Origin of the sequence: Marinobacter sp. (assembly GCF_034669625.1) — a bacterium.
GTDB lineage: Bacteria > Pseudomonadota > Gammaproteobacteria > Pseudomonadales > Oleiphilaceae > Marinobacter.
In genome coordinates this window covers 115,343-230,685 of sequence record NZ_JAXMOY010000002.1, presented here as the reverse complement: position 1 = coordinate 230,685, position 115,343 = coordinate 115,343, and the positions used below count along the sequence as shown (strand labels likewise).

The 115,343-nt window shown below is 54.1% G+C and carries 106 protein-coding genes and 1 pseudogene (2 of these 107 running past the window's edge); 47 read left to right on the top strand and 60 right to left on the bottom strand.

Features of this window, described 5'->3' with window-relative positions; all coding sequences use genetic code 11:
• Positions 1-200: the beginning of a methyltransferase gene (locus VOI14_RS03070; RefSeq protein WP_323750559.1), read on the bottom strand. It extends 1,096 nt beyond the left edge of the window; 200 of the gene's 1,296 nt are visible here — the first part of the coding sequence; it begins with the start codon at positions 198-200; the stop codon falls past the left edge of the window.
• A complete protein-coding gene (locus VOI14_RS03065) occupies positions 163-1,440 on the bottom strand; it encodes a D-amino acid dehydrogenase (protein WP_323750558.1) in 1,278 nt (425 codons plus the stop codon). Before VOI14_RS03065 ends, VOI14_RS03070 begins: the two co-directional genes overlap by 38 nt.
• 134 nt (positions 1,441-1,574) lie before the next feature.
• On the opposite strand from VOI14_RS03065, the gene VOI14_RS03060 reads away from it, so the two are divergent.
• Both VOI14_RS03060 and VOI14_RS03055 read left to right on the top strand, forming a co-directional pair.
• Positions 1,575-2,384 carry a TatD family hydrolase gene (locus VOI14_RS03060; protein ID WP_323750557.1) on the top strand — a complete coding sequence of 270 codons (810 nt, stop codon included), beginning with the start codon at positions 1,575-1,577 and terminating at the stop codon, positions 2,382-2,384.
• Complete coding sequence (locus tag VOI14_RS03055) at positions 2,381-3,589, top strand: HD-GYP domain-containing protein (RefSeq protein ID WP_323750556.1); 1,209 nt, start codon at positions 2,381-2,383, stop codon at positions 3,587-3,589. The genes VOI14_RS03060 and VOI14_RS03055 overlap by 4 nt, the downstream gene beginning before the upstream one ends.
• A gap of 28 nt (positions 3,590-3,617) precedes the next feature.
• Here VOI14_RS03055 and VOI14_RS03050 read toward each other — a convergent pair whose 3' ends face one another.
• The 4 genes from VOI14_RS03050 to VOI14_RS03035 form a co-directional block, all read right to left on the bottom strand.
• Complete coding sequence (locus VOI14_RS03050) at positions 3,618-4,526, bottom strand: lysine exporter LysO family protein (protein WP_323750555.1); 909 nt, start codon at positions 4,524-4,526, stop codon at positions 3,618-3,620.
• Between the two features lie 69 nt (positions 4,527-4,595).
• Positions 4,596-4,907, bottom strand: coding sequence for a DUF2288 domain-containing protein (locus VOI14_RS03045; RefSeq protein WP_323750554.1), 312 nt, complete (start codon positions 4,905-4,907; stop codon positions 4,596-4,598).
• A 97-nt stretch (positions 4,908-5,004) separates the two neighbouring features.
• Positions 5,005-5,400, bottom strand: a complete 396-nt coding sequence (locus VOI14_RS03040; RefSeq protein ID WP_416361380.1) for a response regulator — start codon at positions 5,398-5,400, stop codon at positions 5,005-5,007.
• Entirely contained in the window at positions 5,400-7,100 is a 1,701-nt protein-coding gene (locus tag VOI14_RS03035) for a diguanylate cyclase (RefSeq protein ID WP_323750552.1), read from the bottom strand. Before VOI14_RS03035 ends, VOI14_RS03040 begins: the two co-directional genes overlap by 1 nt.
• Before the next feature lie 106 nt (positions 7,101-7,206).
• Here VOI14_RS03035 and VOI14_RS03030 point away from each other — a divergent pair, with 106 nt between their 5' ends.
• Entirely contained in the window at positions 7,207-8,991 is a 1,785-nt protein-coding gene (locus VOI14_RS03030) for an ATP-binding protein (RefSeq protein ID WP_323750551.1), read from the top strand.
• The gene (locus VOI14_RS03025; RefSeq protein ID WP_323750550.1) at positions 8,978-11,041 is read left to right on the top strand and encodes a GAF domain-containing protein; all 2,064 of its coding nucleotides are present in this window, start codon (positions 8,978-8,980) and stop codon (positions 11,039-11,041) included. The genes VOI14_RS03030 and VOI14_RS03025 overlap by 14 nt, the downstream gene beginning before the upstream one ends.
• A gap of 34 nt (positions 11,042-11,075) precedes the next feature.
• Here VOI14_RS03025 and acnA read toward each other — a convergent pair whose 3' ends face one another.
• Entirely contained in the window at positions 11,076-13,844 is a 2,769-nt protein-coding gene (gene acnA, locus VOI14_RS03020; protein ID WP_323750549.1) for an aconitate hydratase AcnA, read from the bottom strand.
• Between the two features lie 285 nt (positions 13,845-14,129).
• Here acnA and VOI14_RS03015 point away from each other — a divergent pair, with 285 nt between their 5' ends.
• Positions 14,130-15,584, top strand: a complete 1,455-nt coding sequence (locus VOI14_RS03015) for a hypothetical protein (protein WP_323750548.1) — start codon at positions 14,130-14,132, stop codon at positions 15,582-15,584.
• Positions 15,585-15,608: 24 nt separating this feature from the next.
• Here the strand turns inward: VOI14_RS03015 and VOI14_RS03010 are convergent, their stop codons facing one another.
• Positions 15,609-17,060 carry a rhomboid family intramembrane serine protease gene (locus tag VOI14_RS03010; protein ID WP_323750547.1) on the bottom strand — a complete coding sequence of 484 codons (1,452 nt, stop codon included), beginning with the start codon at positions 17,058-17,060 and terminating at the stop codon, positions 15,609-15,611.
• Between the two features lie 230 nt (positions 17,061-17,290).
• Between VOI14_RS03010 and VOI14_RS03005 the strand changes: the two genes are divergently transcribed.
• Positions 17,291-17,731: an OmpA family protein gene (locus VOI14_RS03005; RefSeq protein WP_323750546.1), complete on the top strand. Its 441-nt coding sequence runs from the start codon at positions 17,291-17,293 to the stop codon at positions 17,729-17,731.
• A 67-nt stretch (positions 17,732-17,798) separates the two neighbouring features.
• On the opposite strand, the gene VOI14_RS03000 is transcribed toward VOI14_RS03005, so the two are convergent.
• From VOI14_RS03000 to VOI14_RS02980, 5 genes are all read right to left on the bottom strand, one after another.
• Positions 17,799-18,200: an MAPEG family protein gene (locus VOI14_RS03000; protein WP_323750545.1), complete on the bottom strand. Its 402-nt coding sequence runs from the start codon at positions 18,198-18,200 to the stop codon at positions 17,799-17,801.
• Between the two features lies 1 nt (position 18,201).
• Positions 18,202-18,444 carry a GlsB/YeaQ/YmgE family stress response membrane protein gene (locus VOI14_RS02995; protein ID WP_323750544.1) on the bottom strand — a complete coding sequence of 81 codons (243 nt, stop codon included), beginning with the start codon at positions 18,442-18,444 and terminating at the stop codon, positions 18,202-18,204.
• Between the two features lie 64 nt (positions 18,445-18,508).
• Positions 18,509-19,228 carry a 1-acylglycerol-3-phosphate O-acyltransferase gene (locus tag VOI14_RS02990; RefSeq protein ID WP_323750543.1) on the bottom strand — a complete coding sequence of 240 codons (720 nt, stop codon included), beginning with the start codon at positions 19,226-19,228 and terminating at the stop codon, positions 18,509-18,511.
• A gap of 47 nt (positions 19,229-19,275) precedes the next feature.
• Positions 19,276-19,860, bottom strand: coding sequence for a class GN sortase (locus VOI14_RS02985; RefSeq protein ID WP_323750542.1), 585 nt, complete (start codon positions 19,858-19,860; stop codon positions 19,276-19,278).
• On the bottom strand, positions 19,857-21,992 hold the full coding sequence (locus VOI14_RS02980) for a marine proteobacterial sortase target protein (RefSeq protein ID WP_323750541.1): 2,136 nt from the start codon (positions 21,990-21,992) through the stop codon (positions 19,857-19,859). Before VOI14_RS02980 ends, VOI14_RS02985 begins: the two co-directional genes overlap by 4 nt.
• A gap of 179 nt (positions 21,993-22,171) precedes the next feature.
• Between VOI14_RS02980 and pdsR the strand changes: the two genes are divergently transcribed.
• Genes pdsR through VOI14_RS02965 form a run of 3 tightly spaced genes read left to right on the top strand, consistent with a single transcriptional unit; the run spans position 22,172 to position 26,214 of the window.
• Complete coding sequence (gene pdsR / locus VOI14_RS02975) at positions 22,172-22,873, top strand: proteobacterial dedicated sortase system response regulator (protein WP_323750619.1); 702 nt, start codon at positions 22,172-22,174, stop codon at positions 22,871-22,873.
• Between the two features lie 3 nt (positions 22,874-22,876).
• Positions 22,877-24,910 carry an ATP-binding protein gene (locus VOI14_RS02970; RefSeq protein ID WP_323750540.1) on the top strand — a complete coding sequence of 678 codons (2,034 nt, stop codon included), beginning with the start codon at positions 22,877-22,879 and terminating at the stop codon, positions 24,908-24,910.
• The gene (locus tag VOI14_RS02965; RefSeq protein WP_323750539.1) at positions 24,907-26,214 is read left to right on the top strand and encodes a DUF3422 domain-containing protein; all 1,308 of its coding nucleotides are present in this window, start codon (positions 24,907-24,909) and stop codon (positions 26,212-26,214) included. Before VOI14_RS02970 ends, VOI14_RS02965 begins: the two co-directional genes overlap by 4 nt.
• 6 nt (positions 26,215-26,220) lie before the next feature.
• Here VOI14_RS02965 and VOI14_RS02960 read toward each other — a convergent pair whose 3' ends face one another.
• Positions 26,221-27,000, bottom strand: coding sequence for an ATP-binding protein (locus tag VOI14_RS02960; RefSeq protein WP_323750538.1), 780 nt, complete (start codon positions 26,998-27,000; stop codon positions 26,221-26,223).
• A gap of 110 nt (positions 27,001-27,110) precedes the next feature.
• Between VOI14_RS02960 and cysK the strand changes: the two genes are divergently transcribed.
• Positions 27,111-28,082 carry a cysteine synthase A gene (gene cysK, locus VOI14_RS02955; protein WP_323750537.1) on the top strand — a complete coding sequence of 324 codons (972 nt, stop codon included), beginning with the start codon at positions 27,111-27,113 and terminating at the stop codon, positions 28,080-28,082.
• 52 nt (positions 28,083-28,134) lie between these two features.
• On the opposite strand, the gene VOI14_RS02950 is transcribed toward cysK, so the two are convergent.
• The 3 genes from VOI14_RS02950 to VOI14_RS02940 all read right to left on the bottom strand — a co-directional run bounded on the left by VOI14_RS02950 (position 28,135) and on the right by VOI14_RS02940 (position 30,010).
• Positions 28,135-28,713, bottom strand: coding sequence for a porin family protein (locus VOI14_RS02950; protein ID WP_323750536.1), 579 nt, complete (start codon positions 28,711-28,713; stop codon positions 28,135-28,137).
• A gap of 77 nt (positions 28,714-28,790) precedes the next feature.
• On the bottom strand, positions 28,791-29,102 hold the full coding sequence (locus VOI14_RS02945) for a hypothetical protein (protein WP_323750535.1): 312 nt from the start codon (positions 29,100-29,102) through the stop codon (positions 28,791-28,793).
• Positions 29,099-30,010 (bottom strand): hypothetical protein, encoded by a 912-nt coding sequence (locus VOI14_RS02940; RefSeq protein ID WP_323750534.1) that lies wholly within the window; start codon positions 30,008-30,010, stop codon positions 29,099-29,101. The genes VOI14_RS02945 and VOI14_RS02940 overlap by 4 nt, the downstream gene beginning before the upstream one ends.
• A gap of 261 nt (positions 30,011-30,271) precedes the next feature.
• Here VOI14_RS02940 and VOI14_RS02935 point away from each other — a divergent pair, with 261 nt between their 5' ends.
• Positions 30,272-30,835, top strand: a complete 564-nt coding sequence (locus tag VOI14_RS02935) for an ATP-dependent zinc protease (RefSeq protein WP_416361381.1) — start codon at positions 30,272-30,274, stop codon at positions 30,833-30,835.
• Positions 30,836-30,845: 10 nt separating this feature from the next.
• Here the strand turns inward: VOI14_RS02935 and VOI14_RS02930 are convergent, their stop codons facing one another.
• The 9 genes from VOI14_RS02930 to trxA form a co-directional block, all read right to left on the bottom strand.
• A complete protein-coding gene (locus tag VOI14_RS02930; RefSeq protein ID WP_323750532.1) occupies positions 30,846-31,733 on the bottom strand; it encodes a DNA ligase in 888 nt (295 codons plus the stop codon).
• A gap of 50 nt (positions 31,734-31,783) precedes the next feature.
• Positions 31,784-32,221 carry a YtoQ family protein gene (locus tag VOI14_RS02925; RefSeq protein WP_323750531.1) on the bottom strand — a complete coding sequence of 146 codons (438 nt, stop codon included), beginning with the start codon at positions 32,219-32,221 and terminating at the stop codon, positions 31,784-31,786.
• Positions 32,222-32,356: 135 nt separating this feature from the next.
• On the bottom strand, positions 32,357-33,034 hold the full coding sequence (locus VOI14_RS02920; protein WP_323750530.1) for a type 1 glutamine amidotransferase domain-containing protein: 678 nt from the start codon (positions 33,032-33,034) through the stop codon (positions 32,357-32,359).
• Positions 33,035-33,090: 56 nt separating this feature from the next.
• Entirely contained in the window at positions 33,091-34,119 is a 1,029-nt protein-coding gene (locus VOI14_RS02915) for an NADP-dependent oxidoreductase (RefSeq protein ID WP_323750529.1), read from the bottom strand.
• Between the two features lie 16 nt (positions 34,120-34,135).
• Positions 34,136-35,293 carry an iron-containing alcohol dehydrogenase gene (locus VOI14_RS02910; RefSeq protein WP_323750528.1) on the bottom strand — a complete coding sequence of 386 codons (1,158 nt, stop codon included), beginning with the start codon at positions 35,291-35,293 and terminating at the stop codon, positions 34,136-34,138.
• Between the two features lie 166 nt (positions 35,294-35,459).
• Positions 35,460-36,224 (bottom strand): hypothetical protein, encoded by a 765-nt coding sequence (locus VOI14_RS02905; protein ID WP_323750527.1) that lies wholly within the window; start codon positions 36,222-36,224, stop codon positions 35,460-35,462.
• A gap of 177 nt (positions 36,225-36,401) precedes the next feature.
• Positions 36,402-36,995 carry a TetR/AcrR family transcriptional regulator gene (locus tag VOI14_RS02900; RefSeq protein WP_323750526.1) on the bottom strand — a complete coding sequence of 198 codons (594 nt, stop codon included), beginning with the start codon at positions 36,993-36,995 and terminating at the stop codon, positions 36,402-36,404.
• Positions 36,996-37,112: 117 nt separating this feature from the next.
• Positions 37,113-38,042 carry a LysR family transcriptional regulator gene (locus VOI14_RS02895; RefSeq protein ID WP_323750525.1) on the bottom strand — a complete coding sequence of 310 codons (930 nt, stop codon included), beginning with the start codon at positions 38,040-38,042 and terminating at the stop codon, positions 37,113-37,115.
• A gap of 33 nt (positions 38,043-38,075) precedes the next feature.
• On the bottom strand, positions 38,076-38,399 hold the full coding sequence (gene trxA, locus VOI14_RS02890) for a thioredoxin (protein ID WP_323750524.1): 324 nt from the start codon (positions 38,397-38,399) through the stop codon (positions 38,076-38,078).
• A gap of 315 nt (positions 38,400-38,714) precedes the next feature.
• On the opposite strand from trxA, the gene VOI14_RS02885 reads away from it, so the two are divergent.
• The 3 genes from VOI14_RS02885 to VOI14_RS02875 all read left to right on the top strand — a co-directional run bounded on the left by VOI14_RS02885 (position 38,715) and on the right by VOI14_RS02875 (position 40,788).
• On the top strand, positions 38,715-38,882 hold the full coding sequence (locus VOI14_RS02885; protein ID WP_323750523.1) for a hypothetical protein: 168 nt from the start codon (positions 38,715-38,717) through the stop codon (positions 38,880-38,882).
• Between the two features lie 214 nt (positions 38,883-39,096).
• Positions 39,097-39,678, top strand: a complete 582-nt coding sequence (locus VOI14_RS02880) for a biotin transporter BioY (RefSeq protein ID WP_323750522.1) — start codon at positions 39,097-39,099, stop codon at positions 39,676-39,678.
• 15 nt (positions 39,679-39,693) lie between these two features.
• Positions 39,694-40,788 (top strand): rhomboid family intramembrane serine protease, encoded by a 1,095-nt coding sequence (locus VOI14_RS02875; RefSeq protein WP_323750521.1) that lies wholly within the window; start codon positions 39,694-39,696, stop codon positions 40,786-40,788.
• A gap of 174 nt (positions 40,789-40,962) precedes the next feature.
• Here VOI14_RS02875 and VOI14_RS02870 read toward each other — a convergent pair whose 3' ends face one another.
• The gene (locus tag VOI14_RS02870) at positions 40,963-42,897 is read right to left on the bottom strand and encodes a fibronectin type III domain-containing protein (protein ID WP_323750520.1); all 1,935 of its coding nucleotides are present in this window, start codon (positions 42,895-42,897) and stop codon (positions 40,963-40,965) included.
• A 342-nt stretch (positions 42,898-43,239) separates the two neighbouring features.
• On the opposite strand from VOI14_RS02870, the gene VOI14_RS02865 reads away from it, so the two are divergent.
• Together VOI14_RS02865 and VOI14_RS02860 are read left to right on the top strand one after the other, a co-directional pair.
• Complete coding sequence (locus VOI14_RS02865; RefSeq protein WP_323750519.1) at positions 43,240-43,500, top strand: acyl-CoA-binding protein; 261 nt, start codon at positions 43,240-43,242, stop codon at positions 43,498-43,500.
• A 149-nt stretch (positions 43,501-43,649) separates the two neighbouring features.
• On the top strand, positions 43,650-43,961 hold the full coding sequence (locus tag VOI14_RS02860; RefSeq protein WP_323750518.1) for a site-specific integrase: 312 nt from the start codon (positions 43,650-43,652) through the stop codon (positions 43,959-43,961).
• Positions 43,962-43,972: 11 nt separating this feature from the next.
• Here the strand turns inward: VOI14_RS02860 and VOI14_RS02855 are convergent, their stop codons facing one another.
• The gene (locus VOI14_RS02855) at positions 43,973-44,446 is read right to left on the bottom strand and encodes a hypothetical protein (protein WP_416361379.1); all 474 of its coding nucleotides are present in this window, start codon (positions 44,444-44,446) and stop codon (positions 43,973-43,975) included.
• Positions 44,447-44,555: 109 nt separating this feature from the next.
• A complete protein-coding gene (greB, locus tag VOI14_RS02850; protein ID WP_323750617.1) occupies positions 44,556-45,068 on the bottom strand; it encodes a transcription elongation factor GreB in 513 nt (170 codons plus the stop codon).
• A gap of 293 nt (positions 45,069-45,361) precedes the next feature.
• Between greB and VOI14_RS02845 the strand changes: the two genes are divergently transcribed.
• Positions 45,362-45,643 (top strand): hypothetical protein, encoded by a 282-nt coding sequence (locus VOI14_RS02845; protein WP_323750517.1) that lies wholly within the window; start codon positions 45,362-45,364, stop codon positions 45,641-45,643.
• Between the two features lie 2 nt (positions 45,644-45,645).
• Here the strand turns inward: VOI14_RS02845 and VOI14_RS02840 are convergent, their stop codons facing one another.
• The 8 genes from VOI14_RS02840 to ftsY all read right to left on the bottom strand — a co-directional run bounded on the left by VOI14_RS02840 (position 45,646) and on the right by ftsY (position 53,880).
• Entirely contained in the window at positions 45,646-47,124 is a 1,479-nt protein-coding gene (locus tag VOI14_RS02840; RefSeq protein ID WP_323750516.1) for a HAMP domain-containing sensor histidine kinase, read from the bottom strand.
• A complete protein-coding gene (locus VOI14_RS02835) occupies positions 47,111-47,791 on the bottom strand; it encodes a response regulator transcription factor (RefSeq protein ID WP_133007660.1) in 681 nt (226 codons plus the stop codon). Before VOI14_RS02835 ends, VOI14_RS02840 begins: the two co-directional genes overlap by 14 nt.
• A 104-nt stretch (positions 47,792-47,895) precedes the next feature.
• On the bottom strand, positions 47,896-48,675 hold the full coding sequence (gene hyi / locus VOI14_RS02830) for a hydroxypyruvate isomerase (RefSeq protein ID WP_323750515.1): 780 nt from the start codon (positions 48,673-48,675) through the stop codon (positions 47,896-47,898).
• A gap of 22 nt (positions 48,676-48,697) precedes the next feature.
• Entirely contained in the window at positions 48,698-49,609 is a 912-nt protein-coding gene (locus tag VOI14_RS02825; protein WP_323750514.1) for an NAD(P)-dependent oxidoreductase, read from the bottom strand.
• Positions 49,610-49,855: 246 nt separating this feature from the next.
• Positions 49,856-50,716 carry an RNA polymerase sigma factor RpoH gene (gene rpoH / locus VOI14_RS02820; protein ID WP_323750513.1) on the bottom strand — a complete coding sequence of 287 codons (861 nt, stop codon included), beginning with the start codon at positions 50,714-50,716 and terminating at the stop codon, positions 49,856-49,858.
• Positions 50,717-50,921: 205 nt separating this feature from the next.
• Entirely contained in the window at positions 50,922-51,929 is a 1,008-nt protein-coding gene (gene ftsX, locus VOI14_RS02815; RefSeq protein ID WP_323750512.1) for a permease-like cell division protein FtsX, read from the bottom strand.
• On the bottom strand, positions 51,919-52,611 hold the full coding sequence (gene ftsE, locus VOI14_RS02810) for a cell division ATP-binding protein FtsE (RefSeq protein ID WP_323750511.1): 693 nt from the start codon (positions 52,609-52,611) through the stop codon (positions 51,919-51,921). The genes ftsX and ftsE overlap by 11 nt, the downstream gene beginning before the upstream one ends.
• A gap of 27 nt (positions 52,612-52,638) precedes the next feature.
• The gene (gene ftsY / locus VOI14_RS02805; protein WP_323750510.1) at positions 52,639-53,880 is read right to left on the bottom strand and encodes a signal recognition particle-docking protein FtsY; all 1,242 of its coding nucleotides are present in this window, start codon (positions 53,878-53,880) and stop codon (positions 52,639-52,641) included.
• A gap of 159 nt (positions 53,881-54,039) precedes the next feature.
• Here ftsY and rsmD point away from each other — a divergent pair, with 159 nt between their 5' ends.
• Positions 54,040-54,678: a 16S rRNA (guanine(966)-N(2))-methyltransferase RsmD gene (rsmD, locus tag VOI14_RS02800; protein WP_323750509.1), complete on the top strand. Its 639-nt coding sequence runs from the start codon at positions 54,040-54,042 to the stop codon at positions 54,676-54,678.
• An 82-nt stretch (positions 54,679-54,760) separates the two neighbouring features.
• Here rsmD and VOI14_RS02795 read toward each other — a convergent pair whose 3' ends face one another.
• Positions 54,761-55,939, bottom strand: coding sequence for a fatty acid desaturase (locus VOI14_RS02795; protein WP_323750508.1), 1,179 nt, complete (start codon positions 55,937-55,939; stop codon positions 54,761-54,763).
• Between the two features lie 184 nt (positions 55,940-56,123).
• Between VOI14_RS02795 and mutM the strand changes: the two genes are divergently transcribed.
• From mutM to VOI14_RS02765, 6 genes are all read left to right on the top strand, one after another.
• Positions 56,124-56,936 (top strand): bifunctional DNA-formamidopyrimidine glycosylase/DNA-(apurinic or apyrimidinic site) lyase, encoded by an 813-nt coding sequence (gene mutM / locus VOI14_RS02790; RefSeq protein WP_323750507.1) that lies wholly within the window; start codon positions 56,124-56,126, stop codon positions 56,934-56,936.
• A gap of 192 nt (positions 56,937-57,128) precedes the next feature.
• Positions 57,129-57,461: a hypothetical protein gene (locus VOI14_RS02785; protein ID WP_323750506.1), complete on the top strand. Its 333-nt coding sequence runs from the start codon at positions 57,129-57,131 to the stop codon at positions 57,459-57,461.
• Positions 57,462-57,545: 84 nt separating this feature from the next.
• A complete protein-coding gene (yrfG, locus tag VOI14_RS02780) occupies positions 57,546-58,232 on the top strand; it encodes a GMP/IMP nucleotidase (RefSeq protein ID WP_323750505.1) in 687 nt (228 codons plus the stop codon).
• Between the two features lie 56 nt (positions 58,233-58,288).
• Positions 58,289-58,696 carry a ribosome-associated heat shock protein Hsp15 gene (gene hslR / locus VOI14_RS02775; RefSeq protein ID WP_323750504.1) on the top strand — a complete coding sequence of 136 codons (408 nt, stop codon included), beginning with the start codon at positions 58,289-58,291 and terminating at the stop codon, positions 58,694-58,696.
• Positions 58,697-58,793: 97 nt separating this feature from the next.
• The gene (gene hslO, locus VOI14_RS02770; protein WP_323750503.1) at positions 58,794-59,648 is read left to right on the top strand and encodes an Hsp33 family molecular chaperone HslO; all 855 of its coding nucleotides are present in this window, start codon (positions 58,794-58,796) and stop codon (positions 59,646-59,648) included.
• A gap of 173 nt (positions 59,649-59,821) precedes the next feature.
• On the top strand, positions 59,822-61,357 hold the full coding sequence (locus VOI14_RS02765; protein WP_323750502.1) for a phosphoenolpyruvate carboxykinase: 1,536 nt from the start codon (positions 59,822-59,824) through the stop codon (positions 61,355-61,357).
• 130 nt (positions 61,358-61,487) lie between these two features.
• On the opposite strand, the gene VOI14_RS02760 is transcribed toward VOI14_RS02765, so the two are convergent.
• Together VOI14_RS02760 and VOI14_RS02755 are read right to left on the bottom strand one after the other, a co-directional pair.
• A complete protein-coding gene (locus VOI14_RS02760; RefSeq protein WP_323750501.1) occupies positions 61,488-63,554 on the bottom strand; it encodes a TRAP transporter large permease subunit in 2,067 nt (688 codons plus the stop codon).
• A 27-nt stretch (positions 63,555-63,581) separates the two neighbouring features.
• Positions 63,582-64,634, bottom strand: a complete 1,053-nt coding sequence (locus VOI14_RS02755) for a hypothetical protein (RefSeq protein ID WP_323750500.1) — start codon at positions 64,632-64,634, stop codon at positions 63,582-63,584.
• A gap of 149 nt (positions 64,635-64,783) precedes the next feature.
• On the opposite strand from VOI14_RS02755, the gene VOI14_RS02750 reads away from it, so the two are divergent.
• A complete protein-coding gene (locus tag VOI14_RS02750) occupies positions 64,784-65,056 on the top strand; it encodes an HU family DNA-binding protein (RefSeq protein ID WP_323750499.1) in 273 nt (90 codons plus the stop codon).
• A gap of 43 nt (positions 65,057-65,099) precedes the next feature.
• Here VOI14_RS02750 and VOI14_RS02745 read toward each other — a convergent pair whose 3' ends face one another.
• From VOI14_RS02745 to gshB, 8 genes are all read right to left on the bottom strand, one after another.
• Positions 65,100-66,119, bottom strand: coding sequence for a putative solute-binding protein (locus VOI14_RS02745; RefSeq protein WP_323750498.1), 1,020 nt, complete (start codon positions 66,117-66,119; stop codon positions 65,100-65,102).
• 205 nt (positions 66,120-66,324) lie between these two features.
• Positions 66,325-67,617 carry a dihydroorotase gene (locus VOI14_RS02740; RefSeq protein ID WP_323750497.1) on the bottom strand — a complete coding sequence of 431 codons (1,293 nt, stop codon included), beginning with the start codon at positions 67,615-67,617 and terminating at the stop codon, positions 66,325-66,327.
• The gene (locus tag VOI14_RS02735) at positions 67,614-68,633 is read right to left on the bottom strand and encodes an aspartate carbamoyltransferase catalytic subunit (protein WP_323750496.1); all 1,020 of its coding nucleotides are present in this window, start codon (positions 68,631-68,633) and stop codon (positions 67,614-67,616) included. The genes VOI14_RS02740 and VOI14_RS02735 overlap by 4 nt, the downstream gene beginning before the upstream one ends.
• 27 nt (positions 68,634-68,660) lie before the next feature.
• Entirely contained in the window at positions 68,661-69,170 is a 510-nt protein-coding gene (gene pyrR / locus VOI14_RS02730; RefSeq protein ID WP_323750495.1) for a bifunctional pyr operon transcriptional regulator/uracil phosphoribosyltransferase PyrR, read from the bottom strand.
• Between the two features lie 19 nt (positions 69,171-69,189).
• Positions 69,190-69,621 carry a Holliday junction resolvase RuvX gene (gene ruvX, locus VOI14_RS02725; protein WP_323750494.1) on the bottom strand — a complete coding sequence of 144 codons (432 nt, stop codon included), beginning with the start codon at positions 69,619-69,621 and terminating at the stop codon, positions 69,190-69,192.
• Positions 69,614-70,180 (bottom strand): YqgE/AlgH family protein, encoded by a 567-nt coding sequence (locus VOI14_RS02720; protein ID WP_323750493.1) that lies wholly within the window; start codon positions 70,178-70,180, stop codon positions 69,614-69,616. Before VOI14_RS02720 ends, ruvX begins: the two co-directional genes overlap by 8 nt.
• On the bottom strand, positions 70,177-71,034 hold the full coding sequence (locus VOI14_RS02715) for an energy transducer TonB (protein WP_323750492.1): 858 nt from the start codon (positions 71,032-71,034) through the stop codon (positions 70,177-70,179). The genes VOI14_RS02720 and VOI14_RS02715 overlap by 4 nt, the downstream gene beginning before the upstream one ends.
• A gap of 47 nt (positions 71,035-71,081) precedes the next feature.
• Positions 71,082-72,032 (bottom strand): glutathione synthase, encoded by a 951-nt coding sequence (gshB, locus tag VOI14_RS02710; protein ID WP_323750491.1) that lies wholly within the window; start codon positions 72,030-72,032, stop codon positions 71,082-71,084.
• A gap of 310 nt (positions 72,033-72,342) precedes the next feature.
• Here gshB and pilG point away from each other — a divergent pair, with 310 nt between their 5' ends.
• The 12 genes from pilG (at position 72,343) to VOI14_RS02650 (ending at position 89,061) form a co-directional block, all read left to right on the top strand.
• On the top strand, positions 72,343-72,735 hold the full coding sequence (gene pilG, locus VOI14_RS02705; protein ID WP_323750490.1) for a twitching motility response regulator PilG: 393 nt from the start codon (positions 72,343-72,345) through the stop codon (positions 72,733-72,735).
• Between the two features lie 32 nt (positions 72,736-72,767).
• Positions 72,768-73,130, top strand: a complete 363-nt coding sequence (gene pilH / locus VOI14_RS02700) for a twitching motility response regulator PilH (protein WP_114335248.1) — start codon at positions 72,768-72,770, stop codon at positions 73,128-73,130.
• Positions 73,131-73,151: 21 nt separating this feature from the next.
• Positions 73,152-73,697, top strand: a complete 546-nt coding sequence (locus VOI14_RS02695; RefSeq protein WP_323750489.1) for a chemotaxis protein CheW — start codon at positions 73,152-73,154, stop codon at positions 73,695-73,697.
• 93 nt (positions 73,698-73,790) lie between these two features.
• Positions 73,791-75,863, top strand: a complete 2,073-nt coding sequence (locus tag VOI14_RS02690) for a methyl-accepting chemotaxis protein (RefSeq protein WP_323750488.1) — start codon at positions 73,791-73,793, stop codon at positions 75,861-75,863.
• Positions 75,864-75,890: 27 nt separating this feature from the next.
• On the top strand, positions 75,891-76,790 hold the full coding sequence (locus tag VOI14_RS02685) for a CheR family methyltransferase (protein ID WP_323750487.1): 900 nt from the start codon (positions 75,891-75,893) through the stop codon (positions 76,788-76,790).
• Positions 76,791-76,801: 11 nt separating this feature from the next.
• Positions 76,802-84,322: an Hpt domain-containing protein gene (locus tag VOI14_RS02680; protein WP_323750486.1), complete on the top strand. Its 7,521-nt coding sequence runs from the start codon at positions 76,802-76,804 to the stop codon at positions 84,320-84,322.
• Positions 84,322-85,392, top strand: a complete 1,071-nt coding sequence (locus tag VOI14_RS02675; protein ID WP_323750485.1) for a chemotaxis protein CheB — start codon at positions 84,322-84,324, stop codon at positions 85,390-85,392. Before VOI14_RS02680 ends, VOI14_RS02675 begins: the two co-directional genes overlap by 1 nt.
• Positions 85,385-85,846 (top strand): chemotaxis protein CheW, encoded by a 462-nt coding sequence (locus VOI14_RS02670; RefSeq protein ID WP_323750484.1) that lies wholly within the window; start codon positions 85,385-85,387, stop codon positions 85,844-85,846. Before VOI14_RS02675 ends, VOI14_RS02670 begins: the two co-directional genes overlap by 8 nt.
• A gap of 72 nt (positions 85,847-85,918) precedes the next feature.
• Positions 85,919-86,410 (top strand): Fur family transcriptional regulator, encoded by a 492-nt coding sequence (locus VOI14_RS02665; protein WP_323750483.1) that lies wholly within the window; start codon positions 85,919-85,921, stop codon positions 86,408-86,410.
• Positions 86,403-87,176, top strand: coding sequence for a zinc ABC transporter ATP-binding protein ZnuC (znuC, locus tag VOI14_RS02660; protein WP_323750482.1), 774 nt, complete (start codon positions 86,403-86,405; stop codon positions 87,174-87,176). The genes VOI14_RS02665 and znuC overlap by 8 nt, the downstream gene beginning before the upstream one ends.
• Entirely contained in the window at positions 87,163-87,975 is an 813-nt protein-coding gene (gene znuB / locus VOI14_RS02655) for a zinc ABC transporter permease subunit ZnuB (RefSeq protein ID WP_323750481.1), read from the top strand. Before znuC ends, znuB begins: the two co-directional genes overlap by 14 nt.
• Before the next feature lie 81 nt (positions 87,976-88,056).
• Complete coding sequence (locus VOI14_RS02650) at positions 88,057-89,061, top strand: PAS domain-containing protein (protein WP_323750480.1); 1,005 nt, start codon at positions 88,057-88,059, stop codon at positions 89,059-89,061.
• A 4-nt stretch (positions 89,062-89,065) separates the two neighbouring features.
• On the opposite strand, the gene VOI14_RS02645 is transcribed toward VOI14_RS02650, so the two are convergent.
• Entirely contained in the window at positions 89,066-90,148 is a 1,083-nt protein-coding gene (locus VOI14_RS02645) for a patatin-like phospholipase family protein (protein WP_323750479.1), read from the bottom strand.
• 214 nt (positions 90,149-90,362) lie between these two features.
• Between VOI14_RS02645 and VOI14_RS02640 the strand changes: the two genes are divergently transcribed.
• Positions 90,363-91,448 (top strand): GGDEF domain-containing protein, encoded by a 1,086-nt coding sequence (locus VOI14_RS02640; protein WP_323750478.1) that lies wholly within the window; start codon positions 90,363-90,365, stop codon positions 91,446-91,448.
• Between the two features lie 2 nt (positions 91,449-91,450).
• On the opposite strand, the gene VOI14_RS02635 is transcribed toward VOI14_RS02640, so the two are convergent.
• Positions 91,451-92,374, bottom strand: coding sequence for an alpha/beta hydrolase (locus tag VOI14_RS02635; protein ID WP_323750477.1), 924 nt, complete (start codon positions 92,372-92,374; stop codon positions 91,451-91,453).
• Between the two features lie 175 nt (positions 92,375-92,549).
• On the opposite strand from VOI14_RS02635, the gene folE reads away from it, so the two are divergent.
• The 6 genes and pseudogenes from folE (at position 92,550) to VOI14_RS02605 (ending at position 98,706) form a co-directional block, all read left to right on the top strand.
• The gene (folE, locus tag VOI14_RS02630; RefSeq protein WP_323750476.1) at positions 92,550-93,122 is read left to right on the top strand and encodes a GTP cyclohydrolase I FolE; all 573 of its coding nucleotides are present in this window, start codon (positions 92,550-92,552) and stop codon (positions 93,120-93,122) included.
• A gap of 177 nt (positions 93,123-93,299) precedes the next feature.
• A pseudogene (locus VOI14_RS02625) lies at positions 93,300-94,121 on the top strand (SDR family oxidoreductase); the annotation flags it as partial.
• Positions 94,122-94,253: 132 nt separating this feature from the next.
• The gene (locus VOI14_RS02620; RefSeq protein WP_323750475.1) at positions 94,254-94,676 is read left to right on the top strand and encodes a CoA-binding protein; all 423 of its coding nucleotides are present in this window, start codon (positions 94,254-94,256) and stop codon (positions 94,674-94,676) included.
• A gap of 129 nt (positions 94,677-94,805) precedes the next feature.
• A complete protein-coding gene (locus VOI14_RS02615) occupies positions 94,806-95,996 on the top strand; it encodes an HD-GYP domain-containing protein (RefSeq protein WP_323750474.1) in 1,191 nt (396 codons plus the stop codon).
• 88 nt (positions 95,997-96,084) lie between these two features.
• On the top strand, positions 96,085-98,331 hold the full coding sequence (locus VOI14_RS02610; RefSeq protein ID WP_323750616.1) for a putative bifunctional diguanylate cyclase/phosphodiesterase: 2,247 nt from the start codon (positions 96,085-96,087) through the stop codon (positions 98,329-98,331).
• A 54-nt stretch (positions 98,332-98,385) separates the two neighbouring features.
• A complete protein-coding gene (locus VOI14_RS02605; RefSeq protein ID WP_323750473.1) occupies positions 98,386-98,706 on the top strand; it encodes a hypothetical protein in 321 nt (106 codons plus the stop codon).
• 248 nt (positions 98,707-98,954) lie between these two features.
• On the opposite strand, the gene VOI14_RS02600 is transcribed toward VOI14_RS02605, so the two are convergent.
• Positions 98,955-99,686 (bottom strand): hypothetical protein, encoded by a 732-nt coding sequence (locus VOI14_RS02600; RefSeq protein ID WP_323750472.1) that lies wholly within the window; start codon positions 99,684-99,686, stop codon positions 98,955-98,957.
• 559 nt (positions 99,687-100,245) lie between these two features.
• Here VOI14_RS02600 and VOI14_RS02595 point away from each other — a divergent pair.
• Entirely contained in the window at positions 100,246-101,547 is a 1,302-nt protein-coding gene (locus VOI14_RS02595; protein ID WP_323750471.1) for a hypothetical protein, read from the top strand.
• Between the two features lie 254 nt (positions 101,548-101,801).
• On the opposite strand, the gene VOI14_RS02590 is transcribed toward VOI14_RS02595, so the two are convergent.
• The 5 genes from VOI14_RS02590 to VOI14_RS02570 are packed head-to-tail and all read right to left on the bottom strand — an operon-like array spanning position 101,802 to position 108,918.
• Positions 101,802-102,533, bottom strand: a complete 732-nt coding sequence (locus VOI14_RS02590) for a DUF6339 family protein (protein ID WP_323750470.1) — start codon at positions 102,531-102,533, stop codon at positions 101,802-101,804.
• Entirely contained in the window at positions 102,533-103,429 is an 897-nt protein-coding gene (locus tag VOI14_RS02585; protein WP_323750469.1) for a hypothetical protein, read from the bottom strand. The genes VOI14_RS02590 and VOI14_RS02585 overlap by 1 nt, the downstream gene beginning before the upstream one ends.
• Positions 103,429-105,294 carry a hypothetical protein gene (locus VOI14_RS02580; protein WP_323750468.1) on the bottom strand — a complete coding sequence of 622 codons (1,866 nt, stop codon included), beginning with the start codon at positions 105,292-105,294 and terminating at the stop codon, positions 103,429-103,431. The genes VOI14_RS02585 and VOI14_RS02580 overlap by 1 nt, the downstream gene beginning before the upstream one ends.
• On the bottom strand, positions 105,291-106,298 hold the full coding sequence (locus VOI14_RS02575) for a PD-(D/E)XK motif protein (RefSeq protein ID WP_323750467.1): 1,008 nt from the start codon (positions 106,296-106,298) through the stop codon (positions 105,291-105,293). Before VOI14_RS02575 ends, VOI14_RS02580 begins: the two co-directional genes overlap by 4 nt.
• Positions 106,288-108,918 (bottom strand): Z1 domain-containing protein, encoded by a 2,631-nt coding sequence (locus VOI14_RS02570; protein ID WP_323750466.1) that lies wholly within the window; start codon positions 108,916-108,918, stop codon positions 106,288-106,290. The genes VOI14_RS02575 and VOI14_RS02570 overlap by 11 nt, the downstream gene beginning before the upstream one ends.
• A 466-nt stretch (positions 108,919-109,384) precedes the next feature.
• On the opposite strand from VOI14_RS02570, the gene VOI14_RS02565 reads away from it, so the two are divergent.
• Positions 109,385-110,041 carry a hypothetical protein gene (locus VOI14_RS02565; RefSeq protein ID WP_323750465.1) on the top strand — a complete coding sequence of 219 codons (657 nt, stop codon included), beginning with the start codon at positions 109,385-109,387 and terminating at the stop codon, positions 110,039-110,041.
• Positions 110,042-110,107: 66 nt separating this feature from the next.
• A complete protein-coding gene (gene dcm, locus VOI14_RS02560) occupies positions 110,108-112,075 on the top strand; it encodes a DNA (cytosine-5-)-methyltransferase (protein WP_323750464.1) in 1,968 nt (655 codons plus the stop codon).
• A 193-nt stretch (positions 112,076-112,268) separates the two neighbouring features.
• On the opposite strand, the gene VOI14_RS02555 is transcribed toward dcm, so the two are convergent.
• The 4 genes from VOI14_RS02555 to VOI14_RS02540 all read right to left on the bottom strand — a co-directional run.
• A complete protein-coding gene (locus VOI14_RS02555; protein ID WP_323750463.1) occupies positions 112,269-112,550 on the bottom strand; it encodes an HNH endonuclease in 282 nt (93 codons plus the stop codon).
• Positions 112,551-112,694: 144 nt separating this feature from the next.
• Entirely contained in the window at positions 112,695-113,084 is a 390-nt protein-coding gene (locus VOI14_RS02550; RefSeq protein ID WP_323750462.1) for a hypothetical protein, read from the bottom strand.
• A gap of 78 nt (positions 113,085-113,162) precedes the next feature.
• On the bottom strand, positions 113,163-114,899 hold the full coding sequence (locus tag VOI14_RS02545) for a hypothetical protein (RefSeq protein ID WP_323750461.1): 1,737 nt from the start codon (positions 114,897-114,899) through the stop codon (positions 113,163-113,165).
• A 137-nt stretch (positions 114,900-115,036) separates the two neighbouring features.
• Positions 115,037-115,343 carry the 3' portion of a hypothetical protein gene (locus VOI14_RS02540; protein WP_323750460.1) on the bottom strand. The gene runs 35 nt beyond the window's last position, so only the last 307 of its 342 coding nucleotides appear in the window; its start codon lies beyond the right edge, outside the window; the stop codon is at positions 115,037-115,039.

The window sequence follows — 115,343 nt, the reverse complement described above, 5'->3', positions numbered from 1 at the left end:
TCGGGATACTGCTGGCGCCAGCCCGGCTGCGGCTCCATGAATGGTACCGGCCGCCAAAATGCTTCGTGGCCGGTTAGCCAATCATTCACTACCCGCCATTGCGGGAAGAGCGAGAGCGCCTGTCTTTGCTCATTCGTTGAGGGATAACCTTCGGCGGAAATCTTAAAGCCCTCCGGCAAAGCGACCCGGCCGGAACGCATCCAGCGATACCGCCGGTTCCTCACCATCAATGACCTGTGCGATCACCGCCGCACAGCCGGCAGACAGCGTCCAACCAAAGGTGCCATGCCCGGTATTCAAGTAAAGGTTGTCGCGAGGTCCCTTGCCAATAATGGCCGGGCCGTCGGGCGTCATCGGGCGAAAGCCGGTCCAGGTCTCAGCCGCATCCAGATCGGCGCAGCCGGGATAACGGGACTGCACCGATTTTTTAATAGTGGCGATTCGAGCCTCGGGAACATCACGATTGAAATCCGTCAATTCGACAAACCCCGTCGCCCTCAGGCGGTTGCCCAAACGGGTTGAGACCACTTTAAAATTATCATCGTGCACCGTACTCGCCGGCGCTTTTTCGGGGTCACTCAACGGAACGGTAATGCTGTAACCCTTGATCGGATAGATGGGCAACGTCAGCCCCAAAGGCTTAACCAGCTCCGGCGACCAACAACCCGCTGCCACCACCACAGCATCCGCCTCCAGCCGCTCAGACTTACCGCTCGCACTGCGGAACTGCACCGCATTGACGCGTTGATGATCCGCCAACAACGCGTCCACCTCCACCTCGTAGCGAACGTTTACGCCCAGGTCTTCACACACTCTGGCCAGAGCTTGGGAGAACAAATGGCAATCGCCGGTGCCATCGGTGTCATAGCGCAGAGCACCGTATAACGGGCCGCCACCGGTCATACCGGGCTCCACTTCCCGAACCTGTTCTGGTGAAAGCAACTGTGAGGGGACACCCACCTCGTTTAGAAATTCGTGTGTCTTCTGCAAGTCATCCAAAGCCTCTGGCGTACTGGCGAGATGCAGAAGCCCGTCATGCGCACCATCAAATACCAAGTCATGCTCTTTCTCCAGCGCCAAAAACCGCTCACGACTGTAGGCCCCCAATTTCAGCATGGCCCGCTTGTTAAGACCAAACAGTCCCGGTGACCAGGCATAACGCAAGGTCGCCAACAAAAACCGGGTGGCCGCCAATGAAGGCGGCATCCGCATCTTTAGGGGGCCATCGGTTTTGAACAACCAAGGCAGCGCCTTCAGCACCATCGACGGGTCTGCCCAAGGATAAACGACACCGTATGAGCGCTGAGCAGCATTGCCCTTGCTGGTTTCATTACCCGCCAGCGCGTGGCGCTCCAGAACCGTAACCTGATGACCGCGTCGCACCAGTTCTCTGGCGGTAGTTATGCCAACAACGCCGCCACCGACAACCACAATATGCATCGTGTTCTTCCCCTAATCACCGCTTCTGAAATCTCGCCCTACTCTCTTCATTCAGCGCAAACTGGTAAACTCGACCATAGTCGCTCTCAGCATAGCACCCACTCAACTTCCGAGATGGAGTCAGGACACCGGACATGAGCAAAAAACGCCGCGAAATTCCCGTATTCGACCACCCAATCATCGAGACCCACTGCCACCTGGATTATCTGAAAGATCGGCCTCTGGAAGACACTCTCGAACAAAGCCGGCAAGTGAACATCGAAAAGGTCATCACCATTGCCGTATCGCCCGATAATCTTGCGGTCGTCAGAGAACTCAGCCGAGCTAAAGATTGGTTATATGGCACTCAGGGCATTCACCCTCATGAAGCCGAAACATATAACGATCAGGTAGAGGAAGAAATACGTACCCATGCTCAGGACGAGAAGATCGTCGCCGTGGGCGAAATCGGGCTGGATTACTTCTACGACAAGGCCGACCGGGCAACCCAGCGCGAGGTGTTTCGTCGCCAGCTGCAAATTGCCTGTGACAGTGACCGCCCGGTGGTTATCCACAGTCGTGAGGCCGATGACGAAACCATCGAAATTCTGAAAGAGTTCGAAACCTCGCTCAAACGCCGCGGCGTGATCCACAGCTTCACATCCGGCCCGGGCTTAGCTCAATACGCATTGGATCAAGGCTGGAACTTAGGCTTTAATGGTATTACCACGTTCAATAAAGCGGAGAACGTAAGGGACATCGTGCGCATGACGCCAATCAGCCAGATTCTTCTTGAAACCGACGCCCCGTTCCTGACCCCGGTACCTTATCGTGGCAAGGAGAATGCACCGTTTTATTTGCCCTTTGTCGCCGAAAAAATTGCCGAGGTGAAAGACTTGCCGCTCGACGAGGTGATTGTGCAAACCTACCAGAACAGCCTGCGGACGTTTTTTCCCGAGCGATGATCAAACGCATTCCTATCGCCGCGCTGAAGGTCGGGATGTACATCACCGACCTCAACAACGATTGGATACCCCACAACGCGCAGCGTAGGCGTGGTGTGATACGGAATGAAGAAACCGTCGAAAAAATTCGCGCCATGGGCGTGCAGTTCGTCTATATCGATGCCGAAAAGGGTTTGGATACTCAGGATTACGAAACCGCAGCAGAAGTAGACAAGCGCAATGAAGAAGCCCTGCAAAACGTTGGTGAGCAGAAACCCGGGGTGGCCCCCAAAGTCGCTCTAGAGCTGGAAATGGAGGCTGCGCAGGGCATACACACCCAAGCGCAAGGGCTGGTCGATAGCTTCATGGGTAACGTCAAAATCGGCGCCGCCGTTGACATCAACCCCATCCACAAGCTGGCCGGCGAGCTTCAAAATTCCGTAATAAGAAACCCTAACGCTCTGGGCTGCCTGGGCCGCATTCGTGAAAAAGACAACTACCTGCTTGAACACTCCGTCAACCTGAGTGTTTTGATGACGCTCTTCGGGCAATACCGCAAACTGTCAGCCGACGTTCTGCATCAAACGGTGGTGGGTGCCCTGCTTCACGACCTCGGAAAAATACTGACACCCGATGACATACTGCACAAACCCGGCCGCCTGACGGCAGAAGAGTTTGAGATAATGAAGCTTCACGCCCGTCAATCCCGCGACATTTTGTTAGCGACTGAAGGCATTGGCGAGCTCACCGTGATTACCGCGGCTCAGCATCACGAACGCATGGACGGCACAGGGTACCCAGAGGGTTTGTCAGGTGATGAGATCTCAGTCTACGGGCGTATGGTCGCCATCGCCGACGTGTATGATGCCATCACCGCCGACCGCGTTTACCACAAGGGGATGGCGCCCACCCAAGGCCTTAAGAAGCTGCTGGAATGGAGCGGCCCTCATCTGGATGCGACCCTGGTCCAGGAATTCATCCACTGTGTTGGCCTGTACCCGGTGGGTTCACTTGTGTTGCTCGAAAGCGGCCGACTGGGCGTTGTTACCGAGATCAACGAAGAAGACCTACGCCTGCCCGTGGTAAAGGTGATGTACCACGCCACACTCCGAACGCCGATCACAGTCACCCGAGTGGATCTCGCCAAACCGGGTAATCAAGACCGAATCAAACGCGCCGTCGACCCCAATCAATACAAAATTAATGTCGGGCATTTTTTGATCTGAGCCTTTGCCGCCCTCACCGCTTCCGGTGCTATCCCAGCGACAGAAATACCCCCATCAAAACCGGTGATAAGAACGACAGCAAAAAGCCTGAAGCAATGGCAACCGGCACACATGTCAGACCACCGCTGCTGCGAATGACAGGCAGCGTAAAGTCCATGGACGTTGCGCCGCCATAGCCAATCGCCACCGCCGGGCGCGCGCTGATCACCACGGGGATCAAGGCCAGTGCAATGATCTCTCGCAGCACATCGTTCAAAAAGGCAACACCACCCCAGGCGGGTCCCATGGCATCACCGATCACAATGCCGGACAACGAGTACCAGCCAAAGCCGGAAGCAATCGCCAGCGCCTGATTCCAGGAAACGCCGAGCCATGGTGTCAGGGCTAACCCGGCAATCAGCGAACTCGCGCCCATGGTCAGAGCAATGCCCAGGCCCTGCCGGTTCATCAACAGCTTGCGTAACGACAAGCCCGCATTACGCAGTTGCAGACCAATCAAAAAAAGCAACAACATGAGCGCCCAGGTGGCAACGTCTTCGACCATGGGCAACTCAGAAAACCAGTAATAGCCCAGAAAAGCACCAGCGATCACGGCTAACAGCGGTTTCAAACCCGCCATAAACAACCGCCGATACCCCGGCTTCGCACTTTCGTCGCTCGGCCCAATATCTAACGGAAGAAAGTGGTGGAACAACCAAAGCGCAGCCAGATTTGCCACCAACATGGCAACCACCAGTCCGGTCACCTGATAAGCCATGGTGCCCAGATGCGAGAGCAGATCCTCCATCTGCCCCAACCCCAGCCCCAGCAAAATCAGAATAAAATACACCAGCCCTTCTACGAGATAATGAATCACCGTCATCAGGCGTCGATTGGAAAGAGCAAACGCAAAGCCCAAAAACAAAGGGGCCAGAATCAGCAAAGCGCCGGTGAGCATAACAGCCTCTGAAACACAGATAGGAACGAAGGAGAAGGCAGACGACCGTCTGCCATCGGAACAACCGGGTTAGTGGAGCGTATTCGCGGAGCGGTCTTGCACCAGCACCCAGGGAGCCACCACAACAGCCCAAAGTTCGGTGTTTTTTTCATACCAAGCGCGGGCAAGATCGGGCGACACATCCCCGACAGAACCACTGGCAAGCCACTGTTCAAACTGGGTTTTATTGTCTGCTGTCAACTGAGCTGCGACATCCAGCAAATCGAGATTGGGCTCGACACGGACAACGTGGCCACGAGCGTAATAAGTCTGCAATTCATGCCAGTGAATGCGCGAAGTTTCCAGGTTGAGCTTGGCTTTCAGTTCGTCCGGAGATGACATGCAATCCTCGATAATTCGTGCGCTTGATTCAAAGCCGACAGCCTATCTCAAAATTCGGGTTTGCGCACCTGAGAAGGCCCGCATCCACGAGTCCGGCTCAGGCGTGTTCTGTAAACAAACGCCGAATATCATCGGCCAGCGTCATCGGGTCAAAGGGCTTAGGAATCACCCCCAATGCACCAAGCGACAAGTACTCATCAATTTCCGTGCGTTGAATCCGGGCAGTCATGAAAATCGCCGGCGTATCACGGGTCGCCTCGAGCTTACGCAACTCCTGCAAGGTTCGGGGGCCGTCCATCTCCGGCATCATCACATCCAGAATAATCAAATCCGGCTGAAAACCCGGAGCCACTTCAATCGCTTCTGCTCCTGAACTGCACAGCGCAGCAGTAAAGCCTCCCACATCCTGCAACGCCAACTCCGCGATAGCCCGAATGTCGGCATCGTCCTCAACGTACAAAATCTTCTGCAAACCTGGTTCTCCCTTTGACATCACCCTTTGCCTCCTTGGCCACTGTATATCGTCACACCATTACGCCCGGCCTGTTTCCGTTCATAAAGCGCCTGATCCGCCGCCTCAATGGCCTCGCCGGATACAGGAAAATCGTTAATCGCTGCAATACCCGCACTCATGGTCACCTGAAAGCTGTCGTCGCCCGCCGTGAACACCAGCTCTGCAAACCTGGTCCGGATATCGTCGACCAATTCCGCCGCTTCCGTGGGATCACAATGGGGAAGCACCACCAGAAACTCTTCACCGCCATAACGCCCGATGGTATCGGACTCCCTTAGACGGTTACGTAACAGATGGGCCAAGGTTCGGATCACAATATCCCCCTGACCATGCCCCCAGGTATCGTTCACGCGCTTGAAGTGATCCAGATCCAGCATAACCACACAGGACATATGCCCGGTGCGGCGGCAACGAGCAAGCTCTCGCTCGACTTCCTGCTTGATCAACGAATGTTTAAGCAAACCGGTGAGGCTGTCGCGGTTCATCAAATCGGACAACTGCCGAGCGCGGTAACAGCGAATACGAACCGAGCGAACCAGATACTCATCAGTTACCGGCTTTACCAGAAACTCATCGGCCCCTTTGGCCAAAGCATCTAGCTGGGTTTCTGGGTTGTCTTCTGACGATAAGTAAACAATGGGCAACCCTAACCAACGCGGTTCGTAACGGATCATACGAGCCAAAGTAACTCCGGAGTAAGCTCCGAGTTGAACATCCATCAAGACGATGTCGGGTTCAAAGGCTGACAAGGCTGACATCATATTCGACGGGTTCGACACCAACTTGGTTTTCATGCCCGCGTTGGCCAATACCAGACAGTAGCGTTCACCCAGTTCCTTATCGTCATCAACGATCAGAACACGGCCCTGAGGCCGCGCGCCTCGCTCCAGCGCCAGTGACTCAATTCGCTCCGCCAGTGCGGGCATATCCAGGGGTTCACTGAAATAAGCCGTCGCCCCCTGTTCCGCCACTTCATACAAACGTTGGAAGGTATTTTCACGACCGATACCGATCACCGGGAATCGTCGATGATCTGCTTTTGCCAAGTACGCATCGCAAAACTCAAACACATCACACAATTCAGAGTCTTGGCACAACAGGATGGTGGCGCCCGAACGCTGCTTCAGATCTGCAGCGACAGCTTGTGACTCACTCAATCGCGCAACATCGCATGCAAACCCATATCCCTTCAGCTCCGTCATCACGCCGGACAGGTAGTCTGTATCATGGGCCAGCGCCATCACCTGAACCTGCATCCCGTGAGAACCCTCATGAGGGTCTTCCGGCTCATTAGACTGCGTTTCTACAAGGTCTGCGTCAGCACCACTGGCACCTTTCCGGAACAGTGTCGTAAGCTTTTCAATGAGCTTGGAGACCTCAGATGGCACAGCAGCATAGTCCTGTTCATCGCCTTCCCGCTCCGAGGTTGCCTCGACAACAGGCTTAACCAGACTTTCAATTGCCCGGGCCGCTCCACCAAGCTCAGGGAACCCAAAGGTTCCTGCCGAACCCGCCATGCGATGCAAGACCTGATAGCACTCCAGCAAATCCCCTCGGCCCAATTGTCGTTGCTCAATTAGATCAGCAAAGTGGCACAGCCTTTCTATATCGTCTTGGGCCCGAACAACAAAGCGCTCTTGCAGCAGTTTCAGGCGTTTCTGAAGTTGATCATCGGTCACGGTGGCCAAAACACCCCCTTACCATTTTATTCAGCGGACGAATTCCACTATCCTCACTTATGTAAGCACGTTTTCGTTACTACGACCACAATGACAAGAGTCTTCCTTGAAAACACTGAATCTCGGCACCCGTGTTGTCCTGATTACCGGTTTGAGCATCATTATCAGTGTGAGCCTGATACTGTCTATCGCTTATAACCGGCTACTTCATGATTTCGAAGAAGTGCTCTCTGAGCGGCAAACCCTGCAAGCCAAAGCCATGGCCAGCAAAGTCAACGAAGCCCTATCCATCAGGCTCAATGCTCTGGGCGCTTTTGCCAACACGTTAACCGATGGCCATGATCTGCTGCCTCTTGAACAACTCAACCTCTTACTCGGACGGCAGCCTGCGCTAGGACGTTTGTTTGCAGGCGACCTGCTCATTTTTGACAACAACAGCGTGGCGATTGCCCAGAACCATTTTGTCGCCAACCGTATTGGTACATCATACGCAGACCGCGCCCATTTCAAACGCGCCATCACCTCGCACGAGCCGGTTGTCAGCCGCCCCGTCATGGGGCGAAGAACTGGATTGCCTTTACTTTCTTTTTTAGCGCCGATACGAAGCGATGAAGGTGATTTGCTTGGTTTTGCAGGGGGGACTATCGATCTCTCGAAACAGGGCATTCTTCCAGACGATTTGAATCCAGAGCCGGGCACCTTGCTGAAGGTTATTGATACAGGGCATTTTCTCCAGGTCGATGCACTGCAACCGGGCGAGCCCTCGCCTGAGCTGCCCGCTCCGGGCGAGGACCGGTTAATCGATGCAGCCTTATCGGGTGTGAATGCAGGAGTCCTTACTGACAGTGCCGGTAAGCGCTGGGTGTACGCCACCCAGCACCTGTCCCGGCTTGGCTGGCTGTTTGTCAGCGCAGCGCCCTACGAGCGCGCGACCCAGCCGGCTCAAGCCTGGTTCCAGAGCTTTCTCTGGGCCAGTGCCGCAGCCATGTTGCCGCTACTAATAATGGCCTACCTTTTGACCCGGGCGGCCACACGCCACCTAACCAACATGTCCGACAAGATTCTGAATATGGCCGCCGATACGACCTTCAGCCAACGCTTACGCGTGGGCGGCACGACAGAAACCCGAAACCTTGCACAAGCGTTCAACTTGCTAATGGATGAACGTGAGGCGCTGGATGAACTGAAAACCCAGTTCGTTTCCAACGTCAGTCATGAACTGCGCACCCCTCTTACCTCTATCAATGGCTCTCTTAAACTGCTGAATTCCGGCGCAATTGGGGCGCTGCCCGACAAAGCAAAGTCGTTAACCAAAGTCGCCCTCAGAAATGGCGAGCACCTTCAGACGCTGATCACAGAGCTTCTGGACTTTGACAAAGCCGTAGCCGGAAAACTCAGTATTCAAGCCTCCACAGTCCAAGCATCTAAAGCGATTCAGGAAGCCTGCGAAGCCAACCAGGCGATGGCCGATCAATACCAGATAACGCTGACTCCCGAAAGCACAGAAAATCTGTCCGTGCATGCTGATCCGGCACGCCTTCAGCAAATCCTTAACAATCTCATTAGCAATGCCATCAAATATTCACCGAACGCCGGCTTAGTCAGCGTGAAAGCCGAATCCAACGCTCCCGGCTATGTTCGCATCACTGTGGTTGACCAGGGAGATGGCGTTCCCAAACATTTTTCCCCGAACTTGTTCCAACGGTTCGCACAAGCCGAGCTTGGCTCGTCCCGAGCAAAATCCGGCACCGGGTTAGGGCTGGCTATCTGCAAAGAACTGGCCACACTCATGGGCGGTAAAGTGGGCTATTTTTACCAGAACGGCGCCCATTTCTGGCTTGACTTACCGACCGCTAATCATCCGAGCGAGAGCCATCATGAAAGCACCTGACTACCCTGCGAACGAGGCCTCACGGCTAGCAGCACTACAGGCTACGCAGCTGCTGGATTCGCCCCCGGAGGAGCGCTTTGATCGGGTTACGCGCTTGGCCGCTCGTCTGTTTGATGTGCCAATCTGCCTGGTGTCTCTGGTCGATAAAGACCGACAATGGTTCAAATCCTGTTACGGCCTTGATGCCACGGAAACCGGCCGGGACATTTCATTTTGTGGGCACGCGATTCTCGGCAACGATATTTTTCTGGTGGAAGATACGCTCGCCGACGAACGCTTCGCTGACAACCCTCTCGTCACCGGCCCTCCAAACATACGCTTTTATGCAGGCACACCACTGGCTGATCTCGAAGGCAACCGATTGGGCACCTTGTGCCTGATTGACACCTCACCGCGACACTTTCCCAGTGACGACAAGCAAGCACTGCGAGACCTGGCCGACATCATCGAGCGGGAATTCAGGTATCAAGAGTTAAGCAGCTATTACACTGAGCGAACCCGTGCACTCAATATACTCAATGACATTGCACTGGAAACTCAGGGTAGCAACGGCGAGCGAATTGAACGAGCCCTTTCCATCGCTTGCCTGTATTTAAAGATCGACACCGCAATCGTCAGTAAAATCACCGGCGACGCCTACACCATACTTTGGCATCATGAGCGACGAGGTCCTTCGCTCCAAAACGGCTTGACGTTGCCGCTGGCACAAACCTATTGCGCGATCCTGATGTCTCAGCCGGATGTGCTCGCCATCGACCACATGGCCCACTCTCCCTACCGAGATCTACCCTGCTATCAGCTCTTCGGGCTGGAAAGCTATCTCGCTGCGCCCATCTGGGTTAACGGTGAGGCCGTCGGCACACTGAACTTCTCATCAGCCTCACCGAGATTGCCCGGCTTCACCGAAACGGAAAAAACCTTCGTCAGCCTGCTCGCCCGATGGGTCGCTGATCTGATTCAGCAACAAGATCAGGCCGCGACTCTCGACAAGCTGGTTTCGAACGCTCCCGGCATGCTCTACCAATACCGCCTTTGGCCCGACGGCCACAGCAGTTTTCCCTACACCAGCGAAGGTATCCGGAGAATCTTCGGCCTGACCGCCCACGACGTTTTTGAAGATGCCACTCCCGCGTTTAAGCGCATACACCGGGAGGATATGCCAAGGGTATTCGAGTCTATTCAGCAGTCCGCCAAGACTCTCGAACCGTGGGAAACGCGATATCGTATTATGACCCCTGAAGGCCACTGGCGCTGGATCGAGGGTAAAGCCAACCCTGAAAAACTGCCCGAAGGCAGTATCTTGTGGCACGGTTATATCGTCGATATTGACGAGCGGCAGAAGAGCGAAGAAATGAAGAACCAGTTTGTGTCGACCGTCAGTCACGAGCTCCGCACGCCGCTCACATCCATTGCGGGTTCGTTGGGATTGATTCTTGGAGGAGCCACAGGGGATTTATCCGAAAAAACGCGACAAATGTTGAACATTACTCGACGTAATGCAGATCAACTCCGAGCGCTCATCGACGATCTTCTCGACATTGAAAAACTGATCAGCGGGAACATGTTAATGGCTATGGAACAGCTCCCCATCGCCGAGGTCGTCACAACCGCTGTCGAGCACATACAGTCTTACGCCAACCAAAAACAGGTTCAATTGTGCCTGAAGGAAACCTCTTCGGGCCTACAAGCGCACATTGACCCACAACGCCTTCAGCAAGCAGTCGCCAATTTGCTCTCCAATGCGGTGAAGTTCTCGCCCGCTAACGAAGAGATCACGGTAGAAATCTGCAAAGTTGGCGACCACGCGGTGATTGAAGTTTCAGACAAAGGCTCCGGGGTTCCCGATAACTTTCGAGACCGTATCTTCGAAAAATTTGCTCAAGCGGATGGTTCCTCAGCACGAGCAAAGGAGGGCACGGGGCTTGGCTTGGCGATCACCAAACAGCTCATGCAAGCCATGGGCGGGGATGTCGGCTACGAGTCGGAAGAAGGGGCCGGGGCCACGTTCTGGCTTTCTGTACCCATACAGCTCCCGGCCGAAGAAAAGTAACCGAAGCAGGCGGATGGCCTGCTTCGGTTAAGGGTCATGCAGACTTCAGCATTTCCCGCACCACATAGTGCAGGATGCCGCCGTGCATGAAGTAAATTGCCTCATTGGCGGTATCAATCCGCGACTTCAGGTCACAGGTCTTGGTAGAACCATCGGCATACTTCACCGTCATTTTCAGAGTCTGACCCGGCTTAATGTCGCCAGACAGCCCTTCGATGCTGATGGTCTCTTCCCCGGTCAATTTCAACGATTGGCGGTTTTCGCCTTCCGGGAACTGCAAGGGCATTACGCCCATACCAATCAGGTTGGAACGGTGAATCCGCTCATAGGATTCGGCCACCACGGCACGAACACCCAGCAGCCGTGTCCCCTTGGCCGCCCAGTCCCGACTTGAACCGGTGCCGTATTCCTTACCAGCAATAACCACCAGCGGCGTGCCCTTCTCCTGATACTTCATGGCGGCATCGTATATCGGCATTTGCTCGCCAGTGGGGACGAATTTCGTGACACCCCCTTCCACTCCGTCAAGCATCTCGTTGCGGATGCGCACGTTGGCGAAGGTGCCTCGCATCATCACCTCGTGATTACCGCGACGAGACCCGTAGGAGTTGAAGTTCTTCGGTTCCACTCCATGCTCCTGCAGGTATTTTCCGGCAGGGCTATCGGGACTGAATGAACCCGCGGGCGAGATGTGGTCGGTGGTCACCGAATCACCCAGCAAAGCCAGAATATGCGCGTCCTGGATGTCTTCCACCGCATCAGGCTCAGGCCCCATGCCTTCAAAGAAAGGCGGATGCTGAATGTAAGTAGAGTCGTCGGACCACGTATATACCTTGGTTTGCGGCACATCGATCGACTGCCAGGTCGCATCGCCATCGAACACAGCCGCATATTCGCTGCTGAACATACCGGTTTTCACTTTCTCCACCGCTTCGGCGACCTCCTGCTGGCTGGGCCAGAGATCTTTCAGATACACCGGATTGCCGTCTTTGTCTTTACCCAGCGGATCGGTATTCAGGTTCACACGGACGTTACCTGCCAGCGCGTAAGCCACCACCAACGGGGGTGACGCTAACCAGTTGGTTTTCACCAACGGATGAATTCGGCCCTCAAAGTTACGGTTACCCGACAACACCGACGCGACGGTGATATCGCCATCCTCGATCGCTTTTTCCACCTCATCCGGCAGCGGCCCGGAGTTACCGATACAGGTTGTGCAACCGTAACCCACCAGATCAAAGCCCAACTTGTTCAGGTCATCTTGGAAGCCACCGGCGTTCAGATATTCCGTCACCACCTTGGAGCCAGGCGCCAACGAGGTTTTCACCCACGGCTTGGTTTGCAAGCCTTTTTCAACCGCTTTCCGAGCGACCAACCCGGCCGCCATCATGACGCTGGGATTGGACGTGTTGGTACAGGAAGTAATTGCCGCAATCACCACCGCACCCGGGTCCAGCCGGGTCTCCTGACCGTTCAAGGTCAACGGGCGGCTGCAAGGATGGTGATAACTGCTATCAACACCCACGGCCGTTTGCCCACCTTCGGACTCCAGCTTGGAATCACGCTTTTCAGTCGTATCCGGGGCACCTTCGTTGGTTTCCATCAGCAGCTCAAACGCCGCTTTCATGTTCTTCAGAGCAACCCGGTCCTGCGGCCGTTTCGGCCCCGCCAAGCTGGCTTCGACATCGCCCATATCGAGCTCAAGTGTGGCGCTGTAAACCGGCTCATGACCAGGCTCACGCCACAAGCCCTGAGCTTTGGCATAGCCCTCGACCAGATCGATTAGTTCATCGTCACGGCCCGTCAGGCGCAAATACTTCAAGGTTTGCTCGTCCACCGGGAAGAAGCCACAGGTAGCGCCGTATTCTGGTGCCATGTTGGCAATCGTAGCGCGGTCCGCCACCGGCATGTCTTTCAGGCCGTCGCCGTAGAATTCCACAAACTTGCCGACCACACCTTTCTTACGCAGCATTTCAACCACCGTCAGCACCAAGTCGGTGGCGGTGATGCCTTCCCGCAGCTTACCGGTCATTTTGAAGCCAACCACTTCTGGAATCAGCATCGACACCGGCTGCCCCAACATCGCGGCTTCCGCCTCAATGCCACCGACACCCCAGCCCAAAATACCCAGGCCGTTGATCATAGTGGTGTGGGAGTCGGTGCCCACCAGCGTGTCCGGGTAGGCGATGGTCTTGTCACCGTCCTGCTTTTGCCAAACGGTTTTACCGAGATATTCCAGGTTCACCTGATGGCAGATACCGGTTCCTGGCGGAACCACACGGAAGTTATTGAAGGCCTGCTGGCCCCAACGCAAAAATTCGTAGCGCTCCTGGTTGCGCTTCATCTCGATCTCGACGTTTTTATCAAACGACGACGCAGAGCCAAAGTTATCAACCATCACCGAGTGGTCAATCACCAGATCCACCGGCGACAACGGGTTGATCAGGGCCGGGTCACCACCGGCCTGCTTGACCGCTTCCCGCATTGCCGCCAGATCCACAACGCCCGGCACGCCGGTAAAGTCTTGCATCAGCACCCGGGCCGGGCGGAACTGGATTTCAGTATCGGATCGGCGATCTTTCAGCCACTGCACCATGGCGTCAATGTGGGAACGGTCGACGGTGACGCCATCTTCGTTGCGCAACAAATTCTCCATCAATACTTTCAAAGAGAAGGGCAAACGCTGCAGACTGCCCAAAGATTCTTCGGCCTTTTTCAGACTGTAATAGTGAAACGTCTTACCACCGGCATCGAGGGTGGAGAGAGTGTTCAGGCTGTTGGAACTCGACGATTTATTCGACATGCGTTGCCTCCTCTAATTACGCTCTCAATTTTGTCCTTATACTTAAATATCGCACCGAAAACTCAGACTTCAACCGACTGGCATCGACGTAATGTGGAAGAGTTCCTTGCCTCTAAAAGAATCTCCGGAATACGCTTCCAAAAACGGGCAATTGGTATCGAACGTCGTCAAAAACCTGGAAACCAGACTACAACCATCGATTCACGTTTTCAGCACCAAATAATGCGAGGGCGCGGTTCTTCTGTCATTATTGAAGCTGCTTTCTGACGGGCTAGGACATTAATTTTGAAACACGATTGTCACTACCACCCAGGCGACCCTGCCAAATGGCACTGTGGTGAGTGCCAGATGCACTACTGCAACCGGTGCATGCCGGATGCGGATGCCCGCCAACGACAAGCGCTTTGCCCGAAATGCAGCAAGGCCATGCGCTACTTGGGTGCCGCCACCGAAGTGGTGCCGTTCTGGCAAAGAATTGGCGCGTTCTTCCGCTACCCGTTCCACACCGACCCGCTGATTGTCATTGCCATCTGCACGCTCGTGCCCATTGTCGCTCCCGCCAACCTTATCGGGCTGATCATTTGGGTGATCTTGGCTCTGGCCTTGTTCAAATACACTTACGCGGTGATCAATCGCACCGCGGAGGGATACCTGAAACCACCTCCGGTGTCAGAAGCCTTTTCCGGTAGCGGCTTCAACATCGTGATCTTGCAGCTGTTGGTTTTTGTTTTGATGGGTGCCCTGGTGGCCACTGCCGCCATGCTTGGCGGTCCTATTTTGATGATGTTGGCCATCGCTTTTGTGGTGCTTGGGTTGCCTGCCAGCATTATGGTGCTGGCGATGGAGCGCTCTGTTGGCGCTGCGGTGAATCCCCTGAATCTGGCCGTGCTGATCTCCCGGATCGGCACGCCTTATTTCTTGCTGTACGGTTATTTAATCCTGCTGACGCTGGCTTCGGGTGCCGCCCAAGACTTTGCCGTTACCCATTTCCCGCTGTGGGTAGCACAGCCTTTAGCGGGCTTTTTGAACAGTACCTTCACGCTGATCCTGTTCCACATGCTGGGCTATCTGTTGTTCCAGTATCAGGAAGAACTGGGCTTTGCTTCGGACATTCAGGATGAAGAGGATCTGGCCGGTCAGCAACATCGGGACCGCTCCAGCCGACTGGATGCGGATCTGGACATGAGCCTCAAAGACGGTAACTACGACCGCGCTCAGGCGATCCTCAAGGAAGCTCTCAAAAAAGACCGGGACGACCCTCACAGGCTGGGCCAGTTTTACCAGCTGCTCACTGCACGCAACGACGCGTCAGAGCTGTACCGGTATCATCCGCGATTAATGGCTTGGCTAGCCGACCGCAGCGATGGCGACGGACTGAACGAGCTGATCAAAACGCTGCAAACCCTGGAGCCCAACTTCCAGGTGGACGACGCGGATCTTACCCTGAACTGCGCCACGGCCCTGTATCACAGACAACATTTCAAGCCGGCGCTCCGGCTACTGCAGGATTTCCACAAACGGTTCCCGGACAGCGAGCACTTGGCGCCCGCCTACCTGCTGGCGGCGCAAGTGTTGGCGAATGGCCTCCAGCAATGGGAAAAGGCGAGCGCGTTTCTCACCTATGTGCAAAAACGTTGCAGCGACCACCCTGCTCACAAGCAGATCGACGTCTGGCTGGAACAAGCCCGCAACCGGGAACCGCTAAAAGGCCCTAAAGCGAGTTTCCACATCGCTGAATAGAAACGCAGAAACAGGGCCTGACGCTTAGCTCAGGCCCTGAAGCAACTGGCGGTAATGTCGGGCTTTAGGCTCCATCTGCAACTTATCAAACTCGGCGACCAACAGCTGACAGGCCTCGTAAACCATTTCAGGATCGGCCCGCATCCGCATTCTTTCAAACGCCTTCTCTGCAGCCTTTAGATCGTTATTCTTCAAGCTGGCAAACAACACCCGGTTGTGATCTTCTCCGGCCAGCGGGTAGTGTGCTTCGCCCTTGCTGAGATATTCCTGCCAAACCGTCACCAGCTGTTCCGGTTGACGGCGGACAAGAGCATCCGACATCAGTTCGGTGGCGAGGTCCCGGTAAGCAGGCAGGTCAGGTCGAAGTTTGGCAATCTGATACAGGTGTTCTAACAGAATAGAGCGTTCAGGGTAATGCTCTCGAAGCGCTTCAAACTGGCGTCTGGCCAGATCAAAATCCAGTCGCCCAAGGCTGGCCATCGCCTGCGCATAGCCGTTCGTAAAACGGGTATCCTGTTCATCAGGCTCTGGCTCGTAGAACTCTTCTTTCACTTGTAGCCAGCTTTTCCCCAGCAGCCACACCAAGCCTGCGCCGGCAACCAATCCGCCAGCGTGGGCCATGTAAGCAACGCCGGTGGCGCCGGCAAACCAGTAATCGTAAATTTCCTTGCCAAGCCACACCGGCAGCATGGCAATGGCCGGCGCCCGAAAGTAGTTGAAGTACACTCCCAGAAAATAGAAAAACCGGATTTTCTGAAGCCCGTAAATGGCCACATACATACCCATCAAGCCAGAAATGGAGCCCGATGCGCCGACCAGCGGTATCTGACTGCCAGAGGAAAATGCGGTAAACACCAAGCCCGACAGAGCACCACACACCAAGTAAGCCACCAGATACCTGCCCGGCCCCAAGGCTCTCTCTACGGTGAACCCCAGCAAAAACAGGAACAGCAAGTTACCTATTATGTGACCCCAGCCACCGTGCAGAAACTGATAACTGATGAGGGTATAGAGCGAAAGGTCGGCGGGCACCAAACCAAGCTGAAACGCACTCATCTGACTGATCCAGCGGTCTTCTATGCTTGCCCGCTGCTCAAGCCAGAGGCGGCGCTCTGCCGGTGCCCAGATGATGTCGGTATTGTCTTGCAGGTATCGGTAATATTCACGATCCATCAACAACGTCAGCGCTTGCCAGAGCTCATTATTCTGCTCCCGAAGCTGTTGAAACTCCTGCAGCTCCAACACGCTTTTCTGATCGTCCTCAAAGCGAATTTCCCGTTGCAGGTAATCTTCATAAGCCGGTGCTTCGAGCTTGAGCAATCCGCTATCAATGTATTGCTCAAGCGCAGATTCCAGCTTCTGGTCATCGCCGCCCTGGTAAAACAGGAACACCAACAGGCATGTCATGATAAGGCTCAGAGTCACCCAGGGTGGGCGCTTCCAGTTAACGGTGTTCTCGGCGGGGATAATCAACATAGGCGGTCACTATTCATCACAATCGGTCCTTGATAGGCTGTTTTTTACCACAGTGACGCCTTATTTTCGCGGTGTAATGTCATCAGGCAGTCATACAATCACTCTTCAATGGGTAACCGTATTCGCGGATCTTGTATCGACTATTCGCCAATTGCTGTTATTGCTCTATAACTAAATAGTACCGGAGCGATAACAAAAAGAACCTGACTTTGATTGCAAGGATACTGCAGATGACGACTCTCGTTTTAGACAACCCTGAAATGCTGGCCCAAGCCGCGCTGGCGTCCGGTTTTATTGCAGCCCAACAGCGTCAGGAGGCAGGTCGCCCTCATCGCTCTCGCTTTCACTTCGGTTATAACAAACACACACTGGATGCGACAGATACCGAGATTCTCAAGCAGCATGCTGCCTATCTGAAGCGCCATCCGGGCATGCGGGTGAAAATCCACGGTCACTCGGACAACTTTGGTTCAGGCGACTACAACCAGTTTTTAGCCCGCCTGAGAGCCCATTCGGTGGCGAGACTGTTAACACGGGAAGGGGTTTCTCCGTCTGCCATGGTCATGGCTACCTGGGGCGCAGATCGACCTCTGGCTCGGCCTGAGGACCGCGCTGCCAATCGCAGGGTTGAGCTGGAATATCTATCCATGGACATTGCTAAGGCTCTTTAAAGCCCAAACCCAATGCCACACATACAAAAACGGGGCCTGTCAGGCCCCGTTTTTTCATCACCGGCGTTTAACCGTAAACCTTGCCAACATTCCACAACAACAAAAGCGCCGCCATCAGAATCGACAACCAGGTCAGCACCATGCCCACCAGCCGAGCCTTGTGAGTTCTGCCCTTACCCTTGATCATGCCAAAGGCGTGCAAGATTCGTCCTAGCACCAACGCCATCCCGGTCCAGTAAACCCAGGTTGACGACACGCCGTTCAATTCGGCAATGGCCAGCATGATCAAGCCAATCGGGGCGTATTCCACCAGATTCGCGTGGGCCCGGACCGTCGCTTGAAATACAGGGTCATCATTAACCCCCATGCCAATTTGATACTTAAGCCGGAATCTAACTGCCATGACAGAGAGAACCAGCAACAAAATGCCTATCGCCGCGGCAAAGACAGCCGTAATGGGTATGATCATGTCAGCCCTGCTTTATCTTGTTAACAACAGCCAGAAGGAGGACCGCGCCAGCCGTGGCTGTCACCAGCTCTCCGACCATGCTTTTTACGGCAAGTCCGAGCAGGCCAAAAACAACCCCACCGATGACCGAACCCACAATACCAATACCAATATTGGCCAGCACACCGAAGCCTTTACCTTTCATAATCAAGCCGGCTAACCAGCCCGCAAGACCACCAATAATCAGAAACCAGACCAGACTCATCTATCGGTTCTCCTATCGCTCATTCAACTATATGCGCAAAGACTGCCCTGTTTTTATAGGCTGTTCAAGCAGTTCCTGAGGTTACTGACAACCCGTCAACAGCCTCCGCCATTTGCTTGTGGCAACGTTCCATCAAGTCCGTAACATCGGCGTTGGTCAAGCCTGCGGTTTCTATCGGGGAGAGGATTCGCACCGGCACCGAGCCACGGCGACCCAACACGCCTTCGGTTTTGCCATGGTAGTTGCCTACGCACACCATCGTAATGGGGGCTCCGGCAGCAATCGCCATGTGAAACGCCCCTTTTTTGAAGCGTCCAAGACCGCGACCGCGGCTGCGAGTACCTTCGGCAAACACCCAGATGCTTTTACGGTCCTTATTGATGGCTTCGCTGGTGGCTTTCATAATTGCCACGGCTTTATGGGACTGGCTCCGGTTGAGGATAATATTGGCACCCAACCAAAACACCTGACCAAAGAAAGGAATCCAGAGCAGGGCCGATTTACCGACTGCTACCGTCCTGGGGGGCAGTAAGTCTCCGACAATCATCAGGTCATCATTCTCTTGATGGTTCGCGACGATCACCGTTGGCCGGTCTTGAGGCATGTTCTCAGCGCCGTACAGAGGACGTTCCATCCCCAGTACCCGCCGACAAAAACGAGCAATGAATCCCGCTAACAAGCGATTGTTGTCCGGGTTAAAAGGCCGTGCCAGATACAAAACCAAAGACAACAAACAGATAATGGCAACACATAACCAGGCCACTACTTTTCTTACAACACCCATACTGCGCTTCCGGATTATAAATTTTGAGCGCACAAGTGTATGCCAATTTACAAAATCGCAACAGTACTGCTTGGCACTGCCGGAGATACAGAGCGCGCCTCTACAACATAGCGTAAGGGCCCTCTCGCATCCATGGCATCAAAAGGGTAACAGGTAATCAACAACACAGAGTCTTGCGCGAGCTGGTGGGTGTCTATCGCCTCAGTGCGACTATCGACAATGCTCACGTCGGTGACCTCATAATACTGCCATTGTTGGTTCTGGTTCTGCACCCGCACTTGATAACCGGCCTGCACATCTTTTAAATGACGGAAATGGGTATCCCGGTGACCAGCCAGAATCAGGGGCCCGCGCTCGCCCCCAAACACCCGTCCCGGACCGAAGGCCAGGCTTTCACCGTGCCCCCCCTCCAGCACAATCATGGAAACACCCAACTCCGGCAGTTCCAGCTTTGCCACCGGCCAGGTATCGGCCCACGGCCAGGGCCGTTCCTCCGTTTGTTGGGCCTGACTGTCTAACCAGGCCTTTTTCAACAATTCCTGAGCCACCAAGGCCTTGAACGGTATCCACAACCCAAACATCAGCAGGATCAGAGAAGAGCTTGTCAGCAGGACAAAAAAGCGACTCATCATGCAGCCCTCCGATTCAGTAACAGCATCGCCAGGGCAAACATTAACCCAACCAGACCCAATGCGCTGAGCAGCGGCCAGAAGGTGGCCGTTTGCGGATATCGCAGCATTCCTGAGCGACTGCCCGCTGGCAGCAGGGTGGGTAACTGTTCACTTTCGAGCGTCTCGGACGTCGGCCGAACCGGTTGTTCCTCTACCGCAACAAAGCTGGTGAATGGCGACATCACATGGTGTGTCATCGACAATTTGATAATACTGGACTCGTCTGGCGTCTCTCCATTCAGGCTGGCCGCATCCATCAGCTCATCGATCCGGCCTCTGGCCCAGTGTCGATTCAGGCCGATGGCCGGCGCGGCGTGACCAAGATTCAAACGAGTCGTCCAGCGGCGACCGCCAGGGAGCTTGCCAGACACCTCCAGTTCGCCAGCGGCTGGCAGGCCTTGAATCGTTTGCACCAACGGTCGGCCCCGAAACAGGTCACCCGGCTTGGATGGCACCGTTTCCAGCACAGGGCTTTGAAACGGCCAACGCACTTCAATATCGGTGAGCACAGGAGCGTCCATGGCAGAAAACAGCTGCTTCAACGCTGCATTCACTTCGCCACTGTTGTGGATGGCGGTGTACTCCCCCCGGCCCCAACGGGCAGCTTCGCGAAGAAAGTGCATGTTCGGCGCCGAACCTATGCCGACGGTAAACAAACGACGATCGTTCAGGCCTCGACGAATCATGTCAAACAACGCCGTTTCATTACCCACAGCCCCATCGGTGATGAACACCATTTGCTGCACCAAAGCATCAACGGGCGCCTGATCCATCCCCATGGCCAGCGATAAAGCACCGGCTATCTCCGTACCACCGTCCGCCTGCAAGTTGTGAACATAATGACGGGCACGAGCCAGATAGTGCTGTTCCGCTGGCACAGGTTGAGCAAACAGCGCATGCGCCTGGCTGTTGAACTGAATAACATTGAAGTAATCGCCCGGGCGCAGGGTATCGAGACCGCGCAACAAGGCGGCGCGCGCCTGGACCATGGACTCACCGGCCATGGAGCCCGAGGTATCGATCACAAATTGCAATTCTCGGCGTAAGATCGGGGCGGTGGTTTCCGGAGGCAACACCATCGCCATCAGAAAGTCCTGCCCTTGCCATTGCTGTTGAAACACCGCGGCGGTCGGCTCCCGGCCCGTCACTGGGCGCCACCGCACAATCACATCTTTATCCATCAAAACTCGATCGCTTTCGGGCTTCACCGTGACCCGGCTGCCGTCGATGTCCGTGTGCAAGCTGTGGCTGGGGCTGGTGACTTCCGCCAGCGGAAAACCGCTTTCAATATCCAGCGCGATGGTCGCCCGGTGGCTTTGGCGGTCTACGTCTTGCGAACGCACGGTGAAGGGGCTGATCTCATCCGCATCGGACACCTGGTCTGTGGGCATGGCCCAGCCGGACTGCCAATCTTTCGGGGTGTCGGTGACCGTTTCGCCCGGGATATAGCGCGGCGTTAACGTGGTGGGCAGGCGCAACTCGAACTCGCCCTGACGGTAACTGACCGGCTGCTGGTATTGAATCTCTACCTGAATGGTTTCACCCGGCGGAATGTTGGCAATCCTGCTCGTGAACAAATTCGGGCGCTGCTGCTCGACCATAGTGGCATGTTGGCCGGAAGACTTGGCCTTTTCATAGGTTTCGCGGGCTTGCGCCTTGGGCTCGAGGCGGCCCACCAATCGGCGCTCACCGACCGTCATCACCAAACCGTAGACCGTCGCTTTTTCCGGCAAAGGAAAGACAAATACGCCTTCTTGCCAGCGATCGCTGGTGTTTTTGAATTCCCGGGTCAGCTGGGTCTGAGCCAGCAGGCCCGACACCTGCACTTTGAAGTCACTGTTCAGAATCAGCGCCGGTTGTTGCCAAGCACTGTCCCTGTTTGTCAGGTAAAGTTGGCCGGCGTCTTCCCGGTCGGCCTCGCGGGCTTCGGCATACAGCGGGTGCACGAACAGCATCATCAAGACGGCCAGCCAAAGGCTGATGCCTTCGACGATACGCAGCCTTTTTCGGGCATCCAGTTTCCGCTTTAGCGGGCGGGAGGCGTAAACATCGGCTCTTATGGCCGGATTGGCAAGCAGCGGTAGCAACATCATCACGTCATCCTTTGTGTGGCTGTGAGTGATGCCATTGCAACAGTCCGAGACGACCTCTCGGTGGCAAAAGCGGGCAAACTACCGGAAAACTATGATGAATTATGGCAATCCCGCCGCTCGCGCTTGAACCGGCTCTTGAGCATGGTTTAATGGAACCACATATCGCTGAACGACTGGTTATGAAAAAACACATTGCACTGATAGAAGACGAACCGGGCATCCGGGATAACTACCGTGCGGCGTTCGAGCGCCGAGGTTATCGCGTATCGACGTACGGTGACCGGCCCTCGGCTTGGCAGGTGCTACGCCAGAGCCTGCCCGATCTTGCGATCATTGACGTTGGGTTGGGCGACGAACCGGAAGGTGGCTTTACTCTATGCCAGGCGCTGCGTGCCCAATCAGCAACCCTGCCCATCATTTTCCTGACCGCCCGCGACAGCGACATCGACACCGTTCATGGACTGCGCCTCGGAGCCGATGATTACGTCACCAAAGACATGAGTCTGGAACACCTGCTGGCCCGTATCACCGCACTGCTCAGACGTGCCGAAGCGTGGGCGGAAGCCCTGCAAAAACCCGATGAAGTGGTGCAGCGAGGGCGCATGGCGATGAACGTGGATCGCATGACGGTGAGCTGGGATCAACAGCCGGTCGATCTCACGGTGACGGAGTTCTGGATGTTGCATTCGCTGGTACAGCACCCTGGCCACGTCCGCAGCCGTGAACAGCTGATGGAAGCCGCCAGCACGGTACTCGATGACAACACCGTGACCTCTCACATCAAACGCATTCGCCGAAAATTCGTGCAACTTGATGCCAGCTTTGACGGTATTCAAACGGCCTACGGCATGGGGTATCGTTGGAACGCCCGTGAGGTCTAAGCCGTGAGCCTCAAGCGCCAGTTATTTCTGGCCAGCGTGTTGATGCTGCTGATCCCTTGGGCCGGCCTGAAGTTTGTGCTGGAACTCGACAACGCACTGCGGGCTCAAGCGCTGCTGCAATTGGACGAAAAAGGAGCTCGCCTGGCCGAAGTGGCCGGCGATTTCATGCTGGGTGCCCCTGTGGTTGAAGGCAGTGAAGCTCTTTATGCTGCCCCCACAACACAATTTCCGAAAGTGGACGGTTTTACCACCACCTGGCCCGGCTTTCAGGAACACGAAGAACAGCTTCCGTGGCAGTCCCGACCCGGTCAGGACAGTCTGAGGTGGCTGGCCACCAGCAATAAACGCTACCTTTACTTGCTGGTACAGAAACGGAATCAGGGCCTGCGTCCCTTCAACCCCAGCCTACCAGAACAACCCCACGACCGTTTCGAATTGGTGCTGGAACCTCCCGCCAGCCAACTCGAATCTGGCCAGTCAAAGACATGGCTGATCAGAACGACGGCGCCGGGCACCAACGTTCCGGCCCTGATTGATGGCGACCCCACTAAACCAGACCGCCTGCTCGACGTGGCCTGGGAAGATTTGGGCTCCCGCTGGCAGTTAGAACTGCGTATGCCTAAGCCTGCTCCGGGCAGCCGACTGGGCTTTCAAACATGGCAATCGGACGAAAGCCCCAGCACCAATGGCACGCCCATCACACCACCACCTCTTCTGGTACAGCGCAATACCGCCCTTGAGCGAGTGCTGGCACGACAGCTAAGCGATGGCCAACAGGTGACGGTGCTGGAACCCACGGGCTGGATAGTGGCCCATAGCCACGTGGACAGCCCAACCCCAACAACCGATTTCGATGATCTGTCCACCGGCCAAATCCTGGAGCAGATTACCCTCAACGCTCTGCGTAGCTTGGTCAGGCTGTATCAACCACAACCCAAAGTTTTAGCTAAAACGCATCATCAACTTCACACCGGCGGTTTGCCTGAGCATCATTTAGTCCAACAGGACGGTGCAATCTGGCTGGCCACAGAACACGCGTTCTTCGGTCGACGGTCGCTATTGCTCAAGCAGTCTATGGACCAACTGCTCAGCGTATCCGGCTCTGCCCTTGGCAGTGTATTAGCGCGTAGCTTGTTGATCATTCTGGCACTGACTCTGGCCTTACTCGGCTATGCCAGCTGGCTATCCTGGCGTATCGCCCGCCTGCAGCGGATGGTCAGTGCCAGCGTTGATGACGATGGCCGCATAATCAAGACCATTCCCGCAGGTCGTTCCCGGGACGAGCTGGGGCAACTGCAACAGCATTTCGGGCAAATGGTGTCGCGCTTGCAAAGCTACAATCACTATCTGGAAAGTTTTTCTCGCCGGCTGTCCCACGAATTGAAAACGCCGGTAGCCGTGGTTCGTTCATCCCTGGAAAACCTGGCGCACAACCATTCCGAAGAGGAGCGACAAGCCTATCTGGAGCGAGCCTCATCCGCGGCCGAACGATTGCGGCGAATTTTGCACAGCATGAGCGAGGCCGCCCGGCTGGAACAGAGCTTTGATCAGGCTGACAAGGAAGACTTCGATCTGGCTGAAGTCATCGATCAGGCCTGCGCGGCCTACCAACAACTGGACCCGCACCATCAGTACCATTGGCAGGTGGCCGACACCGCCTGTCCCCTGCTCGGCTCCCCGGAAATGCTGGTGCAAATGCTCGACAAGCTGGTTGATAACGCGAGGGACTTCACCCCCAAAGACGGCAGAATTGAAGTGCGATTGGAGCAAAGCCCGGAGCACTACACCATCGAAGTGTTTAACGAAGGTTCAAGCCTGCCGGTCAACCCAGGCGTGGATATTTTCGGGGCGTTTGTTTCCCAACGGGAAGGTAAGGCTGAGGGGCATCTAGGCCAGGGTCTGCTCATCGTTCGCTTGATTGCAGATTTCCATGGTGGCCGAACTGATGCCCAAAACCAGTACCTTAAGGGCATTGACGGCGTAGCCTTCCGCGCTATCATCCCGAAACTTCCCAACGAACCAAGGACTGCCCCGTGACAGCCAAGCCCGTCGCTTTGGATTTCCACCCCCTGCGCGCCGATCTTTATCAGGAGCTGCACTCGCGGCCCTTTCAGGTCTTACCGCCCCGAGCGCGGGTGAGCCACATCGCGGTCGTAACCACACCGGAGCAGCGCAAGAGCCAGTTCAAACACCTGCAAAGCCTGCACCGTATGCTGGGTGAGCCCTGGCCAGAGCAGGAAGTCACCTGCTATGAGCAGACCTTTGATCAGCTGCGCATTCGCCGTGAAGTGCATCTGGAATTTACCGCTTACACCTTTATCAATCTGGCGCCGTCCAACGCCGCGCCTTTTGAGGAAACCGGCATAAGCGCTCTACCTCACGGCTGGCTGGAACAACTGAAAGGCACCGTGGTGGCGGCCTTTCATATTGACGTAAGCCCCTCCTCGGACCACGCCCGCAAAGAGCCTGCGTTCATGCGCAAGCATTTTGAAGGCATGCGGCTGGTAGGGAGCAGCCCACAGGAAGGTGCCGCCCGGGTACTGGGCACCTTCCAGTTGCACAGCGACAATTTCGGCCGTTTCATGGTGCTCAATGACAGCATGTCAGACAGCCAGCTAGGCCGGCTTGTTCAGCGCCTGATGGAAATCGAAACCTATCGGTTGATGTCTTTGCTGGCACTGCCAATGGCCCGGGAAATCACACCCGCTCTGAACGACATGGACCGGCAACTGGCCACCATTACTCAGGCACTGGCTGACAACGAAACGCTGGATGAGCAAACCATTCTGGCCAAGCTCACCAACATTGCCGCCAAAATCGAAGCCTTCCGGGCCCACTCCACCTTTCGGTTTTCCGCCACCAAAGCCTACCATCGACTTGTGCTGACCCGGCTGGACGAGCTGCGCGAAGACGAAATGTCCGGCCATCTCACCATCACCGAGTTCATGACGCGGCGTTTAACCCCTGCCGTCAAAACCTGTGAATCGGTGAGCGTTCGGCTGGAAGACTTATCCCGCCGGGTAGACCGGGCTTCCGACATGATGCGCACCCGGGTAGAGCTGGCTATTCAAAGTCAGAATCAGGAACTGCTCAGTTCCATGGACCGGCGCTCACGTATTCAACTGATGATGCAGCACACGGTTGAAGGCTTCTCGGTGGTCGCCATTTCCTACTACCTGATCGGCTTACTCAGCCTGGGGCTGAATGCACTGGTAGGGGCCGGTTACCCAATCAACAAACCCGTAGCACTGGGGATCGCCATCCCCGTGGTTCTGGCGAGTGTGTTTGTGGCCATCCGGCTGATCCACCATCGGTTTATTCGCATGGCAGATCACCACTAGCCGGCCTTAGCTGAACCGAGGGTCGCCCGCGAACTGACGATAGAACTGCTGGGCCGAGCGACCGTTGCGCACCCCTTTGCGAGTCGCGAAACGTACCGCCTCGAGATGCAGTTGCTCACGATCAGCCACCGCGGGGAACAAGGCATCCACCGCCTGCAAGTAGACATCCTGGGAGAACGGATAGAACGACAGCTGTAGCCCGAAACGATCCGCCAACGACACTTGTTCCTCGATGGCTTCAGCGGGGTGCAGCTCTCCGTCGCGCACTTCGCTTTTCAGGTTGTCGCTCATGAACTCGGGCATCAGGTGGCGGCGGTTCGAGGTGGCGTACACCCGCACGTTCTCCGGTGGCAGCTCTAAGGAGCCTTCCAGCACACTCTTGAGTGCCTTGTAGCCAGACTCCCCCACCTCAAAAGACAGGTCATCGCAGAAAATTACGAACCGGAATGGCAGATCGCAGATGTCATCGACGATTTCCGGCAGGTTCACCAGATCGTCCTTATCCACTTCGATCATCCGTAAGCCTTGATCCTGATAGCGGTTTAACAAAGCTTTGATCAGCGACGATTTACCGGTACCCCGAGAACCCCAGAGCAAGACATTGTTGGACGGCTGTTTGTTCAGGAATCGTTCGGTATTGCGTGACAGAGCCGTTTTCTGCGTGTCGATGCCAGTGAGATCATCCCAGCTGATCGGGTCTAACCGGCGAATATCCCTCAAGCCTGACCGATGACGGCGCCATACTGCAGCTGGCGTATGCTGCCAATCGAAAAGACTCTCACTCATAACCTTACTCCTTTTGGTTCTTAATTTGCCTGTGTACGGCCTAGCTTTGCTCAGTCGTCCGAGGGTAGGATCTATAACTATTGGATATTACCAGACACTAGGAGCAAAGCATGGCACGTATCTACGACGATAATTCCCTTTCCATCGGCAATACCCCGCTGGTCAAACTGAACCGGGTAAACGACGGGGCCACCATTTGGGCAAAGATTGAAGGCCGCAACCCGGCGTATTCAGTCAAATGCCGAATTGGTGCGGCGATGATCTGGGATGCCGAGAAACGTGGTGTGCTCAAGCCTGGCATGACCATTGTCGAGCCTACCAGCGGTAACACCGGTATCGCCCTTGCTTACGTGGCGGCTGCCCGAGGCTACAAGCTGGTACTGACCATGCCTGCGTCGATGAGTCTGGAGCGCCGTAAGGTGCTGAAAGCGCTTGGTGCAGATCTGGTGTTGACCGAACCGGCCAAAGGCATGCCCGGCGCGATTGCCCGTGCGAAGGAAATTGTAGAGGCGGCCCCGGACAACCACTTCCTGCCCCAGCAGTTTGAGAACCCGGCCAACCCGAAGATCCACGAAGACACCACCGGTCCGGAAATCTGGCACGATACCGATGGCGCTGTCGATATTTTCGTAGCGGGCGTAGGCACCGGTGGCACACTGACCGGCGTATCCCGTTACATCAAAAGCACCCAGGGCAAGGCGATTACCACGGTGGCCGTTGAGCCTACCGATTCTCCGATCATCACCCAGGTTAAAAACGGCGAGGATCCAAAACCTGCACCGCACAAAATCCAAGGCATTGGCGCTGGCTTTATTCCGGGTAACCTGGACATGAGCCTGGTCGATCAGGTGGAAGCGATCTCCAATGAAGACGCCATGGCCATGGCTCATCGATTGATGCAGGAAGAAGGCATCCTGTGCGGCATTTCCTGCGGAGCCGCTGTGGCGGCGGCCGTTCGGGTGAGCCAGCAGCCCGAACACAAAGGCAAGAACATTGTGGTGATTTTGCCAGATTCTGCCGAGCGCTATCTCTCCAGCGCGCTGTTCGCCGACAGTTTCGGCGAGTTGGAAAATCAGCAGTAATAAAAAAAGCGCAGCCTGACCGGCTGCGCTTTTTACTTTCCCCGTTAACGGATCAGAACTGGAACTTCAGACCAACCCGACCGGTATCAAAATCCGGACCGCTGTTGTTCACCTGACCGTTAAAATCGTCTTCATCGATATCTACGTTATAGCGGTTGTATTCCGCAAAGGCCGTGAGCTGTTCCGTCACTCGGAAGTCCACACCGGCACCCACAAACGGGTTCACTTCGTCGTAGGTTTCGCTGTCATCGAAAGCATCCACATCGAACGCAGAAGCAAAAGCACCCGCTTTAGCATAAACACCAAAGCTCTGAGTTAAGGGCAGGCGACCAATGGCACTCAGCCCGGCACCTTTGAGTTTGCCTTCCACCTCGTCGTCACCAAAGTTACCGAAATCGATGTACTCGGCCTCAAGAGCAAAGAACTCATTGAACTGGTAACCCAAAGCGGCACCCAGCATATCGTTTTCATCTTCAAACTCGCCACCATGGGACTTATAGCCACCATAGCTACCACTGATGTACGGACCTGACTGGTCGCGGCTGGCGTTGTCCTGCGCCCAGACTGCCGGTGCCGTCAGCACAGCCGCACTCATAACCGTGGCATACACAACATGAGATTTATGACTCATAACGCGTTTTCCTCCGTGGTTGGGTTGAGCGTGAGTCACCCTACCAAGAACAATCGCGTTTTTGGGTTAACCCCGAACTAAGTTTTATTCATACTCTCTTCATCTGCTGGCCCGGTGACACCCTCGCTTGGACGCACCCCCGCCAGCTGAACAACCATCCGGCCAGCAAAGGATACGCTGCTGTAACTCAACGCTGAAATGCCGTGATGACAGACCCTGACCATACGGCTTGTTGGCCGCACCACCGGGATGACATCCAGTGCCCGAAAGGTCTCATCCGCGACCGATAAATGCACCCGTTGAAGCTGCGTTGCCCCATGCTGCAAACCATGACCCAGGACATCGGCCAAACCCCGCCACCACTGCAGATTGTTGTTCATATCGCTCATACCAACCACGCTTGTAGTTGCTTGTTCACCAAAGGATGGTGTGCCAGGCGGACATGATCCACCCCTGGAAAATTCGCGCTGGCGGTCAATTCCCAACCCTTCCTGCGAGCCCCATGAGCACTGGAGCGATGCACCAGTGCATCGCCAAACCAGGTATTCACCGGATGACGTTCACCTTTCACTAACAACCCACTCACAGCAAAGTGGCGCGCGCCAGACAACAAGAGCTGTTCATCGGTGCCGGGCTCAAAAACCTCGCCACGCGAGAGGTTTCGAATACCTTCGCTGCGCAGGTCAATCACCTCACCCACCACCTTCACGTAATCTCTGGGGATTTTGTTCAACTGAGCCGCCGCTTTATGGGCACCAATCGCGAGCCAGGAACCATCATGGGGCGAACCTATGTAGACACAGTCCAATGATGCTCCGACCCATCGGTGGCCTTTCGTGGAACCGTAATGACAGGCACTACGGATCAACAAGCCCCCCATACTGTGCCCCAAAAGAATGAGGCGTTTTACGGCCACAGGCCAGTTCACCACCAACCGTTCTATCAGGTTAGCCAGATCCTGACCGTTGCGGTAAATAGGTCGCCCTGAATTGAAACGCAACTTCACGGGTGTGGCGTCTCCTATGGCTTGCGCCAGCTGAGTGCCGTAATGCTCATCGGCCCGGTCGGGGAAATCCCAAACCGATTCCAGCTCCATCAAACCATGAATGGACAGGCAAACCGTAGAGCCCGGATCAGCCACCTCTGGCTTGGATACATCCAACGCCTGGCCACCAGCAAACACCGTCATAGGTACTGCCAGCCCATTACCACGAGCCTCCAGCCAATCGCCTAAAAACCCACTGGCGATGGCAGAAATGTGTTGTTGAATTTTTCCAGCTGAAACCGAAAACACCATGAACGTCTCCTCGTTATACTGGCAGTGTACGCGCTTCCCCAACTTCCGATATGGCTCATATGCGGCCTTTCTGCGCGCGCAAAGCAAACACTCGGACCGTAACGATCCAGCGACTTCAACTATTATTAATAACGTCGCAACCTTCCTATCAGAACAATGCTGCTAGCCTTACGACGAGTCACTCACGAATACAATCTAATACCGTTCAAGCTCAGGAGTTGATGAATGCGTTCTGCCTTAATGATCACCACCCTGATGGGTATGTTCTCCATCACGGGCACCCACGCAGCCACGTCATCGGATAGCTCAACGAAGGACCCCGAAGTGCTTGGTTTTGTGGAATGGGTGGTGATGGACGACACCGAAGTCAAGCTGAAGGCGAGGCTCGACACCGGAGCTAAAACCTCTTCCCTGCATGCCGTCGATGTAGAACCTTTTGAAAAAAACGATGAGGAATGGGTCAGATTCAGGCTGCCTCTAGGTGACCATGAAGACCAGCCAAGCGAGGGCAAACTAAACCACGAAGATGTGATTCTGGAATTCGAGCGCCCGGTGCACCGGACCGTGCTGATCAAGCGCAAAGGCGCGCCTTCGCAACGTCGATACGTGGTGAACATGGAGTTCTGCATTTCCGGCAACTTGCACGAAACCCAGTTTTCCCTGACCGATCGAGGACGATTTTCTTACCCGGTATTGCTTGGGCGCCGGTTCATGCGCGACGACAACATCCTGACGGACTCAGCTCAGAGCTTTATGGCGACTAAGGAGTGTGAATACCGCACCTTAGAAGAACTCGCCGAGCGCCCTGAAGCTTTGAAACACTGACGCCAGCAGATTATTGGGCCGCTTCAGGCTCGTCTTTCCGAACCCTGAGGAAACTGGCAAAACGGGGCAAGCCGGTTGCAGTATGCCCGCGATAGCGAAAGGTCACCGTTGCCCCGAGCGGCGGCGGGCTGCGCCGGTCGGCATCGCTGAACCCTGTTCCGATACGAAATCGGCGACCGTTCTCGAGCTCGACCTCCAATGCCCCCATCATGCCCCGATACTTGCCTTGACCGGGCAAATGGTCAGTCACCACGGCTTCCGCATCCTCAAACGTTTTCACCTTGAGCAAATCATCCGAACGCCCGGCGTGATACAGGCTGGCTTTGCGCTTGAGCATCAAGCCTTCCGCACCGGCAGCGACCGCCGCGTCCAACTTCGCCATCAGGGCTTCATGGTGTGTGATCGAGTGTTGCGGAACGAATACCAGATAGCGCGAACCAGACTCTTCTACCAGCTTTTTCAACCGCTGATAACGAGCCGTAAACGGCGTGTTCTTGATGGGAAGATCAAAGGCATGGAAGCGCACGGCCTGCCATTCTTCGGCAACCGGTTGCTGCTTGCGAACCACCCCGGATAATTGCGCAAACCGCCCTCGGCCGCTCCACAACTCGCCATCCAGCGGCTGATCCGGGAATTGCTCGGTGAACCACGGCGGAGCCGCATAAACGTGTCCACCCCGGGACCAGAATTGTTCGCCATCCCAGTATGCTCGCACACCATCCAGCTTTTCGCTGACCCAATAAGCCTGAAGATCGACGCTTTGATGGTACACATTCGCCAACGGAATAGCGGGCGGCTGTGCCCTGGTTAACGAGGGGTACAAGCAAGAACTAAGAAAAACGATAAGACCGACTGCCAGCGCCAAAGCCCTGGCAGGTCGGATAGTGAAGATTGGCATAATCCTTTGCCTTATAACGTCCTGTTAGCGCGGCTCCGGCCGTGGAGCGATTACGCCGTGATGTACTTCAACAGCTCAACCACCTGCTCAGGGGTTTGCGCCCAAGCCATGGCCGCAGCGTCCACTTCTTTCAGCGGGTGCACAATGGCTTCATCGTGAAGGGTGACGTAGGGCGTGCCCATCGCAGCACAGTAGCCGGCATCGAACGCGGCGTTCCACTGCTTGTACTTGTCACCGAAGCGAATCACCGCCAGATCACACTGTTCCAACAAAGTCTTGGTGCGAATAGCGTTGACCTTGGAAGACTGGTGATCACGCCAGAAATTGTGTTCCGGCTTGCCCAGAAAATCGCCGGCTGCGTCGCTCGAGTCGTGGTCGGTATTGGCAGATACAAACTCTACCGGCAGGCCAGCGGCTTCAGCACCGGCAGCAATCTGCTCGCGCCAGTCCGTGTGAATTTCACCTGATAGGTAAACAGTCCAGATCATTGTGCTCTCCTGTAGGCATTGAAAGGCTTTAAACCGGGGATGATACGCCAATAGCAAGAGATGTTCACTGCGGGTTAACGGCCCTCAGCCGCTAACTCGCAGGCTCGGTGCAGGATCAATGCTCAGCAACCTTTGCTACGTCATCAGCTCCAGCAACGCTTTCGCCGCCGCTGCGGAAGACGCCGGGTTCTGTCCGGTCACCAGAAGGCCGTCGGTTACGACGAAGGACTGCCAGTCATCACCTTTGCTGTAATCCCCGCCATTTTCCTTCAACATATCTTCAACCAAAAAGGGTACTACGTCAGTCAGGCCGACCGCGTCTTCCTCGGTATTGGTAAAACCGGTTACCTGTTTACCAGATACCAGTGGCTTTCCGTCTTCGCCTTTAACGTGCCGCAACACTCCGGGGGCGTGGCAAACAGCCCCTACCGGTGTACCTGCTTGAATCGCGTTTTCAATCAAAGCAATGGATTTCGGATTCTCCGCCAAGTCCCACAAAGGACCGTGGCCGCCCGGATAGAACACGGCGTCGAAATCCTCCAGCGATACGTCCTCCAGTTTGGCGGTTGAAGCCAGCGCAGCATTCGCTTCCGGATCGGCCTCGAATCGATGCGTAGCCTCGGTCAGGGCGTCTTGTTGGTTGCTGTTGGGATCGAGCGGAGGCTTCCCACCCAGCGGGGACGCCAGTACCACCTCGACTCCCGCGTCTTTAAACACGTAATAAGGCGCAGCCAGTTCCTCAAGCCAGAAGCCGGTCTTTTCACCGGTGTTTCCTAGCTGATCATGGGATGTCAGTACCATTAACACGTTCATAGTCTTACCTCACCTGATCTGAATTGGGTCGTTCGTTGGTCTGGATGGCGCGAAGGCTATGCTCCGAAATCCACCACCACCTTGCCGAAGTTCTTCCCTTCCAGAAGGCCAATGAAAGCCTCCGGCGCGACTTCAATACCGTGCGCCCGGTCTTCCTTGATACGAATCTGGTCGGCCTGCAGCCATTGGGTCATCTCTTTGACAAATGGCGCATACCCGGTTTCGTAATGGTCCATGATGATGAACCCCTGCATCCGAATCCGTTTGCGCAAAATCATACCGGCAAGCATGGGCACGCGATCCGGTCCCTGCGGTAACTCTGTCGCATTGTAGTGGGCAATCATGCCGCACACCGGAATACGGGCGAAATCGTTCAACAACGGCAAAACCGCATCGAAGACCGCACCACCCACGTTTTCGTAATACACATCAATGCCATCCGGTGCGGCTTGGGCAAGCTCCGCCTCGAAATCCGGCGAGTGCCGGTCCAGGCTCACATCAAAGCCCAGAGTGTCCTTTACGTAACGCTGTTTTTCACCACCGCTGGTGATGCCGACAACCCGACAGCCTTTCAGTTTTGCGATCTGGCCCACCACTGAGCCAACCGCTCCGCTGGCTGAAGCGACAACAACGGTTTCACCGGGTTTCGGCTCGCCGATGTTCAACAATCCGTGATAAGCCGTGAAGCCGGGCATGCCCATCAGGCTCAAGGCGTATGAGGGTTCGGGCAAGCCTTCAACCGACATCAGTCCGGAGCAGTCAGATACCGCGTATTCCTGCCATCCGCTCCCGGCCAGAACCCGGTCGCCTTTCGCGAACTTCGGGTTTCTGGATTCCACCACTTCCGACACCGTACCGCCGACAATCACTTCGCCGATGTTCAAAGACGGCGCGTAGGACGGAGCCTCGCTCATTCGACCGCGCATGTACGGGTCCAGGGACAAGTAACGGGTTTTGAGGAGCACTTCACCTTCATTCAGGCTCGGGACCTCAGTCTCTACCAGTTTGAAATCCTCGGAGGTCGGTGCGCCGTTCGGACGCTGGTTCAAAACCCACTGGCGATTTTTCAATGTTGAATTCTCCATGGTCTTGTCTCCTCCGTTACAGGCTGGCTTCAAGGGCACGACGGCTGATGTCCGGCGTCACGTCTCCGTGTTCACCGAGCTTCGTCATACCGTGGCGTTCAAGCTGGCTGATGATGTCGTCGATGGAGTTCTCATCGAGCCCGTAATCTGGCAGTCGGGTCGGAATAGACAAGCTTTCAAAAAACTGACGAGTCGCCTGAATCGTCTTTTCAATACGCTCTTCGGCAGAGCCTTCGCGAATGTTCCAGACCCGCTCACCATACTGTAGCAACTTTTCCGCTTTGGACTCGCGGCGCACATCCAGCATGCCTGGCAGCACGATGGCCAAGGTCCGGGCATGATCAATGCCGTACAACGCCGTCAATTCATGGCCAACCATGTGCGTTGCCCAATCCTGAGGTACGCCAGCGCCAATCAAACCATTCAGTGCCTGCGTGGCCACCCACATCAGGTTCGCTCTCAGCTCGTAGTTTTCCGGGTCTTCCAATACTTTCGGGCCGATCTCAACGAGCGTTTGCAGCAGACCTTCTGCAAAGCGGTCCTGAACCATGCCATTGGCCGGATAAGTCAGGTATTGCTCAACAATATGGGTAAATGCATCGGCAACCCCGTTGCTGATCTGCTTCGCTGGCAGCGTGAAGGTTTTGACTGGGTCCAGAATCGAGAACGCGGGATAAACCAACGGGCTGGAAAACGGCAGTTTGGCTCGCAGCGCCTTGTTGGTCACGACCGCGCCACTGTTCATCTCGGAACCGGTGGCCGGCAACGTCAATACAGAACCGTACGGAATGGCGTGGGTGATATTCCGCCCCCGCTTTTCCAGAATGCTCCAAGGATCACCGTCAAAACCAACCGCAGCGGCCACAAATTTGGTGCCGTCGATCACCGAGCCGCCACCAACTGCCAGCAAGAAATCGAACTGGTTCTGCTCAATCACGGCGACCGCTTTCATCAGGGTTTCGTAGGTCGGGTTTGGCTCGATACCACCAAACTCGCCAATGTGCCGGTCGCCCAGAGCTTGCTTGACCTCGTCTATGGTGCCGGTTTTCTTGGCACTTTCACCGCCGAACAGCAGCAACACCCGTGCATTTTCGGGTACCAGCTTATCAAGACGTTGGATCGTGCCTTCGCCGAACACGATGCGCGTGGGATTGTAGAACTCGAAATTATTCATAACACCTCACTCTTAGACCAGTCGTCTAGTGACCAGGTAAATAAAAAGCTGATCAGATCAGCCTATTCTTTAATGTTGATTCTCAGTCTAAACATGACTAGACCAGTCGTCTACATTCATGAAGAAAATATCATCACTCTGAAGCGCCCTGCGGCCTTCTCTCGGCTTAGAACATTGACACTAAGGCCATCAGCCCAAAAAACAACCCGAAAATAGCCGCCATCGGCAACGCATCTTCATACGCCAGGGCAGGCTTCAAAAAGCTCCGTTTCAACGCTTTCACAAAGCGCTTGGGTGTATAAATGTTTTTCCGGTAATGTGCTCGGTAGTAGGCCTGCGCTGTGCTGGGCATGCTGTCCCGATCAAATCGATACCAGAGCTTCAGTACACCCATCCGATCCTTCTTGCGAGCCCAGTCCCCGGCGATTCCCGGCAATAAACGGAAAAACACCGCAGACCCGAAATCGATGATCTTGGGGTCGCCCGATGCCCCACACAACACATTGCCCGAGTTACCCAGATCGAAATGAACCACACCGCTTCTGTGCAGTTGCTGCACCGAGGCGTAAAGCTTCACAAAGAAGTCTTCCGGAACACCACCTCGCTTCCCCAACTCTTTTAGCGGCACTCCGTCAACGTGCCGGTACTGTATGGCTCCGCGGCGGTCCGTGCACCGGTACACATCGTTGGGGGTAAACGACAGTCCTTCAACGGCCTTGAGCATTCTGTATTCGTGCCTGGCCAGCGCTCGAAAGTATTGCGTCAGTGGAAAAACGAAGGAGGGGTAGGTTTTCACCACCTGTTTTTCGCCTGTCAGATTCTCGACGACAACTGTTGCCGGTTTATGCCAACGCCGGGCACGCTCACTTTCTCTACCCTGTTGCGCACTGACATCGAGACAATCGAGAAAGTTGCCACTACGAGAACTCATTACGCATTCCTTTAAATTGATCTTACCGAGCAATATCGGAGGAATGGCTATTATTGGTGGGCAGGGGGATTTTGAATAATTCGGAGGTCGTATCCTTCACATCACTTCTGGTGATAGGAAGGGCAGAAACCAGCCGTCGGCTGTATCTTAGACAGCCGGGTTAGATTGAACGCGACGTTAAAGGCCGAGCATTTCTCTGGTTGCCGCCAGCGCGCACTCCATGGGCTCGCGGTCGCGTGTGATCTTGCTGCGCAGACTCGCACCCAGCCACAACTGGTAAAGAGTTGAAGCCGTTACCGTGGCATTCAGAGACGTTGGCAAGGAACCATCAGCCATGCCCTCTGAAACCGCCTGCGCTAACCTTGCAACTACCCGGGACGTTTCCCGAGCCAAAACAGCTCGCATGGCTTCGGACAAATCACTGACCTCGGCGGCCAGCTTAACGGTGAGGCATTTGCCTTTCGGATCGCAGGCGGATTGGGTTTCCAGCCAGGTCTCCCAGTATCTGATCAAGCGCTCGGCGCCCGTCAGGCCCGGGCGTGACAGCATGGTATCCAGCGTCTCTTGGTAATTGGCAAAATAGCTCTTGAGCAACTCTTCACCAAACGCTTCTTTGGAACCGAAATAGTGATAGAAAGAGCCTTTAGGCACGCCGGCGGCCTGCAAGATTTGGTTTAATCCTACAGCGCTGAAGCCTTTACCACTGATGATGACCTGGGCGGTTGCGAGGATGTGGCTGCGCACATCTTGAGTTGCTACTTTTGGTTCCATGGCGAAATTCTAAGCGGGATTAGACCAATTGTCTAGAAAGCGCACACCGGCCGCCGAGCAAGCATTTCCTGAGCTTATACAGCGGACGGTGAGCAGCGCGTAAACGACTTTCTACGCCTAAGAGCAGGGCGAGGAGGTCATGATTTCCTGCCAGCGCTCTTGCAGTAGCCGTTCAAGGTGACCCCGCATCCAGATAACTCCGGGGTCACGATCGTGACGGGCATGCCAGATCAGATAGAGACTAGTCGGATCGACCTTGAACGGTAACTCACTCATCCATAAACCGTTGATGAAACCGCAATCCTGACTGATCATTTCGGGCACCGCCGCAATGAGGTCGGTTTCTCTCAGGAGCTCCGGGGCAATAGAAAACTGATTGACCGTCGCAGCAATCCGGCGGCTCTGGCCTTTCTGGTCAAGATAACTGTCAACGAACCCATGGGCGTCACCGGACATGGTCACCAGCAGGTGACGTGCTTCCAGAAATTCTTCCAGCGTGATCGGCCTTCCAGCAAGGGGGTGATCTTCCCGCATCGCCAGCACATAGCCCCCTTCAAACAGCCAGGTACTGCGCAGACTGTGATCGTGGTGATGCAACATACCCACCGCCAAATCGACGTTCGCTTCCCGTAGATCGTCGTGAGTACCTTCGGGGGTATAGGGCACAGCATGGACATCGACACCCGGTGCCTCTTCTTCAAGCAACTTGATCAAAGGACGCCACACCATTTCTACGATGATGTCCGTGACCGCTAACCGAAATCTCCGCTTTGACGTTTGGGGATCAAACTGCGTGGCACTCACGGCATTCGTCAAAGAAAACATCGGCCCGCCCACCTGGTCCCAGAGGCTCAAAGCGTAGGATGTGGGCTCAATATTTCTGCCTTTGCGAACGAACACCGGGTCGTTCCAGATCTGGCGCATTCTGGAAATCGCATTCGACACGGCGGGTTGGGTCATGGAGAGGCGGTCAGCCGCTCGGGTCACCGACCGCTCTGTCATGATGGCGTCGAAAATATAGAGCAACTGGAGCTCTTGGGTTTTCATTAACGGTAACCCCGGTTGGGTTTATGTAGACGCTTATAAGTTACCTTTCACAAAGGTACGAAGCTCGCTCAGGCTGCCAGCACCAGTTTGGCGGGCAATGGCTGCACCGTCTCGAAAGAGTGCCAGAGTCGGGATCGCCCGAATGCTCAATTTGGCCGCGACTTTCGGGCTATCATCAACGTTTACTTTAGCAATGGTCAACTGCCCATCAAACTCCTCTGCAAGTTCTTCAAGCAGCGGAGCTATCGCTTTGCATGGACCACACCACGGCGCCCAAAAATCCACCAACACGGGCTGGCCGCTCTGCAAAACAGCTTGATCAAAATCGGCATCGGTTACATAAATAATGTCAGTCATCGTCATTTCTCCTGGAGGGTACAAAGCTTGTCGTCACTTTGAGGCTGAATGACCGACAACACCAATTCCCCATACATATGACTCACATTCGCCGAAATGATACCAGCCCAGCTTATCATGGTCAGATAGCGGGAATTCCTTACAACACTCCCAAAAAAATCCAGCCTCAAACCTCCTGCTATAAGTTTCAGTGATGTATCCCATACTGATTCCGAATTATTCACGACCACCTCCGGGACTCATACTGCCTGCCATCTGATACCGAGTCGCTTTCGACTTGGCTATCAACAAACGTTCCGAACCGGAGAAAGACCTATGCGTAACATTACACTCGCCGCCATCGCTTCCCTCGTTGCCGTTGCTGCCCTGCCTGCACAAGCAAGCCTTGCAGACCGCGATTCAGACAACGCACGGGTAGAGACCACAGAGCCTGCCCCGTACAGCGGCCAAACAGTCATTCGCGGTGAAATCGTGTCTGACTAACACGATTAACCCTTCGATTTTTCATGTGCATCTTGGCACCAGGGACGGTGCGTTTTTAGATCATCAACTCGAGCCATTTTAGAGTGGCTAACACTCCCTCCCGCCATCGATCGCTCGGTTTATCTCCATTTTTCCTTCCGTTGTAGTGGCCCCCACTACCCGACTCCGTTAGAGTTCTAGCGCAAAATCCCGCGTTTATGAGAAGGTAAGAAAGATGATGTCTGAACCCAGCCGTAGTTTCAGCCCCGCCGGCCCAAATGCTCTGCCTGCGAGCTGGAAACTGGTGATCGTCGCAATCGCCGTTATGTGCTTATCCATAGCATCGTACATCGAGATCCCCATGGTACCGGTACCGATTACCGCGCAAACCTATGTGCTGCTTACCGTTGCCGGGCTTCTTGGCTGGAAGCTGGGCACCGTCTCAACGGTTTTATGGCTGGCCCTCGGCGCTGCCGGACTGCCGGTTCTTGCGGGTGGCGGAAGCGGACTGGATTACTTCTCCGGACCAACCGCGGGCTACCTCTTTGCCTTTCCCTTGGCCGTTGCCCTTGTTGGTTTGCTCTTTGCCCGCGGATGGAACACAAAGCACATTAAGCTTGCCTTCCTCGCAATGCTGTTGGGTCATGTCGTCTGTCTTGGTTTCGGCGGATTATGGCTCGCCTTTACCATCGGGCCGGCAGATGCATTTCTGAAAGGCATTTTGCCGTTCTTGCTCGGGGGCGTTATAAAATCAGCTCTTGCGGTTGCGACAGTCGTTGTTGTTGTTCGTTTTATCAAAACGAGTGCTGGTCGCTAGAGGAATAGAGATCTCATGCCTAGATCGCGCGTTTATGACTGCCCTTCATGCAACAACCCTGCGTTGGTGGCTACCAGCAATCCGTCGATACTTAACTGCCGACACTGCCATGGCATGTGGTTTGAAGACGGGGCGCTGAACCAGGCCATTGCAAACCAGCATGATTACCTCATCGATTATGATCATGAGCGCCATCTAGGCTCTGCCCTGCGGTCCAGCGACCGGCAATGCCGGCGCTGCCAGATTCCCATGGTTCATTATCAACTGCTGGAGCACTACACGACTGAAATCGACTGCTGCCCGACCTGTGATGGTGTCTGGTTGGATAAGCACGAAGTCGACCAAGTGATGCATTCACCGCAGCTAAAAGAGGCGTTAAGCGACCTCAATGAAAAGGTGAGCTGGCATTCCTGGTTATTTCAGTTTTTCACGGCCATGCCCGTGGAATACAACGTTCAGCCCCACCGCACACCGTGGGTCACCTGGGCCTTAATCTTGCTGTGTAGCCTGGTGTTTATGGCAGGCCAGCTTTCCCCGGAAACCAACGAATGGGTTTTCGTAAATTGGGGGTTCAACTCTGAAAACCAGAGCCCCGAACATATTGTCCTCCAACTCCTCACTTACCAGTTTGTCCACGGCAGTTTCATGCATTTGGCTGGTAACATGTATTTTCTGTGGATCATTGGCGACAATTTGGAAGACGCCCTCGGCCACAGCGCCTTTCTGGCTCTGTATCTGTTTGCCGGTGTTATGGCCGCTTTAGCAGAACTGCTGTTTTTCAACAGTAGCCAAGGCCCACTGCTGTTGGTGGGTGCCAGCGGGTCAATCGCTGCCCTATTCGGTCTCTACTTAATGTGGTTCCGCCACGCCAGCCTGACCTTCATGTTCTTTGTTTACCAGAAGAAACTCGCACCCCATTGGTACTTCCTGATCTGGAGCCTGATCAATCTGTTTGGCATGTTCTCCGGCCAAGGCGGAGTGGCCTGGGTGGCACATTTGGGCGGTTTTGCGCTTGGTTTGTTGCTGGGCTATCTGCTGCGGGATTACGTGTTCAGAAAGAACCCGTTGATTGCGATGCTGAACCAGCCGGAGGCTCAGTTGCGGCGGTAGTGTGCGCGCCGATAAAGGAGATACGACCCTGAAAACTCCGAGAACGGCCTTCACGAGCATACCTGCCATCAAGCTGGGCCCAGAGGCTCTGCACAGGACCCAGCTTGATGATCAGATCAAGGTGTTTAGTTTAGGCTAGGAACGTCCACTAAAGTGAAGACGCCCCCCAGCCAATCAGTTATCGATGGAAAATTCATCAAACAACCGCACCTCACCTTCCCGGTCCGCCGGATCGAATACGTAGCTTTTCACCGTGCCGGTGCCGGTATCCAGAATGGAAAAGCTACTCAGGTTATTCGTCGCCAGGAAAGGCAACTCCGGATAAGCCTCGCTTTCAAGGCTCATGGGGCTGAACACCGATGGGAAAGCCATATCCCGATCCTGAGGATCACCATTGGGGGGGTAATTCTCAATATTCCAACGCGGCTCATCAGAATTCACATCTGCCCAGAAGTCAGCGTAGCTAGCACGGACATCCTTCTGGTATGCACCCGTATGGTCGACATAATAGGCCCCATACGAGTTGCCCACGTTGGAGCTTTCCAGATAGTGCATGTCTCCTACCTTGCTTCGGTTCCAGACATGGGAATGTCCGATGGCAACCAGATCTACGCCATTTTCGACCAGAAAAGGCTCAATGTCGTTGAACCATATGTCGTTGGTCAGCGGATATTGATAACGAATTTCGCTAATGGACGGCAGTCTCGGTATCACCTCATTCTGCCAGTCTTCCGGACTGATGGGGAACGGAAGTTCAACGATGTTCTCACCACCTTCGCCGTCAGGCTCAACCAACTGCATGATGGGGTCCGCCAGTACTGGCACCGTATTATCACCCAATCCAAAAACGCCCTGGTGGGCCATAACTACCTTGTAGCGGGCCTGTTGGAAGGCATCAGACTGTACCACCTCCGACAGCCACTGAAATTGTTCGGAATTCTTGTCGAAACGTTCGAACATGAACTCGCCAAACCCCCAAGCCTGGGGATTCTCAAGATCGCCAAGCGGTTCCACAAACTTGCTCCGATTCTCGCCGTTGACGCTCCAGGATCTCCAGATGCGGGAAACATTCATCGAAATCAGAAATACATCGCCGAAAGACGCTGTGTAATATTCCTCATTCCCAGGGCCATCGTCCGGGAAGGAAAAGATATCGAGAAAGCTCTGCTGGTTGTGCGACTGATCAGCAATCCAGCTAGCCTTTACCTCAGGATCGTCTCCGGGGTTAACGCCCTCCCTGACCTCCTCGTAGGCAATTTCCGCGTACCAGCGGGGCTGGGGGTCGTTATAGGCACCATTTAACGTATAGCCTTCAGCCTCCGGGAGATACCGCCCCATAACCTCATGGTTGCCTATTGCCCCAAACAAGGGGGCATGCTGCAGTATCTCACCACCGGCATAGGGGGCGTCGGGCATCAACTGCTGGGCTCGGCCCTGCAATGATGGAAAGAACGCTGGCGCGCCCTCTTTGGCCTGATCGAACCACTCAGACGCCCGATCAGGAACGTTGACGAAGTCACCCGCAAAAAATACCGCATCCGGAACTCCCACCGTATCAACCACACGCTGATAATTTGCAGGGGCGTTAACCTTGGACTGCATGTCAGAGGTCAGAAGGATTTTCAGAGGTTGGTTGGGCGAGGGCGCAGCCGCCAGCGTATAAATGTCGCTGGTAACTTCCCTGCCATCTGGATCAACGCTGGTCACCCGATAGTCGAGACGCTCTCCAGCAGCCAGACCAGTGGCCGTCGCCTCGTGCCGGAACACAGCGCGCTCTGTTACACCTTCATAGGTCACGCCGTCACGCTGGGATGCCGCATCTTCCATCATTCGATCCAGCCTGACGGTTTGCGCCGGTACCGTAATATCGTTGCCGTAGTCCAGACGATGTTCTTGACCTTCAAAGCTGGTGAACCAGACGACATTGACGGAATTGTGGGTCGGCAATTGCAGGAAGGGATCGGTCAATAACGAATAGCTGCTCTGCTCAGCTGGCGGGTTACCGGAAATCTCGTCACCGTTGTCCTCACTGTTATCACCGTTGCATCCGGAAAGCAGCAGTATGCCGCACAGCAACATAACCGAACGGGTTGTAGGGAAGTCCCGCATTTCAATCTCCTTTGGTTACAGGGATAAGCCCTACCAGTTAACGAAAAGTCCGTTACGGTTTAATGTAAGACGCTAAAAACGTTAATAAACGGCTCCCTCCGCTTACTGAGGCCGTGATGACTTCGCAAAGAAGGCCCTGCCGTTTGCTACGTTCTGAACAATCCACGTCAAAGGCGGTGCTGAGGTGTTCGGACCAGCTCAAAATGCGCACTCGGGCAAACTTTTGCTAGATTGCCGTAATGCCAATTGGAACGCTCTTTTAGTCAATGACGGAGCTGGTGCCCAAAGCTATACTTCGGTAACCCTGATAAGAAACAACCATTCAGACCAAGGAACACAACAATGAGTGACCTGAAAGCCAAGTTTGAAGAGTCGGTAAACTACATCAAGAGTGCCGACGGCGACTTCCAGCCATCCAACGAACTCAAGCTGGAATTCTATGCGCTGTACAAGCAAGCCACCGAAGGTGATGCCACCGGCAAACGCCCAGGCATGATGGATTTCGTGGGCCGCGCCAAGTACGACGCGTGGGAAAAGCTGAAAGGCACCTCCAGCGAAGAAGCTATGCAGCAGTACATCGACAAGCTGGAATCGCTGAAGTAAGAGCGTTTCAATCGCGGTCGCAGGTCTCTACCGGCGACCGCTGCTCAATTCTCGACCTAACCTCTCCCGCCTCACCTTTGCGCCTTTCAAACGTTTGTCATATGATGCGCGCACCATAAGAACAACAAGTCATTCGGAAGACCATACAAATGAACATTACTGAAGCGCTGGAGCAATCACGCCCCGGCTTGGTATGCCTTGTTCAGGCTGCTATCCACAAACGCGAACTTAACCAGCGGGCAGAACAAACCTACCTGCACTGGATCAGTCGTTTCGTGCTGTTTCACGACTTGAAAGACCCCAGCACCTTGTCGGAAGAAGATCAGGCGCACTTTTTCGAGTATCTGAACGAACACCTGCGAGTGTCACGAGCGAGGCTCAATCAAGCCAAGCACGCTCTCGAATTTTTCTATGACGATGTACTGAGCAAGCCTACCCAACCGGATAGCGCCGCCGCATAACCCAGCAGCAGTTAGGGGCGCTCGATCATATTCACATTAAGTGCGTCGTAGGTGCGGTTCTCAGGTGGGCGGATCAAGTAGTTATTGCTGTGGGTCTGCCCCGGCACCACTTTCGGGTTCGCGAATCGAATATCCACTGGAATCTCAGAACGCCCCAGATCGGTACGTTCGTCTCGCGGTTGCAGCGCTAACGGGTCGAGATAGAAATTAGCATCTTTACCCGACTGCACAGGCACACCAGCGGCTGGCGCAGCTAGCCCGCCTTTTATAACGGTGTTCGCCAAGACGTCTTCATCCATCGAGCTGAACGGGATGGTGTCGAGGGTGGAACGCTCTTCGTATTCAAACACCGGAGCATCGTTATCGCTGAGGTCTGACTGCCCGAGAGCCGACATCGAAACTCCCCACCCCAACATCAGGCCGATACCCGTCTTCCAAAGGCCCAAGCTTGCACGTTTTCCGATGATGTAATTTGCGGCATTCATGACAATCATCCTGATCAGATCGCTCACCCTCTCTGGGGTGACAAATTTTGATCAGTGTATCGCCCAAATCGACTAATCGCTCACCAATTAGACGATTTTGTGACTTTTCTCACTTACCTGGCGTGTCAGAGTTATATCGAATTCCGGTAATGACTACGGTTTTCCAGTCTTCCGGTGTTTTCACCGACACTTCGTCGTCCAGGTACTTACCAATCAGTGCTCGTGCCAGTGGTGCATTGATACTCAAATAGCCCTTACTCAAATCAAACTCATCAGCCCCCACCAACCGGTACGTTTGTTCCTCACCCTCTTCATCCTCAACCGTTACCCAGGCACCAAAATACACGCGGCTCTGGTCTTCCGGCAGACGATCTACCACGGTCAACTCGTCCAGCCTCTTACTGAGAAAACGGACGCGGCGATCAATCTCCCGCAATTGTTTTTTGCCGTAGATGTATTCCGCATTTTCAGAGCGATCGCCCTGTGCGGCGGCTTCACGAACGGCTTGAGTCACCTCAGGGCGTTTGACCTTCCACAAGTACTGAAGCTCTTCGCGCAGCGCTTGTTCGCCGTCCGGTGTGATGTAGCGGGGCGGGTGCCCGGAAGATGTTGGTTTCACCATGATGCTCTTGCGCTCAAAGCTGGTTGAAAAATGTGGGGGCATAAAAAAACCCCGTGGATCACGGGGTATAAGGCTAGCGCTGTGCTGGAGGAAGAAGCAACCTTAACGGGCCGACTTCTTCATCTACACTAACTATTATGCATTGTGACCATTACCCCGCCGTGGCCACCGCATTACCTTTTAGAAAGAGGTGAGGCGTTCTTTGACCAAGGGGAATTAGGTTGCACACTCTAGACACTATCGCTAATTTCCCTTCCCAATGACCCTGACTCATCATTTTTGGAGACACCAATATGAACACTCAAAAGATTTTGAACCTGGCCCTAGAAGGCGTTGATAGCCTAGGTTTCAAATTGGAAGAATTCGGCATCACTAACAAGGTGAACCGCCACAACATCGCGGCCTTTATGATGGCTGAGCAGAAGCATCTGGAAGGTGAGTGGGATAGCCTGCAGGTGAAAGTAGATCACCGCCGTGCTCAGTTTGAAGCTCTGACCAAGCAAGTTGAAGAGCGCGCTGAAGCGATTTTCAGCCCACTACTGGCGCAGGTTAACCGTTTCCGCGCCAGCCACTGAGTTTACGCCTGACTGTCTGCGGGTGAGCGGGCCTCATCCGCGCCGTCAGTGGCCTGTTCTGCCTGAGCCGCTTTTATACGTTTTCTTATACCCGTGAACCCGGGCATTTTTACCGCGACCGTCAGCCCCGGCATCTCTTCTCCCGGATGGCTATCGCTCAGCAAAATCTCCCCATGGTGGATTTCCGCCACCGCACTGACCAAACTCAGGCCCAAACCGTTACCGGGCAACGAACGACTCTTACCAACCCGGTAGAAACGCTGAAACACCTGGTCTTTCTCTTCATCCGGAATACCAATCCCGGAGTCCTGAACTTCAAAAATCGCACTGGATCCCTCTTTACGAACCACGACCACAATACCCCCTTGTTCCGGCGTGTATTTGATCGCGTTGTCGATCAGGTTGCTCACCATCTGGAACAGCAGGTCCCGATCGCCCTCGATCATCACCTTGGGCTCCATCACCTGCTTGAACTGCTGATCTTTATCTTCTGCCAGCGCCTCATAGAGTTCACAGGCATCACCCACCAACTCATCCAACGAGATCACTTTCATGTCCGCTGTATTACCGCGCGTTTCCAACCGAGCAATTCTCAACAACGCATTAAACGTGGACAACAGCTGATCCGCCTCGCCCACTGCCCGACCGACCTGTTCCCGGGCCTCGTCATTGTCTACAGAAATCAGAGTTCTTTCTAACTGGTTGCGTAGCCGTGTGAGCGGGGTTCTCAAATCATGGGCAATACTGTCGGAAACATGCCGGATACCTTCCATCAGATACACGATACGGTCGAGCATCTGGTTCAGGTTTTCAGCCAACTGGTCGAAATCGTCTTCGGTACCGCGGGTGGGGATTCTTAACGAAAGATGGCCGTTCATGATACGGCGGGAGGTGTTGTTGATCACTTCAATTCGGCGCGTGGTGCTTCGGCTCATCAAGAAACCGCCCAACAGGGCCAGCGCAAGGGTGATACCCATACCCCAGTTGATTGCCCCTTCGATCACGCGTTTAACGTTGGTTAATTCATCAACGTCGCGCCCCACTAACAAACGGAGGCCGCCCTGCACGTCAAAGATGCGGGCACGCGCTAAACGTTCCGGGCCTTGCCAGCCCAAACTGGAGTCCAGAGTAAAGTTAATCCAGCCACTCTCTGCCGTGCGACTTCCGTCCGGCCAAGCCTCGATGTTACCCGCCAGCTTTAGCTGATCATCAGTAGACAGCAGGTAAACCGTTTTAGCGTTGGGGTCTCGTGCGACTCGTTCCCGGATGATGGTGATCAATCCGTTAACGCCTCGCCCCCGGTATTGCTCCGCGAGGCCTGCAATCTCGGCCTCAATCGTTTCATCAGTCTGAGCGGTCATGAATCCAGCTGTGCGCCAGTATATAAATGCCAGAAGCAAAAATACCGAGGTGGCAAACACCACCATATACAGCAGCGCCAGCTGGAAAGACGACGTTCTGAGCTGACTAAGCAGTTTCACGCAACATGTATCCCGCACCCCGAACCGTCTGCAGCAAGGGGGTGTCGAATTCCTTGTCGATCTTCGCGCGCAGACGACTGATGTGCACGTCAATCACGTTGGTTTGGGGATCGAAATGATAGTCCCAGACCTTCTCCAGCAGCATGGTCCGGGTGACCACCTGGCCAGCATTACGCATCAGGTATTCCAGCAACCGGAACTCACGTGGCTGGACATCAATGTTCTGGCCGGAGCGCTTGACGGTACGCGCTAACAGGTCCATCTCCAGATCCGCCACTTTCAGCACGGTTTCAGTTTCTGCTGCCTGTCGATTGCGACGAACCAACGATTCAATCCGCGCCAGCAATTCGGTGAACGAAAACGGTTTGGTCAAGTAATCATCACCGCCGCCACGCAGCCCTTCCACCCGGTCGTCCACGTCACCTAAAGCACTCAAAATCAGCACCGGAACCTGATTACCGGTTGCCCGTACGGTCTTGATGATGGAAAGGCCGTCCATGCCAGGCAGCATACGATCCACAATCATGATGTCGTATTCTTCACTCGCAGCCATCATCATGCCGTCTTTACCGTCGGCAGCATGATCCACTACGAAATCGGATTCCTTCAGCCCCTTTACCAGGTAACTTGCTACATCCTGATCGTCTTCGATTACCAGTGCTTTCACCGGTGAGTCCTCCTGATAGCGGATTACATTAACTCTAAGGTTACGAAGAACCAGCAGCTCGGGCCAGTTACGATCTTGTAAGAGGGTGTCGCGTCTGGCGACGGTCAAGCATTGTCACCGAACCAACCCAGTGTCTGCTCGGTCATCGCCGAAGGCTTGTACTCAGCGCTGGCCCAGCCCTCAAACCCCATGTTATCCAATGCCGTAAAAACATTCGAAAAGTTAATCTCACCGGTACCCGGCTCATGCCGGCCCGGGTTATCGGCAAATTGCACATGGGCAATCCATGGCAGCAAACACTCCATGGAACGGACAAGATCCCCTTCCATGATCTGCATGTGGTAGATGTCATACTGCAAACGTACATTATCAGCATCCACTTCTTCGATCAGCGCCATCACCTTACCGGTGGTATCCAGCATAAAACCGGGCATATCCACTCGCGAGTTGATCGCCTCAAGGCACAACGTCAGTCCGACCTCGGCAAAGCGCTCCGCAGCATACTGCACATTCGCCACCAACGTGCGCCAGGCTTCGTCTTCACTTAGTGCATCGGGCTTCAGCCCCGCGAGACAATTCAACTGCTTGCATCCGAGGACCTTCGCGTACGCAATGCCTTGGTCAACCCCTGCGCGAAACTCCTCAATCCGGTCCGGCAAACAGGCAATCCCCCGCTCCCCTGCGCCCCAGTCCCCCGGCGGCAGATTAAACAATACCTGAGTCAGCTCGTTAGTCTTTAGCTCCGCGGCCAACGCCTCGGCAGGCCACTCATACGGGAACAAATACTCAACGCCATTAAACCCGGCGCTCCGAGCCTTGGCAAAACGCTCAAGAAACGGCACCTCAGTAAACAACATCGACAAATTGGCGGCAAAACGGGGCATAGCAATCTCCTGATTTCGAATCTTATTCCTTGGGCCCGCGACCCAGAGAGCCCAGCAACGTCCCGTTCAGATGTTCCAATTCCAGCAAAAGCCCACTGTGGTCCACCTCACTGTGCCCGTTCGCCACCAGCGATAAATATTCATTATGTACCTGCTGCGACAACGGCAGCGTCAGCCCTTCTGCACGCGCCTCATCCAGAATCATGCGCAAATCTTTCAACTGAATCCGCGCCGGCGCACCCGGCGCAAAATCCCGATCAATCATGCGCTGGCCGTGCAGCTCCAGAATCCGACTCCCGGCAAACCCGCCCATCAAAGCCTCTCGCACCGCAGCCGGATCCGCACCACCCTTGGCCGCTAACAACAAGGCTTCAGACACCGCACCAATGGTAATCCCGACAATCGCCTGATTCGCCAACTTAGCAAGCTGCCCAGCACCCACCGGTCCAATGCGGATACACTTCCCCAGCACCTCAAACACCGGCAGCGCCCGAGCCACATCCGCCTCGGAACCACCCGCCATAATGCTCAACCGAGCCTCAGCCGCACCCACCGTGCCACCAGAAACCGGCGCATCCAGATACCCCGCACCCTGCTCCGCCGCCAAGGCCGCATGACCACGTGCCACCGACGGCTGCACCGAACTCATATCAATCAGCAGCGCGCCGTCCTTCAACGCGGCGATAGCCCCCAGCCCTACCAAGACATCGTCCACCACCTGCCCGTTCTCCAGCATGGTGATGACCACATCCGCATCGGCTACCGCTTCGGCGGGTGACTTGGCGATGGTGGCTTCACTGGTAAACGGCTCGCATTTACTCTCCGTTCGGTTCCACAACGTCATTGGATAACCCGCGTTCAGCAGGTTTCTGGTCATGGGCGCACCCATCAGGCCAATACCGAGGAAAGCGATACGAGGAAGGTCTATAGTCATCTTCTGGAATCCCACTCAAATGTCTGGCAAAGGGGTTGGGACACTCTTTCCAAAAATGTGCGCAGCCATGGATGGCGGAGCAGAAGCGCCACACGGACGTGCCGAAGGAGCGGTTTTTGGAAAGAGTGTCCCAACCCCTTCTGCGCCGAGGCATGTTTTGTAACAGATACGTCGATTATACAAACAAAAACGCCACCAACCGCGAAACGGTGGTGGCGTTTTCAAACACTCAAAACAAAAGGGCGATCAGGCCGCTTCCGTCATCTGAGCCTTAATCTTCTTCATGGCGTTCTTTTCCAACTGCCGAATCCGCTCAGCAGAAACACCATACTTGTCCGCCAGCTCATGCAGCGTCGACTTACTGTCCGTCAACCAACGCTCCCGCAGGATATCCTGACTACGCTCATCCAACGCACTCAAAGCATGCATCAAACGGCCATTGGAATCCTCAGACCAGTTGGAATTCTCAAGCTGCACAGCCGGATCCGCACGACGATCCTCAAGATAATGAGCAGGCGCCTGATAAACTGCATCGTCATCATCGTCCATCGGACCATCAAACGACGCATCGCGGGAAGCCAACCGGCCTTCCATCTCGCGAACCACCTTCGGCTCAACACCCAAATCTTCCGCAACCGCATTCAGCTCATCGTGGTTCAACCACGCCAGCTTCTTCTTCTGGCTGCGCAGATTAAAGAACAACTTACGCTGTGCCTTGGTTGTCGCTACTTTCACGATGCGCCAATTACGCAAAATGAACTCGTGAATCTCAGCCTTGATCCAATGGACGGCAAACGATACCAAGCGCACACCGTATTCCGGATTGAAGCGCTTCACGGCTTTCATCAAGCCTACGTTACCTTCCTGAATCAAATCCGCCTGAGCCAGACCGTAGCCCGAATAACTGCGGGCGATATGGACCACGAACCGAAGATGAGAAAGCACCAACTGACGGGCAGCTTCCACATCACCGTCATAATGCAGCCTTTCCGCCAAATCCCGCTCTTCTTCCACAGTAAGAACCGGAATGCGGCTTGCCGCCTGAATATAGGATTCTAGATTCGCGCCCGGAACCAGTCTGTCAGCCAGCTGTAAACTCGTACCCATGCTTTATCCTCCGAACCTGACGGTCTTAAAATATATCAACAAACTGCAAGACCGCCAAGATCTTAATAAGTTCCAGAGAATCCCAGTAAAACGTTAATTATCAGACATCTGGAAAACTCAACGTGCTTGCTTCAAGCGTTATATCGTTCATCCAAACTACGCCAGATCAAGCTTTAAATTCAATAAGGTATTCCCGCGACCTGCGTTACCCTCCGGCAATCTCACCCGGCTCGATATCATCCAGATGACGCTTCACCGCCACCCAAGCGCCCAACCAGCCTAACAGCATTGCGATGATAATCAATGCTGCCGCCCCGTCAAAGCCCAGCCCCTGCAGAGCAAACTCACTCCGGTATAAAGCTGCTAACCGTTCGATCGGGCCGTTAAGCCACCACAACGACGCCTGAATCAAAACCCAAGCCACTATGCCGCCGCCCAGACCAAACCAAGCGCCAACGTACAAGAACGGCCTGCGCACAAACGCATCCGTACCGCCCACGAGTTTCGCCACCAAGATCTCGTCGCGGCGATTCTCGATCGCTAAACGAACGGTATTACCAATCACCAAAATAACCGCGGCGCCCAGCAACAGTGACAAAGCCCACACGGCTCGAGCCAGAATGTCAGTCATGGCATTCAAACGTTGCAACCAACCCAGATCGACCTGAACTTGATCCACCCGCCCCATACCTTCAATAAAGACCACCAACGCTTGCACGCTCGCGGCGGTGCGCGCATTCTCCTGAGGAGTAATCAATAAGGTGTGAGGCAAAGGGTTATCACCCAGGAAATCCAGCGCATCCCCCAAGCCAGAGGCCGCCCTGAACTCGGCCAAGGCCTGGTCCCGCTCCACCAGCTCAACCGACACAATCCGGCCGTCACTGTCTATCTCACGCGCGATCTCACGAGCCTGCTGTACTGACGTATCCATACTCAAATACGTCGTGATCCGGGCACTGCTCTCCCAACCGGCACTCACACCCTGCAAACTGGTAAGCAGTAACAACAGGGCGACCGGTAAGGCCAGCGCTACGCCCATCACCGTCCATGTCATCAGACTGGCGATCGGAGTCTTCAGCAAACGTTGAGCAGACGCTCGGGCCACCTTGCGATGGTGATCCAGATAACTTCTGGCCTGATTATTAATCGGGGATTTCGTACGTGCGGCAGCCCCACGGGGGTTGTCCGGTTTCTGTCGCGGATCAGCGGCCATTCAAACCTCCCCCGACCAATGCGCTGCCGCCTGCGATCAACTCACCGTGATCCAGCGTTAGCCGACGACGACCCATTTGGTTGATCAGAGCAATGTCGTGGGTTGCGATCAATACCGTCACACCGACCTGACTGAACTCGGTAAACAGCTGCATAATATCCGCCGACAATTGCGGGTCGAGGTTACCGGTAGGCTCATCCGCCAGCAGCACCGGTGGTTTGTTAACCACTGCCCGGGCAATACCGACGCGCTGCTGCTCACCACCGGAGAGCTGCATGGGATTCATTTTTTCTTTGCTCAGCAACCCGACCTTGTCCAGAGCCGCCCGCACCCGTCGACCGATGTCTCGCGGTGCGACACCCATCACTTCAAGCGGCATGGCCACGTTGTCAAACACGGTGCGGTCAAACAGCAATTGGTGATTCTGGAAAACCACGCCAATGTGGCGCCGAATGTAAGGAATCTGTCGTTTGGGCAGACTATTAAGGCGCTGACCGCCGACGACCACTTCACCCGCAGACGGCCGTTCCATCACCATGATCAGCTTCAACAGGGTGCTTTTACCGGCGCCGGAGTGGCCGGTCAGAAACGCCAGCTCACCCCGCCCCAGATGGAAATTCACCTGACGCAGGGCGGTGTGATCAGAGTCGTAGCGCTTACTTACCTGACGAAACTCTATCATCGGGGCTGAGGCTCCTGAGCCTGTGTATCAGTCGTCGAACAACGCGCTGACGAACGTTTCCGAATCGAACGTGCGCAAATCTTCCGCCTGCTCACCCACGCCAATGTAACGAATAGGCAGCTGCAGCTGACGCGCAATCGCAAACACAATACCGCCTTTCGCGGTGCCGTCCAGTTTCGTCAAGGTAATACCGGACACACCAACCGCCTGCTGGAACACCTGAGCCTGGCTCAAAGCATTTTGGCCAGTACCGGCATCCAGCACCAACATTACTTCGTGAGGTGCGGATTCATCCAGTTTCTTCATAACCCGGACAACCTTGGTCAACTCGTTCATCAGATTGTCTTTGTTCTGCAAACGGCCGGCGGTATCGGCAATCAGAACGTCCGTCCCACGAGCTTTAGCCGACTCAATGGCGTCGAAGATCACCGACGCACTGTCCGCACCGGTATGCTGAGCAATAACCGGTACATCGTTGCGCTCGCCCCACACCTGCAACTGTTCTACTGCAGCGGCCCGGAAGGTATCACCGGCGGCCAGCATCACAGACTTGCCTTCGCTCTGGAATTTACGAGTCAGCTTGCCAATGGTCGTGGTTTTGCCCACGCCGTTTACGCCGACCACCAGGATCACATAGGGCACTTTACCGGAGTCAATTTCCAGAGGCTTGGTAACGTCTTTCAACAGCCCTTGCAGCTCTTCCCGAAGCGCCTTGCGCAAGGCTTCACCGTCTTTGAGCTGATTGCGCTCGAGTTTGGCTGTCAGGGAATCGATGATTTCAGACGTGGCCGTAACCCCGACATCCGCCATCAGCAATGACGTTTCAATCTCTTCCAGCAAGTCTTCATCGATCTTCTTGCCAACGGAGAACAAATCCGCAAGACCACCGGTCAAGCCGGCGCGAGTTTTCCCCAAACCTTTCTTGATGCGTTCGAAGACACTGATTTCTGGCTCTGGCTCTGGCTCTGGCTCTGGCTCTGGCTCTGGCTCTGGCTCTGGCTCTGGCTGAGATTTTGCCTCCGGCTCCGGAGCAACCTCGGGTTCAACGACCGCGGGCTCTTCAACCGGCGCTTCCGGCTTAACGTCTGCGGCCGGCTCGACTGCTTTATCCTCAGCGTCTGTTACTGGCGCAGGGCCCTTGGCAATTTCCGGCTTGCGCTGCGGGACCGCTTTCGGGCGCGGAATCCGCCTACGATTGCTGGCAACATCCAGCACGAAGAAAAGAACAAGAAGGGCCAACAGGCCAATTGAAATCCACTCTGCCGTCATAGTCTTACCATCTATCTGAAAATGGGCGCGCGAAAGAAAGCGCACATTCTAGCAGACTGCCGGCGCTAAGTGATGAGGTGCGCGATTATCGCTCGGTTCTGGCTTTCCGGTACTATGACCCCCCAAATTCACACTCCTTCCAGCACCGCGGAGCAGATCATGGCGAAACGTAAACCAGCCCCCAGAAAACCTGACTCTGGCGCTTCAAGAAGCGCTGGCCAAGGCGGCAGCGGCGAGTTACGGATCATCGGCGGTGACTGGCGCAGCCGTAAAGTACGGTTTCCGGATGTCGGCGGCGTACGCCCGAGCCCCGCACGAATCCGGGAAACCCTGTTCAACTGGCTGAATTATCAAGTGGCCGGCAGCGATTGCCTGGACCTGTTTGCCGGCTCTGGCGCGCTGGGCCTCGAAGCCCTGTCTCGCGGGGCTGCACAAACTACGCTGGTGGACCACACCCCTGCACTGGCCAAAGCGCTACGGGACAACCTAAGGGTTCTGAAATCCGAGCAGGGAACCGTGATCTGCCAAGATGTTGAGCGGTTCCTGAGCCACCGCCAACAGCCCCCGTTCGACATCGTGTTTATGGACCCACCCTTTCGCCAAGGCTGGCTGGAAAAACTGTTCCCGCTGCTGGACGCACAACAATGGCTAAAGCCCGGAGGCTGGGTTTACGTGGAACATGAAAGTGAACTGCGCACCCCACCGACCCCGAAAAACTGGGAACTGCACCGCCAAAAAACCGCGGGGCAGGTGAACTACAGCCTGTATCGCGTGACCGCCGAGGCGGACTCGGAATAAGGTCAACAAAAGAACCCCATACTTCAAACGAAAAAAGCCCGGATGACAGTGTCACCCGGGCTTTTTTCAATGCAGCGGTCAATCAACTCACAGGGCGCAGCGAATAGGCCCGCAGGTGCGCTGAAAACTCTTCCAGATACCGAATACCACTCGCCTCGGCATCCTTACACCAATCCATCAAAGCCTGCAGTTTTTCCTGAGGTTTCAGGCCGCGCTGACGCCACAGAAGCTGCAGTTCCTGATGCTTGTCATAGATCTGACGGAGAATTTCGTTATGCTCCAGAACGGTTTCCAGGTGCGCCTTCTCACGCGGCTTGATGAGTGCTTCTTCCCGATGCAACAAACGTTTCAGCTTGCGATACATTGGACGGATGTCCTCATCCATCACCAAGCGCTGCTGGCGCAACACCGGTTTCATCACACGCTTGCGGTATTGGCGCATGATGTCAAAACGGTTGTTGGCGATGGCTTGCACGGTTTCCACATCCACCTCCAGCTTACCGGGAACATGGTGCGCAATCGGGCGATACCCTTTGGGCTTGGCCAAACCAAACACCTGGAACAGGCGGATATACCCCCAACCGATATCCACTTCGAACCAGCGACGGGACAGCTTCGCCGAGTTCGGATAGGTGTGGTGATTGTTATGCAGTTCCTCACCCCCGATCAGAATGCCCAACGGTGAAATGTTGTGTGCGTTATCCGCGCATTCATAGTTGCGGTAACCCAGATAGTGGCCAATACCGTTAACAACGCCGGCCGCCCAAACCGGGATCCACATCATCTGCAGCGCCCAAATCCAGATACCGTTAACACCGAACAACGCCAAGTTAATCACCGCCATCAACGTGATACCCATAAACTTGTGCGGGGTATACACCTTACGCTCGATCCAGTCTTCCGGCGTGCGCTGGCCATAACGCTGAAGGATCTCGGGGGTGGCCGATGCAGCATAAAGCTCGGCGCCTTCAAAAAGCACCTTACGGACACCCAGAACAACCGGGCTATGGGGATCTTCTTCGGTTTCACACTTGGCGTGATGCTTGCGATGAATGGCTGTCCATTCTTTGGTGTTCTGGGCTGTGGTCAACCACAACCAGAAGCGGAAAAAATGTTTTAGAACCGGATGCAAATCCAGAGCGTTGTGAGCCGAATGTCGATGCAGATACAGCGTTACACTGACGATTGTGATGTGTGTCATCACAAGAACAGTTGCAATCAACTGCCACACGGAAAGGTCTAAAAGACCATTAAACCACATATACTTTCCTCAAAAATCAATCTACTTCGACCATCGGCACAAACAAGGCTTTTGCTGGCATTCGAAGGGGGTTTTACCGAAGACACTTTAGCTTACGGCTGTACGCTAGAACAACCATGTTTGGTGGACTTTTTGTTACCGTTTACACTTATTTTTTTCGCAACCGGCGAATCGCGGAGGTTCAGTGCCCGAATTACCTGAAGTAGAAACCACCCGGCAGGGCATTGCTCCCCACTGCGAAGGTCAAACGATAACCCAAGTGCGTATACGCAACGGCAAGCTACGCTGGCCGGTCCCTGTCGACCTGCCCGCTCTACTGCAAAATCAAACCATTCGCGCCGTAGAACGCCGTGCCAAATACCTGTTCCTGCACCTCGACACGGGCTCCGTGATCATTCATCTGGGTATGTCGGGAAGCTTACGCGTCATTACTGACGACACCCCCGCCATGAAACACGACCACGTCGAACTATGTCTGGGCAATGGTCGAATCCTTCGATTTAACGACCCCCGCCGATTTGGCTGCTGGCTTTGGAGTGAAGACTGCAGCACCCACACCCTGATCCGGGATCTCGGACCTGAGCCGTTATCTCAAGCATTCAACGGCGCATTGCTATTTAAGCTCTCCCGAGACAAACAAACCCCGATAAAGTCTTTCATTATGGACAATCATGTCGTGGTCGGTGTCGGCAACATATACGCAAACGAAGCCCTCTTTAAAGCCGGCATTCACCCTAAACGAAAAGCCGGGCGAATCAGTCTGGACCGTTACCACAAATTGTCCGAAGCCATAAAAGAGACTTTAAGTGCTGCCATTTTGATGGGCGGCACCACGCTTCGGGATTTCGTCAACAGTGACGGCAAACCGGGCTACTTTGCGCAGTCCCTGCTGGTTTATGGGCGAGCGGGCAAAGCGTGCCCAGAATGTCAGGCTCCATTAAAAGAAATACGCATGAACAACCGCTCAACAGTCTACTGCCCGCGGTGTCAGCGTTAACCTTGTGAATAATTCGTGAGACAGCACTACTTTTAACCGGAAACCGTTTGAAATTGCGGCAATATGATTCATAGTTAACAGAGAGTTTATGATCGTGCGCTATAATTACCCCTTACATCTTCATAATGCGCACAATGATTTCGGGTTAGAAGTTCCGGCTACGCCGGGCGATTCGTTCAGGAGAGAATACCCATGATTCGCAAGTTTTCACGCACACTGGTAGCCACCGTCGCCGCCTGCCTTCTCGCGTTTTCTTCCATGGGCCACGCCCGTGCGATCGACGAAAGCCCTTCAGCCCTCGCGATGACAACCGACGCAGTTTTTTTGCGCCCAGCTCTGCTCGCAACCACCATCGTGGGTACCGCCGTTTATCTGGTGTCTTTGCCGTTTTCTGCCTTGGGTGGAAATGCCGGCGAAGCAGGCGAAGTTCTGGTGGTTGGCCCAGCCAAAGCAACGTTTGTTCGCTGCTTGGGCTGCACGCGCAGCGGCCGTAAGCAAGAGCCGGTGTCGCAATCTAACGACTGAGCACCCCGCTCTCTCCGTATAATTCCGGCTTGCCAGAGACCGGAATCTAAGGCAGCCTGAAGAAAATTCTTCAGGCTGTTTTTTATGGTTGATTGGTCAACACTCGATACAGTGTTTCTCGACATGGATGGAACGCTGCTGGATCTGCATTTCGACTCCCACTTTTGGCTGGAACACCTGCCCAAACGCTATGCAGAACAGTTCGACCTAAACCCCCAGCAAACCAAAGATCGGCTGACCAGCATGATCATGGCTGAACGAGGCACGCTGAATTGGTACTGCACTGACTACTGGAGCGAGCGACTGTCAGTGGACATCACCCAGCTGAAAGCCGAAGTCGGCGACCGAATCGGCTATCGCCCGCACGCTCACAACTTCCTGAGCAGCCTGCGTCAGGCCGGGCTTCACTCCGTAATCGTCACCAACTGCCACCCGGACCCCCTCGCCCTGAAACTGCAACGCACTGGCCTGGATCAGCATGTCGACATGATTGTCTCCAGCCATGAACTGGGCAAGCCAAAAGAACACCGGGATTTCTGGCGAGACCTATCGGACCGCGTCACGTATCAGCGCGAACGGACGCTGATGGTTGATGACAGCTTCCCAGTGCTGGAGAGCGCGCAGGCAGCTGGTATCGGCCAATGCTTGGCCATTCTCTCACCCGACAGTACTCAGGCAGCAAACCCTCATCACCCTGATATTCCGGGCATTTGCCACTTCGATGAAATTTTGCCGTCTCTGCAGTCCCGCCAGACACTGCCATCGGTCTGACGACGCAGTTATAATTTGATGGAGGATTGCCCGGAGCGCTCGTCAGGTAAAGATATATGAAGGCTACAAGCACTGAAGATCAAAAAGTACGGCTCGACAAATGGCTTTGGGCGGCCCGTTTCTATAAAACCCGCTCTCTGGCCAAAGAAGCCATAGAAGGCGGCAAGGTTCACTACAACAGCCAGCGAACCAAACCGGGGAAAATTGTAGAGTCGGGGGCCAAAGTCACACTCCGTCAGGGCTGGCAGGAAAAAATCGTCGTCGTCGACGACATCAGCGACCGCCGTCGGGGTGCGCCAGAAGCGCAAAAGCTGTACCACGAGACAGAAGACAGCACCAAAAAGCGGGAAGAACTGGCCTGGCAACGGAAAACCATGCAAGCAGCACAGTTGCCGCCCGCGCGCCGGCCCAGCAAAAAAGACCGCCGCAAGATCCAACGGTTTCGGGAAGACAACGATTTGTAGTAAGCCACAACAAACATTCACATCCCGATACCAACACAGAATTCTCTGCCCGGAACGGGCAATGACACCCAATTGACCAATATCTTCAGGAGACACCATGGCATCCCGAGACCAGTTTCAGCGTTTTATCTTTGAGCACAGCCAGGTTCGGGGTGCCTGGGTGCAGCTAGGTGACAGCTATAGCGAGATCACTCAGCAAGCACCCTATCCCGACGCTATTCGCCAGCTTCTGGGCGAAACACTGGTAGCCAGCGTACTGTTGAGCAGCACACTCAAATTCGAAGGCACGGTCGCTCTGCAAGCAGCGGGCGAAGGCGCTTTGCGCACGCTGATGGCCGAGTGCAGCCATGACCGCCACATCCGCGGCCTGGCAAGGTTCGACGAACAGGCCATGAGCGGCGGCACTCTGAACGAACTACTGGGCGAAGGCCGCATGGCGATCACCATCACGCCGGACAAAGGTCAGCGTTACCAGGGCGTCGTTCCACGCGAAGCCGAAACGCTGTCCGGCTGCCTGGAAGAGTATTTCGAACGTTCCGAGCAGCTTTCAACCAGTCTGTTCCTCTTTGCTAACGAAGGCTCAGCTGCTGGTCTCTTGCTTCAGAGACTGCCGGGGCACACCGAGGAAGACGACGAATTGTGGAACCGGGTCAACCACTTGGCCAGCACCGTTGAGGCTGAAGAGCTGTTGAATCTCGACAGCGAAACTCTGCTGCACCGTCTGTTCAACGAGGAAACCGTGCGCCTGTTTGATGCAGAACCCGTGGCCTTCCGCTGCAGCTGCTCCCGGGAACGCACCCTCAGCGCGCTGGAGTCGATAGGCAAGGAAGAGTGTTACAGCATCTTGGAAGAGCAAGGCAGTATCGAAATGGACTGTCAGTTCTGCCACGCTAACTATCGCTTCGATAGAAACGATATTGACCACCTTTTCACCGGTCACACGTTACACTGACAACCGACTAAATTATCCGGAAGCCGCGCCAGGAGCGGCCTCAGGAGCAGTCGTTTTTTACTGGCGTCTCTGGCATAATAGCGCGCCTGAATTGATCCGATTGTTCAGATTTCCGTCAATTTTTGGAAATGCGGACTGAGCAGTCACTAAGACATCCCGAGGGCGAGGTCGAAGTGAGCAACACTTATACTGATCTGAATACAGCACGGCTGGTCGAGCTAGCACTGGCAAGGAACGAAGGCCAACTAGCAGCGAACGGTTCTCTAGTGGTCACCACCGGTGAGCGCACCGGTCGATCTCCGATGGACCGCTTTATCGTTCAGGAGCCCAGCACAGCTGATGATATTCATTGGGGCCCGATCAACCGTCCCTTTGACGCTGATAAGTTCGACGCCCTCTGGGATCGCGTTGAAGCCTACATTGCCGAGAAAGACCAATTCGTTTCTAACGTTCATGTAGGCTCAGACCCTGAGCATTACCTGGCCGTGAAGATGACCACCGAAACGGCTTGGCAGAACCTGTTCGGCCGTAACCTGTTTATCCGCCCGGAATCCTATAACCCGGCTGACAAGCAGGAATGGCAGATCCTCAACGCAGCGAACTTCCAGTGCGTGCCCGAGCGTGACGGCACCAACTCTGATGGGTGTGTCATCATCAACTTTGCCAAGCGCAAAGTTCTGCTGGCTGGCATGCGCTACGCCGGGGAAATGAAAAAAGCCATGTTCTCGGTGCAGAACTTCCTGCTCCCAGAGAAAGACGTGTTGCCGATGCACTGCTCGGCTAACGTCAGCGAGAACGGCGACACCTGCCTGTTCTTCGGCCTGTCTGGTACCGGCAAAACCACCCTGTCTGCAGATCCTCACCGCTTCTTGATCGGTGACGACGAGCACGGCTGGGGCCCCGGCACTGTCTTCAACATCGAAGGCGGCTGCTACGCCAAGTGCATCGACCTGAGCCAGAAGAACGAGCCGATCATCTGGGACGCTATCCGTTTCGGCGCGATCGTCGAGAACGTCATGATCGATCAGGAAAGCCGCGAGCCGGATTACACCGACGTTTCCCTGACCGAAAACTCTCGTTGCGCCTACCCACTTGAGCACGTTGAGAAGCGCGTTCTGGAAAACCGTGCTGGCGAACCGTCACACATCATTTTCTTGACCTGTGATATGACCGGCGTTCTGCCTCCGGTCTCTATCCTGAGCCGTGAAGCTGCTGCTTACCACTTCCTGAGTGGCTACACTGCACTGGTCGGCTCCACCGAGATGGGCTCTTCCTCCAAGCTGAAGTCCACCTTCTCGACCTGCTTCGGCGCACCGTTCTTCCCGCGCCCGGCTGGCGTATACGCCGAACTGCTGATGAAGCGTATCGATGAGTTCGGCAGCAAGGTCTTCCTGGTTAACACCGGCTGGACCGGCGGACCGTTCGGTGAAGGTAAGCGTTTCAGCATCCCGACCACCCGCGCCATTATTGCCGCGATTCAGAACGGCGATCTGGACGACGTGGAAACCGAACACCTGGACGCACTGAACCTGGAAGTGCCCAAGCACATCCCGGGTGTAGACAGCGAGCTACTGAACCCACGCAACACCTGGACCAGCCCGGAGTACTACGACGGCAAGGCTCAGGAGCTGATCGGTCAGTTTGTTGAGAACTTCACGAAGTTCGACGTGGCAGATGCCATCGTTGAGGCTGGCCCGAAACTCGACTGAGTTTTGCCAAGCCAAAAAAAGCGCCCTGCTTTCGCACGGCGCTTTTTTTATGCTCGGCTGAACCTTCAATTGCAGCTTTAGCGAGGCTCCGGAAAATCGGAAACCTCGCCACTCACAGGCCATTCAAAGGTTAGCTGGCATAGAACAACAGAGGTACGAACGCCACCAACACCAAAGAGATGCCCATGGCGATCAACGGCATAATGATCCGTTCGTGACGCTGATAGAACGTGCCCTCTTCAGTCTGTGCCGCCAGCACTTCGGCTTCCCCGACGACTTGCCGCGCGAGCAGATGGTTTAGAGCAACCGGCGGGCTTAAGTAGCCCAATTCAAACGCGACCAATGTCACCATCCAGAAGTGAACGGGATGGATACCACTGGAATAGGCGATAGTCGCTACCGTTGCGGTGACCAGAATAACCGCCCCGAAGGCATCCATGATCATGCCCAGAATGACCAGAATGACGACCATGAGCACCATCGCAGACCAGGCACTGTCGAACGCCTGCGGGAAGATCTCCATAATATGGGACCGCTCAATAACACCGCCGATACTGACCGATAATCCCAACAGCAACAGCAACGCGCCGATTTCAGCCGTGGTGTCGTTAGTGGCATTGCGAATGCTTCGCTCCAACCCCTGATGGCCGTTCTCGCCGGATGCCGCAGCCCTCTGCCGCTTGCGACTCACGTGCTCGTACAGCAGGATCGACAACATGATCACCGGCAGCAACCGCGGCGCAGAGAATTCATCCATTTTTACGTCCAGCGCAAAGCGGTAAAGCAGCACCACCGACACAATAACCAACACATAGGGAGCCAAAGGCCGCAGCGCCCGAAGGCTTGCCGGGAAGGCCTCCGCACTTGGAGCAAGATTGAACTGGCTTTGTCGATTAACGGTTGTGGCGACTATGCCGAACAGCGTCGCGGTGAGCACGAACACCCAAATACCCCAACCAAACAGTTCGTCGGTAGTGACCTCCCGGTTCAGATAGGCAATCACGACCACCAACAAGCAAGGCCGCAACACTACCCCCAGCGAGCCTGACATGGCGGTTGCTGCCAACGCCAGATGACGCCTCGCGCCCGCGGCCCGCAACTCACTGTAGATCACGGCACCGGCCGCAATCACGAAAATACCGGAGGCGCCGGTATAGGCGGTGGGGATCGCCGCAACCAAGACCGCAACCACCGCCAGCATTTCCGGAGGCATACGCCAGGGCCGAAACACATCGAACACCAGAGTGGCCAGCCTGGTCTGCTTAAGCATCATCCCCACCCAAACATACAGGCCGACATTCAGGAACATATCGGCCAACTCAACCATCTTGCCTAAATAGATACCAATGCCGGACGAGTGGCCAATCAGCGCAAAATAGCTACCGGAGATCAAACACATCACCGTATACAGAGGCACAGCCATGAACGCTTTACTTGGACTCCCACCGGGCTCCAGGCCATCAGGCACACGGACAAGGCGATACACACTCGCCAGTGTTAAACAGGCAAAACCGGCAATCCAGAAGTTATGGAGCAACATCTCCTCACTGGACAGCGCCGTACTGCTGGCGAGCGTAGACTGCCGGAAGATTACGCTGGACCCGAGCAACATGGCGTTGGCGATCGTTTGAAGGGTCATGGAAACCGTATAATCCAACCGGGTTTCCATCGCACGCATGGCAATATGGTGACGGGTCAGAGTGGCGGTCACCGCACACAACATGACCAACATAACCAAAATATAGCGCTGAGCGGCAAGCCCGAAGGCGATCAGGTCCGCCACAAAAAGCTCAACGGTCCGGTACGCCTTCACGCCCGGGGTTAATGTGTCTTTCAGTTCGGCGTAACTCGCATGAGCGGCACGGCAATCGGCGATTGAGCGCGCTATCGCCAGCCGCACTTCTGCTGGATCCTTCTCAAAATCGCCAAGCAACGCTGCCATGGGGTCATCAGCCGGCGGTGCCTTAGCCATCTCTTTCGCCACCGCCGCATCCACATCCTGGACGGCCTCGCATTGCGGCTTTACCGGATCCATCCGCAGCTTGTAGTAGCCACTCCACATCTGCTCCCCGCCTCGGAGCATCTGGTTATGGATATCACTGCTGGTGGAGAAAAGAACAACAGCCAGCAAAAGCAGACAGGCTGGCAGCGAAGAAAACCACTCCAGACCACTACGGCTCATTCGACCCTGAATCATGACCACCCACTCTCGAAGATGACGAATTTACAACAGATCGTCGAGATCCAAGGCTTCAACAGACGCCCGCTGATCATCCCAGAACGAGCCGAAACGCCCCATCGGAGTGCGGTGCCCGGTGTTTTCCATCCACAGCTTATCGGAGATCGTCACCAACATATTGGCGGCCATGGCATCGATAAAGCGCCAGTCTTCGCTGACCTCAACCGTTTTTTCTGACTCGGTGAAATCACGAATGATGTCTTTCACGAGATCGATATCATTTTTGTTGGTGGCGGCGATAGCGTGGAAAACATGACCAAGACGTACCCCGGCTTCCTTACCCTGCTCTTGCGCCGTGGCCAAGCGCTCAAACGCATCTTCACCCTGCGGCTGCGTGCCGGGAATCATGGCCCAAACGGTCGCTCTCAGTCCCATAGGGGCGCCCCACCACTGATTGTTGTCCAGGCACTGGCTCGCGCGACCCACGACTGACCCTGTATTGAATGGCACGCCGATGGACGAAGCAGCCTGAATCTGCCCGCTCAACGCCTGCATGCCCGACAACAGCCCTGCCATGTAGATGAACTCATCCATTTCGTCATCAAACTCCGGACACTCGCCGTCATCCGGATCGCCGTAATGGGCGTTATGGTGCTGCCAGCCTTTAAAATAGCGCTTTGCCGCTACGCTGTAGGCGCGCTTCTTCTGGATAAACGCGTCTTCAGCGCCGGTGCCGTCATTCGCATAGATCTTGGCCATGCCTGCCAACTCATACCCGATGGCCTGCTCTTCAGCGCAGCTTCCAGCTGCGAGATAAAGCATAACGGCGAGTTGATCTGGCTCACTAGTCACTCGGCCAAACGACATCAACAACGGCGAAGTGGCTTCACTCATGGAACAGCCCATTGCAAGGTCGTCTGATTGCATCAGATAGGGCACGGTATGGTTACGGGCAAACCCTTGCATCACGTCACCCGTGGTCTTGTAAACCATATGATTGACCACACCGCAGCCGCTTAACACTACGCTGGCGGCAACGGCGGCCATCAATCCCCTCATCCGCGCACCTGAAGCAATCTTTTTCCGAAAAACAGTCATATCACCCACACCCTTTTATTCTTATGCGTATTCGTAGATCACTGAGGTTTGTGTTTGCACATTGGCGCCAAACCCACTATAGATTGCATACGCTGCTAGCCTGCAGCTCATACAAAGATAACAATCACAACAAAAGACAGGAGTACCTTATGCGCAAACCTGAACTTTCCGCAGCTATCGCCGATCAAACCGGTCTGACCCGCGACAAGGCCAGCGAAGTCATCAACGCGGTAACCGATCAAATTACCGCTGCCGCCGCCCGAGGTGACGACATCAGCCTGATCGGCTTCGGAACCTTTTCAGTTCGCAAACGGGAAGCTCGTAGCGGTAGAAACCCGCAAACCGGGGCCTCCATCCAGATCGCCGCCAGCAAGACCGTTGGCTTCAAGCCCGGCAAAGCGCTGAAAGACGCCGTAAACTGATTCGGCGATAGCCCGCTCATAGCGGGCTATCTCTCTCCCTTTCTCAGGAAGCACATTCCGATCTGGCACCATCAACCCGACAACGTATCGCCTTCATTAACTTGATCGCGCGCTCGTCGTATACACCGTCCTCGAGCAACGACATACGCACTTGGCGAAGCATCTTGTCGTACTCAGCCGTATCTTCCCGGGGTAGATCCACCCATACATCATCGGGAATACTGGCTTCCGCCTCGGCGATAATTTCGTAGGCCTCGTCGATACGCTTGATGGACTCATCGCGCACCATTTGACCCGCATCCTCCGGGAATCGCTCGGTGTTGATAATCACCTGAAAGTTCATATAACCCAGAGCGTATTTGAACACGCCGCCCTCGTTGCCAACGCCCTTGTAGAGCTCAAGGGGCTGGTAAGCAACCGCCGGGGCATAGGCAAAGTCGACACTGCCGTTATTGAACTTACCGGCAAAATTGGCCGAGTTTGAGCCAACAACCGAAGCGCCCACGTGCCGAACCATCCGCACCGAAGCGGTATCGTAGTCCAATGTGGCAATACGCTTGCCCTGCAGTTTTTCCACGGTATCCAGAGTCCGGTCACGGGCATGCAGGTACACTGCGCCACCGGGAAATACCCCTGCCACTTCATACGGACCGTCAATCAGGAACGGACGCGCCTTGGGCTGGCTCAATGTATTGAACAGCAAACGCATTTCCCGCTCTCCCGGAATTGCGCCCATGGCCTCAAGCGTCCCGGTGAATTTGTTGAATTCTCTGGCTCGGGTGCCCGTTAACAGCACCGCGTCACATTGACCGGCCTTGAAATCTTCGGCCGCTACTTTCTCGTCGGTATACGCACGAAGATTCAGCTTGATCCCACGCTGGAGGGCCACGGGCTGAAATTCTTTGGTAATCGAAAATAACGGACCGTTGGCACCCACCGGATCAAATACACAAAAAGATCGTTCGATAATATCTGCGTGTGTCTGCGCTTGTAGAGGGAGGGTAAAACCGGCGCACAAAACGGCAGCCATGGCCATGCGACGAGAAAATCGGACGGATTTCACGGGGAGACTCCTGATTATTATTGTTCGAAGCAGGCGCCGGTTTTCGGCCGGCAGCTCATTCGCTTAGTTCGGTTATAGTAGAACGAAGGTATCTAGGATACGTTGGCTTAGGTGACTGTCAGCAAGGTCTTTTAAGATTATTAGTCACGTTTTGTGATGGATTCGACAGAGGCAGTGCCACCCCTGTCGAATCGGAAGCCGTGACTCAGTGTGCGCCCGCCCAAACCGGACGACCGGCCACCAGGGTCAGCTCGACCTTACCGTCAAGCTCGCATCCGGTTAGCGGAGCATGCTTACCGGTGGACACCAGTGTCTGCGCAGAAGGCATCCACTGAGCGGTTGGATTAAAAATACAAAGATCCGCGTTAGCGCCTGCCGCCAACTTTGCCGACAGGCCGACAATTCGCGCCGGCCCGACCGTCAGCGCAGACAGCAAGCGTTCGCGGCTCAGCTCACCATTTCTGACCAGCCCCAGACCCAGCGAAAGCACACTCTCGATACTGGACAAACCCGGCTCAGTTGCTGGCAGCGGCGCTTGTTTGGCGGCGGTATCATGAGGCTGGTGCTGACTGACGATGGCGTCAATCACACCCGCTTGCACACCCGCCACCAGCGCTTTGCGATCAATTTCAGAACGCAGTGGGGGGCGAACATGGAAGCGGCTGTCAAAGCCCGCCAGCGCCTCTTCGGTGAAACACAGCTGATGCATAGCCACATCAGCTGTGACCTGAATACCCCGCTTCCGGGCATCCGCCAGCATCTCGACACTGCGGCCACTGGACAGCTGACTCAAATGCAGCTTTACACCCGTTTCTTCCGCCAACAACAGCATTTCCATAACCGCCGCTGTTTCCGCCACCTCCGGTATCCCCAGCAAACCGAGGCGAGTGGTCACCTGGCCATCGTGGGCGTATCCATCGGCAGCTAACGCCTGATTTTCCGGACTGAACATAACCGTCATACCAACGGTGTGGGCATAAGCCATACACCGGCGCAAAATTCGTGCGTTTTTGATGCCACGGGAGCCGTTGCTGACGGCAACACAACCCGCGTTTTTCAAACCCGCCAAATCACTCAGTAGCTCGCCTGCCAAGCCTCGAGTAATCGCTCCAACCGGCAACACCTGAACAGAACCCCGGGATGTTGCACCATCACGAATCAGGTGAGTCACTGCGCTGGAGTCGTTCACCGGCGAGGTTTCCGGAGACGCACAGACCGTGGTGAATCCGCCATGGGCTGCGGCCAGCGTTTCTGATGCAATGTTGCCTTTCTGACCGTTGCCTGGCTCCCGGAGATTGCAGCAAAGGTCGACGAAGCCCGGGGCAATGACACAACCGCTGGCATCGAATTGCTGATCGGCATCGGCACTCAGGGCTTCTGCGCCGATGGCGACGATTTTGCCATCCTGAATCAACAGCCCCGGATTATCCGTTTCTGTACCGTCGAACAGAGAGCCGCCGGTGATCTTCAGAATTTGGTACTGCTGACCCACCTTCATGCCCGGCCCCCTTCTCTTTCCATCTGTTTTTGCTGGCGCTCAGCCATCTGTCCGCCCATCGCCATGGACATCACAGCCATTCGAATAGCGATACCATTGGTAACCTGATTCAGAATCACCGATTGAGGGCCATCCGCCACCGCCGATTCAATCTCTACGCCCCGGTTGATCGGGCCCGGGTGCATGACAATGCAATCTGGCTTGGCCAGAGCCAGTTTGTCCTGATTGAGCCCGTACAATCGATAGAATTCACGTTCACTGGGCAGCAAAGCACCTTCCATACGCTCTTTCTGCAGTCGCAACATGATCACCACATCCAGATCTTTCATGCCTCGGACCATGTCATATTCCACCGTGCACCCCAGGTCTTCCACATCTCTCGGCAACAAGGTTCCAGGCGCGATCACACGCACTTCTTCCGCGCCAAGTTCATTCAACGCACGAATCTGCGAGCGGGCCACCCGGGAATGCAGAATGTCGCCGACAATGGCCACCTTCAGGCCTGCAAACGCGCCCTTGTGCTGGCGAATGGTCAGCATATCAAGCATGGCTTGAGTCGGGTGCGCATGACGGCCATCGCCTGCATTGATGATCGCCACCCCGGGGGTCACACTTTCAGCGATGAAATGAGGGGCGCCACTCTGGGAATGCCGGACCACGAACATGTCACTGGCCATCGCCTCCAGATTCAACAGGGTGTCGGAAAGCGATTCACCTTTGGACGTAGCGGACGTGGAAATGTCCAGGTTAAGCACGTCTGCCGACAGCCGTTTGGCCGCCAGTTCGAAAGTGCTGCGGGTGCGGGTACTGGATTCAAAGAACAGATTCACGACAGTGCGTCCCCTCAGCAGGGGCACTTTCTTGATACTGCGTTCGCCCACCTCGATGAAAGAATCAGCCGTATCGAGAATGTCGGTGAGCAGTTCGCGGTTCAAGCCATCAAGGGTAAGAAAATGTCGCAACTGACCACCCCGGGTCAGCTGCAAGTGGTTCGGGGAAGGGTCAATCGCGGTCATGGCTCGCCTGTTATCAATGGGAAGGTTTTACTGCCCGGTTTCCTGGAATTCAATGTGCAACGGCTCGGGGCCGCGCAGCTTTACTCTCTGATAGGTTTCCAGTTCAAGTACTTTACCGACTACATCCGGCTGGATCGGCAACTCTCTGGCACCCAAATCAATCAAGGTGGCCAGTATGATACTGGCAGGACGTCCATAATCGAAGATCTCGTTCATGGCAGCACGAATAGTTCGGCCACTCATGATGACATCGTCCACCAGAATGATGTCCCGACCTTCGGTGTCGAAATCCAGACTGGAGGGCGTCACTGTTGGGTTTAGCCCAATGCGGCTGAAATCGTCACGATAGAACGAGATATCCAGCTCGCCAAAGTCTTGTTGCAGACCCAGACGCTTGTTCAGAATGTCAGCAACCCAAACACCGCCGGTACGAATACCAATCAGCGCCGGATTATCGATGCCCCGACGCTCCAGAACATTACGCAAACCCGTTTCCAGCTCATCAAGCAGCTGGTTGATATCAAGCAATGCGGTCATTAAAGCCTCGTTAATCAGCTCAGCCGGTTTGTTCCCGGCACCAGGTTTCCAAAATTAACACCGCCGCCAGATCATCAACGCCATGACGGCCGAAATCTCGACTACCACCGTCGGCCATCACCTGACCCTTGGCTTCAAAACTGGTCAAACGCTCATCGACCATTTCCACCGGCACATGGTAGCGACCATGAATGCGCTTGCCGAATTTCCGGGCTCGGGCACACATGTCGTTTTCTGTATCGTCCATATTCAATGGCAACCCAACCAAGACCAGATTCGGCTGCCACTCCGCCAACAACTTTTCGATCTGGGTCCACTCGGGAACACCGTCCCGGGCCGGGATCATAGCCAGCGGCTGTCCGGTGCCCAGCATTTCCTGACCAGTGGCTACGCCAATGCGCCGCGTGCCAAAGTCAAACGCCAATACTCTTCTATTACCGACTTCAGGCATGTCCCACCGAATCACTAAGCTGGCTCAAATCCACGCCGATCAACTGAAGAACGGCCTTATAACGCTGTTCAATGGGGGTTCGGAATAACACATCGGCGGTGGCCGGACAGGTTAACCAAGAGTTGCTGCCCAACTCTTCCTCCAACTGCCCCTCACCCCAACCCGAATAACCGAGCGCCACCAGAAACTCGTGAGGGCCGTCAACCTGACCGATGCTTTCCAGCACATCACGAGACGTAGTCAACGACACCTCGTCCGCCACATGCGCTGTATGCTGCCATTCCCGCCCCGGTGAGTGCAGTACAAAACCGCGCTCAGGCTGGACCGGACCACCGGTATACACCGGTATGTCCAGCTCCCCGCCCTGCATGTCCAATTGTTCCAGAATTTCGCCCAAATGGATTCCCAACGGTTGGTTGATCATCAAACCCAAGGCGCCCTCTTCAGAATGCTCGCAGATGTATATCACCCCACCGTGAAAACGGGGATCGGATAGCCAAGGCGATGCCACCAGAAAATGGTGCTTCAAGCTACCTGCAGCAGTGGTATCTTCAATCATCCTGAACTGAGCCCCCGTTTCTGGAACGACCAGGTCCGTATAATTTCCAACTCATCCGCCTTTTTCCGCATGCTTTCCGGGAAAGGCGCAAACGGCGCGGCCATCCGAACAATGCGAATCGCTGCATCATCCAACACAGAACTACCCGATGACTGTAAAATGGCCACTTCCTTTATGGTGCCATCTTTATGAATAGAAACCAGCATTCTGAGATCACCGTAAATACCCGCCCTTCGCGCCTCGGTCGGATAATTGATGTTACCCACCCGTGTCACCTTGCCGACCCAGTCCTGCACATACCAAGCGTTATTGGATTTCAGCGTGGAGGCCGCGGTCACTCGCATCACGCGGGGTTTACGGGCATATGCTTGCTGCTGGGCATCAAGCCGAGCTTCCAGGCTGGCAATTTCCAGACTCCGCTCCATCAGGCTTTTACGCTTGGCACGCGGTAAAGGTTCCGGTTCTACCTGATCGTTTTGCTGCGCCACTTGTCGGCGCGCGCTTTCGGTCTCAACCACCGCCCGGTTCTGGCTGGGCTGCGGATCCGTTGTGGCTTTCGGCTCTGGCTGCACTTGGGCAACCTCTGGCTGGCTGGTGTCTGCCGGTTGGGGCGACGTCATTTCCAGTGGCTCGTTTTCGGTGCCACTACCCTGCTGATTGGTCTGGGCCAGGAAATCCGCTTGCTCCGGGGCCTGTTCGTCATCAAATTGCGACAGAGTGATTTCCATCGTTTGCGCCACAGTGCTGGGCAGCTCAGGCGCAAACGTAATACCCAACACCACGATGGCATGCAGCGCCACCGCCATGAATAGGGTAAATGAAAATCGATCGAAATCGCTTACCTGAACTGCCATCACATATCCTGATTCTGCATCTCGGAGCCAACAGGGGTTACTTCAGTTTACTGCTTCAGTCGCCGTTCAACCGCATCCATCAGCATCGCAGAAATATCAATTCCGAACTGTGCATCCAGCTCCCGAATGCAGGTTGGGCTGGTCACATTAATTTCGGTGAGATAATCACCGATGACATCCAGACCAACAAACATCAAACCTTTCTGCTTGATCACGGGCGCCACTCGGGCACAGATTTCATGGTCACGGTCCGTCAGCTCGCGCCCTTCTCCACGACCACCGGCCGCCAGATTGCCTCGATTTTCACCCTGCGATGGAATCCGGGCCAGCGCATAGGGCACGGGCTCACCATCAATCAACAGAATGCGTTTATCGCCATCCGAGATCTCAGGAACGAATTTCTGTGCCATCGCCTGATGCTCGCCGTAATTGGTCAGGGTTTCGATAATCACCCCCAAGTTGGCGTCGTGTTCCTTAACTCGGAAAATCGATCGCCCACCCATGCCGTCTACCGGTTTCATAATAATATCGCCGTGCTCGGCGTAGAACTCCCGAAACCGCTGTGAACTGCGGGTCACGATCAGCGGCGGCGTCAAATCCTCAAACTGGGCGGCAAACAACTTCTCGTTGCAATCACGCAGCGTAGACGCCGGGTTAACCACCAGAGCCCCCTGTTGCTCGGCAGCCTCGAGAATGTAGGTCGCCATCAAGAACTCACGATCAACGGGCGGGTCCTTGCGCATCAAAATAACATCCAGGTCGCCTAAGGCTCGGTCCTGACTCTCGCCATAACTAAACCAGTCTTCCGGATCGTTGCGGACCGTCAGGCTGCGCGTGCTGGCCCGGGCCTGACCGCCCGCCAGATACATGTCCTGAAGCTCCATGTATTCGAGCTCCCAACCGCGATTTTGCGCAGCAAGCAGCATAGCCAGCGAGCTGTCTTTCTTGAATTGGATGTCCTCGATCGGATCCATTACGATCCCGAGCCGAATTGCCATAGAGTCTCCTGGAATATCAAGTTGAAAATCTGCAAAACAAACCACTGAAAACACGAACCAGGCAGCAGAGTGGATCGCTAATAAAGTGCTATGCTGATGATGGTATTGTACCCCAGCTACAAATGCATCCGCAGAAATCCTGTGGCAATTACGTGACGGGGGATGCAGAAGTACATTTGGTCACAAACAAAAACTTTTTATCCAGCCATGGATACTCTATAAATGAGAAGGGTTTATAGAACAACCTTAAGGTTTGTGCTAAAACCCTCTCAAAATTATGACACCCGCTCGAGCGCAAGGCAGTCGGACAATGGATGATAACTTCGAGAACTTGAAGATCATGGTGATCGACGATAGCAAGACCATTCGTCGCACCGCAGAAACCCTCTTGAAAAAGGTTGGCTGTGAGGTCATCACCGCCACTGACGGCTTTGACGCTCTGGCCAAAATCGCTGATTCCCAACCAGACATCATCTTCGTAGATATTATGATGCCTCGTTTGGACGGCTATCAGACCTGCGCCTTAATCAAGAACAACTCCACATTCAAGAAAACGCCGGTCGTTATGCTTTCAAGCAAGGATGGCCTATTTGATAAAGCAAAAGGGCGCATCGTAGGCTCAGATCAATATCTGACCAAACCGTTCAGCAAGGACGAGCTGCTCAACACCATCCGCCAATACACGCCCCAGGCGGAACAGTAAACCGGCTGCTACCCAGAACCATCGAGGAAACCATGGCCCGCATTTTAATTGTTGACGATTCACCAACAGAAGTTAAAAAGATCTCCACCATTCTGGAAAAGCACCAACATGAAGTGCTGACCGCGGACAACGGTGCTGACGGTGTCGCCAAAGCCCGTGCCGAAACCCCAGACCTGGTACTTATGGACGTCGTCATGCCCGGCCTGAACGGCTTTCAGGCAACTCGTCAATTAACCCGCGCACCGGAAACCGCATCTATTCCGGTCGTGATCGTTACCACCAAGGATCAAGAAACTGACCGAGTGTGGGGAACCCGCCAAGGTGCCAAGGGTTACCTGGTAAAGCCAGTTAACGAAGACGACCTGATCAAAACAATCAATAACTTGATTGCCTGATCCTTCGCCGTGGAGTTAAGCATGTCCGCCGAGGCCGCCCCTTTTGCCGTTCTGACGGATATCGCCCAGCGCAGCCGTGCTATGGCTTCGGGCCTTCCGGAGCAGGAACAAGCGGTCGAGTTATGGAATGGCATCGGGTTCATTCTGGCCGGCCAGCGCTATGTTGCTCCGATGGGCGATGTCACAGAAATCTTGCACGTACCCCGATTCACTCACATCCCCGGGGTACGCCCATTCATGATGGGTGCGGCCAACGTTCGAGGCCGACTCCTTCCGCTAATAGACCTAGCCAGCTTTTTCGACATCCCCCGCTCCTCGCGCAGCCCGCGTGAGCGCCGGGTATTGGTGGTAGAGCAAGGCGACATCTTCAGTGGATTGGTCGTCGACAGCGTTTTGGGCATGCAATATTTCGCCAAAGACAATTTCCGGGCCAGCCCGAAAGGGGTGCCCGACAACGTTCGGCCGTTTGTAGATGGCGGTTACGAGCGTAACGAAGAGATCTGGAACGTGTTTTCCGCCGCCGAGCTGGTGGACGACGAGCGCTTTCTTGATGTCGCACAGTGGTAGGGATGATGGTACTGGCAGGAACGTCACCCTGACCGTCTGCAACCCGTTACAACAACTTGCCATTTCCAGAAGAAAAAGGCCGGGAGCCAGAAGATGAAAAACAGAGCCGGAAAACTCAGTATGAGACAGGGAGGCAACAAGCTGATTGCCGGCCTGATCGCAGCACTGATTGCACTCACTATCCTGCTCGTTGTGGTGCTGTTCATCATCAACAAAGACAGCCAGAACGACCAGGAGTACATCGCCAATACCGCAGAAATGCGCGTGCTTTCTCAGGAGATTGCGAAAAACGCGACCGAAGCGGCCGGCGGCACGGCCGAAGCCTTCAACCAGCTGAGGCGCTCCCGGGATGAGTTCCAACTACTCTGGACCAGCGTCACCAAGGGTAATCCTGAAACCGGCCTCCCACCGAGCGAGCTCGCACAGCAAAGTAACACACCGGACCTGTGGAACCGGGTGCGCGAAAACGCAGACAGCATTCTTTCAACTCAGGAAGCCGTACTTGGCCTTCACGAAGTTGCCCGTACCCTGAACGAAACCATCCCGCAGCTGCAGGTCGAGTACGACGACATCGTGCAGATCCTGCTGGAAAATGAAGCGCCGGCAGAGCAGATCGCTCTTGCACAGCGCCAGTCACTGTTGGCAGAACGTATCGTTCGCTCGGTTAACAACGTTCTTTCCGGAGACGAAGACGCCGTTATCGCCGCCGATCGCTTCGGTCGTGACGCCAGCCTGTTCGGGCGCGTCCTCGACGGACAGCTGAACGGCAACCCCGGCATGGGCATTTCACAAGTTGATGACGAAGACGCGATCTACGGCCTTGAAGCCGTTGATGAGCTGTTCGAGTTCGTTTCCCAAAACGTTGACGCGATCCTTGAAGCCTCTCCCGACCTGTTCAAGGTACGTCTGGCAGCCAGCGATATTTTCCAGAACTCGGAAGTTCTTTTGGCAGAGCTGTCTGCCCTGGCAAACGACTTCAGTTCCCAGGCCGGATCACGGCTGATTAACGCAACACTGGCCTTCTTCATCCTGGCCGGTATGGTCGCAATTGTTGTATTCATCGGTTTCGCCCTGTACCGCGAGACTCAGTCCCGCCTGACCAGCACTCAGGAACAGAACGAACAGAACCAGAACGCGATCCTGCGATTGCTGGATGAACTGGCCGATCTGGCCGATGGTGACTTGACCACCGAGGCTACGGTCACCGAAGACTTCACCGGTGCAATCGCCGACTCCATCAACTTCGCGATCGACCAGATGCGCGGCTTGGTACAGTCCATCCGGGGCACCGCGGTTCGGGTAGCCTCTGCGGCTCAGGAATCTCAGGCTACCGCGATGCATCTGGCCGACGCCTCCGAGCACCAGGCTCAGGAAATCGCCGGTGCTTCTGCAGCGGTTAACGAAATGGCGGTGTCCATCGACCAGGTATCCTCCAACGCAGCGGAATCCTCTGCGGTTGCTGAGCGCTCCGTTGCGATCGCGAAGAAAGGCGCGGAAGTGGTACAAAACACCATTCGCGGCATGGATAACATCCGTGAACAGATCCAGGAAACCTCGAAACGGATCAAGCGACTGGGTGAATCTTCCCAGGAAATCGGTGACATCGTATCCCTGATCAACGACATTGCCGACCAAACTAACATCCTGTCTTTGAACGCGGCTATTCAGGCTTCTATGGCCGGTGACGCCGGCCGAGGCTTCGCGGTTGTTGCGGACGAAGTCCAGCGTCTTGCGGAACGCTCATCGGCTGCCACCAAACAGATTGAAGCGCTGGTTAAGACGATCCAGTCTGACACCAACGAAGCCGTTATCTCCATGGAACACACCACCGCCGAGGTAGTACGTGGAGCTCGTCTGGCCCAGGACGCCGGTATCGCGCTCGAGGAAATCGAGAACGTATCCATGAGCCTTGCGGAACTGATCCAAAACATTTCCAACGCGGCACGCCAGCAGTCCTCCTCCGCTGCGCACATTTCCAACACGATGAACGTTATCCAGGAAATTACATCGCAAACGTCTTCCGGTACCAACGCAACCGCGAAGTCGATCGGAAATCTGGCGGAAATGGCGTCCGAGCTACGTTCTTCTGTTGCCGGCTTCACCCTGCCGGATGAAGAAGTGCTCCGTGAAGAAAACGAAAGTCACGACGAATCGGTGGTCAGCTGATCACCGGCTCGGGGCAGCTAGCGGTTTATGGCTCAGACGCATAACCAAATGGCACCCGCAGACGGAATCTGGTCGCTGCGCAAACTCCCCGAGATGGATGATGCGCAGTTCCATCAGTGGCAAACCCTGGTGGAGCATCGAACAGGGATGACTCTGACACCCGACCGGCGGTCGTTTCTGGAGACCAACTTAGGTATCCGGATGCGGGAAATTGGCTGCAACAGCTATCAGGCCTACTACGAACAGATCGTATCCGGCCCGGATGCCATTCAGGAGTGGGCAACGCTGGTAGACCGCCTGACGGTTCAGGAAACCCGTTTTTTCCGTGATCCTGATGCCTGCAGACTGGTTTCTGACTATGTGATGACCCGGCCCCGGGAAGGTTTGAAAAATCGGGCATTAGAAGCCTGGAGTGTAGGATGCTCAACCGGCGAAGAGCCCTACACACTGGCCATGGTGCTTAACGAGTGCATGGAACAGCTCGGCTTGCAGCCCTTGTATGGGGTGACCGGCTCCGACATCAGTCAGCCCGCACTCGTTAAAGCCAAATCCGGTTTGTTCAACGCCCGTAAGCTGCTGGGCATGGATGAAACCTTGAAATCCCGGTACTTCCGGCCTGCAGAGCGGAATACCGTAGAAATCGTGAACAGCATCCGTGACAGGGTGTGTTTTGCCAGGCTCAATGTATTGGACCTGAACAAAGCCCCGATGCACGGCATGAACATTATCTTCTGCCAGAACCTGCTGATTTACTTCCGCCGCTGGCGCCGGCGAGAAATTGTTAGACGACTTTCAGAGCGTCTGGCACCGGGGGGGTTACTGGTATTAGGCCAAGGAGAGCTGACCGACTGGCAGCCACCAGGCCTGCAGAGGGTTCCCTCGGAACATGTACTGGCGTGGATCAAACGCCAGTCCGACGAAGAATAACCGGAGTGGTTATGGGCAATCACCATGACAGTATCGCCCTCGACTGGGTTCGGGGCGAAATACAGGACACGCTGACCCAAGGTCAGCATGCACTCGAAGCGTACGTTGATAATCGTGACGATACCGCGCGCCTGCGCTTCTGCCTGAACTATCTTCATCAGGTGCACGGCACCCTGCAAATGGTGGAGCTTTACGGTGCCGCATTGCTCACCGAAGAGATGGAGAAACTCACCCAGGCCATTCTGAACGAAACCGTCGTTAACATTGATGACGCCGTTGAAGTCTTGATGCAGGCCATTCTCCAGTTGCCACAATATCTGGAACATCTGGGCAGCAGCCGTGACGACTTTCCAATGGTGTTGTTGCCACTGCTCAATGACCTTCGGGCAGCTCACGGTGAGCCCCTGCTGTCAGACACGTCCTTGTTCAAACCGGATCTGACCGCGGCTCGTTTCAAGGTGACCGGTAAAGTTTCTGAACGACTTCAAGACCCGAAAGTGCTCGGTCATCTCAGAAAACTGCGGCAGATGTACCAGTTTGCCTTGGCCGGCGTTGTTCGCGAAGAAGACCTGGACGCTCATTTCGGCTACATGCAGAAAGTCATCGAGCGGCTCTCGCGCTTGTGCCAGAAAACCGCTCGCGGCGAACTCTGGAAGGCCGCCGGCGCCTTTGTTGAAACTCTCGAAGCACACGTAAACCCGGTCAACACCGCGGTCACATCGTTGTTGCGCGAGCTCGATGTCGAGATCCGCAAGCTGACAGACGAACACGCAGACATTTTGCTGCAGCCTGTTCCCGAGGCCTTGCTCAAGAACCTGCTGTATTATGTCGCTCGCGCCCGGGATCTGGACCGCCCGCAGGTCAATTACATTCGCAACGCATACCAACTCTCCGATGCGCTACCCTCCGACGACCACGTCAGTGAGGCACGCACTCGCGTCTCCGGCCCCGGCCGTGATGCCATCCAATCCGTCGTCAGCGCCCTGAACGAAGAACTTGCGCGATTGAAAGATCAACTCGATCTGTTCGTGCGCGCAGAGCATCGTCAGAATACAGAGCTGGACGAAATGCTTCCGGGCCTGCGCCAGGTCGGTAACACGCTGGCAGTTCTTGGGCTCGGTATTCCACGCAAAGTGGTGGCGGAGCAGATCGAGCTGGTCGACAAGCTTTGCGGCCAAGTAGAAACGATCGATGACGGCACTCTGATGGATATCGCCGGTGCGCTACTGTACGTCGAAGCCAGCCTTGCCGGCCTCGACGTGGATCGCCACACCGAAGTGTCGGACAACACCGGTGACAGCGAACCCGTAAACATCGGCTCCCGAGAACTGACTGAAGCCAACGAAGCCCTGATTCGTGAATCGCGTAATACGCTTGAACAAGCTAAATCCGCCATCATTAATTTCATCGCGTCTCAATGGGACACTCAAGAAATTGAGCACGTCCCGGCACTGCTACACAGCATTCGTGGCGGTCTGGGACTGGCAGCTCTGGAACACATTCCAGACATGCTCGACTCTGCCGAGCGCTATATCTCCGATGTATTGCTGTCCAGCCAACAAGTACCAGACTGGCGCCAATTGGATACCCTCGCAGATGCCATAACCAGTATCGAGTACTATCTTGAACGGGTCGCTGAAGGCATCACCGATAACGACACGATTCTGCGCATTGCCAAGGAAAGCCTGGCAAGTCTGGGCTTCCCTGTTGGTGAAGATCCAACATGGAACGAGGATAACCAGACGGCTGCGGTCGAATCAGAGGATGCCTCGATTCTTGAGCCGTCAATGCCGGAAGAGCCGGATTCGTCACAAAAAAGTTCTGACGGTGAACTGCTGGATGATGAAATACTCAGTATCTTCATCGAAGAAGCCGAAGAAGTTCTGGAAACCATTCAGGAATACTACCCTCGCCTGCGCAGGGATCACAGTGACCGAGACGCACTGACGGAGGTCCGCCGAGCCTACCACACGCTCAAAGGCAGTGGCCGACTTGTTGGCGCGGCTAGCCTCGGTGAGGCTGCATGGTCGGTTGAAAACCTTCTGAACCGGGTTATTGACCAGACGCTGAAACCCACAGACGATCTGTTTTCAATTCTCGACGACGTGAATGCCCGTCTGCCAGAGCTGATTCAGGAATTCCGTCAGGGAGAAACCGCCGGTGACGTCGACGCACTGATCGCCCGTGCCGACGCACTGGCCACAACCCGACGCACCGAAACGACACCTCAGGAGCCTGCCAGCCAGGCCGAAGCCGCAGACCTGTCTGCCGAGGCGCAGGACGACGCGTCTGCGCCTGCGATTCCCGCTGAGCCAATCGTAACCGAGACGGCAGAATCGTCTGCTCCCGCGACAGACGACGAAAACGATCTCATCGACGATGAAATTCTAGAGATTTTTATTGAGGAAGCTGGCGAAGTACTCGAAACCATCAATGAGTACCTGCCCATGCTGCTGCGACAGTACGATGATCGCAGCGCCCTGGCGGAAGTGCGACGAGCATTCCACACCCTTAAGGGCAGTGGGCGCATGGTCGGCGCAAGTGTCATTGCCGAACTGTCCTGGTGCGTAGAAAACGTGTTGAACCGCATCATTGATGGCAGCATCTTCATGAACGACGACCTCGCTCAGCTGCTTCAGGATGTCACCGAAGTCATCCCGACTCTCGTGAGCGATTTCGAGAAACGTATCGACACCCCCGTCGAGACAGCAGTGCTCGAAGCCCGAGCTAACGCTTTGGCCAGTGGCGAGTTCCCGGACACCTCAGCCATGCCAGCGGCTGAATCCTCAGAGATCGCGTCAGACCATAACGACGTGCCGGCCGACAGCCAACACGCTGAATCGCAAGATCCTGATCAGGTCCTGCTCGAAATTTTTGAGCAGGAAGCACAAACTCATCTGCAAACCCTTCAGAGCTATCTGGTTGCTAGCCAGAACAGGACTGCGTCAGTCTATACCGATGACCTGTCCCGAGCCCTGCACACGCTGAGAGGCAGTGCCAATACCGCTGGCATTGCGCCGATTGCCACAATTATTACGCCTCTGGAGCGCTTCATCAAAGAGGCCAGAGCGCAAAACAAACGGGCCGATCACGAGGTACTCGAATTAATTTCCCGAGCCAGTGATTTCCTGACCAATGGTCTGGCGCAACTCCACGACCATCCTCAAGCTGAGCTTGACGGCACCCCGGATTATCTCGACAAACTCGAGCAAGTCAGCACCTTTACGTTCCAGGGGCAGGCCCTTGACGATGATGTGACACCTGCAAATCAGGTGTCATCACAACTGATTCAACTGTTTTTGGGCGAAGGCCTCGACATCGTTCTGGATGCCGAGACCATTCTCGATGAATGGGCCGCCGACCCTCAACAAAGCAGCGCGTTGTCCACCCTGCGCAGTGAACTTGAATCTCTGACCGACAACGCAGCGGATGTCGGTCTGGCCGATGTGGCCAATCTTGCAGATGCGCTAACTCGCCTCTACAACGCAGTTACCCTGTATGGGTTGCCCACCTCCGATAATTTCTTCGACACCGCTCGAAGGGCTCACGAACAGCTTATTAACCAGATGGATCAGGTCGCGGCCGGTCTGGCCACTGACCCGTGTGACGACATCATCCTTGAGCTTCATGCCTTGACGGATACGGTGAACCGGAACGACGAGCCGAACGAATTCGAGCAACAGTTCACTGGGGATCTCGAGGAAATCGACCTCAGTCTCGAGGACAGCGAATTTACCAATGCCGAGTTGGCCGCTGAACAACAGAATACGTTACCGGAAACCTCCGACGGCAGCGATATGGATGAGGAGCTCGCGGCCATCTTCCTGGAAGAAGCTCGTGATCTCATCCACAGCACGGCTGAAGCATTGCAAAACTGGAGTGAAGACACCGGTAACATCGATACCCTGCGCCTGCTGCAAAGAGATTTGCACACCCTGAAAGGTGGTGCACGTCTGGCCGATATCGAGACCGTAGGCGATCTGGCCCACGAACTGGAGAACCTGTTCGAAGGGCTCACAGAGAAGCGGCTTTCGATCAACGATGCGCTTTCCGATTTGTTGTTCCGCTGTCACGATCGCTTGGCCGGCATGGTCGATGCGCTTGAGGCTCAGGAACCGCCAAAGCCAGCACCGGACTTAGTGCAGGAAATCCAGCAATACATCGCCAGTGCCCGAGGCATCCGACCGGTCACCGATGTGGCTCCAGAGAAGGGATCTTTAACCGAATCTGGCGAAACAGAGCCGCAGGACTCGAGCGGTAACGACGCCAATGAAGACACCGGCAACGAAGTTGCTGATCTGTCCCATTTGGACCCGGAGCTGCTCGGCATCTTCCTGGAAGAAGCCTACGACCTGATCAACTCTACTGGCAGCGCCCTCCATAACTGGAGCGAAAACTCGACCGACCGCAGCATTGCCACAGAACTGCAACGCGATGTGCACACCCTGAAAGGCGGTGCTCGAATGGCCGGCGTGGGCGCTATCGGCGATCTGACTCACGTTCTTGAAGACCTGTTCGAAAAGGTCGCTGAAGGCAAACTCGAAGCCAGCAGCAGCATGACTGAGCTACTGTTTGCATGTCACGACCGGCTGGCGCAAATGGTCGAACAAGTGGCTACTCAGCAACCTTGCCCACCGGCCAAACAGCTGGAAGAACAAGTCAAAGCCATTATTCAAGGTGATGGCGCCTCCGATACCTCCGGAGTGAGTGCGGAGCCTGAAAGCGAGGTAGTGCCTGAAGAAGCGGGCATCGAACACGATGTCTTTGACGCAGAGCCCGAGTCCGATTTACCCGATGATTCCCGGGCCGAAGATATTCTCAGCATCTTCTTGGATGAAGGACTGGAAATTCATGACTCCATCGCTGAGGACCTCGAATATTGGCGCGAACAGCCGAATGAGCTGGCCGCTGTTCTTTCGCTTCGACAAGAACTTCACACCCTCAAGGGTGGCGCTCGCCTGTCCGACCTCGATGCCATCGCTGATCTGGCCGAAGCTTGGTCCGAACTGCTTGATGATGCTCTTGCCGGAAGCACACCGGCAGACACCGCACTGGCAATGAGCGATCGTGCACAAGCCAGCTTCCGTACCATGCTGGATGCAATTGAAGCCGGCGAGCGGCCAGTGGTCGACTTCAGCCTCATCGATACAATGTCCCAAACCGGAGCTGAGACACCCAGTCCGGTTTCGGAAACTGAATCACACTCTGAGGAAACTCCGGATCCGGAAGTTCTGGAAATATTCCTCGAAGAAGCCAGCGAAATCATGGACCAGCTGGAGCAACTGCTGGCCGACTGGCACAAAGAGCCAGACAACCATCATTTCAATCAAGAAGCTCAACGTGCCATGCACACCCTCAAAGGGGGCGCTCGCCTGTCTCAGCTCTCTGGATTGGGAGACAAAGCCCATACCTTTGAAACACTGCTTATTGATCTTGGTGGCAATGCACCCACCGAAGCCCAATGGCAAGAGATTAGCCGTCAACATGACGACATTATCGCTGCCGTCGCCGCCGTTCGTGCTCATTATGAGCAAGACGCAGCCTCGCACGAACCCGAACAAACCGAGCCACAAGCGCAACGTCCCGATGAAGAGCCGGCACCGCAGTCAGCTGAAGCTGTACAACCCGAACCCAAGCCGGTCGCCCGAAAACCTTCACGGGCCCGAAACAACAAGGCCGTAGAAGCCCAGCGTGCCGCTCAAGAAACCATTCGAGTGTCCGCTCCGTTGCTGGACGATCTGGTTAACCTCGCCGGCGAAACCAGTATTACCCGTGGTCGACTGGAGCAACAGTCCAGTGACTTCAGCCATACCCTTGACGAGATGGCCGCCACCATCGAGCGTCTGCGCGAGCAGTTGCGTCGAATGGACATCGAAACGGAAACCCAGATTCTATTCCGTGCTGAACAGGAACACGGCGCAGACTACGGTGAAGATTTCGACCCACTGGAGATGGACCGCTATTCGTCGATCCAGCAGTTGTCCCGAGCACTCACCGAGTCCTCGTCTGACCTTACCGATCTGAGGGAAACACTGGCTGACCGGGTACGCGATACGGAAACCTTGCTGGTTCAGCAGTCCCGGATCAATACCGAGCTTCAGGAAGGTCTGATGAAGACCCGAATGATCCCGTTTGCTTCCACAGTGCCACGACTGCGCCGGATTGTTCGGCAGATCAGTGGTGAATTAGGCAAGAAGGTCGAGTTTGACGTTCGCAACGCCGAAGGCGAGATGGACCGAAGCATTCTTGAGCGCATGATTGCGCCGCTGGAGCACATGCTTCGCAACGCCTTGGATCACGGTATTGAAACACCGCAAGAGCGCCGTCAGGCCGGTAAACCGGAAACCGGTGAAGTGGTCCTGTCGCTGACCCGAGAAGGCGGTGACGTGGTGCTTCGCATGATCGACGACGGCAAGGGCATCCCGGCTGAAGTGATTCGGGAAAAAGCCATTCGTCAGGGCTTGATGCACGCCAACGAAGCGCTCTCCGAGCGTGAGATCCTGCAGTTTATTCTGCAACCCGGCTTCTCCACCGCCCATACGGTCACCCAGATTTCCGGCCGCGGCGTTGGCATGGACGTAGTCGCCAGCCAAATCAAACAGCTCGGCGGTAGCCTCGACATCGATTCTTCAGTGGGGCGCGGTTCCACCTTCACTGTTCGCCTGCCGTTCACCGTGTCGGTGAACCGTGCTCTGATGGTCGCCACCGGCGAGGATTTCTACGCGATCCCGCTGAACACGATTGAAGGTATCGTTCGGGTCAGCACCTATGAGCTGGAAGAGTATTACAAACCCGATGCGCCCTTGTACGAGTATGCTGGCCAGCAATACCGGTTGCAGTACCTCGGCAACTTGCTGAATAGTGATCACCATCCCAAGCTGCAAGGTCAGGCATTGCCACTGCCCGTCATACTGGTGCGCGGTGCCGAGCAACCACTGGCGCTTCAGGTCGATCACCTGATGGGTAGTCGTGAGATTGTTGTTAAATCACTTGGCCCTCAATTCAGCACCGTTCGCGGTGTATCCGGTGCCACCATTCTGGGTGATGGCAACGTGGTGGTGATTCTCGATCTGCCCGCCATGATCCGTTCAGACGTGCTGTCTGACCGTCAGCGAATTGCCAACTTGGCCAAAGAACGCACGGCCAGCCGCTTCGAAGAACAAGTGACAACGGTCATGGTGGTGGACGATTCGGTAACCGTTCGCAAAGTGACGTCACGTTTGCTGGAACGAAACGGCATGGAAGTGATCACCGCAAAAGACGGTTTGGATGCAGTGGCTCAGCTACAGGACCACCGCCCGGATGTCATCCTGCTGGATATCGAAATGCCCCGAATGGACGGTTTCGAAGTAGCCAGTTTTGTCCGCCATGATGACACGCTCAAAGATACACCGATTTGCATGATCACCTCTCGAACCGGTGAAAAACACCGCGAGCGGGCTCTGGCCATCGGCGTCAACGAGTACCTGGGCAAGCCTTTCCAGGAGACGGTGCTGCTTGAAACCATTAAACGGCTGACTGAGAGCGAGTGATGTCTGGCCAGACCGGCCGACCGAAGGCCGGAGTTGTTTCCGATGACGCGCTACAGCGCCGGCGGCTTCAAGAGGCCGCCGGAAAATTCGGGCTGGACAGCTGTTTCTCGGGCGATCCCGATCGGTTAATCGGCTACCCGGAGTTTCCAGACGCCGTGTTGTGGCTGGTCACCCTGCAAGACGAAGCGGATCATCCAACCTTTTTCGATTATTTACTCGACCACACCGACGCGCCCGTCTTGTTTGGTGTGGATCTGGCACCCAAGCCCGGTAGTACAGATTATGTGCGCTGGGAGCGGCGGCTTCAGAACAAACTGGAGCAACAACTCGGCCCTCTGGAAGCACGGAAAAGCACCTACGGCCTGGAGGAACTCGTTGATTCCGGGCCTGCACAGAAAGCACCGCCGAGCTTACCAACCTGGGAAACGCCAGCCCCGCCCGGGTCGCCGGCAGACGATATCTGGGTTCTAGGAGCCTCGCTGGGCGGCCCCGCCGCCGTGAAAGCGTTCCTTGATCAGCTGCCGCCGGGTTTACCTGTGGGATTCGTCTACGCTCAACACATCGACGGTAACTTCACCGAAGTCCTGACCCGGGTACTTGGCCGCCATGCTCATTACCAACTCAAGACAGCTGAGCCAGGTTACCGAATACAGAGCGGCGATGTGGTGCTGATGCCGGTAGAAAACCAATGGTCTTTCGACTCCGGAGGCCGGCTCGTTGAACTGGACGAGCCTTGGCCCGGCCCTTACGGACCCTCCATTGATCAAGTGCTGCTCAATGTGGCGGATCACTACGGCAAGTGCTGCCACGCTATTCTCTTTTCTGGCATGGGCAACGACGGAGCCCTTGCGGCCCCCATGCTGAAAGCCTACGGTAGTCGAATCTGGGTCCAGGAAAGTCAGAGCTGTGGTAACAGTTCTATGCCTGATTCCGTCGCAGCGACCGGCTGTACCAGTTTCTGCGGCACACCGGAACAACTGGCCGAAGAACTGGTTAACACCATCAAGAACAACAGCCTGCTCACGGGCCGGCACAATCGGGTTCTGCCTGAGGACACTCGCTATGAATGAAAACAGCCAATCCCTATCCTGCGTCATGGTACCCGTCAGCGACCGGCAATTGCTGCTCCCGAACGTATCCATCGCAGAAGTAGTCGATTTGACCAACACAAAAACTGACCGCGGCACACCCGATTGGCTGGTTGGTTTTATCGACTGGAGGGGCCTCAACTTACCCGTCATTTCCTATGATGCCGCCAACGGCAGTGAGTTGGTCGTGCCCGGTGGCAACCGGGGCCGTATCATTGTGATTAACACCATCGGCCCCAACCATAGCCAATTGCCGTTCATGGCCATAGTGACTCAAGGAATTCCCAGCCAAACCCGCCTGACCGAGCCCGAAATCAAAAAACTGGATAGCCAGCCCGGGCCGGCCGATCTTATGCTAGTTGAGGTAGAAGGAGAAGCTGTATGGATTCCCAACCTCGAATATCTGGAATCACTGGCGGTAGACGCCAAACCGTGAGGTAGCGGGGAGCCCCCATAGCGACATGGTCTGCAAATGTTATAATGTTTCAAACTTTGCAGGAGCCATATCATGCCTGAGCGCGCGCTTCCGTACCGCCCTCACAATCATCAAGCCTGCGTCAGCCAAGCACTGACTGACGCACAAGCGATCTGCCGCGACCAAAATGCCCGCCTGACCCCCATTCGGGAGCGTGTTCTGGAGCTGATCTGGCAATCCCACAAACCACTCGGCGCCTACGACATTCTGGCTCAGCTCGGTTCAGAAGGGCACAGTGCGGCGCCGCCCACCGTTTACCGAGCTCTGGACTTCCTGCTCCAGTACGGTCTGGTGCATCGCATCTCGTCTTTGAATGCATTCGTCGGTTGTGCTCACGCCGGTGAGCATCATCGCAGCACCTTCCTGATCTGCCGGGACTGCGGCATTGTGCTGGAACTGGCCGTCGACGCGGTCACCAAAGCCATCGAGTCAGCCGCCAAAGCGGAAGCCTTCTTGCCAGAAGACATCACGGTGGAAATTTCCGGTTTGTGCCCCACTTGTCAGGGAAGCACTACGCATGCCTGATTACTTGGTACGACTCGATCAGCTCACGGTACGTTTTGAAGAACGCATCGTGGTGGATCATGTCAATCTGGCGGTTGCCCGAGGCGACATCATCACCATTATCGGTCCGAACGGTGCCGGTAAAACCACCCTCATCAAAACCATTCTGGGCATTCAGAAAGCCTCCAGCGGTACAGTATCACTGGCCCCGGATCTGGTGATTGGTTACGTGCCCCAACATCTTTCACTCGAGGCCACCCTGCCCTTGAGCGTGAAACGCTTCATGCTGCTAAGTGGGCGCCCACTGCCCGCCTGCGAGGCCGCGTTGCAACGTACCGGCGTAGGGCATCTTCTCAATGCCTCTGTGCACCATCTTTCCGGCGGTGAAAAACAGCGTTTGTTGCTGGCCCGCGCCCTTGCCCGCCAGCCCGATCTGCTGGTGCTCGATGAGCCTGCGCAGGGGGTTGATATCAATGGCCAAGCGGCTTTGTACGAACTGATTAGAGAGCTCCGAGATGAACTGCATTGTGGCGTGATCATGATCTCCCACGATCTGCATCTGGTGATGGCAGCCACCGATCAAGTCATCTGTCTTAACCAGCATATTTGCTGCAGCGGCCATCCGGCGGATATTTCCCTGGACCCCGCCTTCATCGAAACCTTCGGCCCCCAAGTGGCAGAATCACTGGCGGTTTACCACCACCGGCATAATCACAGCCACGATCTGCACGGCGACGTCGTAAGTGGAAATGAACCTCACGGAGTCTGCAACCATGAACATCATTGATCTGATTCTTGGTGACTTTTTCTGGCGGGCGTTGCTTGGAGGGCTTGGGGTCGCCTTGGTTGCCGGCCCTTTAGGTTGTTTTGTGGTCTGGAGGCGTTTGGCGTATTTCGGGGACACCTTGGCCCATTCGGCCCTGCTGGGGATCGCCCTGAGTTTCCTGATCAGCATCCCGCTCAATGTGGGCGTAATCATCACCTGCCTGCTTATCGCATTGGTTCTGGTGTTGTTATCCCGGACTCGCGCCCTAGCCACAGATACCTTACTGGGTATTCTGGCTCACAGCACGCTGGCTATCGGCTTGGTAACACTCAGTTTTATGCCCGATATCCGGGTTGATCTCACCGGGCTGCTGTTTGGCGACCTGCTCGCGATGAGCCGCCAGGATCTGCTCTGGATTTATGGCGGAGCCGCAATCGTGTTGGCGCTGCTGGCCATGCTCTGGCGTCCGCTGTTGATGAGCACCATCCACGAAGAACTCGCGCGCGTGGAAGGCATACCCGTAGAACGGCTTCGTCTGGCGTTGATGGTGATGTTCGCATTAGTCATCGCCGTGGCGATGAAGATCGTTGGTGTCTTGCTGATTACCGCATTGCTGATCATTCCTGCCGCCACGGCCAGGCGGTTGGCAAAAACACCTGAGCACATGCTGGGACTGGCGATCATGTTCGGATTTATTGGGGTATCGGGCGGCCTGACACTGTCTTGGCACCTGGACACGCCGGCTGGCCCGTCCGTCGTCGTCACCGCTTTCCTGACCTTCTTGTTGGTCTACAGCAGCGCCCGCAACACCAGTCATTAAATCCCCCGGGCTTTCCCGTTGGCTCAGACTGGTCTAGAGTGGATTGGCTGACCAACGGAAAGCCTGAGGGAGGGGCCTGGCATGGACAGCGGCCTGGACAGAGCTTCACCAAGTTCAAGAATCCGCAGGGCCCTCTGGCCGGGCTTGTGGATTCCTGTCGTTATCCTGTTAGTCGGAAGCGCGCTCAGCTTGTCCGTCGCCCAACGGATTGCCTCCCAAACAGAAGCTTTAGCGCAACAACACTATCACCTGCAGCATCGCACTCTGGTTCACTTGGTGCTCGATCACCTGTACCGTCACGGGAATGATGTTTCCCTACTGAAAGTGCCGCTGGCCAAAGCCATGCCCAAACATCTCAGTCTTCGCATCGACACGCTGGAACGGCATACCAAAAAGCCGCTCCTGAAACTCGGCTCGATCCAGGCGCCTCTGACTCGCCAAGCCCTTCGCAGTGAGCTGGACATTGACGGCAACCGGTCGATGGTAACGACCATGCCGGATGCCCAGTTACTCAAGGCGCCTGCACAAAACTTACGTTGGCTTGTTCTGATCAGCGGTATGGCTCTCACCTTACTCGCGTTTGTGCTGTCGCTTTACCTGTGCTGGCGTTATCAGCGGCAGCGAACACTAGCCAGCTCGCACCACAAAGACCTGAAAACCCAGAACCAGAAAATCGCCAACCTGAACGTTGAAAAGCTCGCTCTCAGACAGGCTCTCAACGATAGCGAGAATCGATCACGGGATCTGATCAACCTCACTGGCAACCTGATTGCCGAGCTGGATGATCAGGGACAAATCGAATACATCTCAGCCCTGGCCGCCGATATGTTCAGGCAGGCACCGTCAGATCTGGACCAGAAGCCCTTCCAACAGCTTGTCGTGCTATCCGACCAACAGCGTTTCACCGAATGCCTTGAAGCAGCCCGAGCAGACCAAGACATAACACAGGCAGACCTCACACTGGCGGGAGAAAATTCCGAACAACCGGTGCCCGTCACCTTGCGCTTAAAAGCGTTAACAGACCCCGTGAGGGGCCTCATAGGGTTTCGACTGAGCGCACAAATCAAAACCCGCCGTGCTGACTAGCGCCTTACATTGGCTGAACCCGGTCCAAGAGCCGACCGGTCGCCATTAGCTCCAAAAACTCATCTCCCAACCGGTCACTTTCCGCAATCGCCCGGCGCCAAGACCTTTCACGCCCGGCATCATCCCCCAAATACTTCTCGAAATCCTTACGGTCCGGCAGTTTGCGATCTGGCAAGGCTTCAAGGTATTCACGGGACGGTGACAGCAATAAAACATCTTGCAGGCGAGTCGCATCCCCTCTGCGCCACGGCATCGTCTTATCAAACCAGCCGGGCACCACTTTGTCGGTAAAGTGGGGATAAAGCACGATCCCGGGCTGCTCGTAGGGAAGATCAAGATGGTAGTCCAGCAACCCACCGTCACGGTACACCCCCGCCGGAGCACCCGGAATGTTATGCACAGCCGACATCACCATCGGGATCGACGCTGAGGCCAACAAGGCAGACAACAAATTGTCCGAGGTGAGCGCTACTTCATGGCGCGGGAACTCTGCGTGGGTGGATACCGGGGTTTTTTGTCGGGCATCGTGAACAAAGCCACGCTCCATAAAGCGGCTTAGGTGGCGGCGACTGAGCATATTGGCACTAATTGCGCTCATGAGCCCCATACTCAGACGACCTTTCGAATCATGCTGCAACAGACCAAGGCTTCGAACCACCACCACACTGAGCCGATAAACAGGATGCGCTAACAGGTATTCCTCTCGACCACCGAGCAGCTCCTGCAAAAAAGCGATGCTTTTACGGCTGACTTCTTCCGCGCTTACACCTTTGCTAAAACGTTGCTGAGTGTAGAGTTCCGCCAATTTGGCCAGCTGGGCCCGAGGGTCGTCGGAAGATGCAACAGCAGCAAATCGCCAACTTCCGATCGATGAACCAATCAGAGCAATCTCGTGTTCGGCTTCGGCTAACCAATCTCCGAATACGGCCTTATCGAGGCCACTGATCCCCAGCGCTTTCGGTCCTCCGGCCGCTCCCGGAACCACATGTACATCCGATGCTTCCAGTGGTTTCTGTCGCAGCCGTTCCAAAGCGCGGCGACCAGCCCGGATAGTAAGTGCCGGGGCACGGGTGTGAACTGCAGTCATTCGATATCCTCTCATTAGCTGACCGGAGTTTAACGAAGGCCCATGGCCCCAGCCAACTGAACAAATTTCATGGTACCCATTGGCATCGTGCATAAACCGTCGACTTACGCTCCAAAATGAGCAAACTTCGACTTTTACGTAAAAAGTGCCATGCTAGACTTTAACCAACAATGGCACAGGATGTGTGCCGTGGATTGTCAGCGGGAGCTGAGCTGTGCATCTTCTTACCTCGCCAGAAACCATGGAATCTAACCCCAACCTTGCCGTGCTGGGATTCCGGCGCCAATTGGTTTACCACTTGCACTTCTGGTCCTTTATCGCTGTCGCCCCGCTGATTCTGATCCAGTGGCAGCATGGCCACCACTTGCTTGCCGCTTTTTTAATCCTTTTCTGCGCCAATGCGGTGCTTGTCATTGTTTGTTTGCGGCTGACCGGGCGCTATTTTCTAAAAGGCCGTCTGTTTCCGATTCTGGCTGTGGTATCAGCCGCTTACTCCACTGCAATCAACGGACACGCGGGCCTTTACTGGGCCTATCCGGCCGCCATCGCCCTGTTTTTCTTGCTCCCGTTGAAAGAGGCCAGCATTTGCAACATCCTGTTTATAACGGTGATGGCGGTTACCTCATTCCTAAAGTTTCCAGAAGCTGATTTCTGGCGCATCACCTTTTCACTAGGCCTCAGCTGTATCTTCGCCATGGTGTTCGCCTGGCTTGTCGGGCGCATGCAGCAAGAACTGACAAAATTGGCCACCACCGACCCACTAACCGGCTGCCTGAACCGCTCCCAGCTCGCCGACCTTCTGAACAGCCAGATCCAGATGCGCGAACGGTACGAGCGTGTATCCAGCCTGGTACTGATTGATCTGGACTACTTCAAAGTCATCAACGATCAATGGGGCCATCTGGCCGGTGATAAGGTTCTGAAGGAGCTCACACTGCGAATTCGAAAGCGGCTACGGGAGAACGACCAACTGTTCCGCGTTGGCGGAGAGGAATTCATGATCGTGCTGCCGGAAACCCGCCAAAAGGATGCCGATTCCCTCGCCCATCAATTATTAAGCAGCATCAGCGCCACCCCCTTCCTGGATGACATCCGCGTAACCGCCAGTGCGGGTGTAGCGGAGGTATTCCAAGGTGAAACCTGGTCAGTCTGGCTGAATCGAGCCGATCAGGCACTGTATGCCGCCAAGCATCAGGGGCGAAATCAGATTGTAAATGCCCCCAAACCTAATACGGTGGCTCCGGCAACCAGCGAACAAGGGCCCATCCCGCCAATCAATGACGGCGACGAAGTAGCTTAATCCTAGGGCCTATTCGTCAAAAGTTGCTGTCTGAAATCACGATAGGCCGAGAACACCGCCCAAGGTTTCTCGAAGTGCGGGTAGTGTCCAACATGCCTCAAACTAACCACATCCGCAGATGGCATCAGTTCGCGGTAACGTCTAACCATCGCCGCACCGGAAACCGGATCCGCGGTACCCGAAATGAGCCGTATCGGCTGACAGGCCTCCTGCAACGCACCAACCCAACGATTACGGTGGCAGCGGCGCTCTTCCATAAACTGAATGAGCTCATGCAAAATTCCGCGTCCGTTGTTGTAGTTCAGCAAGTGCCAGAAATCCGATAAATCATCACGATCCGGCTGACCGTCCGGACCGAACAAATGCCGAAAACTCCGCTCAAAAGCCCCTTTTGTGAGCCCAAGGCTAATCAACCCGCCCAGCGGACTTTTAAGCGCCTTTTGAATAAACAAAGGAGCGTGAACCTCCGGGAAAAGGCCGCCATTCAGCAAAGACACGCTGTTGATTCGAAACCCTAACGCGCCTTCCTGATCTCTGGCCAACAGCTCCTGAACCACAGAAGTGCCATAATCGTGAGCCATCAGGTGCACTTCCGCCAGGCCCAGCCCTTCCAACCAGCCCTGAACGAGATCCGTTTGATCTTCGATGCTGTATCGATATTGTTGAGGTTTATCGGAAAAGCCAAAGCCCAACATGTCCAGCGCTAACACCTGATAGTGTCGGCTCAGCATCGGCCAGAGACGACTCCAGTCCCAGCTTGCCGAAGGGAACCCATGAAGCAAAACCAAAGGCTCACCTTGTCCTGCCATGCGGCTGAAAACGGCATGGCCACCATAGCTGAACCACTTTCCCGTTTGTTGCCAAGCTTCTAGGGTAGCAGCCACCTGACCCATATCTGCCACCGACCCAGACATAATCTGTCCCATGATTTGCCCCGACACGCCCTGTGAGCAAATAACTTTAGTGCAAAGCACCGCCACTAGCCACTACACACCACCTCCTTCACCGCGTGGAAAAGTGATCGAACCGCCTAAATCATGGAGGTGAAGCGCGATTTGCCTTAAGCTTCACACTTTGACAGGCACACTATCGGAAACCATTATGTCTCTACCCCTTGATGATCTCACCGGCCATTACCACGCGATTCTTGAAGGCTTGGGAGAAGACCCCAGCCGCGAAGGCCTGATGGACACCCCTACCCGTGCTGCTAAAGCCATGCAGTTTCTAACCCGCGGCTATCAACAGGACCTGAACAGCCTGGTGAATAATGCGGTGTTCGAGTCAGCCATGGATGAAATGGTGGTGGTCCAGGACATCGAGCTCTACAGCATGTGTGAACACCATATGCTTCCTTTCATCGGTAAATGCCATATCGCTTACTTGCCTCAAGGCAAGGTGCTGGGGCTGTCCAAGTTTGCGCGCATCGTGGACATGTACGCGCGTCGTCTGCAAATTCAGGAAAACCTGACACGGCAAATCGCAGAAGCCGTCGAAAGCGTGACCGGCGCGAAAGGTGTTGGCGTGGTGATCGAAGCGCAACACATGTGCATGATGATGCGCGGCGTTGAAAAACAAAACTCCCGCATGAAAACCTCCATGATGCTTGGCCAATTCCGTAAGTCTCAGGCGACCCGCAGCGAGTTCCTGACTCTGATATCGAGCAATCGCGGGTAGATTTGGCACAATACCCTACTGAAATTGGTGTTTTTGGCTGCTGGAAAACAGCCACCGTTGCGACAGGATAGAACGGCACCCGCTAACAACAGCTCACCCCGATAGCTGCTTGCGCGCTTGTCCGTCTAGTCGAAGGTGCGCTGTGCTCGGGCAAGCCTTCCCCGTTCAGGAGTCGTCATGCGTTCATTGGCAAACAAAACCATCATTATCACAGGCGCGAGCCGCGGCATTGGACGTGAAGTTGCGCTGGTTTGCGCTGCGGAAGGCGCCAACATTGTCATCGCGGCCAAATCAGATCAACCACATCCAAAACTTGAAGGAACCATTCATTCCGTAGCAAAAGAGGTTGAGGAAGCCGGCGGCCAAGGTCTGGCGGTTAAGGTGGACGTGCGCAGCGAAGAAGACGTCGACAATTTGATTGCAGAAACGGTCGAGACCTTTGGTGGCATTGACGCCATCATCAACAACGCCGGTGCCATTGCTTTATCCGGCGTTGAATCAACGCCGCTGAAAAAGCTCGACCTGATGATGCAGATAAACTTCCGCGCGGTGTTTCTGCTCAGCCAAAAAGCCTTACCTTACCTGAAGAAGTCTGCTAATGGTCACATCCTGAGCTTCTCCCCTCCTCTGGACCTCGACCGCCGCTGGATGCGCAACCACGCACCCTACACCCTAACCAAATACGGGATGTCGATGCTAACACTCGGCATGTCGGATGAGTTAAGTCGCTACGGCATTGCAGTCAACGCACTTTGGCCTCGCACCGTAATCCATACCGCCGCCACGTCCTTCGGCGGCAAGCAATCGTTCGACCGAGCTCGCACCCCAAAGATCATGGCGGATGCCGCGTTCGCTTTACTGAAAACCGAGAACCGAGAAATCACCGGCCAACTTCTGATTGACGAGGACTTCCTGCGCACTCAGGGCGTCGGAGATTTCGAACAATATCGCGCTAACCCAGAGAGTGAAAAAACGGACCTGATGCCCGATTTGTTTGTCCAGGCGCCAGACACTTACGTCCATGGCGCATTGCCACCGCTAGCGGGCTTATCCACAGAAGAATAAAAATCAAATGGATGCGTGGCACATCGTTTTATAACTACGCCCTCATTAACATCATGGAGAACACACGTGCCGATTGAGAACGAACAAGGCCTTCGGGACATTCTAACCAGCGTCCGCACCATCGCTCTGGTGGGTGCCAGTGAGAAAACCAACCGCCCGTCCCACGAAGTCATGGAGTACCTTCAAAAGGCCGGCTATCGGATAATTCCGGTCAACCCAAGACTTGCGGGTAAGCAGGTGCTCGGCGAAACCGTGTACGCCGACCTCGCATCGATACCCGAAGCCATCGATATGGCTGAACTGTTTCTGGCACCTGAGCGCACCGATGCCGTGATCGACCAGGCCATTGAACAAAAGATTCCGGTACTCTGGCTGCAAATAGGAGTCATTAACGAAACCGGAGCTAATCGTGCCGAATCCGCTGGTTTGAAAGTGGTTATGAACCGCTGTCCAAAGCAAGACATTCCAAGATTCAACATTGCCAGATAGGCAAGCCTGCTCTAATCTAAATTTAGTCTAGGATAGGTGAGCAGGTCTATGTCGTTCAAAGATCCCCCAAGGAACGGGCAAGTGCCCCCAAGCAATCTCGATCGAGCAGGCACGAAGGTGGAGACTTTTTTGCACAGGGCCCGCATTCCGGTCGATTTGCTGCAACTCGGCATGCGCGTCGTACAACTGGACCGGCCTTGGAACGATGTGCCTGTTTTGTTTCAGGGGTTCACGATATCCTCGCCCGAAGAAACGAAAGTACTCCGCCAGTATTGCACCTGGGTGGTGGTCGAAGATGAGGAAAAAAAGCTGGCGCCTGTCCTCGGCAAAATCCCTCAGCTGCGCCAAAAAACCACTGAGCCATTGCCTGAAACCCGCACACTCGAAGAAGAATTCCCTCGGGCTAAAGAGACCTGGAGCCGGACTCAGGATTTTGTTGATAAAATTACCGTCGACATCATTGAGAACAACACACTGGAACTGGGCGAAGCCCGCACACTGATCCGCTCCTGCGTTGACAGCGTCAAAGCCAACGCCAGCGCTATGCTCTGGATGGGGCGAATTAAAAATCGTGATGCTTACACCGCCGAGCACTGTCTCCGCGTAGCCGTCTATGCCATCGCATTTGCACGATTTTTAGGCATGCCGGATGAAGACATCGAAACCGCCGGCATGTGTGGCCTGCTGCACGACCTCGGCAAGCTTAAAGTACCAAACGAGATTCTGAACAAACCCGGCCCACTCACCCCAGACGAATACGTCGTCATGCAATCGCACACGACACACGGTTTCAACCTGCTCAAACAAGATGAAAATCTGGAACCCATCATCCGTGATGTAACCCTGCACCATCATGAACGCGTAGATGGCAACGGCTACCCAACACACTTGCCAGAATCCCAGATCAGCCGCTTTGCCCGATTGATTTCCATCGTCGATACCTACGACGCAATCACCAGCGATCGCTGCTACCGGGACGGGCGGTCACCGGCCGAAGCGCTTAAAATTCTCTACCAAAACCGTGGTCAGCAGTTTGATACCGATCTGGTTGAAAATTTCATTCGCATGATCGGCATTTACCCGCCTGGTACGCTGGTCGAATTGACCACTGGGGAAGTGGCCTGGGTCGTCACCACACACCCGGGACGCAAGCTAAAACCGAAAATCGAGATCGTACTGGATAAAAATGGGCATAGAATAACTCCATATATTCTTGACCTGAGCCTGCAGACCGCAGATGATGGGGAGGTTCGCGAAATTCGTATCGCATTGCCCGATGGCGCTTACGGAATAACTATAAACGAGCGAATTCACAACTAGCGACTCACGATAGAAAGGACTCTGCCGTTACCCCTAGGAATACGCCAAGGTAAACTCGGAGCAGAGCGTGACCCCAGCACAGCGCACCATGCCGTTCGTAACGCGCGTCCTTAAGAGCCCATTTTTTGCCGTCATCATATTTCTAGCTTTTTTTGCATTAGCTTGGGCGCTTCGGTCAGGCCTGACTCAAAAAGACACTCATCAGATCCAAGCCAATCTCGCGAACGAAGCCCAAGCTCTGGCCGACAATCTGGAGCGTGAGTTTTCAGTGCAGGCGGGCGCCCTAGGCCGGATGGCCAAGCGCATGGAAAACAACGCCTACCCCACCAGATCGCTTTGGCAAGCCGACGCCAACACCTACCTCAACGACTTTGGCATCTATCAAGCCATTGAGTGGATTGATCAGGAATTCATTATCCGCTGGTTAGAACCCGCTACCGCCAATCAAAACGTTCTCGGTTACAACGTGGCCTTTGACGAGCACCGCCGACAGGCCTTAGAGCGCTCGGCTGCAACCGGGCAAGCCGACATCTCGGGCATTATCGACCTCCGGCAAGGCCCCAAGGGTATCGTCACGTACCATCCCGTCGGTCAGGGTTCCGAGAACAATGGCTTTATTGCAGGCGTGTTCAAAATGCAGGTGCTGGCCAAGCAATTGTTAACCGACCGGATCCTCGACCAATTTCAAGTTGAAATAATACAACGCGGTGAGCCGAGCTACGCTCTCAATGCCTCGAGCAATATCAACTACGCTTTTCGCGAAACGGCGCCTGTCGATCTACCCTCACTCGATTGGCAGCTGGCCCTTAGCCCGACTATCGACTGGGTAGAAAATCAACGCAGCCATTGGCCACGCAGCACCTTTCTTAGCGTCATCCTAATGGGTGCGCTTGCCAGCCTCACCGCACTGTTTGCGCAGATGACCTTCAAACGCACCCACTCTCTGCTCAGAACGCGGCTTGAATTGGAACGACAGGTCGACGAACGCGTGGCCGTACAGGTCGATCTGGAACGCTTGGAATCCACGGATACCCTAACGGGACTGGCCAACCGTCGCTTTTTCATGGAAGACCTGGCACACACGCTCAGTATTGCCGATCGCCAATTGCGTCAAGTTGCCTTGGTGATGATTGATCTTGATCGGTTTCAGGTTCTGAACGACACCCTTGGCCACCAGTTTGGCGATGAGCTTTTGATCAAGATTGCGGAAAGGCTGAACAGCCTCAGCAGCGAAACCATTCTTGTTGCCTACTCTGGTGGCGACGAGTTCATGATCTGCCATCAACAGATGAACGATATTGATGGTGTGATTCATCTGCTCGGCGAGATAAAACAGTGCTTTGCCGAACCCTTCAAGGTTCTCGGGCAGGTTCACCAGGTCACCGCCACCATGGGTGTCGCGGTGTATCCCCAAAGCGGGCACGATGCCGATACTCTGCTTCGTAATGCGGATATCGCACTCTATCGAGCCAAGGATCAGGGCCGCAATACCTATCAATTCTATACTGAGGGTATGCAAGAAAAAGAGATGATGCGGCTGGAGCTCGATAAGGATCTCAGTGAGGCTTTGGCGAATGATGAGTTTGTGCTCCACTACCAGCCTCAGTTGAATCTCGACACAGGCGAAATCAATAACGTTGAGGCACTGATTCGCTGGCAACACCCCACCCGAGGTCTGCTGTCTCCCATGGAGTTTATTCCGTTGGCGGAAGAAAGTGGGCGCATTACCGAGATCGGCCGATGGGTGGTGCTCGCTGCCTGTCGCCAGCTAGCTCGTTGGAAAGGCACCCCCTGCGAACACCTGCGGATTGCGGTAAACCTGTCTGGCCGGGAGCTGGAGGATGCCACGCTGGTAGACCATGTGCGGGATACTCTGGCGGCAGAGAATGTCGCCCCTCATATGCTTGAGCTTGAATTGACCGAAGAAATTTTTATTCAGAACATCGCCCAGAATCGCAGCCAACTGTCGCAGTTGCATCAGTTGGGCACACGCTTGGCCATTGATGACTTCGGGGTTGGTTATTCGTCTCTGGGCTACCTGCGCGATTTCCCTGTGGATTTACTGAAGATAGATCGGTCCTTCATTACCAATGTGACCGAGCGCCATGACGATGCGGTGATTACCCGAGCGGTGATCAATCTCGCTCATAATCTGGGCATTCAGGTGGTAGCTGAGGGTGTGGAAACAGAAGATCAGCTGAGCTTTCTGCAAGCTCATAAGTGCAATCTGGTTCAGGGGTATTTGATCAGTCGTCCGGTTCCTGGCCGTGTGCTGGAGAGGGCGATTAGAGAGGATTCGCTGTTTACCGGCCAGAAGGCCACTTCCGAATTGTAATTAGAGCGCCAGCCCTGCAAACTTTGCGTTCTGTCTTTTTTTGAGTGTGATTGTATGTCTGCCAGGTATTTGTCCTCGGAGCAGGATGCGAAGCTGCGCCGCTGGGAGCGCTGGAACCGCAGTTATTTCATTTTTGCTTTTTTTGCGCTGATTCTGGTGCTGGTGTTCAGTAGTCAGTTGGGAATTTCGTCTGGTGATGACTGGGGTGGCCTTGGGGTGCTTCTGGTGTTGCTGGTGATTCCTATCATTGTGTTGCAGTTGCGATTGTCTTGCCCGGCGTGCGACACGAAGATTGGTTGGCAGGCCAAGTTAATGGCGCCGGACCAATGTAAGTCTTGTGGCGTTTTTCTGCGTGTCGATCCAAAGATAAGGTGAGATTTTCGGCGGACACGAAGGACCAAGCGAAATTGCTACCCTAATTCTTGTATATATAGCTGAAAAGCTGGAGCCAAGCAAAGCCAACGTGTCCAGCTTTCCGAGACTGAATGAAGGAATTGAGCAAATTTGTTCGAAAAGATTTATAGCGGGTGAAACAACAAGCTGGGTTTCAGGAGGCAGTAGTTAGGGCGGAGTCATGGGGAAAGGATGGAAAACCAAGGCACAGAAATCCTGTGCCCAATGGATCATTGCTTCCGAAGCAAATATTCAAACAGTGATGGCCCGTCAATCCATTTCTGCCAATCGCGGTGTGTAGCCCACTTCAGCTTCCCCGTGCTTACAAGAAGGCGGACTTCTGATTCGGAGCATCCAAGCGCCGCCGTGACATCTGCCAGATTGACAGAACGGCGTGTTGCCAAGCATCTTTCATTAAGAAGCCACGATTCGAACCTCGACCTATCTACGTAAATGCATGAGAGTAGATCTGTCTGCTTGAACCCACCTGGAATCACTTTGTTCAGCACAGCATTTACAAGACGACCCGGGTTGGTCAGATTCCTACGAAAAATGGCAGAGTCAGTTTTTACCTCGATTCTATTCTCTGTCTCAGATTCAGGAAATTCCTGAAGAATGTTGATCATGGCACGCCCGTCGAATCGGCGCTTTTGAGACTGAGTGATGTTTTTATGGGTGGGGAAAACTTCACCACTAAAGAGATCGTGAACGGCCTCCTCACCCCAGCCTGTTACTCTCGCCATCGAGTAAATCTGTTGTTGATACCTGTATTCAGAACCACCTTCGGCATCGAACCGTCTGTCCCGACGCGCCTGTGAAATATATCGAGTGTTCTCGGGAAACTCCTCAACCCCGGAAACTGTATCTAGTTGGATCGCAAAACCCTCACGAGGTCCATCCCAAGATTTCAGGAGACCCTCGGAGAATAGATAGCAAGGGGCCTCAATCTGCGCTTCGCCCAATGGCCGCGCTCGGGTCTCGGGACCCCCAGCCTTTCACAGACTCGCGCCAAATAGCTTGAAGAAACACCATAACGTTCGGCAACCTTGGTCATAGGCTCCTTCCACACCTCGGCGTAAAGTGTCTCTCGATCGATTTCCCGAAGATCCATGCCCCCCCCCTCCGTCCATTCCTCGTGACTCAAGCCCCGCACCTGAAGATAAAAGTCTAATAAAACTAGCTGGTTAAATGTATTTTTTTGTCGCAGTTGCATTCTCTATATGACTTTATCTAGCATATTTTGAGCTGACCGGCAGCTTGAGGCCCCCGTGGCGAAGTCTTTACGAAGACCCTGGTAATCGAAACTGGCAATAACATCCCAAGACAACCGTCTTGCGATGGGGGCTCGCAAGGAAATGTTGATTGGAGAATGTTATGACCATAACCAGCACCTTCATCCAGAAACTGAAGAAACAGGCCAAAGAACAGGCCAAACATTCCGACTTCAGTCACTCCCAGCTACTAGAGACTCACGCCCGTGAATTGGGGTATGAGAACTGGAAAGATCTCCTGGCGGACCAGATGATCATCCCACCAGCTTCAGCGGTTCTTCTGCCGGAATTCCGAGACAGGCTTCTTGACCCCGAAGCTCGAAGAAATTTCAAACAGTCCATGGTGATGGAAAGAGCTGAAAGACTTTCTGTCTGCTATGCCGCGTTCGAGCACATCAATCGAAAGGCCAAAGTTGTTCTGATTGGCCTCACTCCGGGTGAGCAACAAGCTCTGAGAGCGAATAAGGCAGTGGCGGAACAGCTTTCTGCTGGGGCTTCGGATCAAGAGGCCCTTGAAGCGGCCAAAGTCTTCGCAAGCTTCAGTGGGCCCATGAGAGCCAACCTCGTGGCGCTCCTTGACAGTATTGGCCTTCCGGAAAAGGTGGGCATTGAATCCACAGACCAGCTTTTCGGTGAGCGCAGCGACCTGTGTCATTTCACATCCGCACTGCGGTATCCAGTATTTGTGGACAATAAAAACTACAGCGGCAGTCCCTCGATACTGAAGCATCCGATGTTGAAAAGGATGGTCGATGATCATCTTGCAAAAGAGCTGAAGCAGATCGACGGGAACGCGTGGTATATCCCTTTGGGACGAGAGTCTGCACAAGCTCTGGGCTACCTCACAGCTAAGGGCGTGATCCCCGAAGCGAGGATTCTGGATGGATTGCCGCACCCGTCAGGTGCGAACGCAGAGAGGATTGCCTATTTCCTGGGACAAAAAGAAAGGGGGTCACTCTCAGGTAAGACCAATCCGGATACCCTCGACAAGGCCAAACTCAAGCTCATGGAAAAATTAGGTAAGGACAGTTTCATGGATCGAAATAAAACAGAAAAGGTTATCAACAAAGATTCACAGCAGGTCCTATCCTTCAAGAAACGGGAAGCAGATGGCAAACGGTCGACAGAGAAGGTAATGCCAACGCAGATAGAGAGCGGAATTATAGACTCTGTCCGAAAGAGCAACATGGCTGCACTGGATGGTTCACCCAAAAGACATGAGCTGGAGGTTCGGTTCAAGGGCGTTGGAAGAGAGGAAAGCCTCTACATCAACCGTAAATCCTATTGGCGAAAGGACCAGCTGAAGATTACTTTGCGCCCGGGCTTGAGCGAGAGCGTCTCAGAGGAAATTCTCAGATCCGGCTGCGCTACGCCAATCATTTTGAAAGGGGAGCAGAGAGAGACCTACAGCAGTAACTTTACGGCCTTTAACAATAGAAAGGACGCAAAAGGGTCAAAGAACGAACATTTCGGGCATGCTTGGCTTGTCAGTATTGGCGATGACTTCACCAAGCTTGGCGAGTTTCTGAAGATACTCTCATCGAGAAAATAGGGAGAACGGACTGGGTGGCCCGTGGGTCACCCAGTCGCGCCGGTACCGTCTGGCTTTATTCCATGTACAGGATCAATCTCAAGATATTGGAGCCTTTAAGGCAAGTACTCTCCCGCCCTTCCCAAACAGTTATTGCTTGTAAAACAGATACCAAGAAATCGAGAATGAGATATTTGGTTAAAAAAGTAAGGCGCAGAAAAAGCGGGGCTAGGGGCTGCCTATCCTCTTCTCCCCTGTCTACTCATAGGCGATAGTTAAAATGAGGCAGCCTTAAAGAACATCCGGTTAACCAAGTTGACCAAGGCCGCGTCATCCAAGGCAAATAGCATCTGGACCTCTCCACGCAATCTGAGATTAACCACCGCTCTCCGCATGACAGGTTCCATTGCTGATTTCCCGACTCTTTGGGCAGTTTTTGTCCAGCCGTCGGCAAGGGCCTGAGCCAGTCTGCTGTCACTATAGATGGATGGCCTCTCAACGATTTGCACGAATGCATCTTCAGTCAGAGCGTTAACGAATCTCCAGCGATCATCCGATTCTTTCCCACGATCAAGAGCCTTTGCTCTAAGCCATAACCTTTGCAAAGCGTTTCGAACACCGCCTTGAAAACGTCTGCGAGTAATCCCCTTGAAACGCCAAACAACGACATCCGGGACTAGAACGGTTGTAATGTAAGCCCAGACGTCATCCCTCAGGGCTTCACCGGCATTCAGACTGAGATGGTCTGCAAAAAACGCGGTTAGTTGAGTGTCAAACCTAGACCTTTGGGCCGAATTGCTCGCACCTGGAAAACCATGTTCGCTGGCAATCGCGAGTATTTCCCGCCTTAGATCAGCCAGTTCACTATCGCTGATTCTGCTTCCCCCAGTCGCTCCAAAATGGCGCGCATCTATGCCACGGGGATGATTGGGAGCCGTTTCCTTTAATGCAAACTCTTCCAAGAGCGAGTCAACATGAACCCGATCGAGTCTGGGGAAAAGTAGCATTAAGATACCTCCCCAATATCCGCATTACTCAGAATTGCAGCGTGAAATCTGCTCGGGGTGTGCTCTAGCGAGGACCTAATGGTTTCACTTCGCAGCCCCGGGAAGCAGATATTTATCCAGTAAAGTGCGTAACTTCCAACCGTTCCGAATTCACAAGCTTCGATGGCTTCGAAAGGATCTGGCAATTGAATCGCGCTTGTTATTATTTGGCTCATTGCGTCAGCCATGATCACCTGCAACGTATATCTGTCGCCCGAGACGAATCTCTCTGCGAACTGCTCTTGGTCTTTGTTAATCAAAAGCCTTACTGATCCAGAAAAGTCTCGCGTCATTTCCCCAGGCACCCAATCCAGATACCACAACGCATTGATTTCAGGTCTGCTTGCAAACAATTGTGAAAAGCTCACCAGCTCAATTGGAAACCGGGGCTCACTACCTTCGAGTCGTATATCGAGATGATCTTGCCATACCTTGGACGCTGGAAAGCTTGGAGATAGGGCTCCTGAATTTTCACTAGGGAGAACAATTATTGTTGTCTCCAAAAACAGTCTGTTTGAGAGATCCCCACCTCGCACAAAGTAGTCGATTTGAACCGACTCATCCCACGAGTCAAAAGCTTTCGGTTTCAACCATATACGGGGAAGGTTTCCAGAACCAGTGCCCGCCCTAACCCAGATCTGTAAATTCAAAGAATCGATTGGGATATCCAGCTGAATAGCGGCTATTTCCCGATTTATTTTTATTTTTCGAGTGATAGTTAAGTCAGAGTTATAGTCCCAAGTTTCTGCGATATCTGAAACTGGTTTATCCCATCCCTCTGGGTCCAAGCTTTCCCATGGCTCAGCGTTCACTGAAGAGTGATCTAGAGTCAAGAACGGGTAAGCAATATCGCCCATTAGTCTTGCTCCTTTTCACCAAATTCAATTTTTAAGCGCACGGCCAAGTCTTTTGGAATTTCGACCCGAATTTGCACATCGCTGGCATTGCCATCGAGATCAACTTCATGACCCTCTCCATAAAAATGACCATCCCGGCTTTTCCATGACAGGATTGAGACAGGATGCCTGCCCAAGCTTTCGTCTTCTTTTGGCAGGGGCCGACCTTCAACAACCAGGAAGTGGGTCGCTGTGCCGATAATTACGTCTCCTTTGTTATGGGGCACGTCAGCATTAAAAACCGCAATCACTCGACCATTCGCACTAGTTTCAAGCTTCTCAAAAGACGCCCATTGAGCGTGACCGTTGGACGGAGCAGCCTTCCGTTTTTTCCTGCTTCTTGATGCTTGCGGAGGAGGATCGATAGCTGCGCCAGAAAGAAACGTACCCATTGCTTTGGCAATACGTCCTAAAGGCTCTTTGTCACTCTCATGCTCAGATACTGCATGTGCAGGGTGGGCGACCTGTTTGGCCGTCTCTTTGATTTTACGCAGTGCAATGTTCACATAACTTTGATGCTTACCTTTAGGCAACATGTTCGGAAGCCAATCATCATGAGAAGGAGGTTCCGCACTCGCAAACGCTTCCTCGACCTCTTCATCATTTCCAGCCACGAAAACGCCAGCCCACTCCGCATCAGCATTCGAAAACGGGTCACCTTCGAAATACCTCACAACCAACTCTACCGGGCGCATGACAGCGATGTGCGCACATTGTTTCGGAATGATGCTCTTATGCTCCGGAACGATTGGTGTTCGATCTGCACGAGGACCTTTATGTATGGCGAGGTCTCCTAACACCTGCTTGTATTTGGGCGAATAAACTTGTTGGCTGTCTTCTTCGTTATCCTTTATCTTCCGCATCGCCCTGGCAAAGAGATTTAAAGGCGGATAGTTTTCAGGGCGGGGAACGGATACTTCTTCTCCTTCAAACTCTACCGCCAGGTTCAGGCTCGGAGAACTGTGTTGGGTCTCGAGAAGACGAGGCCAGAAAAACCAAAGGAGTGTTTCTGCAATCAGGCCAGCAGTAACCCTTGGATTAGTATCCTCAAAGCGCATAAATAGTGGATCAAGGATCATGATGGAGGTTCCAAGCTTCTCTGGACCTCGCTGTAAGAACCCCAAGCGTTCAGCTAGAACCTCCGCTCCCGATCCTTCCACCGGATCGACATACTCTTGATTTTCTCCGGGGGTCCCCCACCAGTGTCTGCCTGTATATTTGATTGGTTCTCCTGAATCAGAAGGTGCACTGAAAGCGGAACCTAGGTGGCAACCCATAAAGCGTCGTACGTCAGCCCCTTTGTTAGTTGTTTGGCTATCAACCAATATTGTCGAACAGGCGCTGCTCAGATAAAGAGATGTCTTGCCGTAGCCGTACGATCCACCTCCTTGGTACGTGTCTCTTCGGGTCCCGACGTTGCGCATGAAATCGACGAAATCTGTTGATTCTCCCGGTCCGGGCAATTGATCTGCTCGGGTAGGGCCGCCCAACCCTCCAGTACCGAAATCACAAATTTCCAACACCCATTTTTTTTCCGTAGTGGTGAAATGCTCGAAAGCTCTACTAGAAGCTTCGGGACCGGGGAAGGCGGTTAAAACGGCATCCAGCGCATCGGACTGGGACTGGGAAAGCGTTCTGAGTCGAAATACGACCTTCGGGACGTGATATTCGTCAGCCGCATCACAACTATTCTGAACCGATTCTCTGACTACAGTTTGCAGTAGATCTAAAGTCGGGGTTCCAAGAAGTTTTCTGAAGCCTTCAGCCGAAAGGTTGCCATTGACAGAGTAGCGCTCCGAATGGAGTTGGAGTTCAGGGAAAGTCACGAACAGAATTCCTGTAATGCCGCTCTTCTTTCAGTTTTATCCAGCCGAAGTTCAGTGGCGACAGTAAGATCAATAGAGTAAGAGATACCCAATACCCCTTTCGGCATGCTCCCTTCCTGGAAGGTTTCTGGAATGATCCGAGGGAAATCATTGCCTACTCGATACATCTCCTGATTCTCGCTCTTGAAACTGTATTTGTTCCAAGCAGCGCCATCTGGATCCTTACAACCAGCTTTTTCGAGTAAATCCATAAATAGCTTCGGATCAGATGCCTTACTAGCGATTTCTGCCGCGAGGCTTGAAACGGATACATTGCCGTCACTGACCTCTTCCAAAACTTGATGAACGAGCATGAGTTTGCCGTTGGTTGGCGGCAGAAGCTGGTCCACTGCGGAGATGATGACTTCTTGGTTTCCCGGGCGGCTGGAAGTTTTGATCTCGAAAGCAAAAGAATCTTTGCGGAAATCATGACGCTCTTTCAGCGGCCCCCTCCAGAAATGAATTGCCTCGGGAGCAATGTCCAGAAGAGAGCTGAGAAAAACAAGTTCTCCCGCTAAACCGATAATGGTTTCGAAAGCGATTGTTTTATCAGACTCAGGAATCAGCAACTCTTGGAAATCTGAAAGAGTTGAGGCGGCTGCCTCCAACGCATTAACACCCTCACCAACCCTACTCAAAAGTTCATCAGCAACCTCAGAAAACACCCTTTCAAGGTCAGGTGGCTGACAAACTATGTCAAGGAATCTCTGGGAGCGTCCTTTGTAGGTATAGATGCAGTCCGATACTGATAATGCTGCGGTGCTTGGTAACTTGGGGATCGTCTCTGTTGCGCCGATAGGCAGCAGCAGTCGCGCCTCCCCAGAAGAGCTTAAGGCATGTCTTGGAGGTCCATGCAGGGTAACCACGCTGGTAGGTATGGTTGGAATTGATAGACCACCCGCCTCGCATTGATTTTCTCGCAGTCTTGTCCAAAGTGCTTTTGAAGCTATTCCGTCAGATGACATGGCCCGACTCCAAGTAACTGGCTATCTCCTCGTCCAGACTTTCTAGTTCGTCTGCTGAAGGTGCATTCACAACTACGTGGTAATAGCGGCCACTGCCTTCTGAATTGCCAGGGAATACGATGCCAAACCCGATCAAGTCCCCAACCGCATCGAGCTTTTCGCGAAACTTGCTCTTGTCGTTCTTCGGCTTTGAATCGTGCGCGATCGGATAAATTAGTAAAAGCGGGACACTACCAATTTCTTGCTCTCTTGCCCGTTTGAGGTCTGCCCAATCGCGCTCGCCAGCGATAGTTTTTTGACAATCGAAGAGAATGTCTTTCTTTGACATAAGGGCCTTGATGTCAGCGGCTTCTTCTGGCGGGGCCTCCAATTTTGAACGGTTCGTTAGCCTCACTTGTCCAGCATTGCCCATTGGATCTTTGGATAAGCGATCGCCCCTCGCCTGATACACGCCAACATTCCACTCTGATAGCTCATCGCCAGCTGAGTCGATGTAGCCAACCAGAAGCTCGGTAGACAGCTCTCGGTGGCTATCCTGAATCGCATAGTTCAGTAGAAATTTACGAATCAAGTTCTTTGGCACACGCTTGAACAAAAGCTCTTCAGTAGTTTCGTCAGCTGTATTGAGTGATTTGCAACTGGATATCAGTTCTGAAGCGGCACGCCAATTACGGAGGACAATATCTTCATCCTTGTGGTCAAAGCGGATGGTTTGGACGTGCTTACCAACAAAACTTATGTCGCATACTTGGGCTGCCCTCATTTTTGCAGCAGAGGTAATTGCCATTCCGGGAATACGGCGCACCCTTACAGCGAACTCCATGGGTGTAATGTTGCCCCTCGAAACATATTCAGAGATATCTTCCCTAACTTCGGCTTCAATTCGTGCAAGGCTACGGAACGAATCTTCAAGGGATGCCGTGGTCCATATTCTGGGCAGATCTTCATAATTCGGGCGGAATCCAAACCATCGCCCCATCTGCAACAGTGTATCGTATTGGTTGGTACTACGCAGAAAGTACGACACCATCAGGCCTTCCAGCGTCAATCCCCGGGCTAACACGGATCCCCCTACGACAATGTAGGTTTTGGGTCCGTTTTCGTAATCGATTCGATTATCACTAAAACCGTTTTCTACGACTACCTCGAGGGCATCCAAGACCTCAGGTATTCGATCTTTTAGCTCATCGAAAGACACTGGTGAAGCTTGGGTTATGTCATCTGGAAGTCTTCCGGATTCCTTTGACCAAATTGACGAGAGTCGCTCGAACCATTCTCGACTCTCCGTTCTAAAATCACGTTTTCGGAGTGCAACCCATCCACTTATCAGAGATTCAACTTTTTCGTGCATTATTGTTCGCACGGAAGTATGGACAAGCATAGTCATATGCTCATCTTCATCTCCGCGCACTCTTCGTGCTGCCGAACAAGCTATGAAGTACAGTAGTGCTTCCTCGAGACTTGGTGGAATCTCGGGCTGGAAATCTTCGGTCTCTTTCCGGCTGGAGGGTTGAAGTAGGCTCGCGTCCTCGGGGACCACTTCCCGGATCATGTCCAGGCCCTCCTCGTCAGGGGAGGGGTTTTCCGCATCTACCGGATCTTTACCAAACAACTTTTCTGTACCGAAATAGCCTTCAGGTAACTCCAGGGCGGTGATAAAGTCTTTTGGATAAAGATCATCGATTTGGGAGTTGTCGTTTGGGTAGGGATTGATAAGTACGTTCGCGAAGGGTGTAGCTGTATAGCCAACGTAGCTGACCGCTGGAAAGGCCTTTACAATCTCACGAATACGTCCATTAATCGCGGTAACGTCAAGTTCGTTTGAAGATGCATTAACGCTAGCTTGATCACATTCATCATCGATGATGAGGACTTTCAACTTATTTAGAATGGCTGCTGGCGATCTTTCTACTGTTTTTAGGAACGCATCCAGAGGGGAGACATTCTTCTTCACCACGCATAGCTGAAGCACGTTCTCAGGCATCAAGAAACTTCGGCCAGGTGGCATTCGAAAGTCACCATCATCGTCAACGCTAGTCCACTGATGCCAACTAGTTGGGTGTCTCTCGACAAGGTCTTTAACCATCCTGCGTTGTGTCTGCTGCCGAAGTTTGTTTGTCAGACCTGCCAAGATGATCACGAAGTTATAGCCAGCATCAACAGCTCTTGCGATGACAGCAGTCATGTTCGCAGTTTTACCTGACTGGACATAGCCCACCACCAAGCCCCGATGCTTGAATTTGCTCTGGTTAGGGTCGGCTAAAAGAGATGTTACTTCATAGGATGCACTGCCGATTTTTCCAGCGGTATCTTCTCCCCAGCCTTTTGTATAAGCAATATAATCTTCTAGGGCAGGCCAATGCTTATCACCGGCAGCCGTTCCCGTATACCAGTCTTTGTGGAGGCTGTATATAGAGTTCTTATGAAGTGTCTCGATGGGCTTTAAGCTCTCGGAGAATATTCGCTGAGCCTCACCAAGCTCGTCGAGGTGCTCTTGAGTAAAAGGGAAAAACGTCTCAAGCTCCTCTTTGACCCTCTGGGCCGCCTGTTCCACGCTTTCGCAGCTGGGGTACTGTTTTTTAATTTGTTTTATAAAAGACTGGATTTGATGTTGATCCATGAGATTTAGCTTCTCCATTCCAGCTGGTTCGTTTTTTTGTCCCAGACTATACGAGAAAACAAACTCTTCACATACCTCAGCATACGAATCACGACACTAATGCCCATGTTCCTAGCGGGTCAAAGACGATCGGCGTGATAGAAAATCCGAAAAATAATGCAGCTAGAATGGGCTGGAAGCTGGCACTTGGTGGAACATCACGAAGCCGTGGCATGAAAAGGGTGAGCTTTCCGATTCAGCCTTGCTATGACGATGGCTGATTATGCCTTGGGGACTGGATAAAGGTTCAACCGGTAAAGCGAGCCAATCGTGCTGCAAAAAAGTCTTTGATCTTCAGAAGAGAGGATTTATCGATTCCGTTGGATAAGAAGAGACGTCTATAAACTGATCAAGATGCGGTTATTGCAGCAGCCTGGCACCCAGTAGAGCCCTCAGGCACAACAGTTCAAGAATGTGAATATGAATTATGGAAATTGTGGGAAAACCGGAGAAAAAACGACTGCTTTCTTGGTACCAAGAAAATGGTCGCCACGGACTACCATGGAGAAAGCTTCAAACTCCATGGGCTATATTCGTCGCTGAGAGCCTTCTGCGACGAACAAAAGCATCAACTGTTGCCGACATCTACCCCTCCCTTATCGAAGAATTTTCCTCCCCCGAAGATGTAATTGGCAAAAAAATTCGATGGCAACAAAAAACTGGTGCCCTTGGCCTCGCATCGAGGGCATACCAGTTCTTTCCAGCTTGTGACCAGCTAATTCAACAGCATCAGGGAAAGGTTCCAGACAACTATAGAGATCTGATTGCTCTTCCGGGTGTTGGACACTACATAGCCAATGCGGTTATCTCTTTTGGCTACCATCTACCGGCCTACATCATTGATACCAATACCATACGCATCGCTTCCAGAGTTTCGGGTGAAAAGATTACTCAAGCCGAACACCGCTCAAAAAAAGCAAGACGTCTTCTTGTACACTGTTTTGGCGACGAGGATGGCCTCTCGCCCGACTTGAACTACGCGCTTCTTGATCTCGCATTTTCGATCTGCAAGCCCTCAAAACCAGACTGCAATGCCTGTCCTCTCTCGAACTGCTGTCAATACAGTGCAGCCCCTGGCTCATAGACCTGGCAATGCGAGGCAATCCTGGTATTCTATCCAGCCTTACCACTCTATCGATCCGATCTTGAAATGAGTCAACCTAGCGACAAAGTAAAAATCATTGATCTCTTTGCAGGCCCCGGCGGTTTGGGAGAGGGGTTCAGCAATTGCGACAATTCTCCTTTCGAAATTGCCATGTCAGTCGAGAAGGAAAAAAACGCTCACAAGACTCTGACGCTGAGGTCGTTCTATAGAAAGCTCAAAGATAAATCCCTATATGTCCGCTACGTGACGTGCACCGACGAGTCTTCGAAGAGACTCGTCATGGACGAGATCGAAAAAACGGACGAGTGGCGGGCTGCATGCGAAGAAACTCTGCAAAGGCCTCATGCGCTAGGTAACAATAAAGTTTTTGAGAAATGGAAAAACGGAGAAGTTCCGGACGAAAATGACTTCGAGGAAGAGACTCCCGAGCAACGAGAGATAAACAGGAAGATTGATGAAGTTTGCGGATCAACCGGAGAAGATCGACGCTCAAACCTGAGAAGCTGTTCACCGTTAATTGTGATTGGTGGTCCACCCTGTCAAGCGTACTCGACAATAGGTCGCGCCAGGCGCGTGGGCATAGCAAAGCATAACCAAGACCATGACGAACGCTTCTTTCTTTACAAAGAATACGCAGATGTCATTGACCTAGCGCGGCCCGACTTGTTCGTGATGGAAAATGTTTCGGGAATCGGTTCGGCAAAACTCGCTAACGGAGTCAGAGTATTTCCGGAGATCATCAAGCGATTGGAGTATCTCAAAGAAAACCCAGATCCTGAAAAGGATCAGAAGCAGTACCACATATATTCGCTCGTCACTGATAAAGATAACTTCATTGGCTCGGAAGGAAATCCGTCAGACAAGGATTTCGTTATCAATGCGGCTGACTTTGGCGTGCCCCAAGAGCGGAGGAGGGTCATTCTCCTCGGAATAAATGCGGAGCACGACAAAGACGGATCACTTCCGTTAACTATGGACTCGAAGCTAGCCCCACTCGCACCCTCTATCTCGGAAACGATAGCTTCGTTGCCCAAGATCCGGAGTTCGATCAGCACTGTGAACCGATCATCAGGCTCTGACCAAATTACTGAAGACAGTCCATCTGACAGCGACTTGGAATGGCACAAAACCAGAAACCAGTGCCTCGATGAGATTCGTGGAATTGTGTCGGGAAGGGATGCCATCGAACGAGGTATTCGGGACATCATGGAGTGGGAGCGTAGAAGCCTCAAGTTCGAAAAAGCGCGGCAAGTGAAGGCTACAAGAGACATATCCGAGCATGATCTTGTCCGTATTTTCCTTTCCAACGAGGAAGAGCACTTTATCGAGTGCCGGGAGGGCGAATACCGGCATATTTTATCAACAATCTATCCGAAAATTGCCCAGCTCCTCGATGAACTGGAAACAGGGGAGCAGCTGAGTACCGGGTGTAATTTCTATTTGAAGTCCCAATCAATCAGAGCTCTGACCGGCATAAATGAAGACTACGGAAAGCTTGAAAACTGGCTGGCCAACAAATACTTTTCCGGAGTGTTGAACCACCGGGCAAAACAGCATATGCCCCGTGATATGACCCGTTACATGTTCTCTGCACTGTGGACTGAAGCGCAAATGCTTGCTGACGCTGAACGCTCACCCCACGCGAACAAGCGTCAGACATCCACTTCGCCGACGACAAAGTTTTTCCCTGCGAACTTGGCTTCCCAGCATAAAAGTTGGTATTCCCGGAACTTCCAAGATCGCTTCAGGTGCTACCCTCGACTTCATCGAGCAAAAACTGTCACGTCCCATATGCATAAGGATGGCCATGCAAACATCCACTATGATCCTGCACAGATGAGATCACTGACAGTGAGAGAGGCCGCACGAATACAAACGTTCCCTGACGACTATTATTTTGAGGGAGGGCAAAGTGCACAGTACCTTCAAGTTGGGAATGCGGTGCCCCCATTCTTGGCAAAGCAAATAGCTGAGCACGTACTTGAAGTAATGAAGCTCAAAAAGATTATCTGAGTAAGTTCGGACACGATTTTCTGCGGTATTTGAAACTATGGACTTTGCCGACTCTCCTAGGTACTGATGAGCGGTGATTGGACTTACCCCGCTGCGCCTGAAGCTCGTGTGATCTGCTCCCCTCAGGATTTACCGGGCTAGCAGACGCTTGGTGTGTCCGCTCAAATTTTCTACTTAGCCCCAGCGCCCAAACTCATAAAGCGCACTGGTACCGAAGCTTTTTCTTTATCTCCAGATATTCGAGCCCGTCTTTCTTCATATAAATGTGTACCGCTCTATGGCAGTTTGGGCACAGCAACGCAAAATCATCTTGGCTTAGAATGTAGGCAGAAGAGTATGTTGAGATAGGCACCTTATGGTGCGCTTCTATGTATTCAACGCCATACCGCTCAGAGAAGTTTAAATCGCAAATATCGCAAACCGAGGCCGAGTTAGCTTTGAGCGCTTTGACGACCCCTTGGTTACGCTCAGCCATCAGGTGCGTCACGTACTTTCTGCCGCCCTCTTGGTACAGAACCTCTTCCTGAGGCAGAGACCTCTCTGGCGCGAAACCAGACCCGCGTTTTAGAACGACGAATTTAGTCTCGATTGCAGATACAGAAAAAGTACCCTCGAAAACTCAAGAATCACCGTTCTCTGTGAACAGCAATACGGGATATTGGTACTGAGGCTGGTTAATGAGTGCCGAATTTGCTTTTTCCGAATAAGAAACTTCACCGCCTCTCGCCTTGAATGAGTAATGGTATGCAGTCTTGCCATCATCTGCCCAACCATCCTCCTCGTATGATCCTGGCAGCGTCTTGATGATCACTCCATGACAAGCAGGTGGTTCGCCAATCCAATTTATTCCCTGCTGCGGTGTGTTGTTTATTCGTAACTCCCCACCTCCCCAGAACTTAGAGTCAGCAACCTTGGAGTACTGAATCAGGTCAAAGAGATTACGCTTCGTAACGACATTTCCTGCGGCGAGCAGAAATAAATCCTTCGGCTTCTTCAACTTGATTTGCACATCTTCTCCATAGAAGCTAATCCCGCGCTTTGCGGAAATTTTTAGCGCAACAAAAAATATTCGGACATCCGCGCATTGTCATGTATATGAAGATTGCTCTTGAGTGATTTGAAACTCAAGCTCGTGCACCTTCCATTTAATGGGTGGCTCCGGTAGATGTGTTACTTTTTCAGCCTTCTGTTGAGTTTCTTTAATTATTAAAAATAGATCTCTCAGTGTTGGCGATTTGTGATTTTTCTGAGCAAGCTTCACAGCATTGAAGAGTTGAGGCCAATTTGCAAAAGATGAACTCTCACCTGAAACAATATCCTTTAAGGCGTATGCGTAGTGCCTCGATATAATAACTTGGAAGATCCGAGGATTCTTAGACCAAGACTTGGGTAGCTGAAGAGCCTTAAAAATCGCATCAATGCCAGATTTATAAATCCATACTCTCACTGCATGCATCCAATCCCTTGCCTGACTTTTGAGGCGACCATTTCTTATGGATCTTGAATGTATTTCTGCCCCATATAGCTCTTGATGTTTAAGTTGAAAAAATACTATAGTTCCAGAGGATTTCTCCAATGCAACCAGATCAATATCAGAAAGCACTTGGCCGTTCAGTCTCATTTTCACATTTTCTAAATACTCAATATCATTGATGGCTTCGTCAATCACTCTGCGAACTGCTCTTTGAAGTGAAGCTTCTCTTGCGGCTTGATTTTTATCATAGTCTTTTGGGAAATGAAAACGTAGCGATTCAAGCAAGTAGCGAACGGGCTCTGAATGTGCTCCGAATAACGCTCGAATTGCTCCACTTTCAGAGCATTTGATAGATAGCGGATACGGACTACCAGGCGGATCAATTAGATTCAGATTTTCACGCCCATAAGTCAGCACATTAAAGATCTGATTTGCCTTATCTAACCCAATCGCCTCAAACCCTTCATATACCGAACCAAAATAATTCACTGCGTCTCGAATACTTTCAACAAATGGGCCAATATCAGCGCTTATTGTTAATATATTCTCTAGCTTTATTTCGGGGCATTTTTTTACGAGCGCTTCAGCGAAGCGTTCATGACGCATGCTATGAGAAACCAAGAATTTTAGTGCGAGCATATAGTGCTGAATTCTAATGCCACCGAACTCGATAGCATAGTGATAAGTATCATAACCCTCTTGAAGACTTAATTCATGAGACGCCAATCCAAAAAAATAATCGTCGAGTATCGGGTCGGCCCCATATCCTATATAATGATCCATGAAAGGATAGACCAATTCGCTGAGCTTTTGATTTACCTCTTTTTCTACTTCTTGCAACTTTTCGTGGTAAAGAATATCCGCAAACTTCCTCCTTGACTCTCTATTATAATGTTCCAAAATGGCTCTTTCGTAAAAATCATCGTTTTCTATTTCTTCAGGCAGAACAATTTTATACTTCGTCTGGCCAATTTTCTTTATTTCACCAACACCGCTTTCAATAGTTTGAGCTACACGCCTACCGTGTTGTATAATCCCCATCCCAGACGCTAATGACAGTACCTTCATAGTTAAGTCCGGTTTTCTGGTGGTAGTCACAACCGGAACATCAAAGCTTTCTCTACTCTCCAATACCGTTTTTATGATTCTTGAAACCCCTAATTGCAGAATATAAAGCTGTTCTCGCTGTTCATCATTAGGCTGCGCTACTTTAGAATAATTATAATGATACCAATCCAACTCATTTATTGCGCAGCGCATTAATAGGCCGAGATTATCGCTTGCCAGAGCAGGGATAAACTTTGACTCTTCCTGATTTAAATCTTCAAAGAAGGACTTTAGAATCGACATGAGTCATTCTCTCGGGATCAATCCAGAATTAGCACTAACGCCAGCCAGCGTGAACGGCACGTAATGGAGGCGAAGCCGCAATGTAGTAGGCATCGCCCGTTTCTGGCTGTGTTATGCGGAACAGCTAGAGACTTTGCTCACTCTTCAGATATTCGTTGCCACTGATGCTGATAGTACCCCTGATCACTCCTACAGCTCTCACACATCAGTGACCCGCTGTCTTCGCTTAGCTGATAAGCATCCAGAAGCTCCTCTCCCTCCAGTAATGCGTCACATTCATTGTGATGCCCTCCAGGATCAGTAACACCAGAGCAGTAGGATGACAAATATGGCTCCAAAACAGCTTTTTGTTTCGGCGATAGTGAATCGAACCCCTTGTCTACTGCCAATCGAGCCAACCCTTCCGCGAAATTTACCTCTGCGGCGTCAAAAACGCCGTTCTCC

Excerpts from the sequence above, each read along its gene's own strand:
- VOI14_RS03065 (WP_323750558.1), bottom strand. The coding sequence starts at position 1,440 with ATGCATATTGTGGTTGTCGGTGGCGGCGTTGTTGGCATAACTACCGCC.
- VOI14_RS03060 (WP_323750557.1), top strand. The coding sequence starts at position 1,575 with ATGAGCAAAAAACGCCGCGAAATTCCCGTATTCGACCACCCAATCATC.
- VOI14_RS03055 (WP_323750556.1), top strand. The coding sequence starts at position 2,381 with ATGATCAAACGCATTCCTATCGCCGCGCTGAAGGTCGGGATGTACATC.
- VOI14_RS03050 (WP_323750555.1), bottom strand. The coding sequence starts at position 4,526 with ATGCTCACCGGCGCTTTGCTGATTCTGGCCCCTTTGTTTTTGGGCTTT.
- VOI14_RS03045 (WP_323750554.1), bottom strand. The coding sequence starts at position 4,907 with ATGTCATCTCCGGACGAACTGAAAGCCAAGCTCAACCTGGAAACTTCG.
- VOI14_RS03040 (WP_416361380.1), bottom strand. The coding sequence starts at position 5,400 with ATGTCAAAGGGAGAACCAGGTTTGCAGAAGATTTTGTACGTTGAGGAC.
- VOI14_RS03025 (WP_323750550.1), top strand. The coding sequence starts at position 8,978 with ATGAAAGCACCTGACTACCCTGCGAACGAGGCCTCACGGCTAGCAGCA.
- acnA (WP_323750549.1), bottom strand. The coding sequence starts at position 13,844 with ATGTCGAATAAATCGTCGAGTTCCAACAGCCTGAACACTCTCTCCACC.
- VOI14_RS03010 (WP_323750547.1), bottom strand. The coding sequence starts at position 17,060 with ATGTTGATTATCCCCGCCGAGAACACCGTTAACTGGAAGCGCCCACCC.
- VOI14_RS03005 (WP_323750546.1), top strand. The coding sequence starts at position 17,291 with ATGACGACTCTCGTTTTAGACAACCCTGAAATGCTGGCCCAAGCCGCG.
- VOI14_RS03000 (WP_323750545.1), bottom strand. The coding sequence starts at position 18,200 with ATGATCATACCCATTACGGCTGTCTTTGCCGCGGCGATAGGCATTTTG.
- VOI14_RS02995 (WP_323750544.1), bottom strand. The coding sequence starts at position 18,444 with ATGAGTCTGGTCTGGTTTCTGATTATTGGTGGTCTTGCGGGCTGGTTA.
- VOI14_RS02990 (WP_323750543.1), bottom strand. The coding sequence starts at position 19,228 with ATGGGTGTTGTAAGAAAAGTAGTGGCCTGGTTATGTGTTGCCATTATC.
- VOI14_RS02985 (WP_323750542.1), bottom strand. The coding sequence starts at position 19,860 with ATGATGAGTCGCTTTTTTGTCCTGCTGACAAGCTCTTCTCTGATCCTG.
- VOI14_RS02980 (WP_323750541.1), bottom strand. The coding sequence starts at position 21,992 with ATGATGTTGCTACCGCTGCTTGCCAATCCGGCCATAAGAGCCGATGTT.
- pdsR (WP_323750619.1), top strand. The coding sequence starts at position 22,172 with ATGAAAAAACACATTGCACTGATAGAAGACGAACCGGGCATCCGGGAT.
- VOI14_RS02960 (WP_323750538.1), bottom strand. The coding sequence starts at position 27,000 with ATGAGTGAGAGTCTTTTCGATTGGCAGCATACGCCAGCTGCAGTATGG.
- cysK (WP_323750537.1), top strand. The coding sequence starts at position 27,111 with ATGGCACGTATCTACGACGATAATTCCCTTTCCATCGGCAATACCCCG.
- VOI14_RS02950 (WP_323750536.1), bottom strand. The coding sequence starts at position 28,713 with ATGAGTCATAAATCTCATGTTGTGTATGCCACGGTTATGAGTGCGGCT.
- VOI14_RS02945 (WP_323750535.1), bottom strand. The coding sequence starts at position 29,102 with ATGAGCGATATGAACAACAATCTGCAGTGGTGGCGGGGTTTGGCCGAT.
- VOI14_RS02940 (WP_323750534.1), bottom strand. The coding sequence starts at position 30,010 with ATGGTGTTTTCGGTTTCAGCTGGAAAAATTCAACAACACATTTCTGCC.
- VOI14_RS02935 (WP_416361381.1), top strand. The coding sequence starts at position 30,272 with ATGTTCTCCATCACGGGCACCCACGCAGCCACGTCATCGGATAGCTCA.
- VOI14_RS02930 (WP_323750532.1), bottom strand. The coding sequence starts at position 31,733 with ATGCCAATCTTCACTATCCGACCTGCCAGGGCTTTGGCGCTGGCAGTC.
- VOI14_RS02925 (WP_323750531.1), bottom strand. The coding sequence starts at position 32,221 with ATGATCTGGACTGTTTACCTATCAGGTGAAATTCACACGGACTGGCGC.
- VOI14_RS02920 (WP_323750530.1), bottom strand. The coding sequence starts at position 33,034 with ATGAACGTGTTAATGGTACTGACATCCCATGATCAGCTAGGAAACACC.
- VOI14_RS02915 (WP_323750529.1), bottom strand. The coding sequence starts at position 34,119 with ATGGAGAATTCAACATTGAAAAATCGCCAGTGGGTTTTGAACCAGCGT.
- VOI14_RS02910 (WP_323750528.1), bottom strand. The coding sequence starts at position 35,293 with ATGAATAATTTCGAGTTCTACAATCCCACGCGCATCGTGTTCGGCGAA.
- VOI14_RS02905 (WP_323750527.1), bottom strand. The coding sequence starts at position 36,224 with ATGAGTTCTCGTAGTGGCAACTTTCTCGATTGTCTCGATGTCAGTGCG.
- VOI14_RS02900 (WP_323750526.1), bottom strand. The coding sequence starts at position 36,995 with ATGGAACCAAAAGTAGCAACTCAAGATGTGCGCAGCCACATCCTCGCA.
- VOI14_RS02895 (WP_323750525.1), bottom strand. The coding sequence starts at position 38,042 with ATGAAAACCCAAGAGCTCCAGTTGCTCTATATTTTCGACGCCATCATG.
- trxA (WP_323750524.1), bottom strand. The coding sequence starts at position 38,399 with ATGACTGACATTATTTATGTAACCGATGCCGATTTTGATCAAGCTGTT.
- VOI14_RS02885 (WP_323750523.1), top strand. The coding sequence starts at position 38,715 with ATGCGTAACATTACACTCGCCGCCATCGCTTCCCTCGTTGCCGTTGCT.
- VOI14_RS02880 (WP_323750522.1), top strand. The coding sequence starts at position 39,097 with ATGATGTCTGAACCCAGCCGTAGTTTCAGCCCCGCCGGCCCAAATGCT.
- VOI14_RS02875 (WP_323750521.1), top strand. The coding sequence starts at position 39,694 with ATGCCTAGATCGCGCGTTTATGACTGCCCTTCATGCAACAACCCTGCG.
- VOI14_RS02870 (WP_323750520.1), bottom strand. The coding sequence starts at position 42,897 with ATGCGGGACTTCCCTACAACCCGTTCGGTTATGTTGCTGTGCGGCATA.
- VOI14_RS02865 (WP_323750519.1), top strand. The coding sequence starts at position 43,240 with ATGAGTGACCTGAAAGCCAAGTTTGAAGAGTCGGTAAACTACATCAAG.
- VOI14_RS02860 (WP_323750518.1), top strand. The coding sequence starts at position 43,650 with ATGAACATTACTGAAGCGCTGGAGCAATCACGCCCCGGCTTGGTATGC.
- VOI14_RS02855 (WP_416361379.1), bottom strand. The coding sequence starts at position 44,446 with ATGAATGCCGCAAATTACATCATCGGAAAACGTGCAAGCTTGGGCCTT.
- greB (WP_323750617.1), bottom strand. The coding sequence starts at position 45,068 with ATGGTGAAACCAACATCTTCCGGGCACCCGCCCCGCTACATCACACCG.
- VOI14_RS02845 (WP_323750517.1), top strand. The coding sequence starts at position 45,362 with ATGAACACTCAAAAGATTTTGAACCTGGCCCTAGAAGGCGTTGATAGC.
- hyi (WP_323750515.1), bottom strand. The coding sequence starts at position 48,675 with ATGCCCCGTTTTGCCGCCAATTTGTCGATGTTGTTTACTGAGGTGCCG.
- VOI14_RS02825 (WP_323750514.1), bottom strand. The coding sequence starts at position 49,609 with ATGACTATAGACCTTCCTCGTATCGCTTTCCTCGGTATTGGCCTGATG.
- rpoH (WP_323750513.1), bottom strand. The coding sequence starts at position 50,716 with ATGGGTACGAGTTTACAGCTGGCTGACAGACTGGTTCCGGGCGCGAAT.
- ftsX (WP_323750512.1), bottom strand. The coding sequence starts at position 51,929 with ATGGCCGCTGATCCGCGACAGAAACCGGACAACCCCCGTGGGGCTGCC.
- ftsE (WP_323750511.1), bottom strand. The coding sequence starts at position 52,611 with ATGATAGAGTTTCGTCAGGTAAGTAAGCGCTACGACTCTGATCACACC.
- ftsY (WP_323750510.1), bottom strand. The coding sequence starts at position 53,880 with ATGACGGCAGAGTGGATTTCAATTGGCCTGTTGGCCCTTCTTGTTCTT.
- rsmD (WP_323750509.1), top strand. The coding sequence starts at position 54,040 with ATGGCGAAACGTAAACCAGCCCCCAGAAAACCTGACTCTGGCGCTTCA.
- VOI14_RS02795 (WP_323750508.1), bottom strand. The coding sequence starts at position 55,939 with ATGTGGTTTAATGGTCTTTTAGACCTTTCCGTGTGGCAGTTGATTGCA.
- VOI14_RS02785 (WP_323750506.1), top strand. The coding sequence starts at position 57,129 with ATGATTCGCAAGTTTTCACGCACACTGGTAGCCACCGTCGCCGCCTGC.
- yrfG (WP_323750505.1), top strand. The coding sequence starts at position 57,546 with ATGGTTGATTGGTCAACACTCGATACAGTGTTTCTCGACATGGATGGA.
- hslR (WP_323750504.1), top strand. The coding sequence starts at position 58,289 with ATGAAGGCTACAAGCACTGAAGATCAAAAAGTACGGCTCGACAAATGG.
- hslO (WP_323750503.1), top strand. The coding sequence starts at position 58,794 with ATGGCATCCCGAGACCAGTTTCAGCGTTTTATCTTTGAGCACAGCCAG.
- VOI14_RS02760 (WP_323750501.1), bottom strand. The coding sequence starts at position 63,554 with ATGATTCAGGGTCGAATGAGCCGTAGTGGTCTGGAGTGGTTTTCTTCG.
- VOI14_RS02755 (WP_323750500.1), bottom strand. The coding sequence starts at position 64,634 with ATGACTGTTTTTCGGAAAAAGATTGCTTCAGGTGCGCGGATGAGGGGA.
- VOI14_RS02750 (WP_323750499.1), top strand. The coding sequence starts at position 64,784 with ATGCGCAAACCTGAACTTTCCGCAGCTATCGCCGATCAAACCGGTCTG.
- VOI14_RS02740 (WP_323750497.1), bottom strand. The coding sequence starts at position 67,617 with ATGAAGGTGGGTCAGCAGTACCAAATTCTGAAGATCACCGGCGGCTCT.
- VOI14_RS02735 (WP_323750496.1), bottom strand. The coding sequence starts at position 68,633 with ATGACCGCGATTGACCCTTCCCCGAACCACTTGCAGCTGACCCGGGGT.
- pyrR (WP_323750495.1), bottom strand. The coding sequence starts at position 69,170 with ATGACCGCATTGCTTGATATCAACCAGCTGCTTGATGAGCTGGAAACG.
- ruvX (WP_323750494.1), bottom strand. The coding sequence starts at position 69,621 with ATGCCTGAAGTCGGTAATAGAAGAGTATTGGCGTTTGACTTTGGCACG.
- VOI14_RS02720 (WP_323750493.1), bottom strand. The coding sequence starts at position 70,180 with ATGATTGAAGATACCACTGCTGCAGGTAGCTTGAAGCACCATTTTCTG.
- VOI14_RS02715 (WP_323750492.1), bottom strand. The coding sequence starts at position 71,034 with ATGGCAGTTCAGGTAAGCGATTTCGATCGATTTTCATTTACCCTATTC.
- gshB (WP_323750491.1), bottom strand. The coding sequence starts at position 72,032 with ATGGCAATTCGGCTCGGGATCGTAATGGATCCGATCGAGGACATCCAA.
- pilG (WP_323750490.1), top strand. The coding sequence starts at position 72,343 with ATGGATGATAACTTCGAGAACTTGAAGATCATGGTGATCGACGATAGC.
- pilH (WP_114335248.1), top strand. The coding sequence starts at position 72,768 with ATGGCCCGCATTTTAATTGTTGACGATTCACCAACAGAAGTTAAAAAG.
- VOI14_RS02695 (WP_323750489.1), top strand. The coding sequence starts at position 73,152 with ATGTCCGCCGAGGCCGCCCCTTTTGCCGTTCTGACGGATATCGCCCAG.
- VOI14_RS02690 (WP_323750488.1), top strand. The coding sequence starts at position 73,791 with ATGAAAAACAGAGCCGGAAAACTCAGTATGAGACAGGGAGGCAACAAG.
- VOI14_RS02685 (WP_323750487.1), top strand. The coding sequence starts at position 75,891 with ATGGCTCAGACGCATAACCAAATGGCACCCGCAGACGGAATCTGGTCG.
- VOI14_RS02680 (WP_323750486.1), top strand. The coding sequence starts at position 76,802 with ATGGGCAATCACCATGACAGTATCGCCCTCGACTGGGTTCGGGGCGAA.
- VOI14_RS02675 (WP_323750485.1), top strand. The coding sequence starts at position 84,322 with ATGTCTGGCCAGACCGGCCGACCGAAGGCCGGAGTTGTTTCCGATGAC.
- VOI14_RS02670 (WP_323750484.1), top strand. The coding sequence starts at position 85,385 with ATGAATGAAAACAGCCAATCCCTATCCTGCGTCATGGTACCCGTCAGC.
- VOI14_RS02665 (WP_323750483.1), top strand. The coding sequence starts at position 85,919 with ATGCCTGAGCGCGCGCTTCCGTACCGCCCTCACAATCATCAAGCCTGC.
- znuC (WP_323750482.1), top strand. The coding sequence starts at position 86,403 with ATGCCTGATTACTTGGTACGACTCGATCAGCTCACGGTACGTTTTGAA.
- znuB (WP_323750481.1), top strand. The coding sequence starts at position 87,163 with ATGAACATCATTGATCTGATTCTTGGTGACTTTTTCTGGCGGGCGTTG.
- VOI14_RS02650 (WP_323750480.1), top strand. The coding sequence starts at position 88,057 with ATGGACAGCGGCCTGGACAGAGCTTCACCAAGTTCAAGAATCCGCAGG.
- VOI14_RS02645 (WP_323750479.1), bottom strand. The coding sequence starts at position 90,148 with ATGACTGCAGTTCACACCCGTGCCCCGGCACTTACTATCCGGGCTGGT.
- VOI14_RS02635 (WP_323750477.1), bottom strand. The coding sequence starts at position 92,374 with ATGGGACAGATTATGTCTGGGTCGGTGGCAGATATGGGTCAGGTGGCT.
- folE (WP_323750476.1), top strand. The coding sequence starts at position 92,550 with ATGTCTCTACCCCTTGATGATCTCACCGGCCATTACCACGCGATTCTT.
- VOI14_RS02610 (WP_323750616.1), top strand. The coding sequence starts at position 96,085 with ATGCCGTTCGTAACGCGCGTCCTTAAGAGCCCATTTTTTGCCGTCATC.
- VOI14_RS02605 (WP_323750473.1), top strand. The coding sequence starts at position 98,386 with ATGTCTGCCAGGTATTTGTCCTCGGAGCAGGATGCGAAGCTGCGCCGC.
- VOI14_RS02595 (WP_323750471.1), top strand. The coding sequence starts at position 100,246 with ATGATCATCCCACCAGCTTCAGCGGTTCTTCTGCCGGAATTCCGAGAC.
- VOI14_RS02590 (WP_323750470.1), bottom strand. The coding sequence starts at position 102,533 with ATGCTACTTTTCCCCAGACTCGATCGGGTTCATGTTGACTCGCTCTTG.
- VOI14_RS02585 (WP_323750469.1), bottom strand. The coding sequence starts at position 103,429 with ATGGGCGATATTGCTTACCCGTTCTTGACTCTAGATCACTCTTCAGTG.
- VOI14_RS02575 (WP_323750467.1), bottom strand. The coding sequence starts at position 106,298 with ATGTCATCTGACGGAATAGCTTCAAAAGCACTTTGGACAAGACTGCGA.
- VOI14_RS02570 (WP_323750466.1), bottom strand. The coding sequence starts at position 108,918 with ATGGATCAACATCAAATCCAGTCTTTTATAAAACAAATTAAAAAACAG.
- VOI14_RS02565 (WP_323750465.1), top strand. The coding sequence starts at position 109,385 with ATGGAAATTGTGGGAAAACCGGAGAAAAAACGACTGCTTTCTTGGTAC.
- dcm (WP_323750464.1), top strand. The coding sequence starts at position 110,108 with ATGAGTCAACCTAGCGACAAAGTAAAAATCATTGATCTCTTTGCAGGC.
- VOI14_RS02555 (WP_323750463.1), bottom strand. The coding sequence starts at position 112,550 with ATGGCTGAGCGTAACCAAGGGGTCGTCAAAGCGCTCAAAGCTAACTCG.
- VOI14_RS02545 (WP_323750461.1), bottom strand. The coding sequence starts at position 114,899 with ATGTCGATTCTAAAGTCCTTCTTTGAAGATTTAAATCAGGAAGAGTCA.